General features: G+C 72.5%; 78 protein-coding genes and 2 pseudogenes (1 of these 80 running past the window's edge). 34 read left to right on the top strand and 46 right to left on the bottom strand.

The genetic code is table 11. From position 1 onward, the window contains the following. A partial coding sequence (locus ACH4VX_RS25815) for an IS256 family transposase (protein ID WP_398370457.1) occupies positions 1-620 on the top strand: 620 nt, incomplete at its 5' end. A gap of 132 nt (positions 621-752) precedes the next feature. On the opposite strand, the gene ACH4VX_RS25810 is transcribed toward ACH4VX_RS25815, so the two are convergent. The 9 genes from ACH4VX_RS25810 to zapE form a co-directional block, all read right to left on the bottom strand. Next, positions 753-1,469: a peptidyl-tRNA hydrolase gene (locus tag ACH4VX_RS25810; protein ID WP_398370456.1), complete on the bottom strand. Its 717-nt coding sequence runs from the start codon at positions 1,467-1,469 to the stop codon at positions 753-755. Between the two features lie 33 nt (positions 1,470-1,502). Then, positions 1,503-1,688: a hypothetical protein gene (locus ACH4VX_RS25805; protein WP_398370455.1), complete on the bottom strand. Its 186-nt coding sequence runs from the start codon at positions 1,686-1,688 to the stop codon at positions 1,503-1,505. Continuing rightward, entirely contained in the window at positions 1,685-2,539 is an 855-nt protein-coding gene (locus ACH4VX_RS25800) for a polysaccharide deacetylase family protein (RefSeq protein ID WP_398370453.1), read from the bottom strand. Before ACH4VX_RS25800 ends, ACH4VX_RS25805 begins: the two co-directional genes overlap by 4 nt. A 95-nt stretch (positions 2,540-2,634) precedes the next feature. Next, complete coding sequence (locus ACH4VX_RS25795) at positions 2,635-4,158, bottom strand: FAD-dependent oxidoreductase (RefSeq protein ID WP_398370451.1); 1,524 nt, start codon at positions 4,156-4,158, stop codon at positions 2,635-2,637. Between the two features lie 77 nt (positions 4,159-4,235). Then, positions 4,236-5,630 carry a PhoX family protein gene (locus ACH4VX_RS25790; RefSeq protein ID WP_398370450.1) on the bottom strand — a complete coding sequence of 465 codons (1,395 nt, stop codon included), beginning with the start codon at positions 5,628-5,630 and terminating at the stop codon, positions 4,236-4,238. A gap of 90 nt (positions 5,631-5,720) precedes the next feature. Continuing rightward, entirely contained in the window at positions 5,721-6,542 is an 822-nt protein-coding gene (locus ACH4VX_RS25785; protein ID WP_398370448.1) for a slipin family protein, read from the bottom strand. A gap of 320 nt (positions 6,543-6,862) precedes the next feature. After that, positions 6,863-8,329, bottom strand: coding sequence for a SulP family inorganic anion transporter (locus ACH4VX_RS25780; protein ID WP_398370446.1), 1,467 nt, complete (start codon positions 8,327-8,329; stop codon positions 6,863-6,865). Between the two features lie 8 nt (positions 8,330-8,337). Then, entirely contained in the window at positions 8,338-8,919 is a 582-nt protein-coding gene (locus ACH4VX_RS25775) for a carbonic anhydrase (RefSeq protein WP_398370445.1), read from the bottom strand. Positions 8,920-9,314: 395 nt separating this feature from the next. Continuing rightward, entirely contained in the window at positions 9,315-10,418 is a 1,104-nt protein-coding gene (gene zapE / locus ACH4VX_RS25770; protein ID WP_398370444.1) for a cell division protein ZapE, read from the bottom strand. Positions 10,419-10,455: 37 nt separating this feature from the next. Between zapE and ACH4VX_RS25765 the strand changes: the two genes are divergently transcribed. The 4 genes from ACH4VX_RS25765 to msrB all read left to right on the top strand — a co-directional run bounded on the left by ACH4VX_RS25765 (position 10,456) and on the right by msrB (position 13,801). After that, positions 10,456-11,241 carry a pyrimidine reductase family protein gene (locus tag ACH4VX_RS25765; RefSeq protein ID WP_398370442.1) on the top strand — a complete coding sequence of 262 codons (786 nt, stop codon included), beginning with the start codon at positions 10,456-10,458 and terminating at the stop codon, positions 11,239-11,241. Between the two features lie 195 nt (positions 11,242-11,436). Then, on the top strand, positions 11,437-11,910 hold the full coding sequence (locus tag ACH4VX_RS25760) for an indole-3-glycerol phosphate synthase (protein WP_398370440.1): 474 nt from the start codon (positions 11,437-11,439) through the stop codon (positions 11,908-11,910). 80 nt (positions 11,911-11,990) lie between these two features. Then, positions 11,991-13,379, top strand: coding sequence for a UDP-N-acetylmuramate--L-alanine ligase (murC, locus tag ACH4VX_RS25755; protein ID WP_398370438.1), 1,389 nt, complete (start codon positions 11,991-11,993; stop codon positions 13,377-13,379). A gap of 14 nt (positions 13,380-13,393) precedes the next feature. Beyond that, positions 13,394-13,801: a peptide-methionine (R)-S-oxide reductase MsrB gene (msrB, locus tag ACH4VX_RS25750; protein WP_398370437.1), complete on the top strand. Its 408-nt coding sequence runs from the start codon at positions 13,394-13,396 to the stop codon at positions 13,799-13,801. Positions 13,802-13,819: 18 nt separating this feature from the next. Here the strand turns inward: msrB and ACH4VX_RS25745 are convergent, their stop codons facing one another. Then, positions 13,820-15,145, bottom strand: coding sequence for a hypothetical protein (locus tag ACH4VX_RS25745; RefSeq protein WP_398370435.1), 1,326 nt, complete (start codon positions 15,143-15,145; stop codon positions 13,820-13,822). A 113-nt stretch (positions 15,146-15,258) separates the two neighbouring features. On the opposite strand from ACH4VX_RS25745, the gene ACH4VX_RS25740 reads away from it, so the two are divergent. Both ACH4VX_RS25740 and ACH4VX_RS25735 read left to right on the top strand, forming a co-directional pair. Then, positions 15,259-16,554, top strand: coding sequence for a molybdopterin-dependent oxidoreductase (locus ACH4VX_RS25740; protein WP_398370433.1), 1,296 nt, complete (start codon positions 15,259-15,261; stop codon positions 16,552-16,554). Next, positions 16,551-16,979 (top strand): hypothetical protein, encoded by a 429-nt coding sequence (locus ACH4VX_RS25735; protein ID WP_398370431.1) that lies wholly within the window; start codon positions 16,551-16,553, stop codon positions 16,977-16,979. The genes ACH4VX_RS25740 and ACH4VX_RS25735 overlap by 4 nt, the downstream gene beginning before the upstream one ends. Positions 16,980-17,203: 224 nt before the next feature. Here ACH4VX_RS25735 and ACH4VX_RS25730 read toward each other — a convergent pair whose 3' ends face one another. The 3 genes from ACH4VX_RS25730 to ACH4VX_RS25720 are packed head-to-tail and all read right to left on the bottom strand — an operon-like array spanning position 17,204 to position 19,238. Beyond that, positions 17,204-17,890: a class I SAM-dependent methyltransferase gene (locus tag ACH4VX_RS25730; RefSeq protein ID WP_398370473.1), complete on the bottom strand. Its 687-nt coding sequence runs from the start codon at positions 17,888-17,890 to the stop codon at positions 17,204-17,206. A 5-nt stretch (positions 17,891-17,895) separates the two neighbouring features. Continuing rightward, positions 17,896-18,519, bottom strand: coding sequence for a DUF2064 domain-containing protein (locus ACH4VX_RS25725; RefSeq protein WP_398370429.1), 624 nt, complete (start codon positions 18,517-18,519; stop codon positions 17,896-17,898). After that, positions 18,516-19,238, bottom strand: coding sequence for a glycosyltransferase family 2 protein (locus ACH4VX_RS25720; RefSeq protein ID WP_398370428.1), 723 nt, complete (start codon positions 19,236-19,238; stop codon positions 18,516-18,518). Before ACH4VX_RS25720 ends, ACH4VX_RS25725 begins: the two co-directional genes overlap by 4 nt. A 104-nt stretch (positions 19,239-19,342) precedes the next feature. On the opposite strand from ACH4VX_RS25720, the gene ACH4VX_RS25715 reads away from it, so the two are divergent. Together ACH4VX_RS25715 and ACH4VX_RS25710 are read left to right on the top strand one after the other, a co-directional pair. After that, positions 19,343-20,071: a response regulator transcription factor gene (locus tag ACH4VX_RS25715; protein ID WP_398370427.1), complete on the top strand. Its 729-nt coding sequence runs from the start codon at positions 19,343-19,345 to the stop codon at positions 20,069-20,071. A 3-nt stretch (positions 20,072-20,074) separates the two neighbouring features. Beyond that, the gene (locus tag ACH4VX_RS25710; protein WP_398370425.1) at positions 20,075-21,187 is read left to right on the top strand and encodes a sensor histidine kinase; all 1,113 of its coding nucleotides are present in this window, start codon (positions 20,075-20,077) and stop codon (positions 21,185-21,187) included. Here the strand turns inward: ACH4VX_RS25710 and ACH4VX_RS25705 are convergent. From ACH4VX_RS25705 to ACH4VX_RS25695, 3 genes are all read right to left on the bottom strand, one after another. Next, on the bottom strand, positions 21,138-22,190 hold the full coding sequence (locus ACH4VX_RS25705) for an NAD-dependent epimerase/dehydratase family protein (protein WP_398370423.1): 1,053 nt from the start codon (positions 22,188-22,190) through the stop codon (positions 21,138-21,140). The two genes, ACH4VX_RS25710 and ACH4VX_RS25705, sit on opposite strands and share 50 nt — an antisense overlap. Before the next feature lie 250 nt (positions 22,191-22,440). Next, entirely contained in the window at positions 22,441-23,859 is a 1,419-nt protein-coding gene (locus ACH4VX_RS25700) for a sensor histidine kinase (protein WP_398370471.1), read from the bottom strand. A gap of 38 nt (positions 23,860-23,897) precedes the next feature. Next, positions 23,898-24,587 (bottom strand): response regulator transcription factor, encoded by a 690-nt coding sequence (locus ACH4VX_RS25695; RefSeq protein WP_398370421.1) that lies wholly within the window; start codon positions 24,585-24,587, stop codon positions 23,898-23,900. A gap of 149 nt (positions 24,588-24,736) precedes the next feature. Between ACH4VX_RS25695 and ACH4VX_RS25690 the strand changes: the two genes are divergently transcribed. The 4 genes from ACH4VX_RS25690 to ACH4VX_RS25675 all read left to right on the top strand — a co-directional run bounded on the left by ACH4VX_RS25690 (position 24,737) and on the right by ACH4VX_RS25675 (position 27,771). After that, a complete protein-coding gene (locus ACH4VX_RS25690; RefSeq protein WP_398370419.1) occupies positions 24,737-26,077 on the top strand; it encodes a ferric reductase-like transmembrane domain-containing protein in 1,341 nt (446 codons plus the stop codon). A gap of 28 nt (positions 26,078-26,105) precedes the next feature. Then, positions 26,106-26,513, top strand: coding sequence for an FMN-binding protein (locus ACH4VX_RS25685; protein WP_398370417.1), 408 nt, complete (start codon positions 26,106-26,108; stop codon positions 26,511-26,513). 1 nt (position 26,514) lies between these two features. Further along, positions 26,515-27,255, top strand: a complete 741-nt coding sequence (locus ACH4VX_RS25680) for an FAD:protein FMN transferase (RefSeq protein ID WP_398370415.1) — start codon at positions 26,515-26,517, stop codon at positions 27,253-27,255. Positions 27,256-27,417: 162 nt separating this feature from the next. Next, positions 27,418-27,771: a hypothetical protein gene (locus ACH4VX_RS25675; protein WP_398370413.1), complete on the top strand. Its 354-nt coding sequence runs from the start codon at positions 27,418-27,420 to the stop codon at positions 27,769-27,771. Positions 27,772-27,975: 204 nt separating this feature from the next. On the opposite strand, the gene ACH4VX_RS25670 is transcribed toward ACH4VX_RS25675, so the two are convergent. Together ACH4VX_RS25670 and ACH4VX_RS25665 are read right to left on the bottom strand one after the other, a co-directional pair. Next, the gene (locus ACH4VX_RS25670) at positions 27,976-28,296 is read right to left on the bottom strand and encodes a hypothetical protein (RefSeq protein WP_398370411.1); all 321 of its coding nucleotides are present in this window, start codon (positions 28,294-28,296) and stop codon (positions 27,976-27,978) included. Between the two features lie 115 nt (positions 28,297-28,411). Further along, positions 28,412-28,798 carry an ATP-binding protein gene (locus ACH4VX_RS25665; protein WP_398370410.1) on the bottom strand — a complete coding sequence of 129 codons (387 nt, stop codon included), beginning with the start codon at positions 28,796-28,798 and terminating at the stop codon, positions 28,412-28,414. Positions 28,799-29,075: 277 nt separating this feature from the next. Here ACH4VX_RS25665 and ACH4VX_RS25660 point away from each other — a divergent pair. The 5 genes and pseudogenes from ACH4VX_RS25660 to ACH4VX_RS25640 form a co-directional block, all read left to right on the top strand. Then, a pseudogene (locus ACH4VX_RS25660) lies at positions 29,076-29,221 on the top strand (phosphogluconate dehydrogenase C-terminal domain-containing protein); the annotation flags it as partial. A 103-nt stretch (positions 29,222-29,324) separates the two neighbouring features. Then, on the top strand, positions 29,325-30,455 hold the full coding sequence (locus tag ACH4VX_RS25655; protein WP_398370409.1) for an ABC transporter ATP-binding protein: 1,131 nt from the start codon (positions 29,325-29,327) through the stop codon (positions 30,453-30,455). Next, positions 30,452-31,153 carry an ABC transporter permease gene (locus ACH4VX_RS25650; RefSeq protein WP_398370407.1) on the top strand — a complete coding sequence of 234 codons (702 nt, stop codon included), beginning with the start codon at positions 30,452-30,454 and terminating at the stop codon, positions 31,151-31,153. Before ACH4VX_RS25655 ends, ACH4VX_RS25650 begins: the two co-directional genes overlap by 4 nt. Then, complete coding sequence (locus ACH4VX_RS25645; protein WP_398370405.1) at positions 31,150-31,815, top strand: ABC transporter permease; 666 nt, start codon at positions 31,150-31,152, stop codon at positions 31,813-31,815. Before ACH4VX_RS25650 ends, ACH4VX_RS25645 begins: the two co-directional genes overlap by 4 nt. Before the next feature lie 74 nt (positions 31,816-31,889). After that, complete coding sequence (locus ACH4VX_RS25640) at positions 31,890-32,849, top strand: ABC transporter substrate-binding protein (RefSeq protein ID WP_398370404.1); 960 nt, start codon at positions 31,890-31,892, stop codon at positions 32,847-32,849. Positions 32,850-32,892: 43 nt separating this feature from the next. Here the strand turns inward: ACH4VX_RS25640 and ACH4VX_RS25635 are convergent, their stop codons facing one another. The 6 genes from ACH4VX_RS25635 to ACH4VX_RS25610 all read right to left on the bottom strand — a co-directional run bounded on the left by ACH4VX_RS25635 (position 32,893) and on the right by ACH4VX_RS25610 (position 38,908). Further along, positions 32,893-33,489: a GTP-binding protein gene (locus tag ACH4VX_RS25635; protein ID WP_398370402.1), complete on the bottom strand. Its 597-nt coding sequence runs from the start codon at positions 33,487-33,489 to the stop codon at positions 32,893-32,895. Continuing rightward, positions 33,476-33,835 carry a DUF742 domain-containing protein gene (locus tag ACH4VX_RS25630; RefSeq protein ID WP_398370400.1) on the bottom strand — a complete coding sequence of 120 codons (360 nt, stop codon included), beginning with the start codon at positions 33,833-33,835 and terminating at the stop codon, positions 33,476-33,478. The genes ACH4VX_RS25635 and ACH4VX_RS25630 overlap by 14 nt, the downstream gene beginning before the upstream one ends. Before the next feature lies 1 nt (position 33,836). After that, entirely contained in the window at positions 33,837-34,268 is a 432-nt protein-coding gene (locus ACH4VX_RS25625) for a roadblock/LC7 domain-containing protein (RefSeq protein ID WP_085575286.1), read from the bottom strand. A 29-nt stretch (positions 34,269-34,297) separates the two neighbouring features. Then, on the bottom strand, positions 34,298-36,694 hold the full coding sequence (locus ACH4VX_RS25620) for a nitrate- and nitrite sensing domain-containing protein (RefSeq protein WP_398370398.1): 2,397 nt from the start codon (positions 36,692-36,694) through the stop codon (positions 34,298-34,300). Positions 36,695-36,745: 51 nt separating this feature from the next. Next, entirely contained in the window at positions 36,746-37,756 is a 1,011-nt protein-coding gene (locus ACH4VX_RS25615) for a substrate-binding domain-containing protein (RefSeq protein ID WP_398370396.1), read from the bottom strand. A gap of 261 nt (positions 37,757-38,017) precedes the next feature. After that, positions 38,018-38,908 (bottom strand): lytic polysaccharide monooxygenase, encoded by an 891-nt coding sequence (locus ACH4VX_RS25610; RefSeq protein WP_398370394.1) that lies wholly within the window; start codon positions 38,906-38,908, stop codon positions 38,018-38,020. Between the two features lie 383 nt (positions 38,909-39,291). On the opposite strand from ACH4VX_RS25610, the gene ACH4VX_RS25605 reads away from it, so the two are divergent. The 5 genes from ACH4VX_RS25605 (at position 39,292) to ACH4VX_RS25585 (ending at position 46,069) form a co-directional block, all read left to right on the top strand. After that, positions 39,292-41,091: a S8 family peptidase gene (locus ACH4VX_RS25605; RefSeq protein WP_398370392.1), complete on the top strand. Its 1,800-nt coding sequence runs from the start codon at positions 39,292-39,294 to the stop codon at positions 41,089-41,091. 254 nt (positions 41,092-41,345) lie between these two features. Next, the gene (locus ACH4VX_RS25600) at positions 41,346-41,993 is read left to right on the top strand and encodes a ScbR family autoregulator-binding transcription factor (RefSeq protein ID WP_398370390.1); all 648 of its coding nucleotides are present in this window, start codon (positions 41,346-41,348) and stop codon (positions 41,991-41,993) included. Positions 41,994-42,034: 41 nt separating this feature from the next. Continuing rightward, a complete protein-coding gene (locus ACH4VX_RS25595) occupies positions 42,035-43,213 on the top strand; it encodes a damage-control phosphatase ARMT1 family protein (protein ID WP_398370388.1) in 1,179 nt (392 codons plus the stop codon). A gap of 95 nt (positions 43,214-43,308) precedes the next feature. Beyond that, entirely contained in the window at positions 43,309-45,465 is a 2,157-nt protein-coding gene (cyc2, locus tag ACH4VX_RS25590) for a germacradienol/geosmin synthase Cyc2 (protein WP_398370386.1), read from the top strand. A gap of 37 nt (positions 45,466-45,502) precedes the next feature. Further along, positions 45,503-46,069 carry a PDZ domain-containing protein gene (locus ACH4VX_RS25585; RefSeq protein WP_398370384.1) on the top strand — a complete coding sequence of 189 codons (567 nt, stop codon included), beginning with the start codon at positions 45,503-45,505 and terminating at the stop codon, positions 46,067-46,069. Here ACH4VX_RS25585 and ACH4VX_RS25580 read toward each other — a convergent pair. After that, the gene (locus ACH4VX_RS25580) at positions 46,062-46,817 is read right to left on the bottom strand and encodes a metallophosphoesterase (RefSeq protein WP_398370382.1); all 756 of its coding nucleotides are present in this window, start codon (positions 46,815-46,817) and stop codon (positions 46,062-46,064) included. The two genes, ACH4VX_RS25585 and ACH4VX_RS25580, sit on opposite strands and share 8 nt — an antisense overlap. Positions 46,818-47,006: 189 nt before the next feature. On the opposite strand from ACH4VX_RS25580, the gene ACH4VX_RS25575 reads away from it, so the two are divergent. After that, the gene (locus tag ACH4VX_RS25575; protein ID WP_398370381.1) at positions 47,007-48,134 is read left to right on the top strand and encodes an aminopeptidase P family protein; all 1,128 of its coding nucleotides are present in this window, start codon (positions 47,007-47,009) and stop codon (positions 48,132-48,134) included. Positions 48,135-48,184: 50 nt separating this feature from the next. After that, a complete protein-coding gene (locus ACH4VX_RS25570) occupies positions 48,185-49,150 on the top strand; it encodes an aminoglycoside phosphotransferase family protein (protein ID WP_398370380.1) in 966 nt (321 codons plus the stop codon). Between the two features lie 9 nt (positions 49,151-49,159). Here the strand turns inward: ACH4VX_RS25570 and treZ are convergent, their stop codons facing one another. After that, positions 49,160-50,905: a malto-oligosyltrehalose trehalohydrolase gene (treZ, locus tag ACH4VX_RS25565; protein WP_398370379.1), complete on the bottom strand. Its 1,746-nt coding sequence runs from the start codon at positions 50,903-50,905 to the stop codon at positions 49,160-49,162. Positions 50,906-51,078: 173 nt separating this feature from the next. Between treZ and ACH4VX_RS25560 the strand changes: the two genes are divergently transcribed. The 3 genes from ACH4VX_RS25560 to ACH4VX_RS25550 all read left to right on the top strand — a co-directional run bounded on the left by ACH4VX_RS25560 (position 51,079) and on the right by ACH4VX_RS25550 (position 53,503). Continuing rightward, entirely contained in the window at positions 51,079-51,630 is a 552-nt protein-coding gene (locus tag ACH4VX_RS25560; RefSeq protein ID WP_398370377.1) for an FHA domain-containing protein, read from the top strand. Between the two features lie 116 nt (positions 51,631-51,746). Continuing rightward, the gene (locus ACH4VX_RS25555) at positions 51,747-53,090 is read left to right on the top strand and encodes a M14 family zinc carboxypeptidase (protein WP_398370470.1); all 1,344 of its coding nucleotides are present in this window, start codon (positions 51,747-51,749) and stop codon (positions 53,088-53,090) included. Further along, positions 53,087-53,503, top strand: coding sequence for an SSI family serine proteinase inhibitor (locus ACH4VX_RS25550; protein WP_398370376.1), 417 nt, complete (start codon positions 53,087-53,089; stop codon positions 53,501-53,503). Before ACH4VX_RS25555 ends, ACH4VX_RS25550 begins: the two co-directional genes overlap by 4 nt. Positions 53,504-53,597: 94 nt before the next feature. Here the strand turns inward: ACH4VX_RS25550 and ACH4VX_RS25545 are convergent, their stop codons facing one another. The 3 genes from ACH4VX_RS25545 to glgX form a co-directional block, all read right to left on the bottom strand. Next, the gene (locus tag ACH4VX_RS25545; RefSeq protein WP_398370375.1) at positions 53,598-54,854 is read right to left on the bottom strand and encodes a M14 family zinc carboxypeptidase; all 1,257 of its coding nucleotides are present in this window, start codon (positions 54,852-54,854) and stop codon (positions 53,598-53,600) included. 170 nt (positions 54,855-55,024) lie between these two features. Further along, positions 55,025-57,382 (bottom strand): malto-oligosyltrehalose synthase, encoded by a 2,358-nt coding sequence (treY, locus tag ACH4VX_RS25540; protein ID WP_398370373.1) that lies wholly within the window; start codon positions 57,380-57,382, stop codon positions 55,025-55,027. Between the two features lie 92 nt (positions 57,383-57,474). Further along, entirely contained in the window at positions 57,475-59,613 is a 2,139-nt protein-coding gene (glgX, locus tag ACH4VX_RS25535; RefSeq protein WP_398370371.1) for a glycogen debranching protein GlgX, read from the bottom strand. 270 nt (positions 59,614-59,883) lie between these two features. On the opposite strand from glgX, the gene ACH4VX_RS25530 reads away from it, so the two are divergent. Continuing rightward, complete coding sequence (locus ACH4VX_RS25530; RefSeq protein ID WP_398370468.1) at positions 59,884-61,155, top strand: SAV2148 family HEPN domain-containing protein; 1,272 nt, start codon at positions 59,884-59,886, stop codon at positions 61,153-61,155. A gap of 108 nt (positions 61,156-61,263) precedes the next feature. Then, on the top strand, positions 61,264-61,986 hold the full coding sequence (locus tag ACH4VX_RS25525; RefSeq protein WP_398370369.1) for a 3'-5' exonuclease: 723 nt from the start codon (positions 61,264-61,266) through the stop codon (positions 61,984-61,986). A 10-nt stretch (positions 61,987-61,996) separates the two neighbouring features. On the opposite strand, the gene ACH4VX_RS25520 is transcribed toward ACH4VX_RS25525, so the two are convergent. After that, entirely contained in the window at positions 61,997-62,860 is an 864-nt protein-coding gene (locus ACH4VX_RS25520) for an aminoglycoside phosphotransferase family protein (protein WP_398370367.1), read from the bottom strand. A gap of 182 nt (positions 62,861-63,042) precedes the next feature. On the opposite strand from ACH4VX_RS25520, the pseudogene ACH4VX_RS25515 reads away from it, so the two are divergent. Next, positions 63,043-63,465, top strand: a pseudogene (locus ACH4VX_RS25515) (sugar ABC transporter permease); the annotation flags it as partial. On the opposite strand, the gene ACH4VX_RS25510 reads toward ACH4VX_RS25515, so the two are convergent. Further along, positions 63,461-64,771, bottom strand: coding sequence for an RNA-guided endonuclease InsQ/TnpB family protein (locus ACH4VX_RS25510; protein WP_398370365.1), 1,311 nt, complete (start codon positions 64,769-64,771; stop codon positions 63,461-63,463). The pseudogene ACH4VX_RS25515 and the gene ACH4VX_RS25510 sit on opposite strands and share 5 nt — an antisense overlap. 248 nt (positions 64,772-65,019) lie before the next feature. On the opposite strand from ACH4VX_RS25510, the gene ACH4VX_RS25505 reads away from it, so the two are divergent. Continuing rightward, positions 65,020-65,142: a hypothetical protein gene (locus tag ACH4VX_RS25505; RefSeq protein WP_398370475.1), complete on the top strand. Its 123-nt coding sequence runs from the start codon at positions 65,020-65,022 to the stop codon at positions 65,140-65,142. A gap of 12 nt (positions 65,143-65,154) precedes the next feature. Then, positions 65,155-66,390 (top strand): macrolide-inactivating glycosyltransferase, encoded by a 1,236-nt coding sequence (gene mgt / locus ACH4VX_RS25500; RefSeq protein WP_398370364.1) that lies wholly within the window; start codon positions 65,155-65,157, stop codon positions 66,388-66,390. 183 nt (positions 66,391-66,573) lie between these two features. On the opposite strand, the gene ACH4VX_RS25495 is transcribed toward mgt, so the two are convergent. After that, the gene (locus ACH4VX_RS25495; RefSeq protein ID WP_398370362.1) at positions 66,574-68,835 is read right to left on the bottom strand and encodes an MMPL family transporter; all 2,262 of its coding nucleotides are present in this window, start codon (positions 68,833-68,835) and stop codon (positions 66,574-66,576) included. Between the two features lie 269 nt (positions 68,836-69,104). On the opposite strand from ACH4VX_RS25495, the gene ACH4VX_RS25490 reads away from it, so the two are divergent. Further along, entirely contained in the window at positions 69,105-69,653 is a 549-nt protein-coding gene (locus ACH4VX_RS25490; RefSeq protein WP_398370361.1) for a DUF1697 domain-containing protein, read from the top strand. A gap of 2 nt (positions 69,654-69,655) precedes the next feature. Here ACH4VX_RS25490 and ACH4VX_RS25485 read toward each other — a convergent pair whose 3' ends face one another. The 14 genes from ACH4VX_RS25485 to ACH4VX_RS25420 all read right to left on the bottom strand — a co-directional run. Next, complete coding sequence (locus ACH4VX_RS25485) at positions 69,656-70,393, bottom strand: sirohydrochlorin chelatase (RefSeq protein WP_398370359.1); 738 nt, start codon at positions 70,391-70,393, stop codon at positions 69,656-69,658. Positions 70,394-70,401: 8 nt separating this feature from the next. Next, on the bottom strand, positions 70,402-71,298 hold the full coding sequence (locus ACH4VX_RS25480; protein ID WP_398370358.1) for an ABC transporter permease: 897 nt from the start codon (positions 71,296-71,298) through the stop codon (positions 70,402-70,404). Continuing rightward, the gene (locus tag ACH4VX_RS25475; protein ID WP_398370356.1) at positions 71,285-72,073 is read right to left on the bottom strand and encodes an ABC transporter ATP-binding protein; all 789 of its coding nucleotides are present in this window, start codon (positions 72,071-72,073) and stop codon (positions 71,285-71,287) included. The genes ACH4VX_RS25480 and ACH4VX_RS25475 overlap by 14 nt, the downstream gene beginning before the upstream one ends. A 36-nt stretch (positions 72,074-72,109) precedes the next feature. Then, on the bottom strand, positions 72,110-73,213 hold the full coding sequence (locus ACH4VX_RS25470) for an aliphatic sulfonate ABC transporter substrate-binding protein (protein ID WP_398370354.1): 1,104 nt from the start codon (positions 73,211-73,213) through the stop codon (positions 72,110-72,112). Between the two features lie 230 nt (positions 73,214-73,443). Then, complete coding sequence (locus tag ACH4VX_RS25465; RefSeq protein ID WP_398370352.1) at positions 73,444-74,772, bottom strand: sulfate adenylyltransferase subunit 1; 1,329 nt, start codon at positions 74,770-74,772, stop codon at positions 73,444-73,446. A 172-nt stretch (positions 74,773-74,944) separates the two neighbouring features. After that, complete coding sequence (gene cysD, locus ACH4VX_RS25460; RefSeq protein WP_398370351.1) at positions 74,945-75,880, bottom strand: sulfate adenylyltransferase subunit CysD; 936 nt, start codon at positions 75,878-75,880, stop codon at positions 74,945-74,947. Beyond that, the gene (gene cysC / locus ACH4VX_RS25455; RefSeq protein WP_398370349.1) at positions 75,877-76,413 is read right to left on the bottom strand and encodes an adenylyl-sulfate kinase; all 537 of its coding nucleotides are present in this window, start codon (positions 76,411-76,413) and stop codon (positions 75,877-75,879) included. The genes cysD and cysC overlap by 4 nt, the downstream gene beginning before the upstream one ends. A gap of 43 nt (positions 76,414-76,456) precedes the next feature. After that, positions 76,457-77,167 carry a phosphoadenylyl-sulfate reductase gene (locus ACH4VX_RS25450; protein WP_398370347.1) on the bottom strand — a complete coding sequence of 237 codons (711 nt, stop codon included), beginning with the start codon at positions 77,165-77,167 and terminating at the stop codon, positions 76,457-76,459. After that, complete coding sequence (locus tag ACH4VX_RS25445; protein ID WP_398370345.1) at positions 77,164-77,343, bottom strand: hypothetical protein; 180 nt, start codon at positions 77,341-77,343, stop codon at positions 77,164-77,166. Before ACH4VX_RS25445 ends, ACH4VX_RS25450 begins: the two co-directional genes overlap by 4 nt. After that, the gene (locus ACH4VX_RS25440; protein WP_398370343.1) at positions 77,340-79,055 is read right to left on the bottom strand and encodes a nitrite/sulfite reductase; all 1,716 of its coding nucleotides are present in this window, start codon (positions 79,053-79,055) and stop codon (positions 77,340-77,342) included. The genes ACH4VX_RS25445 and ACH4VX_RS25440 overlap by 4 nt, the downstream gene beginning before the upstream one ends. A gap of 129 nt (positions 79,056-79,184) precedes the next feature. Then, positions 79,185-79,268 (bottom strand): putative leader peptide, encoded by an 84-nt coding sequence (locus ACH4VX_RS25435; RefSeq protein ID WP_312846743.1) that lies wholly within the window; start codon positions 79,266-79,268, stop codon positions 79,185-79,187. 127 nt (positions 79,269-79,395) lie between these two features. After that, on the bottom strand, positions 79,396-79,968 hold the full coding sequence (locus ACH4VX_RS25430; RefSeq protein ID WP_398370341.1) for a GNAT family N-acetyltransferase: 573 nt from the start codon (positions 79,966-79,968) through the stop codon (positions 79,396-79,398). Between the two features lie 63 nt (positions 79,969-80,031). Then, entirely contained in the window at positions 80,032-81,303 is a 1,272-nt protein-coding gene (locus ACH4VX_RS25425; RefSeq protein WP_398370339.1) for a hypothetical protein, read from the bottom strand. Positions 81,304-81,500: 197 nt separating this feature from the next. Continuing rightward, positions 81,501-82,652, bottom strand: the 3' portion of a protein-coding gene (locus ACH4VX_RS25420) for a GAF domain-containing protein (RefSeq protein ID WP_398370337.1). It continues 132 nt past the right edge of the window; only the last 1,152 of its 1,284 coding nucleotides appear in the window; its start codon lies beyond the right edge, outside the window — the gene reads right to left on this strand; the stop codon is at positions 81,501-81,503.

The raw sequence follows: 82,652 nt of genomic DNA, 5'->3' as shown, positions 1-82,652 counted from the left end.
CCGGTGACGGCGGCGAGGGCGCGAAGTACTGGCTGAGCGTCTTCACGGATCTGAAGAACAGGGGCGTCGATGATGTCCTGATGCTGGTCTGCGACGGGCTGAAGGGCCTGCCCGAGGCCGTGGAGACGGTCTGGCCTCGAACGATTGTCCAGACCTGTGTCGTTCACCTGCTCAGGAACAGCTTCCGGCACGCGGCCCGTCAAGACTGGGACAAGATCGCCAAGGCGCTAAAGCCTGTCTACACGGCCCCGAACGAGGCCGCCGCGGCCGAGCGGTTCGGCGAGTTCCAGGAAGCCTGGGGCAAGAAGTACCCGGCGGTCACCCGGTTGTGGGAGAACGCCTGGGCCGAGTTCGTGCCCTTCCTCTCCTTCGACGTCGAGATCCGCAAGGTCATCTGCTCGACGAACGCGATCGAGTCCGTCAACGCCCGCATCCGCAAGGCCGTCCGTGCCCGCGGACACTTCCCCAACGAAGCCGCGGCCCTCAAGTGCGTCTACATGGCCCTGATGAGCCTGGACCCGACCGGCAAGGGCCGCAAGCGGTGGACCATGCGCTGGAAGGCACCCCTGAACGCCTTCCAGATCGCCTTCGAAGGCCGACTCACCCCGGCCGCCAACTGACCCCTACGCAAACTGGATCCGCCGTCTACTGGACACACCCGGCCCCGTCTGTCCGTTGCCCCGTGGCGGATGGGCGGGGTCTTCTCCAACGGTGACCGCTTCAGGCGTCACGCCCCGCTCACCCCCACCGCGTCACCGCAGTGCCGGATGATCCGCCACCACCGTGCACGAGCCCGGGGCGATCTCCGTGAAGCCCGCGTCGCGGACCGTGGGGAGGCCGCTGGTGGTCAGGGCGGGCCAGCGGGCGGGGTCGGCGGTGCGGACGGTGAGGGGGAAGCCGGTGGTGTGCCAGGCCGTGCGGGCCTCGTCGGGGAGTTGCCACCAGGCCAGTTGGGCGGCGTGGCCCGCCTGGGCCATGGCCTTGCCGGCCGACATGTCGAGGGCGGGGTTCAGCCAGAGGACGGGGGCCGCCGGGTCCGCCGGGGGCGCGGGGTCGGGGTCGTCGAGGTCGGTGCCGGAGACCTGGAGGCGGGCCAGGTCCTTGGGCCAGCCGTCCAGGGGGACGGGCGGGAAGACGCGGACCTCCGCCGACTCGCCGGTGACCGTGATCCCCGGGAGGGCCTCCGCGCGGCGCCACTCCGCGCCCCGTGCCCGGCGCACCACCTTGCGGATGCGGGCGTCCTGCCAGTCGCGCATCGCCCGCGCCCACTCGCCCTCGCCGGCCGAGCGCTCGTCGGTCAGCATCACCAGCACCGCGCGGGCCGCCGTCTCCAGGGCGTCCGTACGGGCCGGGGGCGCCGCCCGCTCGATGCGGACCACCAGGGGCAGGACGAACTGGGGTGCCGCGTCGCGGGCGCCCGGGTCGGGGCGGAAGGGGCTGTCGGCGGCAGGTGTCTGATCATTGCTCACGGGGTCAGTGTGCCAAGCCGCGCGGCGGTCCCGTCAGCCGGAGCAGGACGTGCGTTCGGCCTCCCGCCACTCGCAGACCGGGCACAGCGTGATGCCCTTGTACGACTCCGGGTGCTCCGTCGGCTCCTGGCACAGCACGCACGCCGCGTACGGTGGACCGTCGGCCTCGGGCGGCCGGGTGACGTCGATCAGGCAGTAGTCGTTGTCGGTGTCGGTCATGGCTCAAGGGTAGGACGCCCGCCCCGGCCGTTCGCCGCCGCGATCAGTTCGGAGACCTGCACGAAGCGGTAGCCCCGGCGGCGCAGCTCCGGGACGATTCTCCGTACGGCCCGTTCCGTCGTCGGGGCCGCGCTGCGGGTGCAGTGCAGGACGACCACCGAGCCGGGGCGTACGCCCTCCAGCACCTGCCGCGCCACCGCCTCCGCGTCCGTGGCGAACGCGTCGCCGCCGACCACGTCCCACTGCACGGCCGTCACGCCGGCCGGGGTCAGCGCCTTGAGCGCCGTACGGTCGTAACAGCCGCCGGGGAAGCGGAAGTACGGCTTCGGATCGGGTACGCCCACCTTCCGGAACGCCGCGTACGCCCGTTCCACGTCCGTCCGCATCCGGTCGGCGGAGACGGCCGGCAGGCCGTAGCAGTCACCGGTGAACGCGTAGTGGCTGTAGGAGTGGTTGGCGACCTCGAAGAGCGGGTCCCGGCCGATGGAGCGGGCCTGGTCCGGGTACTCCTCGGCCCAGCGGCCCGTCATGAACACCGTGGCCGGCACCTTCAGCGCGCGCAGGGTGGCGAGGAGCCGAGGGTGGTCGAAGTGCTCGCCCGCCGCCGCCCTCGGACCCTGGTCGGCGGTCATGTCGGCGTCGAAGGTGAGGGCGACCGTGCGGTCGCCGGTGCGCGGGCCGTTGCGGAAGACCGGGGTCAGGCCGGACGGGCCCGGGGCGAGCGTGGGAGGGGCCGAGGGCGCGGAGGGCGCGGGGCGGGGCACCTGCGGGGCGGGGCGGGTGGTGGCGCAGGCGGCGAGCGCGGTGGCCAGCACGCATACGGCGGCTGCTCGGCGTACGAGAGTGATCACCGTATGACAATATGAGCGGCGTGGTGGCATTCCTGCCGTTGTGCGGAGAAGCCCGCCCCCGCGTCACCCGGGTGGGCGCCCGCACCCCCGCCGCCTCAGATGTCGCGCTGCTCCAGCGGTCGCGTCGCCGGGCCCTGGACGACCTTGCCGTCGATGTCGAAGCGGGAGCCGTGGCAGGGGCACTCCCAGGCGCGTTCGGCGGCGTTGAAGTCCACCAGGCAGCCCAGGTGGGTGCAGCGGGCGGAGACGGCGTGCAGGGTGCCGTCGTCGTCGCGGTAGACCGCGAGCCGGCCGCCCTCGGCGCGGACCACGGCGCCCTCGCCCGGCGGCAGCGCCTCCGCCGGCGGTGCCGGACGCAGCCGGTCGCCGACGAAGTGCTTGGCCACCTGCGCCTGATGCTTGAGGAAGGACGGCGCCTCACGCACGGCGGAGGCCAGCCGGCGCGGGTCGTACAGCTCGCTCCACGCGCACTCCTCGCCGGTGATCTGTGCGGTGAGCAGCAGGCCCGCCATCATGCCGCCGCTCATGCCCCAGCCGCCGAAGCCGGTGGCGACGTAGGTGTGACGGGCGCCCGGATGCAGCGGGCCGACGAGCGGCACGGTGTCGGTGGGGTCGTTGTCCTGCGTGGCCCAGGAGTGGGTGAGCTCCACGTCGGGGAAGTGCGTGCGGGCCCACGCGGAGAGGCGGTCGAAGAGGGCGCGCGTGTCGCCCGTGCCCGGCGTGAAGTGCTCACCGGTGACCACCAGGAAGCGGCGGGTGCCGTCCTCGCCGTAGGGAGCCGTGCGCACCGAGCGGGTGTTCTCCTCCGGGGTGATGTACATCCCGCCCGGGTCCTGACCGGCCGGGAGCGGCCCGGCGACGACCAGTTCGCGGCGCGGGGAGAGGCGGGTGAACAGCAGTGCCCGGTCGAAGACCGGGTAGTGGGTGGCGACCACGACGTCCCGGGCCGTCACCGTCGCCCCGGCCGCCGTCGACAGACGGCACGGCGTGCCCTCCTCCAGCCCGAGGACGGTGGTGTCCTCGTGGACGCGCCCGCCGTGCGCGACGATGTCGTCCACGAGGGCCAGCAGGTACTTGCGGGGGTGGAACTGCACCTGGTCAGTCACCTCGACGGCGCCCGCCACCGGGAACGGCAGGCCGGTCTCCGTCACGAAGGAGGCCGGCAGCCCCGCCTCCCGCGCCGCCTCGGCCTCCGCGCGCAGCTCCTCCACCCGGTCCCCGTCACGGACGTAGGTGTACGAGCTGCGGCGCTCCCACTCGCAGTCGACGCCGAGCTCCTCCACGACCCGGGCGGTGTGCTCGATCGCCTCGGACTGGGAACGGGCGTACAGGCGCGCGCCCTCGGTGCCCCGGGTGCGGCGCAGCTTGTCGTAGACCAGCGTGTGCAGGGCGGTGACCTTGGCCGTGGTGTGCCCGGTCACGCCGGCCGCGACCCGCCCGGCCTCCAGCACCGCCACGCTCTTCCCGGCCCGTGCCAGCTCCCGGGCCGTGCACAGGCCGGCGATGCCCGCGCCGATCACGGCCACGTCGACATCGAGGTCCCCGGTCAGCGCGGGGTGCCGGCCGCCCGGTGCGGTCTGGAGCCAGTACGAGCCGCTGACCTGCTGGTTCTCCGTCATGCGAGGTCGAGTACCCCGGCGCGCCGAGTTCAGCCGGGGCGGAGGGCGAACCACCTTCCGCCCCGGCCGTGGCGTGGCTACCCGCGCCAGGGGCCCGTCACGGCGAAGGTCGTGCCGGGGTCGTAGCAGTTGACGTACATCGTGCGGCCGTCCGGGGAGAAGGTGACCCCGGCGAACTCGCCCCATTCCGGGTCCTCGGGCGTGTTCGTGTTCTGGCGGTTGCGCGCCATCGCGTAGACCTCGCCGCGCCGGGTGACGCCGTAGACGTGCTGGGCGCCGCCGCCGTCCTCGCACACCATCAGACCGCCGCTGGGTGCGAGGCAGATGTTGTCCGGTGACTCGCCCGGCAGCTGGATGTCCGTGTCCGGGCCGAAGACGATCACCAGGGTGAGGCGGCGCCGGTCCGGGTCGTAGCGCCAGATCTGACCGTAGTGGTCGGCCGCCGAACCCTCGGCGCTGCGGGCGAAGGACGAGACGAAGTAGACCGAGCGTCCGCCCCAGTAGCAGCCCTCCAGCTTCTGCGCGTGGGTGATGCCCCGCGGGCCGAAGTCCTGGTGGCGGATGGGTGTCCGGGCGGCCTGTGGGTCCGGTACGTCCACCCACTCGATGCCGTCGAAGCGGGCACCGATGTCCTGGATCGAGGACAGGTCGGGCACCCCGGGCACCCGCATGGCCTGGAGCCGGCCGCCCGCGCGCAGCGAACCGGTGCCGCCGAGCGGCTTTTGGGGCAGGAAGCGGTAGAAGAGACCGAAGGGCCGTTCGAAGGCGTCCTCGGTCTCGTAGACCACGCCACGCTTCGGGTCCACGGCGATCGCCTCGTGCTGGAAGCGGCCCATCGCGGTCAGCGGTACGGCGCCCGTGCGGCGCGGGTCGGCGCCGTCGACCTCGAAGATGTAGCCGTGGTCCTTGGTGTAGCCGTTGGTGCCGGCCCTGTCCTCGGTCTCCTCGCAGGTCAGCCAGGTGTCCCAGGGGGTCGGTCCGCCCGCGCAGTTCACGGCCGTACCGGCGATCGCCACCCGCTCGGACAGCACCCGGCCGTGGTGGTCCAGGGTCAGCGCCGTACAGCCGCCCTTGCCCTCCGGGTCGTAGGTCAGGCCGTCGACCACCGGGACCGGGACTCTTCCGGTGGCGCGGTTCTCGTGGTTGCGGACCAGGTGGACGCGGCCGTGGCGGCCGGCGAAGGCGGCCATGCCGTCGTGGTTGGAGGGGACCGGGCCCTCGCCGGAGCGCAACTGATCGCCCTCGCGGGAGAGCACCTTGTAGTGGAAGCCCTTCGGTAGGTCGAGCAGTCCGTCGGGGTCGGGGACCAGGGGGCCGTAGCCGCTGTGGCCGAGGTTCTGGGCGGCGGCGGTGCCGGTGAAGAGCTCGGAGAGGGCGCCGGTGAAGGCGATGCCGATGCCGAGGGCGCCGGAACGGGCGAGCATCTGACGTCGTGTCGCGGGGGAGCCGGTGGTGGACCCGGTTTCTGACATGGGGAAACCTTCCTGCTGGCGGACAGGAACTGTGACCCGGTCGTGTCTATCACCTGGCGCGGGTCACGGGAACCACGCGCGTAGCTCGTGTCACGGGCCGGGGGCGCGGCCGTCGGACTCCGGGCGGGGTTCCGTCGGGAGGTCCGGTGCGGGCTGCTGGGCCCGTTCCAGGAAGCGGAGGAGTTCGACGGGGAAGGGCAGGACGAGGGTGGAGTTCTTCTCGGCGGAGACGGCGACGATGGTCTGCAGCAGGCGGAGCTGGAGGGCGGAGGGGGTCTCCGACATCTGCTGGGCCGCCTCGGCGAGTTTCCTGGACGCCTGGAGTTCGGCGTCGGCGTTGATGACGCGGGCCCGGCGTTCGCGGTCGGCCTCGGCCTGGCGGGCCATGGACCGCTTCATGGTGTCGGGCAGGGAGACGTCCTTGATCTCGACGCGGTCGATCTGCACGCCCCAGCCGACGGCGGGGCTGTCGATCATCAGCTCCAGGCCCTGGTTCAGCTTCTCCCGGTTGGACAGCAGGTCGTCGAGGTCGCTCTTGCCGATGATCGACCGCAGCGAGGTCTGGGCCATCTGGGAGACGGCGAAGCGGTAGTCCTCGACGTTGATGACGGCCGCCGACGCGTCGACGACCTTGAAGTAGACGACCGCGTCGACCCGGACGGTGACGTTGTCCCGGGTGATGCCCTCCTGGGCGGGGATCGGCATCGTGACGATCTGGAGGTTGACCTTGTGGAGGCGGTCCACGCCGGGGACGACGAGGGTGAAGCCGGGTGGGCGCGCGGTGCCGTGCAGGCGGCCGAGGCGGAAGACGACGCCGCGTTCGTACTGTTTGACGACTCGGGCTGCCGCGATGACGTAGGCGGCGCCGGCGGCGCCCACGGTGACGGCTGCGGTGAGTAGCTCCTCGACCATGTCGACCTCCCGGTCAGAGGTCCGCTGTGCTTGCTTTCGTCCGCTGCTGCAACGATATGCCCGGTGTTAGGTGCGGGGCCATGCCGGGGTGGGTGACGGGGTGTGTTGCGCCCCCGCCGCCCTTTCCCGGCCCGTCCCCGGGGGCTCCGCCCCCGGACCCCCGTTCGCGCAGTTCCCCGCGCCCCTGGATGGAGCGGCGCTCACGCGGCGGAGCCGCATGTCGGCACAGTCCCGCGCCCCTGGATGGAGCGGCGCTCACGCGGCGGAGCCGCATGTCGGCACAGTCCCGCGCCTCTGAAGAGGCTCGGTTCCCTGCGCCCTCAGGGGGCAGTGACCGGCGTCTCCGTGAGTTTCACCGGGTTCGTGCCCGGTGTGCTGTGGCGTTCGGACCAGTTCTTCAGGGCCGTGTGGCAGGCGTGGTCGACGTGGTGGAGGCCGGTGAGGTCCAGTTCGACGGGGCGGTCCTGGGGGAGGGACTCCAGGGTGTCCAGGATCTTCGGGAGGCGCAGGAAGGTCGCGGTGCCCGACAGGCAGACCTGGAGGGGGCCCGCGCCCTTGTCCGTGACCTCCAGCTTCGTCTGCGAGGCCTCCCAGGCCGTCTTGGCGACCGACAGGGCCAGACCGATCAGCACGCCCTCGAACATGTTCACCACGACGATCGACACGGCGGTGACCACCAGGATCAGCGCCTCGCCCCGGTGGCCCCGCCACAGCGCGGCCACCCCGCGGAACGGGATCAGCCTCCATCCCGCGTGGACGAGGATGCCGGCCAGCGCGGGCAGCGGGATCAGCGCCAGCGCGGACGGCAGCAGCGCGGCGAACAGCAGCAGCCACACGCCGTGCAGCACCCGGGACGCCTTGGTCCTCGCGCCCGCCTGGACGTTGGCCGAGCTGCGCACGATGACCGCGGTCATCGGCAGCGCGCCCAGAGCCCCGCAGACCGCGTTGCCCGCGCCCTGCGCCATCAGCTCCTTGTTGTACCGGGTGCGTGGACCGTTGTGCAGCCGGTCCACCGCCGCCGCGCTGAACAGGCTCTCGGCGGAGGCGATCAGGGTGAAGGCGACGATCGTGCCGAGGACGCCGACACCCATCGAGCCCCATGCGTCCGCGCCGGGTGGCTGGACGGCGTCGAGCAGGCCCTGCACCTCGACCGTCGCGACGGGCACGCCGAACGCGAGGGTGACCGCCGTCGCCAGCAGGACCGCCGCGAGCGCGCCCGGTACGGCGCCGGCCGGGCCCGGCATCCGGCGCCACAGCACCATCACGGCGACGGTGCCCGCGCCGACCGCCAGCGAGGCGAGCGCCTCGGTGCTGCCGAGCGCGTCCACGGCGGCCCCGGGCAGCCCGAGGAGCTTGTCGACGCCGGATGCGGGCGCTGTCAGCCCGGCCGCCGCGTACAACTGGCCGGCGATGAGCACGAGACCGATGCCGGCCAGCATGCCCTCGACCACCGAGATCGATATCGCGCGGAACCAGCGCCCGAGCCGCAGTGCGCCCATGATCAGCTGGAGCAGCCCGGCGGCCAGCACGATCACGCCGAGCGCGGGCAGTCCGTAGGTGTCGACGGCCTCGAAGACCAGCACGGTCAGCCCGGCGGCCGGGCCGGACACCTGCAGGCTGCTGCCCGGCAGCAGACCGGTGACCAGCCCGCCCACGATGCCGGTGACCAGGCCGAGTTCGGCCGGGACACCGGAGGCGACGGCGACGCCCACGCACAGCGGGAGCGCGACGAGGAACACGACGAGCGAGGCGGCGAAGTCCTGCCGCAGGTGAGGGAACCTGGACACGGCCGTGCTCACAGCGTCTCGAAGGCGTCGGTGCCCGCGCGGTGTTCGCGCACGGCTCCGGTGTGCACCTCGTAGTACCAGCCGCGCAGCCGGAGCCGGCCCGAGGCCAGCCGTTGCTGGACGCATGGGTACGAGCGCAGCCGCAGCAACTGTGCCAGGACGTGGTGCTGGACGGCCTCCGCGCAGGCGGGGTCCGCCGCGTCGGCCGACGCCGGCTCGTCGGCGGCGTGCGCCAGCCAGTCGCGCACGGCGGGCACGGCATCCAGGTCGTCGCCGCGTACCAGCGCGCCGATGGCTCCGCAGTGGGAGTGGCCGCAGACCACGATGTCCGTGACTCCGAGGACCCCCACCGCGTACTCGACGGTGGCCGCCTCGGCGGTGGGGCGCCCGGGGGCGTACGGCGGGACGATGTTGCCCGCGGTGCGCAGCTCGAAGAGCTCGCCGGGCCGGGCGCCCGTGATCAGGGCCGGTACGACCCTGGAGTCGGAGCAGGTGATGAACAGGACGTCGGGGGATTGTCCCTCGGCGAGGCGGGCGAACTCCTCAGGGCGCTGTCCGAACGTGCGGGCGTTGTCGATGAGGGGCTGCATCTGGTGATACCTCCTGGCGCGCGTGGGGGCGCGTCGGACGGGCATGACGAAGGTCGGACTTCGCTGACCCATGGCCCTTGCCTCACGGAACGTATGCGCGGATGCGAAGGGCGAGGGAAACGCGAAGAAGTGAAGCGCAGGTAAAGCGACGGCAGGGGGCCGGGGTGTGGCCGCGGTCGCCGGACCTTGGGGCATGCGTGCTTCGCAAGGCGGTTCGCACCTCTTCCGCACACCAACGCTTGGTCAATGGTTGGTCAAGAAGCACGTTAACCCTGCAAAGTCGTTTGCAGGGTTAACTCGATGTTTCGTGGCGAAGAGAGCCTGAAAAGAAAGGGTGTGTTGGCGCGAACCCGCCCTTGATCAGCGACAATCCGATCGGGTATCGGACACGCGGTTCACCGGGACCCGGTGAGCCGTCCCGCGTCGCGGGCCAGCGCGGTGAGCCGCGAGATCGCCCGGAAGTACTTCTTGCGGTAGCCGCCCTTCAGCATCTCCTCGCTGAACAGCTGGTCGAACGGCAGCCCCGAGGCGAGTACGGGTACCTCACGGTCGTAGAGCCGGTCCGCGAGGACGACGAGCCTGAGCGCGGTCGACTGGTCCGGCACCGGACGCACACCGGTGAGGCACACCGCGCGGAGTCCGTCGGTCAGGGCGCCGTAGCGGCTGGGATGGACCCGCGCGAGATGCTCCAGCAGGTCGGGGAAGGCGTCGAGCGAGGCGCCCTCGGTGGCGTGCGCCGTCCGCGTCACCAGCTCGTCGGAGTACGGCGCCGGCGCCTCGGGCAGACCCCGGTGGCGGTAGTCCTCGCCGTCGATGCGCAGGGCGCGGAAGTGGGCCGACAGACCCTGGATCTCACGCAGGAAGTCCACCGACGCGAACCGGCCCTCGCCGAGCTTGTCCGGCAGCGTGTTCGAGGTGGCGGCGAGCGCCACGCCGGCCTCGACCAGCTTCCCGAGCAGGGTGGAGACGAGCACGGTGTCGCCCGGATCGTCCAGCTCGAACTCGTCGATGCACAGCAGGCGGTGCCCGGAGAGGGTTCTCACGGTCTGCTGGAAGCCGAGGGCGCCGACCAGGTTGGTCAGCTCCACGAAGGTGCCGAACGCCTTGAGGGAGGGATCGGCCGGGGTGGCGTGCCACAGGGAGGCCAGCAGGTGGGTCTTGCCGACGCCGTAGCCGCCGTCGAGGTAGACGCCGCGCGGCCCGGCCTGGGCCTTCTTCGGCGCCCTGCCGAAGCCGAACAGCCTGCGCCGGCCCGGGTCGCCGGCCGCCGTCCCGTCGAGGCCGGCCGCGAAACCCTCCAGGACGCGCACGGCCTCGGTCTGGCTCGGCCGGTCCGGGTCCGGGAGGTAGGTGTCGAAGCGGACCGAGTCGAACCGCGGCGGCGGCACCATCTCGGCGACGAGCCGGTCCGCGGGCACGTGCGGCTCACGGGCGCACAGGGACAGCGGGGCCACGTCGGCTATCGGACCGGGACGGGGGGCGGGGGAGGAGGACGACACGGTTCACCATGCTACGGGCCGTGGAAGACTGCCCGGCATGCGACGCCTGTTCCCCGTGACCGACGTGACCGACGTGACCGACGAAACAGCGGCTCGCGAGTGGAGCCTCGCCGAACTTGCCGCCGCGTACGCCTACCCCGAGCCGGGGCCGGAGGGGCGGGAGCCGTGGCTGCGGGCCAACATGGTGTCCACCCTCGACGGGGCTGCCCAGCACGAGGGCCGCTCGGGGCCCATCTCCTGCGCGACCGACATGCGGATCTTCGGCACGCTGCGGGCGCTCGCCGACGTCGTGGTCGTCGGCGCGCAGACGGTACGGCAGGAGGGCTACCGTCCGTCGCGCGCGCGTGCGGAGTTCGCGGCCGCGCGGGAGGCGTCCGGACAGGGGCCCGCGCCCGTGATCGCGGTGGTGACGGCCGGTCTGGACCTGGACTTCTCGCTGCCGCTGTTCACCTCCCCCCTGGTGCCCACGCTGCTGCTGACCGGTGCCGGGGCCGCCCCGGACCGCGTGGCCGCCGCCGAGAAGGCGGGCGCCCGGGTGGTCACCGCAGGGGAGGGGGGAGCGGTGGACCCCGCGCGGGCGGTGCGGGCCCTCGCGGACCTCGGGCACACCCGGCTGCTGACCGAGGGCGGGCCGCGGCTGCTGGGCCAACTGGTGGCGGCCGGGGTGCTGGACGAGCTCTGTCTGACCGTCTCGCCGATGCTCACCGCCGGTGACGCGCAGCGCATCGCCGGTGGACCGTCCGTAACACTTCCGCGGCGTTTCACGCTGAAGTCGATGTTGGAGGAGGACGGTTTCCTGTTCACGCGGTACCAGCGGTCCTGACGTCCGTGGGAGCGCCCGATGGTGGCCGCTTGTCAGGTGATCGGCGGAACGCATCCGTCCGGCCGGTGCGGGAAGGGGCAACACTGAATCCGGCAGTACCCGTGCGAACACGGGGCAGGATGGTTTCCGCAGGGCCTGGCTCGGCCTACGGAGCAGAGAGGGGCCCTAGGGTCCTCGAACGAGAAGGGGCGCCTGGTGTTCACAAGCGTACTGATGATCGAGAAGGCCCTGACGTCCGCCGACGTGGAGTTCGTCACCACTTTGCACGGCGACGAGCAGGTCTCCTTCCACGTGTTGCTCCAGCCGCGCGGCGAACAGGCCGACCGGCTGCTGAGAGCCATCGACGACGTCGCGCTCGGCGAGCTCGACGAGGCCGTCCGCGAGGGCGAGACCCCCGAGGGCGACGAGGCCAAGGGCATGGGCGAGCGGGCCCTGGCGGTCTCCCTGCAGGCCCTGCGCGCCACCGGCGACACGGCGGACGGCCGCCTCATCGGGAACCACCCGCTGGACGCGCTGAAGGCCATGGTGGAGGAGGTCGGGGCGGACGAGGTGATCGTGCTGACCGACCCGCACTACGTGGAGGAGTTCTTCCACCGCGACTGGGCCTCCCGGGCCCGGCACAAGGTCGGGGTGCCGGTGCTGAAACTCTTCTCGCACAGCAAGGCATAGGCTGGGGCGGCGCTCTCCCGGCTCTCCCGCGAGGGCGCGAAGACCGCCGTCCCGCTCGTCGCACCACTGGGAGAACACGCATGGCACCCGGCCTTCCTACCGCCATGGACCGACCGCACTTCATCGGCATCGGCGGCGCCGGAATGTCGGGCATCGCCAAGATCCTCGCCCAGCGTGGCGCGAAGGTGGCCGGCAGCGACGCCAAGGACTCCCCGACCGCCGACGCCCTGCGTGCCCTCGGCGTCACCGTGCACATCGGCCACGCCGCCGGCCACCTCGCCGACGACGCCAGCTGCGTGGTCGTCTCCTCCGCGATCCGCGAGGACAACCCCGAGCTGGTCCGGGCGGCCGAGCTGGGCGTCCCGGTGGTGCACCGCTCCGACGCCCTCGCCGCCCTGATGGACGGACTGCGGCCGATCGCGGTGGCCGGCACCCATGGCAAGACCACCACCACCTCCATGCTGGCCGTCTCCCTCACCGAACTGGGCCGCGAGCCGTCGTACGCGATCGGCGGCGACCTGGACGCCCCCGGCTCCAACGCGCTGCACGGCGAGGGCGAGATCTTCGTCGCCGAGGCCGACGAGTCCGACCGCAGCTTCCACACGTACGCCCCCGAGGTCGCGATCATCCTCAACGTGGAGCTGGACCACCACGCCAACTACGCGTCCATGGAGGAGATCCACGAGTCCTTCGGGACGTTCGTCGGCCGGATCGTGCCCGGCGGCACCCTGGTGATCTCCGCCGACCACGAGGGCGCCCGCGAGCTGACCCGGCGGCTGGACGGCTCGGTGCGGACCGTGACGTACGGGGAGTCGGCGGACGCCGATGTGCGGGTGCTGTCGGTCGTCCCGCAGGGGCTGAAGAGCGAGGTGACCGTCGAGCTCGACGGCGCCCCGCTCACCTTCACCGTGTCGGTCCCCGGCCGGCACTACGCGCACAACGCGGTGGCCGCGCTCGCCGCCGGCGCCGCGCTCGGCATCCCGGCCGCCGAGCTGGCACCCGCGCTGGCCGCGTACACCGGGGTGAAGCGGCGCCTCCAGCTCAAGGGCGAGGCCGCCGGCGTGCAGGTCGTCGACTCCTACGCGCACCACCCCACCGAGATGACCGCCGACCTGGAGGCGATGCGCGCCGCCGTCGGGGACGCCCGCATCCTCGTGGTCTTCCAGCCGCACCTGTTCTCCCGCACCCGCGAGCTGGGCAAGGAGATGGGCCGGTCCCTGTCCCTGGCCGACGCCTCGGTGGTGCTGGACGTCTACCCGGCCCGCGAGGACCCGATCCCCGGTGTCACCAGCGAGCTGATCATCGAGGCCGCCCGGGTGGCCGGCGCGGACGTCACCGCCGTCCACGACAAGGCGGAGATCCCCGAGGTGGTCGCGGGAATGGCGAGGCCCGGTGATCTCGTTCTCACCATGGGAGCGGGCGACGTCACCGACCTCGGCCCGCGGATCCTGGACCGTCTGTCGAAGTAAGGGGCTGGAAGCTCATGCCGTACGACGTGGAGAAGCCGGACGAGGAGTGGCGCGCGGAACTGTCCCCGTCCGAGTACGCCGTTCTGCGCCAGGCGGCGACGGAACCCGCCTTCACCGGCGAGTACACCGACACCAGCACCACCGGCGTCTACTCGTGTCGCGCCTGTGGCGCCGAGCTGTTCACCTCGACCACCAAGTTCGAGTCGCACTGCGGCTGGCCGTCCTTCTACGACCCGAAGGACACCGACGCCGTGGAGCTGATCGAGGACCGGTCGCACGGAATGGTGCGCACCGAGGTCCGCTGCGCCCGCTGCGGCTCCCACCTCGGGCACGTGTTCGAGGGTGAGGGGTATGCGACGCCCACGGACCAGCGGTACTGCATCAACAGCATCTCGCTGACGCTGCAGCCCACGGAGGGCTGATCCGTACCCGCCCGCCGCTCACCAGCCGGTGAGCAGCAGGTGGTTGAGGAGCAGCGCGAGGACGGCCTGTGCGGCGAGCCAGGCGCGCGGGCCGGGCAGCAGGGCGGCGGCGGGGAGCAGCCAGAACGCGAAGGGCAGCCAGATGCGTTCCGTCTCCGCCTTGCTCATCCCCGACAGGTCGGCGATCAGCAGCGCGAGGAGGGCGGACGCCACGAGCACCGCCAGGCGGGCGGCGGTGCCCCGGTCCTTGACGAGTACGCCCCCGCCCCTGCGCAGCCCGGCCACCGTCGCCGGGCCGGTGATCAGCACCGTGCACGCGAGGTTGGCCCACACCCAGTACCCGTACGGGCGCACCCCGCCCGCCCCCTGGCGGTAGCGGGTGACCAGCAGCCGGTACGCCTCCCACCAGTCGAAGCCCAGCGCGGTGAACACCACCGGTACGACCAGGAACCCGGCGGTCACGTACGGCAGCGTCCGCAGCCGCCGCGTCCCCAGCAGCAGGACGGCCGCGCCGGTCACCGCGAACAGCGTCAGCCCGTACGACAGATACACGGTGAGCCCGAACAGCAGTCCGGAGCCGAAGCCGGTCCACGCCGGGCGGTGTCCGGTCACGGCGAGGGCGAGCAGGGCGACGGCCCAGGCGGCGACCGCCGTGAAGTATCCGTCGGCCGAGGTGCCCACCCACACCGCCGCCGGGGCCAGGACCAGGAAGGGCGCCGCGCGGCGGGCGAGCGGCTCGTCGGCGAGCCGGCGTACGGCGATCAGGATCGCGACCGCCGCCGTGGTGCCGACGGTGATGACGAAGGCGCCCGCCCACCCCCCGCCGCCCAGCCCGATCCGGTCGAGGAGGACGAAGGTGAGCGTGGCGCCCGGCGGGTGACCGGCGACATGGGCGGGCCAGTTGTCGGGGCTGTCGAGCAGGATGTGCGCGTCGAAGTCCCGCAGGGCGGCGGGGACGTCCCGGAAGCGGCCGACGGCCCGCAGATACTCGTGGGTGGTGGTCAACTGCCCGGCCACACCCCGGTACCAGCCGTCGACGAGGGCGAGCGACCAGGTCCAGGCCAGGGACACCGCCCACGTCGTGAGCAGCAGACGCCGCCAGGACAGCCGGGCGGCCAGGGAGGGCCCGTACGCCACCACGGCGGCGGCGACGACCAGCGCGGCCGGAGTGCCCGGACCGGCGTGCGGCGCCCAGTCGGCCAGCAGCGGCGGCCGGCCGACCCGGAGCGTGCCGTGGCGGTCCTGGATCCGGGCACCGATCAGCACGGCGGCCAGGACGAGCAGTGCGGCGGCCGTGACCGCCGAGAGGTCACGGGCGACAGCACGGGGAAGATCGCGGTTCACGCCGCCACGCTAGGCCGGGGGAGCGGCGGCGGACGGCTGACAAGGGCGGACGTCAGCGTTTCGTCATCGCTTCCGCACCCTTTCACGGGGTGGTGCGGACCTACGGTCGGCACATGCCTCGGTCCTTCCTCCCCACCCGCCTCGCGCGAGGCCCGTTCGCACCGGACTTCTGGCGCAGCCCGCTGCGCGGCCCCTGGTTCACCTCGGTGCTCGGGGTGGTCCTCCTCGCCGGCGTCACGATCCTGTTCGTGACGGGACTGCTGTCGTACGCCGCGTACAACCCGGACCTCGCGCCGGTGAACGACAAGACTCCCGACAAGGGCGTCCTCGGCTTCTACCTCTTCTCCTGGCCCACCGACCCGCCGTGGCTGTACCGGCTCACCCAGGGCGTCCACGTCACGCTCGGTCTCGTGCTCGTCCCGGTGCTGCTGGCCAAGTTGTGGTCGGTGGTGCCCAGGCTGTTCACCCTGCCGCCCGCCCGCTCGCTCACCCACGCCCTGGAGCGGATCTCGCTGCTGCTCCTGGTCGGCGGCGCGCTGTTCGAGTTCACCACCGGCATCCTCAACATCCAGCTCGACTACGTCTTCCCCGGCTCCTTCTACCCCCTGCACTTCTACGGCGCCTGGGTGTTCTTCGGCGCGTTCCTCGCCCACGCGGTGCTGAAAACACCGGTGGCGCTCCGCAATCTGCGGAGGATGCGGGAGGGGGACGAGGAGCGGGCGGACGAGGGAGCCGGGGAGCGGGGCGAGGAAGAGGCCGACGAGCTGGCCGCCACCCATCCCGACCCGCCGACCGTCTCACGGCGTGGAGCGCTCGGGCTGGTCGGCGGCGGCTCGCTGCTGCTCCTCGTCACCTCCGGCGGGCGCAGCTTCGACGGACCGCTGCGCGAGATCGCCGTCCTCACCCCGCACGGCGGCCCCGAACCCGGCACCGGACCGGCGGGCTTCCAGATCAACAAGACGGCCGCGTACGCGGGGATCCGCGCCGCCGAGACGAGCGAGGAGGCGTGGCGGCTGGTCGTCACCGGGCCCACCGGCACCGTACGGCTCAGCAGGGCCGACCTGCTCGGCATGCCGCTGCACAGCGCCGACCTGCCCATCGCCTGCGTGGAGGGCTGGTCCACCTCCGACCAGTGGTGGCGGGGCGTACGGCTGCGGGACCTCGCGGCACTCGTCGGCCACGACGACCCGGTCGACGTGTTCGTGGAGTCACTGCAACGCCGGGGCGCCTTCCGGCGCGGTGCGCTGCGCGCCAACCAGGTCGCAGACCCGCGCTCCCTGCTCGCGCTGTCCGTCAACGGCGAGGAACTGACCCCCGACCACGGCCACCCGGCCCGGATCATCGTCCCCGCCGCGCCCGGCGTGCTCCACACCAAGTGGGTCGCCCGGCTGACCTTCGGTGAACTGTGAGGCGACCTGTGAAGCTGTTCGTGTTGCTCGGTTCGTTCGTCCTCTGCGCGTACGCGGGGGTGCGGTTGCTCGACGGTGACTGGGTCGTGGTCGCGCTGTGGTTCGTGGGGGCGGCGGTGATCCATGATCTGGTGCTGTTGCCGCTGTACGCGGCGGCCGACCGGGTGCTGGTGAAGGGTGCGGGGCGGCGGAGGGGGTGGGTCAACTGCGTGCGGGTGCCGGCCGCGCTGTCCGGGCTGCTGCTGTTGGTGTGGTTCCCGCTGATCAGCGGGCGGGTGTCGGAGCGCTACGCCAGCGTCGCGGGACTGTCCGCGGACGGGTACGTGGTGCGGTGGCTGATCGTCACGGCTGTGCTGTTCGGGGGGTCGGCGGTGGTGTTCGCGGTGCGGGGCGGGAGGAGGCGTCCGTCGGCTGACGACGCCTGACCTGTGTGTTGTCGCCCCCGCCGCCCCTTCCCTTCCCGTCCCTGGGGGCTGCGCCCCCAGATCCCCCTTTCGGCCCTGAACGGGCCTCGTCCTCGAACTTCCCCAGAGGGGGTACCTCCGGACGGGCCGACCTCCAGCCCCTCCGGCGTTTGAGGAGCGGGGGGTCCGGGGGCGGCGCCCCGGGTCGGGTCGGGAAGGGGCGGCGGGGGCGAAAAAACCCGTCCCTACTTCGCCCGGAGCGCCACGAAGCAGCGCCCGCCCGCCGACCACTCGTCCTCCGCCCGCCAGCCCGCCCCCTCCGCGTACCGCACCAGCGCCGGAGTCCCGAGGCGGGCCCAGGGGAAGGGAGCGCCGGGTGCGCGGCGGGCGTCGGTGACCTGGACCAGGGCGCGTTCGTCGACGTCCGGGTACGGCACCGTCTCGACGAGCAGCAGCCCGCCCCCCACGAGGACCCGGGCCAGCCGGTCGAGCAGGGCGCCCGGATCACCGCCGATGCCGAGGTTGCCGTCCATGAGCAGGGCGGTGCCCCAGCGGCCGGTGCCGGGCAGCGGGTCGAAGACGGAACGGAGCAGCGCCTGCCCGCCGCGCCCGACGGTGTGCGCGACCGCGGCCTCGCTGACGTCGATGCCGAGCGCACGGTGCCCCCGGGCGCCCAGGGCCGCGACCAGTCGTCCCGGCCCGCAGCCCACGTCCAGCACCGCGCCCTCGCGGCGCCGCAGCACCTCCAGGTCCGCCGCGTCGGCCGCCGCGCACCAGCGCTCCACGTCCAGGGGCAGCAGCCATCCGTCGGCGCGGCGCAGGAACAGCGGCCCCCGGCCGGCGCGCAGGGCGTCGGCGTAGGGATCGGCGGACCAGGCGTGCTCGGCGGCGGGGGCCGTCCGCTGGTGTCCCACGCGCGCCGCCGCCCGCACCCCGCTCACCGGTGGGCCGCCGTCAGCCGGGCCAGCCGTGCGGCGAACCTGCCGCCGGGCGCCTCACCGGCGACCAGCGTGGCGTCGTACGCCGTGTCCACGTCCCGCAGCTGCGGCAGTTCCCGCACCCGCAGATGCGCGAGCCGCCGCCGTTGCGCGGCTCCCGTCCCCGGGGTCGACATGGGGACCCCGCGCAGCAGCCGGGGATCGGGCTCGGCCAGGCCCAGTGCCCAGAAGCCGCCGTCCTCGGCGGGGCCGAAGTACGCGTCGCAGTCGGCGAAGTCCACGGTGAGCAGCTCCGGGGTCACCTGGGGTGTGTCCATGCCGATGAGGAGGGCGGGTCCGTCGCACCCGGCGAACGCGGCGGCCAGCCGCTCGTCGAGCCCGCCCGCGCCCTGCGGTACGACCTCGACACCGGCCGGCAGCCAGCGCCCCGGCGCCCCGTCCAGCACCAGCACCCGGCGCCGCGCGGGCGTACGCGCCACGACGTCCAGGGTGTCCGCGAGCGCGGCCTCGGCGAGCCCCGCCGCCTCCTCGGGGGTGAACGGCGGGGTCAGCCGGGTCTTCACCCGGCCCGGCCGGGGCTCCTTGGCGATGACGAGCAGCGTCACGGAGGGCGTGGAGGTCACGAGGCCACCCCTTCCCGCACCGGCGCCTCCTGGAGTACGCGGCTCATGTCCCGTACCGCCTGGAAGGTGCCGCGCCAGGTGCCGGTCACCTTGGAGGCGCCGGTGCGCGGCGCGTACGGGACGTCGTGCTCGGTGACGCGCCAGCCGGCGTCGGCGGCGCGCACCACCATCTGCAGCGGATAGCCGCTGCGCCGGTCGGTCAGGTCCAGGGCGAGCAGCTCCTCGCGCCGGGCGGCCCGCAGCGGGCCGAGGTCGCGCAGCCGCAGTCCGGTACGGCGGCGCAGCAGCCGGGACAGTGCGAGGTTGCCCGCGCGGGCGTGCACCGGCCAGGCGCCGCGCGCCCGCGGGCGGCGCCGGCCCAGCACCAGGTCGGCCCCGCCGCTTCGGATCTCGCGGACGAACGGCACCAGGTCCGCCGGGTCCAGCGAGGCGTCGCAGTCGCAGAAGCAGACGATGTCGGCCGTGGCGGCGGTCAGTCCGGCGTGGCAGGCGGCGCCGAAGCCGCGCCGCTCCTCGCGCACGACGGTCGCGCCGAGCTCGCGGGCGATGCGGTCGGAGCCGTCCGTGGAGCCGTTGTCCACGACGAGGGCGCGCCAGCCGGGCGGGACGCGTTCCAGTACCCACGGCAGCGCCGCGGCCTCGTCGAGACAGGGGAGGACGACGTCCACGGACGGCGGGCCCGGCTGTGGGGCGGGGGAGGAGGTGGTCACGGCTCTCACCCTACGAACACGAAAAGGGCATACCGGGCATCGTCTCCTTACGGAACACGGACGTCGCCGACCTGGCCGCACCGCTCGCGCGCGCGTGGTGCGAGGCTGGCCGCATGGAGCAGCGACCACCGAACGCCGAGGCCGGAGCCCGGGTCCTCGTCGTCGACGACGACCCCACCGTCGCCGAGATCGTCACGGGCTACCTCGACCGCGCCGGATACGTCGTCGACCGGGCCGGCGACGGCCCCGACGCGCTCGCCCGCGCGGCGGCCCACTGGCCGGACCTCGTCGTCCTCGACCTGATGCTGCCCGGCATGGACGGCCTGGAGGTGTGCCGCAGGATGCGCGGGCAGGGGCCCGTGCCGGTCATCATGCTCACCGCGCGGGGCGACGAGGACGACCGCATCCTCGGCCTGGAGGTCGGCGCCGACGACTACGTCACCAAGCCGTTCAGCCCGCGCGAACTCGTCCTGCGCGTGGAGTCCGTACTGCGCCGCACCCGCCCCGCACCGGCCGCCGCGTCCGGCCTGCTGCGGGCCGCCGGTCTCGCCGTCGACCCCGCCGCCCGCCGGGCCACCAAACACGGGAACGAACTCGCCCTCACCATCCGCGAGTTCGACCTCCTCACCTTCTTCCTGCGGCACCCCGGCCGGGCCTTCGCGCGCGAGGAGCTGATGCGGGAGGTGTGGGGCTGGGACTTCGGTGACCTGTCCACCGTGACCGTCCACGTGCGGCGGCTGCGCGGCAAGGTCGAGGACGATCCCGCGCGGCCCCGGATCGTCCAGACCGTGTGGGGCGTCGGTTACCGCTTCGATCCCGCCGCCGGTGCCGGGGAGGAGTGAGCGATGCGGGACATGCTGCTCATCGCCCTGTTCGCCTTCCTCGGCGCCGCCGCGGCCGGTGTGCTCGGCGCGTGCGTGCTGCTGCTGATCCGGCGGTGGTCGCTCACCGCGCATCTCGCGGTGGTCGCCGGGGTCGCGGTCGCGGCGATGCTCGCGGGCACCCTGGCCGTCGCCCGGGCGATGTTCCTGTCGGCGCACGACCTGAGCGTGGTGACGACGGTCGTCGCCATGGCCGCCGTGGTCTCCACGGTCACCGCGCTGCTGCTGGGCCGCTGGGTCGTCGCCCGCAGCCGCGAACTGGCGCTCGCCGCCCGCTCCTTCGGCGACGGCGGCGACTTCGCCGCACCCGAGCGCCCGTCCACCGCCGAACTCGCCGCGCTCAGCCGCGAGCTGGCGGCCACCAGCGTCAGACTGGCCGAGTCGCGGGACCGCGAACGCGCCCTGGAGTCCTCCCGCCGGGAACTCGTCGCCTGGATCTCCCACGACCTGCGCACCCCGCTCGCCGGACTGCGCGCGATGGCCGAGGCGCTGGAGGACGGCGTCGCCGCCGAACCCGACCGCTACCTCAGGCAGATCCGCACCGAGGTGGAGCGGCTCAACGACATGGTCGGCGACCTCTTCGAGCTCTCCCGCATCCACGCCGGCGCGCTGACCCTCTCGCTCTCCCGGATCTCCCTGTACGACCTGATCGGCGACGCCCTCGCCGGCGCGGACCCGCTCGCCCACGAGCACGGCGTACGGCTCGTCGGGGAGCGGGTGGAGCCGGTGCCGGTGGAGGTGGACGGGCGGGAGATGAGCCGCGTGCTGGGCAATCTGCTGGTCAACGCGATCCGCCGGACCCCGGCCGACGGCACGGTCGCCGTCGCCGCGCGGCGCTCGGACGAGGGCGTGGTGCTGTCCGTGACGGACGGCTGCGGCGGCATCCCCGAGGAGGACCTGCCCCGCGTCTTCGACACCGGCTGGCGCGGCACCCATGCCCGCACCCCACCGGCCGGCGCGGGCCTCGGCCTCGCCATCGTCCGCGGCATCGTCGAGGCCCACCGGGGCAGCACCACCGTCCGCAACGTCACCGGCGGCTGCCGCTTCGAGGTGACGCTCCCGGCGACGGAGAGCTGACCCGGCCGTCCCGCAGTCCCGCCGACGCGAACTCCCGCATGCCCTCCTCGAAGCCGACCTCCGGCTTCCAGCCCAGTTCGGCGCGGAGCCGGGACGAGTCCGCCGTGATGTGGCGGACGTCGCCCAGGCGGTACTCGCCGGTGACGACCGGATCCGGACCGCCGTACGCGGCAGCCAGGGCACCGGCCATCTCGCCGACCGTGTGGGGGGTGCCGCTGCCGGTGTTGTACGCGGTGAGCGCCCCGGCGGCCGGGTCCGCGGTCAGCGCGGCGACGTTCGCCGCCGCCACGTCCCGTACGTGCACGAAGTCCCGGCGCTGACGGCCGTCCTCGAAGACCCGCGGGGCCTCGCCGCGCGCCAGCGCCGAGCGGAAGAAGGAGGCGACGCCCGCGTACGGGGTGTCGCGGGGCATACCGGGGCCGTAGACGTTGTGGTAGCGCAGCGACACCGCCGAACCGCCCGTCGACCGGGCCCAGGCGGCGGCCAGGTGTTCCTGGGCCAGCTTGGTCGTGGCGTACACGTTGCGCGGGTCGACCGGGGCGTCCTCGCCGACCGGGCCCGGTGCGAGGTCCGCCCCGCACACCGGGCAGGCGGGTTCGAAGCGCCCGGCCGCCAGGTCGGTGACGGTCCGTGGTCCCGGACGCGCCACCCCGTGCCGGGCGCAGGCGTAGCGGCCCTCGCCGTACACCACCATCGACCCGGCCAGCACCAGCCGGCCCACGCCCGCCTCCGCCATCGCGGCCAGCAGCACCGCCGTACCCAGGTCGTTGCGGGAGACGTACTCGGGCGCGTCGGCGAACGAGGTGCCGAGGCCGACCATCGCCGCCTGGTGGCAGACGGCGTCCGCACCGGACAGGGCCGCGCGCACCGCGCCGGGGGAGCGCACGTCCGCCGTCGGATCGGTGCGCACGTCGAACACGACGGGCTCGTGCCCGCGCGCCTCCAGCGCCTCGACGACCTGGGACCCGATGAACCCGGCACCGCCGGTGACCAGTACACGCATGCGTCCACGCTAGGCGCGGATCCTGCCGGACAGCGGGGCCGCGCCCGGCATGTCACCGCTCCGTAAGACCGTCGCCCCGCCGGGCACCGGCCCGGTGAGACCGGTGAGCGCGGCCCGCCCGGACGCCTGCCGATGGGTGGTTTCGGCCGCGAACGCCGGGATGCTTCCCGCCGGAAGCCGGAAGCCGGAAGCCGGAAGCCGGAAGCCGCGTTCGCCGCGGGGCTCTCGTCAGGAGCCGTGAGCCCGCCCCTCACTGACCGGGCCGTCGGATACCGCCGTCCAGCGGCAGCCGTACGGTGAAGACCGTCGCCCCCGGCGCGCTGCTCAGCTCGATGTCGCCGCCGTGCGCCCGCACCAGCGACCGGGCGACCGCGAGGCCCAGCCCGCTGCCGCCCCGGTCCCGGCTGCGGGCCTTGTCGACCCGGTAGAAGCGGTCGAAGACCCGCTCCCGGTCCTCCGCAGGGACACCGGGGCCCGCGTCGGCGATCCGCACCAGCGCCGATTCACCGGCGCCGGAGACCGCCACGGACACCCGGGTACCGGCCGGGGTGTGCACGGCGGCGTTGGTGAGCAGGTTGTCCAGAACCTGCCGTACGCGCTGCGGATCGAGCCGCAGGACCAGCGGGCCGGCACCGGCCGTCACCGCCAGCGGATGCCCCGGACGGCCCGCCCGGAACGCGTCGGCGGCCTGCTGGACCAGCTCCACCAGGTCCGTGTCCGCCGTCCGCAGCGGCGCCTCCACCTCCGCCGCGTCCAGCCGGGCGAGCAGCAGCAGATCGTCGAGGAGCACGCCCATCCGGGCGGCCTCCGCCCGTAGCCGGGCCAGATGCCGCTCGCGTTCGGCGGGCTCGTTGGCGGCGGCGTACTGGAACAGGTCCGCGTAGCCGCGCACCGACATCAGCGGGGTGCGCAGCTCGTGCGAGGCGTCCGCGACGAACCGGCGCAGCCTCAGCTCGGCCTCCGCGCGCACCGCGAGGGAGTCGTCGATGTGCTCCAGCATCGTGTTGAACGCGGTGCGCAGCTCCGCCACCTCCAGGCCCCCGTCCCGCCCGTCCGCGCGCAGCGGCAGCCGCGCCGCGGACTCGGTCAGATCGTGCGAGGCGATGCCGTGCGCGGTGTGCGCCATGTCGCTCAGCGGTTTCAGCCCGCGCCGCAGCATCCGCCGCCCGAACACCACCAGGGCCAGCAGCGCCAGCGCGAACACCACGACCTGCACGGTGACCAGCTGCCCGACGGTCTCCTCGATGTCCTCCACGGGCGCGGCGCTCACCAGCACCACCCCCGGCTCGACCTCGCAGCCGCGCAGCCGGTACGTGCCCTCCCCGTGGATGCGCGCGGTGCGCGTCAGCTCGGTGTCGGAGTGCGCCATCGCCCGCGCGAGGTCGGCCAGCGCGCGGGTGTCCTCGGGCACGTCGGAGGGCCTGCGCAGGGTGACCGCGTCGTCGGAGACGTCGTACACCGCCGTGTACCAGCCGTAGTACGGCTTCCGCCTCACCGTGCCGTGCGCCGCCGCGTCCTTGGCCTGCACGGCCTGGATCAGCTTCAGCTGGTCACCCAGCTGCCGCTCCAGATAGTCGTGCATGTACGTGGTGAGGGCGGTGCCGACGACCGCGAACACCGCCAGTGACAGCACCCCGAGGCCCAGCGCCAGCCGGGTGCCCAGGCGCATCCGCCGGTAGGTGTCCCGCAGCCGCCGGACGGACGCCGTCACCCGGCGGCCTGCCGGATCACGTACCCGAAGCCCCGCACCGTCCGGATCAGCGGCTCACCGGTGTCGTCCAGCTTGCGCCGCAGCCGGCTCACCACCAGCTCCACCACATTGGAGCGGCCCCCGAAGCCGTACTCCCACACGTGGTCCAGGATCTGCGCCTTGGTCAGCACGGTCGGCGACCGGCGCATCAGATAGCGCAGCACCTCGTACTCGGTCGGCGTCAGCGACAGCAGCCGCTCACCGCGCCGCACCTCGCGGGTGTCCTCGTCCATCGTCAGGTCCGCCACCCGCAGCACCGACCGCTGGAAGCCGGGCCCCGTGCTGCGCCGCAGCACCGTCCGCAGCCGGGCCATCAGCTCCTCCACGGCGAACGGCTTGACCAGGTAGTCGTCCCCGCCCCGGGTCAGCCCCGCCACCCGGTCGGCGACCCCGTCCCGCGCGGTGAGGAACACCACCGGCACCATCGTCCCGGAGCGCCGCAACCGGTCCAGGACGCCGAAACCGTCGACGTCCGGCAGCATCAGGTCCAGCACCACGATGTCCGGGCGGAACTCGGCGGCACGGCGCAGCGCCTCCTCACCCGAGTTGGCGGTGACCGCCTCCCAGCCCTCGTAGCGGGCGACCGTCGCCACCAGGTCGGCTATCGGCGGATCGTCGTCCACGACGAGGAGTCGTACTTTTTCCACCCGCCCATACTGCGGCACACCGCCTCCGGCGCCAGAGGCGGTGCACATCCGCGCCCTGATCGATAAAAACTTGAAAGTCGACCGACAGGGAATCGACAGCACCTGTGACCAAGCTCGGTGTTCCAGGACCCGATCAAGGAGTTTCCGGCGTGACAGCTGTCCAATCGCCTCCCGCGCCCCCCACCGCGAGGCGACGCCCCGAGGCGGTGGCGCGCATCGGCCTGTACGGCCTGCTCGCCGCGAACGCGCTGGTGGTGGCCGTCTTCTTCGTCCAGGCGGGCTTCGGCGCCAACGCCCTCGTCGTGCTCGGCCGCCTCACCGGCCTGTACGCCGCCCTGCTGATGGCGTTCCAGCTGCTGCTGGTGGCCCGGCTGCCCTGGCTGGACCGCCGGATCGGCATGGACCGGCTGACCCTGTGGCACCGCCGGGTCGGCTTCGGCCTGCTGTGGACGCTCCTCGGCCACGCCGTCTTCATCACCTTCGGCTACGCCGAGATGTCCTCCCTGGACCCGGTGAACCAGCTCGTCGACCTGGCGGAGACCGTCGAGGGCGTGCTGCGCGCGGTCGTCGCGCTGGCGCTGATCCTCGTCGTCGGCGCGGTCTCGGCCCGCCGCGCGCGGCGCCGCCTCGCCTACGAGACCTGGCACTTCATCCACCTGTACAGCTACGTCGCCGTGGTGCTGGCCTTCACCCACCAGGTCGCCGTCGGCTCCACCTTCACCGCCTCGACGGCCGCCACCGCCTACTGGTACGGGCTGTGGGGCGCCGCCCTCGCCGCGGTGTTCGCCGGCCGGCTGGTGCTTCCGCTGTGGCGGAACCGGCGTCACCGGCTGCGGGTCACGGCCGTCGTCCCGGAGAACGACCAGGTGGTGTCCGTCCACATCACCGGCCGCGACCTGGACCGGCTGCCCGCCCGCGCCGGCCAGTTCTTCCTGTGGCGGTTCCTGACGAAGGACCGCTGGTGGCAGGCGAACCCGTTCTCCCTGTCCGCCGCGCCCGACGGCCGTACCCTGCGGCTCACCGTCAAGGCGGCCGGCGACGGCAGCGCGGCCCTGCGCCATCTGAAGCCCGGCACCCGTGTCTTCGCGGAGGGCCCCTACGGCGCCTTCACCACCCTGCACCGCACCCGCCCGGACGCCCTGCTCATCGCCGGCGGCGTCGGCGTCACCCCGATCAGGGCCCTGCTGGAGGAACTGCACGGCCACGCCGTCGTCCTCTACCGCGTGAACACGGAGGCCGACGCCGTCCTCCACGGCGAACTGCGCGAACTCGCCCTCGCCAAGGGCGCCGAACTGCACCTCGTCACCGGCCCGCCCGTACCCGACCGGCTCGCCCCCGGCGAGCTGTCCCGCCTCGTGCCCGACCTGACCGACCGGGACGTCTACGTCTGTGGCCCGCCCGGCATGACCACCGCCGTCCTGCGCGGCCTGCGCGAACTGGGCGTACCGAAGCGGCAGATCCACCACGAGCGCTTCAGCCTGGCCGGATGACGGACGCACGGCGCATGAGGAGAACACCGTGAAACGAGCACTGCCCGTCCTGGTCCTGACCGTCGCCGGACTGATCCCGGTCTGGCGCTACACCCCGTCGGCCCCTGCGCCGGCGGTCGCCGAACCCGCGCCCGCCCCCTCGGTGTCCACCTCCCCGGGCTCCCCGGGCAGCACCACCCGGGTCGTCGCGGGCCCCACCGTCGACACCGAGAAGGGCCCCGTACAGGTCGAGGTCACCCTCGACGGCGACCGCATCAGCGCCGTACGGATGCTCCGGCAGCCGGACCACCCGCAGACCACGGCCGCCGTGCCGGTCCTGATCGAGGAGACGCTCCAGGCACAGAGCGCCGACGTCGACACGGTCTCCGGCGCCACCGTCACCAGCGACGGCTACCGCGAGTCCCTGCAGGCCGCCCTCGACGCGCAGGGCTCCTGACATGCGGCGCGTCGAACACGTCATGGGCTTCCCGGTGTCGCTGCGCGTCGACGACGAGGGATTCCGGGAATCCGCGGCGGACGACCTCTTCGCCTGGCTGCGGGAGGCCGACGCCCGCTTCAGCCCGTTCCGCGAGGACAGCGAGGTCTCCAGGCTGGACCGGGGCGAGCTGGGCCCGGACGAGCTCAGCCCCGGGCTGACCGAGGTCCTCGACCTGTGCGAGCGGTACCGGATCGCGACCGGGGGCGCGTTCGACGTACGGCTGCCGGGCCGGCGCCTCGATCCGTGCGCGGTGGTGAAGGGCTGGTCGGTGCAGGAGGGCGCCGATCTGCTGCGGGCGGCCGGAGCGCGGCGGTTCTGCCTCAACGCCGGCGGGGACGTGGTCGCCGCCGGCGGGCCGTGGCGCGTGGGCGTACGGCACCCGGAACACGCCGACCGGCTGTGCACCGTCCTCGACCTCACCGACGGCGCGGTCGCGACCTCCGCGCGCTACGGACGCGGCGACCACATCATCGACGGCCGCACCGGCCACCCGGCGACCGGCCTGCTCGCCCTCACCGTGACCGCCCCGACCCTGACGGAGGCGGACACGGTCGCCACGGCGGCCTTCGCGCTGGGGACGGAAGGAATCGGGTGGGCCGCCGCACGCCCCGGCTGCGAGGTGTTCGCGGTGAGGGCGGACCGGCGGGTCGTGCGATCACCGGGGTTCCCGGCGACGGGGGCGGCGGGGGAGGCGGCGTAGCGCTTGCCGGGGCTCCGCGCGAGACTCCCGGCGTACACGGCACCGCTGGTCGCGACTGTGGAGTGAAGCCCGAAACCCGGTGGCCGCCGTGGACGAGCTGTCGATACCATCGGGTTCCCGGCCGACCGCATCGGCGGTCGCCCCGCCCGGAGAGCGGTTCACGTGACCAGCCAGCAAGCAACGACGACCCTGTGGCGTCCCACCGGCCCCGAGGAACTGGAGCTGGTGCGTGAGCTGGACTGGCGTGCCTGGCCGCCCCGGCTTCCCGAGCAGCCGATCTTCTACCCGGTCCTCAACGAGGACTACGCCGTCAGGATCGCGCGGGACTGGAACGTCAAGCACGACGGCGCCGGCTTCGTCACCCGGTTCGAAGTCGAGTCCGGCTTCCTGCGCAGATACCCGGTCCAGCAGGCAGGCGGACGGACGATCCTCGAACTGTGGGTACCGGCCGAGGAACTGGAGGAGTTCAACGCCCACATCGTCGGCAGGATCCAGTTGGTTCACGAGTTTCACTGAGCTGAGGACACCGCCGACGGCCGAATTTCGCCCTACGGCGGCTGACCGTCTCCTGCTGTTCCTGCCTGCCGATTCGCCTCGATTACGTAAGGGCCCCGCCTCCGTTGTCGGCAATGTAAGCCGCTTGCGTTACAGAGGTAGGGAAGGGCCCCGACCGCACGGACGGCCGGGCTCTTCTCAGCCCTCACAGGGGACGGGGAGCCGTTACGGTCTGACCTCGTAACGGAGAGTGGGGGCGGGAGAGCACTGCTCCACGAGGTCGTCCAGCGCGTGGAGGAAGGCGGTGCGGGTTTCGGCCTCCTGAGCCGCCCGGATCACCTCGTCCAGGAACTCGTACGCCTGCTCGTCCGTGAGGTCGCTCAGCCAGGGAAACGCGCTGCTGTCCAGACGCCCAGGCTCTGCAAATAGGTTGCCCCATGCGAAAACTGAACATTTCCACAACAGGGTCACGCCGTGCTCCGGGCAGTAGGCCCCCTGTCCGTCCTCGATGGGGAAGTCATGCTCGCCGCTGATGCATCGCGTCATCGCGCCTCTCTCACGGAGCGCCGCAGAGCGGCCCCCTCGGTGCAGTTCCCCGGACAGACCGGACACTTCAGTGCGTGGTCATAGAGGGCCTTGTACGCCTTCTCGTACTCCTCAGTCATCGGGCCGGCTCGCACTTCAGCTCTCCCCAGACCTGCTTGCCCCACTGGTAGAGGTCCGTGCCCCAGCGCTCGGTCAGGGAATCGACCAGGACGAGACCACGGCCACGGAGCTGATCACCGTTGGAATCGGTCCGCATCATCGGGATGACCTTCGAGCGGTCGACCATCCCGAGGCGCACCCTGTTCTCCGCGGGCCGCGAGACGATCACGCGGATCGAGGCGAGACGGCCGTGGCTCACGGCATTCGAGACCAGCTCCGTGATGACCACCATGGCGTCGTCGATGTGCTCCTCCAGGCCCCAGGTGGCCAGAGCGGTCCGGACGAGCCTGCGGGCGACGGCCGCGCTCCTCGGTCCGTCCTGCGGGCAACCCGGCAGCCGCAATGGCCGCGTCCAAGTCTGTCTGCACCTCTCTCCGACCGAAGGATGCCGCCGAGGAAGTGACAGTGGGCGGGGCAGAAGACCCGACAGCGTCACCACAGCCAGCGGCAAGAACCGCCACCACAGCGGCAGTCACCGCTCGGCTGACCTTGATCACGGTGGTACGCATGCGCTCTTCTCTCGGTGCGTGGGTCGCATCAGACTGCTCGTCCGGTCTCGGTCGATGAACACTCGATTCTGGGTCTTCGCACGACGGTCACCTTGCCTGCTCAGCGAGGACTCGAACCCGTTCTCCGACGCCTGCCTGCTCGCCTTGGACGACGGCCGGAGCCCATCGTCCGCGACGGCTGGGAGAAGGCCTTCGAGGACGAGGAGCACGACAGGGTCATCACGCGCATGCTGAAGATCAAAAAGATCCGGCGCTGACCCGCCGGGGCGCCAAAAGGTGCTTGTCAGGGACGGCGTCTAGACTCGACCGGCGTCAGGCTCTGGCCAGAAGTGTCCGCCCACCGGAAGGGTATTCCGCGTCTTGATACGGATCGATTCAGTCACGAAGCGGTACCCGGACGGCACGGTGGCGGTCGACCGGCTGTCGCTGGAGATCCCCGACCGCTCGATCACCGTCCTCGTCGGACCCTCGGGGTGCGGCAAGACGACCACCCTCCGCATGATCAACCGGATGGTCGAACCCACCGAGGGAACGATCCTGCTCGACGGCGAGGACACCCGGCGGCAGCCGGTCACCACCCTGCGCCGGTCCATGGGGTACGTCATCCAGAACGCCGGGCTCTTCCAGCACCGCACGATCGTCGACAACATCGCCACCGTGCCCCGCATGCTCGGCTGGGGCAGGCAGCGGGCCCGGGAGCGGGCGGCGGAGCTGATGGAGCGGGTGGGTCTTGACCCCTCGCTGGCCAGGCGGTACCCGTACCAGCTCTCCGGCGGGCAGCAGCAGCGCGTCGGCGTGGCGCGGGCGCTCGCCGCGGACCCGCCGGTGCTGCTGATGGACGAGCCGTTCTCCGCCGTCGACCCCGTGGTGCGCAAGGGACTGCAGGACGAACTCCTGCGCATCCAGGACGAGCTGGGCAAGACCATCGTCTTCGTCACCCACGACATCGACGAGGCGATCAAACTCGGCACCATGGTCGCCGTACTGCGCGAGGGCGGCCGGCTCGCCCAGTACGCGCCGCCCGCCGAGCTGCTGTCGAAGCCCGCGGACGGGTTCGTCGAGGACTTCCTCGGCGCCGACCGCGGCATCCGGCGGCTGTCCTTCTTCCCCTCCGCCGCACTGGAGCCGACCACCGACGCGGTGATCCCGGCCGACGCCGGCGCCGGACGGATCGCCGCCACCAAGGCCGCCCACCTCCTCGTCACCGACCCCGACGGCCGCCCGCTCGGCTGGGCCGCCCGCGAGGAGCTGACCGCCGGGGAGATCAGGACCGACCGACTGCTGCCCTACGGACGGCCGTTCGTGCCCGGTGCCGACTCCCTGCGGGTCGCCCTCGACTGCGCCGTGCTCTCACCCGTCGGCTGGGCGGTCGCCGTGGACGGCGGCGGCCGGGTGACCGGCGTCGTCTCCCAGCAGACCATCGGCGAGGCGATCCGCGCCGCCCACACCGAGAGCCGGCCGGACCCGGACAAGGCAGGGGTTGCCAGGTGACCGGCTTCTTCGACATCCCCAGCGACCTCCAGCACAGCTGGGCCGGCCTGATCGGCCTGCACATGCGGGAGGCGCTGCTGCCGGTGGCCGCCGGGCTGCTCCTCGCGCTGCCGATCGCGCAGCTGTGCGGGCGCTTCCGCTGGCTGTACCCGCCCGTGCTCGGCCTGACGACCGTGCTGTACGCCGTTCCCTCCCTGGCGTTCTTCGTCGTCCTCATCGACTACACCGGCCAGACCGAACTCACGGTGATGATCCCGCTGGCCCTGTACAGCCTGGTGGTGCTGGTTCCGGCCATCGTCGACGGCGTGCGCTCGGTGCCGGACGAGACCCTCGCCGCGGCCACCGCCATGGGCTTCGGCCCCGTACGCCGTTACCTCCAGGTGCAGTTGCCCATCGCCGCGCCCGCCATCATCGCCGGGCTCCGGATCGCCACCGCGTCCAGCATCTCCCTGGTCAGCGTCGGCGCGCTGATCGGCAACCAGGGCGCCCTCGGCAACCTGCTCGCGGCCGCGCAGAAGTACGACCGGCCCGAACTCGCGGTGAACGCAGTGGTGACGATGGCCGCCCTGGCGATCCTGTGCGACGCCCTGCTGGTCCTGCTGCGGGTGCTGCTGACCCCGTGGATGCCGCGCGGCGGCACCCGTCCGAAACCCGCCGCACGGCGGGAAGAGACCACCCCGGAGGGCGCGGTCCGGTGAACGTCCTCGACTTCGTCAACGCCTTCTTCAGCGACAGTGCCCACTGGCACGGTTACGACGGCATCCCGCAGCGTTTCTGGGAGCATCTCCAGTACTCCTTGCTGGCCCTCGCCGTCGCGGCCGCCATCGGGCTCCCCGTCGGCCTGTTGACCGGCCACACCGGACGCGGCGGCAACGCGCTCGCCTTCATCGCCAACGCAGCCCGCGCCCTGCCCAGTTTCGGCCTGCTGGTCCTCGCCGTCCTGCTGATCGGCTTCGGCCTGCTGCCCGTGATGATCCCGCTGGTCGTGCTGGCCGTACCGCCGATCCTGGTGACCACCTACGAGGCGGTCCGCTCCGTCGACCCCGCCCCGGTGGACGCCGCCAGAGGCATGGGCATGCGCGAGTCGCGGGTCCTCTTCCAGGTCGAGGTGCCGGTGGCGCTTCCATTGATCCTGAGCGGTCTGCGCTCCGCCGCCATCCAGATCGTGTCGACGGCCACCATCGCCGCGTACGTCAGTCTCGGCGGGCTCGGCCGGTACATCATCGACGGGCTCTACCAGCGCGACTACGAGAAGGTGGTCGGCGGAGCCACGCTGGTGGCCGTCCTGGCGCTGCTCACCCTCGCGGTGTTCTGGGCGGCGGGACGACTGGCGGTCTCCCCCGGAGTACGCAGGCGCTGACGTTCGATCAGATGTGCGACAAACGTGACCCGGACGTTCTTGACTCACCGTAAACGGCTGGATTGGATCGGCGAATGACTTCTACCGCGAAAAGCAGCAGGTCCAGGACGAGGCACACCGGCGCGGCGGCCGTCGCGCTCACCGCCGCGGCGGCGCTGCTCGCGGGCTGTTCCTCCTCCGACGGCACCTCCGACAACCCCCTCGACGGGGAGAAGGCGGAGGCCGGCACCGTCGTCGTCGGCTCCAACAACTTCGCCGAGAGCACCCTGCTCGCCGACATCTACGGCGAGGCGCTCCGGGCCAAGGGCCTCAAGGTCGACTACAAGCACAACATCGGCAGCCGTGAGACGACGTACGGCCTGATGAAGAACGGCTCCATCACTGTCCTGCCGGAGTACAACGGTTCTCTCCTCGCCTATCTCGACCCCAAGGCCGGGCAGCAGTCGGCGGACGCCGTGAACGAGGCCGCCAAGGCCGAGCTGGACAAGTCGCTGACGCTGCTGGAGTCGTCGCCGGCCGAGGACAAGGACTCCGTCGCCGTCAACGCCGAGACGGCGAAGAAGTACGGCCTCACCGACGGGTCGACCCTCGCCGACCTCAAGGACGTCGCGCCGGAGATGGTCATCGGAGGATCGCCCGAGTTCCAGACCAGGAAGCAGGGGCTGAAGGGCCTGGAGACCGTCTACGGCCTGAAGTTCAAGTCGTTCAAGGCGCTCGACGCGGGCGGCCCGCTCACCCAGGCGGCACTCACCGGGAACGAGGTCCAGGCCGCGGACGTCTTCACCACCGACCCGACCATCGTCAAGGAGAAGTTCGTCGTCCTCAAGGACCCGGAGAACCTCTTCGGCTTCGCCAACGTCACCCCGCTGGTCCGCAAGGAGGGACTGCCCCAGGAGGGCGTGGAGGCGTTGAACGCGGTCTCCGCGAAGCTGGACACCGAGACCCTCCTCGACCTGGACGCCCAGGTGCAGCTGGAGAAGAAGGACCCGCTGGACGTGGCGAAGGCCTGGCTCAAGTCGGCCGGCCTGGACTGATCCCGCGGGGGGTGCGGCGAACGGGCCGCACCCCCCGGGCCGTTCACCGCGCCGGAGCCGCCTGCGCGATCAGCCGGTCGATCAGCGCGACCAGCACGTCCCGGCACGACTCCCGCTCCCGCGCGTCGCACAGCAGCACCGGCACGCCGTCCGGCAGCGTCAGTGCCTCCCGGATGTCCTCGACCGGGTACGGATGTTCCCCGTGGAAGCCGTTGACGGCGATCACGAACGGGATGCCCCGGCGCTCGAAGAAGTCGATCGCGGCGAAGCTGGTCTTGGGCCTGCGCACATCCACCAGGACCACCGCGCCCAGCGCGCCGACGGCCAGGTCGTTCCACATGAACCAGAACCGCTGCTGCCCCGGCGTGCCGAAGAGATACAGCACGAGGTCGTCCGAGACGGTGATCCGGCCGAAGTCCAGGGCGACCGTGGTGGCACGTTTCTCCTCGACGCCGTTCAGGTCGTCGACGTCCAGACCCGCCATGGTCAGCGGCTCCTCGGTACGCAGCGGGACGATCTCGCTGACCGAGCCGACCATGGTCGTCTTGCCCACGCCGAAGCCGCCGGCGATCAGGATCTTGACCGTGTCGGGTGCCGAACGCCCGGCGGACGTCCGAGCGGTGGTGTCAGAGCCGGCCAAGGCCCTCCCTCACTTTCTGCAGCAGATCCAGGTCCACAGTGGTGCGGTCGACGGGGTGCGGCGGGCGGACGACGATCCGGCCCGCCTCCAGCAGGTCGCACAGCATGATGACGACCACGCTCATGGGGAGGTCGAGACGCGCGGCGAGCTCGGCGACCGCCATCGGCTCGGCGCACAGCCGCAGGATCCGGGAGTGCTCGGGCTGCGGCCGGGCCGCCCCCTCGGGCTGCGGATCCGCCGTCGTCACCGTCGTGATGAGCGTGAAGTCGGCGCGGCTGGGCCGGGTCCGGCCACCGGTCAGGGTGAACGGCCGTACGAGCCGGCCCGCCGAGTCGCTTCCGCCCACCTCACACGCCGGGGTCGACGGCCGGCCCCGCGATGTCCCGCGGGGCCGCGCTGAGGTGCTCGCCGATCTTCTTCACCAGCATGTTCATCTGGTACGCCACCACGCCGACGTCCGCGCCCGGACCGGTCAGCACCACCAGGTGGGCGCCGGGACCGGCCGAGGTGAGGATCAGGTAGCTGTGCGCCATCTCGATGAGCGCCTGGCGCACCGGGCCGCCGCGGAAGTCCATGCTGACGCCCTTGCTGAGGCTCATCAGACCGGACGCGGTCGCCGCCAGGCGTTCCGCGTCGTCCCGCAGGAAGCCGGTGGACTTGCTCACCACCAGCCCGTCCTCGGAGAGCACCACGGCCTGGTTCACGTCGGCGACCCGTTCGACGAGTCCGGTCAGCAGCTGGTCCAGCTGGGTGTGGGTGGCGGGGATGGGGCGTGTCATGACGGTGTTCCTTCGTGAACGGTCGGCGGTCAGCGGTCGGCGGGCGGAGTCGGGAGCTCTGCGGGAGCGGCGGGCACGTGCGCCGGTACGGCCGCCTTGTCCGCGGCCTCCGGTGGCCCGGCCTCGTCGGTGTCGTCATCGTCCCGCGCCTGGGACGTGCCGCGCTGGAAGCCGGCGAGGGAGGAGGCGGCGTGTTCCGCGGTGAAGTCGCCGGAGTCGTCCTCGGCGTCCGGGACGGACTCCTCGCGGAGTTCGGCGGCCAGGCTGGTCTGCGGCACCCGGCGGGGGAGCGGGGTGAGCCCGTCCGGGCGGGGTGCGGGCACCGGTGCGGGGGCGGTCCGGACGGCGGTCGCCGGCCGGGGCGCCGCGGCCTGCTTCGCGCCGGCGGCCACGGTCTCCCTGTGCCCGTCGTCCGCCCGGCCGTCGACAACCCGGCCGTCGGCAGTGGGACGGTCCTCCGCGACCTCGGTGTGCGTCTCCCGCCGTCCACCGCCGGACGGCACGTCGAGCACCACGATCTCGTGCGGGATCAGCACGATCGCCGTCGTCCCGCCGTACGGCGAGGGGCGCAGGGTCACGGAGATGCCGTGCCGGTGCGCGAGCTGGGAGATCACGAACAAGCCGAGCCGGAGGTCGTCGGCGAGCGCCACCACGTCGAACTGCGGCGCCTTGGCCAACTGGGCGTTCAGGGAGGCGTAGTCGTCGTCCGACATGCCGAGGCCCCGGTCCTCGATCTCGACGGCCAGGCCCTTGGCCACCATCGACGCCCGTACCGTGACGGGGCTCGGCGCCGGCGAGTACACCGTCGCGTTGTCGATCAACTCGGCCAGCAGATGGATGACGTCGGCCACCGCGGGCGGGGCGAGCGACACCTCCTCCTCGGTGAGCACCTCCACCCGCTGGTACTCGGCGACCTCGCCGACGGCACTGCGCACGATGTCGATCAGCGCGACCGGCTCGCTCCAGGTACGGCCGGGACGCTCACCGCTGACGATGACCAGGTTCTCCTCGTACCGGCGCAACTGGCTGGCCGTGGAGTCCAGTTCGTACAGACCCTTGAGGACCTCGGGGTCGGTGTGCCGGCGCTCCAGCGCGTCGAGCTTGCTGAGCTGGAGGTTGACCAGGTTCTGGCTCTGCCGCGCGATGCCGAGGATGACCTTCTGGAAACCGCGCCGGGTGTCGGCGAGTTCGACCGCGGTGTGCACGGCCGTGCGCTGCGCGGTGTTGAACGCCTGGGCGACCTGGCCCAGTTCGTCGTGGCCGTAGTCCAGCGGGGTCGTCGCCGACTCCGCGTCGACCTTCTCGCCCCGCTCCAGCCGGGCCACCACGTCGGGCAGCCGCTCCTCGGCCAGGCCGAGGGTGGCCACCCGCAGACCGCGCAGCCGGCGGGACAGCGAGCGGGTGATGCGCCAGGACAGGCCGACGCACAGCAGCAGCGCGAGCAGTCCGGCGGCGCTCAGGGCGGCGGCCGTCAGCAGCAGGCCCCGGGCCTCGTCGGCGCTGCGGGTGAGCAGGGAGTCGGTCTGCTCCCGGATCATGGTGGCGTACTGCGGGGAGACCCGGTCCATGGCCTCGTCCCACCGCTCCCGCAGGTCCGGCATGTCGACGCTGCGCTTCTTGCCGGTGGGCGCGGTCGCGAGGATCTGGTCCTCGACCGCCTCCAGGGCACGCCACTCGGAACTCTGCAGGATCCGCTCGGTCTGGGCCTTGGTCTCGCCGCGCAGGGACGGCACGATCTGGTCGTCGACCAGCCAGCGGCGGGTGTGCACCAGCTCCGCGAAATCGCTCCAGCTCTCCGTGTCCAGGCGCCCGGAGGGCCAGGCGAGGGTGAGCCGCGCGTCCTCCTCGGAGACCAGCTCCGCCGCGTGCTCCAGCGAGACCAGCGGTCCGGCCTGCGAGGTCAGGTCACCGTCGTCGACCTGGGAGAGTTCCTGGAAGGCGTGGATCTGGTCGTCGATGATCGAGGTGTACTGGTCGAGCGCCTGCTCGGCGGTGATGTCGCTGGGCGTGTCCACCTGGTCCCGGTAGTACTCCAGACTGCCCACCGAGCCGAGCACCCCGTACATGCGGTCCGAGATGCGCGCCGGTGCCTCGGCGATCGCGTCCGCCTGACCGACCAGCTTCGCCACCGCCTCGTCGGTCCGCTTGCGCTGTGCCTCGAGGGCGGTCCGGGGGCTCTTCGGCTCGGCCAGCCAGGCGGCGGTCAGCCTGCGCTCCTGCTGCAGGGCGAGCGTGGCGTGCGTGCCCATCGCGCCGGTCGACCGGCTCAGTTCCGTCTGGGAACGCAGTTGCAGGCCCTCGGAGAACATCTGGATCGTCGTCAGGCCCCACATGCCGGCGAGGGTGACGCTGGGCACCAGGGCGAGGAGGAACAGCGAGAGACGTATGGAGCCGAGGCGGCGCCGGGCACCTGTCCGTGGAGACATCGTGGTCCTAGAGCGGTCGGATGGTGGTGGAAGTACGCACGGGAGGGCCCGTCAGCGGGTTCCGTCGGCGGCGAACCCGGCGACCGAGGCGGCGTTGGACTTCGTGACGAACGCCGGTCCGGTGAGCACGGGCGCGACCCCGCCGCCGCTGATGTTGCCGTTGGTCCGGTACAGCCACAGCGCGTCGACGGCGAGGTAGCCCTGCAGATAGGGCTGCTGGTCGACGGCGAACTGGACGTTGCCGCCGCGCACGGCGTCCACCAGGTCGTTGTTGAGGTCGAAGGTGGCGACGTCGGCCTCGCTGTCCGCCTCCGCGACGGCCTCGACCGCGGTGAGCGCGAAGTCCGCCCCGTTGGTGACCACCTCGTCGATGGTCGGGTCCTGCCGCAGCCGGGCGGTGATGATGCCGGAGACGGCGCGCATGTCGGTGCCGTCCACGTAGAGGTTCTCGGTCGTCCCGCCGAACGTCTTCTTCACGCCGGCGCAGCGGGCCTCCAGGGCAACGTTGCCACGCTCGTGGACGACGCACAGGGTGTGCTCGGCCTTCAGCTCGTCCAGCTTGTCGCCGACGGCCCGGCCCGCCACGCTCTCGTCCTGGCCGAAGAACTCCAGCAGTCCCGCCGACTTCCAGGCGTCGATACCGGAGTTGAGCCCGACCACGGGGATGTCCGCGGCCCGCGCCTCGTTGACCGGGCCCTTCATGGCGGCCGGTTTGGCCAGTGTCAGCGCGATGCCGTCGACACCGTCGCGGACCGCCTCGCGGACCAGCTCGGCCTGCCCCGCCGGGTCCGGGTCGCTCACATACGTCAGTTCGATGCCGTCCTTGGCGGCCGCCGCCTCGGCACCCCTCTTCACCCGGTCCCAGAACGCGTCGCCCTCGCTGCCGTGGGTGACCATCGCGATCCTGATCCGTCCGGCGCCGGAGGCACCCGCGCCGTCGGAGTCCGAGGAGTCGTCGGCCGAGCCGAAGGCGGAACAGCCGGTCGCCAGCAGACCGACGGCGGCGGCCAGCGCCGCCAGACGGCGTCTCGGGAGGCGTCGGGACGGGGGACGAGTGTTCATGGAGAGTGCGGACCTCGCTGTGCGGCCGAGCAAGAGCAGGGGGAGAGCACCGACGGAACCGCGGGGGCGTGCGCCGAACGGGTGACTCTCATTGGGCCGGAGCCAACCCTGTGGGACCACCGGTCGTCAAGTGAACAGCCACGTGAAGTGAGGCGATGCTGCCGCATTGTGATGAACCGTGAGTACGGCACGGTCGTTTCGCGCCACCGAACCGAACGGACGGTACGGAGTGGCTGCGGCCCTCTTCCGGGCGCCCGCCGTTCAGCGCCGGCGCAACCGCAGGGCCAGCGCGGCACCGCCGGTGAGCACCAGGACGGCGGCGGCGCCGCCCGCGAGCAGCGGGGCGGACGGCCCGGACGGGCCGGCGGCGGTGGTGTTCGCGGTGGGGATGCTCGCGGTCCCGGCGGCACGGGGCGCCGTCCTGCCTGCGGCCGGGGTGCTCGCCGTCCGGGGGCGCGGAGTCGACGAGGGGGGCGCCGAACTCTCCTCCGTCGGTTCCGCCGTTTCCTCCTTCTCCGGGAACACCACGTCCGAGCACGAGTAGTACGTGTCCGGAGTGCTGCTGTTCTGCCAGACCGTGTACAGCACCTGACGTCCCGTCCGGTCCGACGGCAGGGTCACCCGGAACCGGTAGGCGCCGTCCGTCAGCGCCGGGTCCGTCACCTCGGCGAACGGCTCCTCGGGCAGATCGGCCCAGGTGAGCGGCTTCGCCGGGTCGTAGCCGGGCTCCGTCAGATACATACGGAACGTGCCGGTGTGCGGGATCGTCGAGACGTACGTCATCGGCAGCGCCCCGCCGGGTCCCACCCGGGTGGCCGGCCAGTCCGCGCGGGCCAGGTCGAGGCCCCGGTAGGCGGGCAGTCCTCCGCTGCACAGGTGTCCGTCGGGGATCCGCCGGCGGTCCCGGCCGGCGACGTCCGCCACCCGCAGGTCGTCCCACGCGGTGAACGGCGCACCGTTCGCGGCGACGGCGGCACGACAGGCCGCCGCCCCCGCGCTGGCGCCGCCCTCGGGCGAGCAGGCCACGACCCGGCTCACCGGATCCGTCGGCGCCCCGTGGGCCCCGGCCGGCGCCGCCGCCCACAGCGGCAGCAGCAGCGGGGCGGCGAGGGCCGCCGCGAGCGCGGTGCGGTGTGCGGTCGTCCGGGGCATCCGGACCGCCTCCTTCGGCGGGCAGGGAACACGGGGAACTCTTCCGTGCAGTACGGAGCGAACGCCTGGCGCGTTCACCTCCGCGACGATGCGGGCATAGCGGCCCGTTCCTGGTCAACCGCCTTTCGGCGAGGGTGGGTTCCCGGCCGGATCGAGGGTTTCCCCCGTATCCCGGTGGCCCGCGCGATGCCTATCGTTCGACCGCGGTCGGCCCACCGGTGATCCCGGACGGACCACTGCCCGCGCCCGGCCGGCCGATTTGCCGCACGTCGATTCACCCCACGCCGCTTCGACGACAAGACGACGAAGCGAATCGATTCTCCTCCCCACACTCCGCGCTGCCCGGAGTCCCGGCACGAAAGGCACCCCCCTTGCGTACCTTCTTGAGCTCTCCCCAAGGCTCCTCTCCGAGACGGAAGCTGATATCCGTCGCCGCCCTCTCCGTCGCCCTGCTGACGGCCGCGTCCGCCCGGGCCGCCGTCGCCCAGGACGCCTCCTCCGAGGCGCCGGCCGCCCCCGCGGCCCACACCGAGGCCGCCCCGGGCACCCCGGCCGAACGGCTCATCGTCGGCTACAAGTCCGGCGCCGCCGAGGCCACGTCCGACAAGGCCGCCGCCGCGGACGCCGCCACCAAGGCCGAGCAGGCCGGAGAGGACGTCGACTTCCGGCGTCGCCTCGGCACCGGCGCCGCCCTCGTCGACCTGGGCACCGGGCCCACCGCGGCGGAGGTCGCCGACGTCGTCGCCGAGTACCGGGCCGACCCGCGGGTCGCCTACGTCGTACCGGACCGCCTCAACAAGCCGCTGGCCACCCCGAACGACACCGAGTACGGCAAGCAGTGGGACCTGTTCGAGTCCACCGCCGGCATGCGCGTGCCGGGCGCCTGGGACCTCACCACCGGCAGTGGTGTCACCGTCGCCGTCATCGACACCGGATACGTCACCCACTCCGACCTCGCCGCGAACATCGTCGGCGGCTACGACTTCATCTCCGACACCGCCGTCTCCGTCGACGGCAACGGCCGCGACAGCAACCCGGCCGACCCGGGCGACTGGTACGCGGCCGGCGAGTGCGGCCAGGCCACCGGTGGCAGCTCCTCCTGGCACGGCACCCATGTGGCGGGCACCATCGCCGCGGCCACGAACAACGGCAAGGGCGTCGCCGGCATCGCGTACGGCGCGAAGATCTCCCCGGTGCGGGTGCTCGGCAAGTGCGGCGGCTACGACTCCGACATCATCGACGCCATCACCTGGGCGTCCGGCGGCACCGTCTCCGGCGTGCCCGCCAACACCGACGTCGCCGAGGTCATCAACATGAGCCTCGGCGGGGGCGGCGCCTGCTCCACCGCCACCCAGAGCGCCATCGACGGCGCCGTGGGCCGGGGCACCACGGTGGTCGTCGCGGCCGGCAACGAGAACCGGAACGCCGCCGACTCCTCCCCGGCCAACTGCGGCAACGTCATCACCGTCGCCGCCACCGACCGCTCCGGCAACCGCGCCTCCTACTCCAACTACGGCACGATCGTGGACATCGCCGCGCCCGGCGGTGAGACCGCGACCGCGGCCAACGGCATCCTGTCCACGCTGAACTCCGGCGCCCGCACCCCGTCCACCGAGACGTACGCCTACTACCAGGGCACCAGCATGGCCACTCCGCACGTCGCGGGCCTCGCCGCGCTGATGAAGTCGGCCGACCCCGCCCTCACCCCGGCCCGGATCGAGTCGGTGATCAAGTCCAACGCCCGTGCGCTGCCCGGCACCTGCTCCGGCGGCTGCGGCGCGGGCCTGGCGGACGCCGCCAAGGCCGTCCAGGCCGTCAAGGGCGGTACGTCCACCGGCTCCACGTACTCCAGTACCACCGCCGTCGCCGTCCCGGACAACGGCTCGGCGATCGAGTCCCCGATCACGGTGAGCGGCCGCAGCGGCAACGCGCCGTCCGCCCTCCAGGTGGGTGTGGACATCACCCACACCTACCGGGGTGACCTGGTCGTCGACCTGGTGGCGCCGGACGGTTCGGTGTACCGCCTGAAGTCCGCCAGTTCCTCGGACTCCGCGGACGACGTCGACACCACCTACACGGTGAACGCGTCCGCCGAGACCGCGAACGGCACCTGGAAGCTGCGGGTGCGGGACACGGCGTCCTACGACACCGGCCGGCTCAACGGCTGGCAGTTGACCTTCTGATCCACCCCGAAAAGGGCGGGCCGGCCGGTGCGGACAGAGCACCGGTCGGCCCGCCGTTCTCTTTTGCCCCCGCACCTGACACACTTAGATACCGGACGTGCTGTTTTCTTTCGGAGAGCTCGTTCGTTTTGCCCGATGTGCACAACTCCGGTGGGATGCCCACGTGGTGAATACTGTCGTAGCGTGAGATATCGTGTACCGGGCGTGAAAACAAACAGCATGACCCGTTCCTTTCCGGCTCAGGAGTTCAGGCGATGGCGAGGCAGGTACGCGCCGAGCAGACCCGCGCGACGATCATCACGGCCGCCGCCGAGCTGTTCGACCGGCAGGGCTATGAATCGACCAGTCTCAGTGACATCGTCGAGCACGCCCAGGTCACCAAGGGGGCCCTCTACTTCCACTTCGCCGCGAAGGAGGACCTCGCCCACGCCATCCTGGAACTGCAGTCCGTGACCAGCCGCCGGCTGGCCAGGGACACCGAGATCCGGGGACACACCTCCCTGGAGGCGCTGATGCGCCTCACCTTCTGCATAGCCAGGATGTCGGCCGAGGACCCCGTCCTGCGCGCCGGACTGCGGCTCGCCACCGGCGGCACCCGGCCGCGCCCCCCGCTGAGCCATCCCTTCACCGAGTGGCTGGACATCGTCACGGCCCGGCTCCTCGGCGCCGTCAAGGAGTCCGACGTCCACCCGGACGTCGACATCGACGTCGTGGCGCACTCCCTGGTCTGCTTCTTCGTCGGCACCCGTGTCGTCGGCCGCTCCCGTGAACCCGTCGCCAGGCAGCCCCGCCGTACGGCCGAGATGTGGCAGCTCCTCATCCGGGGCCTGGTCCCCGTCACCCGGCGCGCCCGCTACCTCAGCCTGGCCGCACGGCTGGAACGGGAGATCGCGCCGGTGTGACCCGCGGTGCGCGGCGCCCGGCGCGCGTTACGGTGAGCCGCATGTCCGACCACCCCACCGCGCCCGTGATCCTCGGCGACGAGCCCGGCACCTTCCCCTACGGCGTGCTGGTCGAGCGGCACCCCGCGATCATCCGGCAGGTGCGCGAGGCCCTCCCGTACGGGCCCGAGCAGCACCGCGCGCTCGACGCCCTGCTCGCCAACTGCACCGAAGGCACGATCGAACCCCTCCCCGCCGACGCGCACGACCGGCGGCACTGGGAGACCTGGGGGATGGACACCTACGCCGGCCGCTCCTGGTACGACGTGCCGTGGCTGTGGTCGGAGAGCTGGTTCTACCGCCGACTGCTGCACGCGCTGGACCACTTCGCCCCCGGCCCCTGGCAGGGCATCGACCCGTTCCGCCCCTCCAAGCTCGCCGAACTCGACTCGCCCGCCACGGACGAGGAACTGGCCGCGCTCGACGACCTCGCCGCACGCCCGGCGGACGAACGGGCCCGCGCCCTGCTGCACGGCTCCCTGTGGGGCAACCGCGCCGACCTCGGCTTCCGGCTGTCCGCCGAGGGCGCCGAGGAGACGGCCGCCGTACCCGCCCTGGTGACCGACGACAGCGAACGGCTGTGGCCGCTGCTCGGCACCTCCGGCACGGGCACGCTGTGCCTGGTCGCCGACAACGCGGGCCGCGAACTCGTCCCGGACCTGCTGCTCGTCGCGCACCTGCTGGCGCACGGCCGTATCGCCCGGGCGGTGCTGCACGTCAAGCCGTACCCGTACTACGTCTCCGACGCCACCACCGCCGACGTCGTCGACGCGGTGCGCCGGCTCACCGGCGCCAAGGGCGCGGCGGCCGAGTACGGCCGTGGCCTGTGGGCCGCGCTCACCGACGGCCGGCTCGCCCTCCGCGCCCACCCGTTCTCCTGCTCGCCGCTGCCGTACGCGGACATGCCGGACGACCTCCGCGCGGACTTCGCCGCCGCAGCGCTCACCGTCGTCAAGGGCGACCTCAACTACCGTCGTCTGGTGGGCGACCGGTACTGGCCCCCGACCACACCGTTCGCGGAGGTCACGGCCTATTTCCCGGGACCGGTCGCCGCCCTGCGCACCCTGAAGTCCGATGTGATCACCGGACTGACCGCCGACACCGAGGCGGCGCTGATCGCGGCGGAGGAGCAGCGCTGGCGCACCAGTGGCGCCCACGCGCTGATCCAGGTCCGGACATAGGGTCCGCAATTCCCGTACGGGGCACGGTTCACGCGATGGTGTGATCATGTCCGGCCCGGTGGATGCCGCCACCGGGCCGCGGGTAGCCCCCGGCCATGACGCAGCCGTTCGAACTCCCGCACTTCTACCTGCCGCACCCCGCGCGACTCAACCCGCATGTCGACGAGGCCCGCGCCCATTCGGCCGGGTGGGCGCGCGAGATGGGCATGCTGGAGGGCAGCGGGGTCTGGGAGCAGGCCGACCTCGACGCGCACGACTACGGCCTGCTCTGCGCCTACACCCATCCCGACTGCGACGGGCCCGCCCTCTCGCTCATCACCGACTGGTACGTGTGGGTCTTCTTCTTCGACGACCACTTCCTGGAGAAGTTCAAACGCACCCAGGACCGCACCGCAGGCAAGGCCCATCTGGACCGGCTGCCGCTGTTCATGCCGCTCGACCCGGCGACCGGCGTCCCCGAACCGGAGAACCCGGTCGAGGCGGGTCTCGCCGACCTGTGGGCGCGCACCGTGCCGGCGATGTCCGCCGGCTGGCGGCGCCGGTTCGCGGTCGCCACCGAACACCTCCTCAACGAGTCCCTGTGGGAGCTGTCCAACATCAACGAGGGGCGGATCGCCAACCCCGTCGAATACATCGAGATGCGCCGCAAGGTGGGCGGCGCGCCCTGGTCCGCCGGGCTCGTGGAGTACGCGACCGCCGAAGTGCCCACCGCCGTCGCCGGAACCAGGCCGCTGAGGGTCCTGATGGAGACCTTCTCCGATGCCGTGCACCTGCGCAACGACCTCTTCTCCTACCAGCGGGAGGTCGAGGACGAGGGCGAACTCAGCAACGGCGTACTCGTCCTGGAGACCTTCTTCGGCTGCACCACCCAGGAGGCCGCCGACATCGTCAACGACGTCCTCACCTCGCGGCTGCACCAGTTCGAGCACACCGCGTTCACCGAAGTCCCCGCCGTGGCGCTGGAGAACGGGCTCACCCCGGCCGAGACCGCGGCCGTCGGGGCGTACACGAAGGGCCTGCAGGACTGGCAGTCCGGCGGCCACGAATGGCATCTGCGCTCCAGCCGCTACATGAACGAGGGCGCGCGGTCCGGCGCCCCCTGGCAGTCCCCGTCCGGCCCCGGGACGTCCGCCGCCGACGTCGGCGCACTGCTCGCCGGCGCGGGGGCCGAGAGGCTGCGCGCCCACACGCACGTGCCGTTCCAGAAGGTCGGCCCGTCGATCATCCCCGACATCCGCATGCCGTTCCCGCTGGAGCTCAGCCCCGCCCTCGACGGCGCGCGGCGGCACCTGCTGGAGTGGTCGCGGCGGACGGGCATCCTCGGCGAGGGCGTCTGGGACGAGGACAGACTCGAGAGCTGCGACCTCCCGCTGTGCGCGGCGGGACTCGATCCGGACGCCACCCAGGAGCAGCTCGACCTCGCCTCCGGCTGGCTGGCCTTCGGCACCTACGGCGACGACTACTACCCGCTCGTCTACGGCCACCGCCGCGATCTGGCCGCCGCCCGGCTGACCACGGCCCGCCTGTCGGCCTGTATGCCCCTCGACTCCGAGGAGGTCCCGCCGCCCGTCAACGCCATGGAGCGGGCGCTGATCGACCTGTGGAGGCGTACGACGGCCGGTATGACGCCCGATGAGCGCCGCCCCCTGAAGTCGGCCGTCGACACGATGACCGAGGCCTGGGTGTGGGAGCTGTCCAACCAGATCCAGAACCGTGTCCCGGACCCCGTGGACTATCTGGAGATGCGGCGCGCCACCTTCGGATCCGACCTCACCCTGGGGCTCTGCCGCGCCGGGCACGGACCGGCGGTGCCGCCGGAGGTCTACCGCAGCGGTCCCGTCCGCTCCCTGGAGAACGCGGCGATCGACTACGCCTGCCTCCTCAACGACATCTTCTCCTACCAGAAGGAGATCGAGTTCGAGGGCGAGATCCACAACGCGGTCCTCGTGGTGCAGAACTTCTTCGGCATCGACTATCCGACCGCGCTGCCCGTGGTGCAGGACCTGATGAACCAGCGCATGCGCCAGTTCGAGCACGTGGTGCAACACGAACTGCCCGTCGCCTACGACGACTTCCAGCTGTCGGACGAGGCACGGGCGATCATGCGGGGCTATGTGGCGGACCTGCGGAACTGGATGGCGGGCATCCTCAACTGGCACCGCAACGTCGCTCGCTACAAGGACGAGTACCTGTCCGGCCGGGTCCACGGCTTCCTCCCGGACCGCTCACCGGCACCGCCGGTCCTCGTCTGAAGCCCCGCACCGCCCGCACAGCCGCCGGAGGCGAACCATGGAACAGACCGCGTTGCGGCCCAGGCCGATGCCCGGCGACGGGGGCGGGGGTGACGGATCCGGGGGCGGGCCGGGCTCCGGTCCGCCCGGCCGGCCTTCCGGGCGCCGGCGCGGGCAGCGGCTGGTGACCGCGCTGCTCGGGGTGCTGGCGGGGGTGGTCCTGGTGCTCTCCGGAGCCGGGCTGGGGGCGGTGGGGGCCACGGTCGTCGGCGCGGACGGGCTCGCCGAGCTGAAGCGGCAGGCGGGAGTGCCGCCCACCGCCCCGGCCGCGGCACCGCGGTCCGTCCCGTCCACACCCGTCGCCACCAGGCTCGGCGTGGAGGTGGCCGACGACAGGAGACCCGGGGCGCTGGTCGTCGCCGTGCACGTGCCCGGCCCGGGGTCCTCGGCCGGTCTCGTACGCGGCGACGTCCTCCTCGCCTTCGGTACCACCCGTGTCGACTCGGCCGCCGACCTGGCACGCGCCGTCGCCCGGGCCCGCCCGGGCGACGAGGTGGGACTGACGGTGCGCCGTGGCAGCGGGGGCTACCAGCGGCTGACGGCCGTCCCCGGCATCGTCACGTGACCACGCGGAAGTGGCTGGTGAGCCGGCCCTCGTCGTCCAGTACATGGAAGGCGAACCCGACCGGGGCGTCCCGGTCCGCGATCTGCTCGCCCTCCCAGGGCAGTCGCAGCGTCCAGGTCACGCCCGGCCCCACCAGCACCGGGCGGCCCGCGAACGTGGTGGCGGCCGGGGTGTGGGCGTGACCGGTGATCAGCCCGGCGATCCCGGGCCGCCGCGCCAGCAGGCCGGCCAGCCGCTCGGGGTCGCGCAGCGGGTAGGAGTCGGGCAGGGGGTGGTGGAGCGGGACCGGCGGGTGGTGGAAGGCGAGCAGGGCAGGAAGGCCGTCGTCGAGCCCGTCGAGCGTCGACTCGATCCAGGCGTAGGTCTCCGTGTCCAGCTCCCCGTCGTCGCGGTCCGGGATGCTCGAGTCGCACATCAGCACCGCGCCGCCGTCCAGCACGTGCGCGCTGTTGACCGGCCCGTCGGCGGCCGGCAGGCCCAGCAGCGCCTTGCGGTACGGGGCCCGGCTGTCGTGGTTGCCCGGGCAGGTCAGCACCGGGAACGGGGCGGTCCCGTCGCGCAGTCCCAGCAGGCGGGCGGCCTCCTCGTACTCGGCCTCGGTGCCGTGGTCCGCGATGTCCCCGGTCACCAGCAGCGCGTCCGGCCGGACCGGCAGCTCCCACAGCCGGTCCCGCACCCGCCGGGCGCGCTCCGTCGCCCGCGCGGTTCCGTCCAGATGCAGATCGCTGATGTGCGCGAGTACGAGCACGGCCGTACGCCTCCCCGAGATATCTGCTAATGGTTCAATATGATCAAACCATTAGCCGTGATGGAAAGGCAATGCTCCACCCTTGGTTGTGGTGGGTCGCGGGGCGAACACCGCGAACCGGCTCGCGCCGCCCCCGCCCGCCGGGCAGGATGCTGCCCGTAACCTGCTGTCGCCCTGGGAGGCCCCCGAATGACCGGCGCCGTGCCCGCGTCCTTCACCGCCGACGACTACGAGGCCCGCATGGAGCGTGCGGCGCGGCAGGCCGCCGACGCCGGGCTCGCCGGACTGCTCGTGGCACCCGGCCCCGACCTGGTGTGGCTCACCGGCTACACCCCCACCGCCGTCACCGAGCGGCTCACCCTGCTGGTCCTGGCGGCCGGCCGGGACCCCGTGCTCGTCGTCCCCACCCTGGAGGCCCCGGACGCCGAACGCGCCCTCGGCGCCCGTTCCCTCACCCTGCGCGACTGGACCGACGGCAAGGACCCCTACGCCGCCACCGCCGCCCTGCTGGACGCGGACGGGCGGTTCGGCATCAGCGACAACGCCTGGGCCATGCACCTGCTGGGCCTGCAGAAGGCGCTGCCCGGCACCTCGTACGCCTCCCTCACCGAGGCCCTGCCGATGCTCCGCGCCGTCAAGGACGCGGCGGAGCTGGAGCTCCTGGCCGCCGCCGGGGCCGCCGCGGACGCGGCGTTCGAGGAGATCAGGCAGGTCGCCTTCGCCGGTCGCCGCGAGACCGACGTCGCCGCCGATCTCGCCGCCCTGCTGCGCCGGTTCGGACACTCCCAGGTCGACTTCACGATCGTCGCCTCCGGCCCCAACGGCGCCAACCCGCACCACGAGATCGGCGACCGCGTCATCGAACGCGGCGACATGGTCGTCCTGGACTTCGGCGGCCTCAAGGACGGTTACGGATCCGACACCTCCCGCACCGTCCACGTCGGCGAACCCACCGACGAGGAGCGCCGGGTGCACGACCTCGTGCGCGAGGCCCAGGAGGCGGGCTTTCGCGCGGTACGGCCCGGAGCCGCCTGCCAGGAGGTCGACCGCGCCGCCCGTACGGTCATCGCCGACGCCGGGTACGGGGAGCACTTCATCCACCGCACCGGGCACGGCATCGGCGTCACCACGCACGAGCCGCCCTACATGATCGAGGGCGAGGAGCGGCCCCTCGTCCCCGGCATGTGCTTCTCCGTCGAACCCGGCGTCTACCTGCCCGGCCGGTTCGGCGTGCGCATCGAGGACATCGTGACCGTGACCGAGGACGGCGGACGGCGGCTGAACAACACCGCACGGGAGATGGTCATAGTGGACTGAACGGCTCCCCTCGTCCCCTCCCTGCCTCCCCGAACGGCAACGGCGCGATCATGACCCAGGCACCGACACCCACCGCGGACACCGTCCGCCGACTCGCCCGCTCCCTGCTGAAGGACGGCGACAAGGGCGCCGGCAGGGGCGGCGGCGCGGATTCCCCCGCAGGACCCGACGTCCGGCCCGCCGCCGCGGGCGCCGATCCCGCCACCTGGTGGGTCGGCACCCGCCATGTGCTGCGCCTCGCCCCGGACCGGGAGGCGAGCGTGCGCCGCCGCCGTGAACTGCGGCTGCGCGACCTCGTCCGCCCGCACGTCCCGGTCGCGCTGCCGTCCGCCGTGGCGCACGGCGAGTGGGCCCCCGGTCTGCTCTGCACCCTGGACACCCGGCTGGCCGGCGGCACGGGGGAGGAGCACGCCGTCTCCGCCGTCGGCGAGACCGACCTGGCCGGGCTGCTCACCGGGCTGCGCGAGGTGCCGGCGCGGCAGGCGGAGACGCTCGGCGTGCCGCGCGTCCCCCCGCGCTCCCTGGAAGCCCTGCGCCGGGCCGCCGGGGAGGCCGCCGGACGCCTCGCCGAGGCCGACGAGTTCGACCCGGGCCGGCTGAACCGGCTCACCCCGCCCGCCGCGGTCCAGCTCGCCGCCCAGCCGGGTACGGCCGTCCTCGTCCACCACGCCCTCACCGGCGGGCACCTCGTGGTGAGCGCGGACGGCCGCGTACGGGGCGTCCTCGGCTGGGACGCGGCGGTGGTCGGTGACCCCGCCGAGGACATCGCGGGCCTCGCGCTCGCCGTCGGCGCCCCGGCCGCCGTACGCGCCGCCACCCTCGCCGGCTACGGCGCACGACCCTGCCTGCGCGGCCTGTGGCTGGCCCGCTGCGACTCCGTTTGCCACCTCGCCGAGGCCCTCACCGGCCGTACCACCACCCCGCCGCCGGTCCTGCGCGCCCGGCTGCGCCGCGCCTGGGAGCCGATCATGCTGGAACGCGTGACGGACCTCGGCGACGGCGACGAGGCCCCGTAGCCACGGCTGTCATTCCCGCAGCAGCACCACCGCCGACTCCGCGGGTACGTGCAGCACCCCGTCCGGGCCCGGGGTCTCCACCGGCTCCCATGCCGCGAGGACGCGCGCGTCGGGGACGCCCAGGGGGATCGCCGCCTGCCCGCCGCCGAGGTTCACCGCGACCCGGACGTCCCCCCGCCGGAAGGCCAGCCAGCGGTGCTCCTCGTCGTAGGCCACCTTGGTGTCGCCGAGGTCGGGGTCGGTGAGGTCCGGCTGCTCCTGGCGCAGGGCGAGGAGGAGCCGGTACCAGGACAGCACGCGCGCGTGGGGCTCGCGTTGCGGCTCCGACCAGTCGAGGCAGGAGCGGTCGCGGGTGGCGGGGTCCTGCGGGTCCGGCACCTCCTCCTCGGCCCAGCCGTGCGCCGCGAACTCCCGGCGCCTGCCGTCACGCACCGCCTTGGCGAGCTCCGGGTCGGTGTGGTCGGTGAAGAACTGCCAGGGCGTGCCCGCCGCCCACTCCTCGCCCATGAACAGCATGGGCGTGAAGGGAGCGGTCAGCGTGAGTGCCGCCGCGCAGGCCAGCAGCCCGGGGGAGACCAGGGCGGCCAGACGGTCCCCCTGGGCGCGGTTGCCGACCTGGTCGTGGGTCTGGCCGTAGCCGAGGAGCCGGTGCCCGGCCACCCGGTTGCGGTCCAGGGGGCGGCCGTGGCGCCGGCCCCGGAAGCCGGAGTACGTGCCGTCGTGGAAGAAGCCGCCGGTGAGCGTCTTGGCGAGGGCCGCGAACGGGGCACGCGCGAAGTCGGCGTAGTAGCCCTGCGCCTCACCGGTCAGCGCGGTGTGCAGGGCGTGGTGGAAGTCGTCGTTCCACTGTGCGTGCAGCCCGAAGCCGCCCTCCGCGCGGGGCCGGACGAGCCTGGGGTCGTTCAGGTCCGACTCGGCGATCAGGAACAGGGGACGGCCGGTATCGGCGGCGAGGGCGTCCACGGCCCCGGACAGCTCCTCCAGGAAGTGGCACGCGCGCGTGTCCGCCAGCGCGTGCACCGCGTCCAGCCGCAGTCCGTCGAACCGGTAGTCCCGCAGCCATGCCAGCGCGCTGTCCACGAGGAACGCGCGCACCTCGTCGGAGCCGGGGGCGTCCAGATTGACCGCCGCCCCCCACGGGGTGTGATGGGTGTCCGTGAAGTACGGCCCGAACAGCGGCAGGTAGTTCCCGGACGGCCCCAGATGGTTGTGCACGACGTCCAGCACGACGCCGAGCCCGAGGGCGTGGGCCCGGTCGACGAACCGTTTCAGCCCCTCGGGACCGCCGTACGGCTCATGCACCGCCCACAGCGAGACCCCCTCGTACCCCCATCCGTGCCGGCCCGGGAACGGGCACACCGGCATCAGCTCCACATGCGTCACGCCCAGCTCCGCGAGATGGCCGAGCCGCCCGGCGGCGGCGTCGAAGGTGCCCTCGCGCGTGAACGTGCCCACGTGCAGCTCGTACAGCACCGCGCCGGGCAGCGGGCGCCCCGTCCACTCCGTACGCCAGGCGAACCGGTCGTGGTCGACGACGGCGCTCAGGCCGTCCGGCCCGTCCGGCTGCCGGCGCGAACGCGGATCGGGCAGGACGGGACCGTCGTCCGGCGCGAAGCCGTACCGGGAGCCGTCGTGCGCCTCGGCCTCTCCCCGCCACCATCCCTCCCGCTCCGGGTCACGCTCCAACGCCCGTGTGACGCCGTCGCACTCGAGCGTCACTCGGCCGGCCTGTGGTGCCCACACCTCGAACTGCACGGACGGTTCCCCTTCGTCTGCTCACCGTGATGTAGCCCCTCCATCGTGCTTCATGGGAGATCAATTCGCCGGAGGATCCGCCCTTTTGCGGCAGGTGTCGCCGGGCACGCGCGCGTGCGGCCGTTTCCCCGCTTTCTGGACAGCCCGGCCGTCGCTGACCGACAATCAGCGTCGTGACGTCGTCCTTCGAGTTCCCCACGTACCCCGCGCGGCTCTCCGACGCGGAGCGCGACAAGGCGCTGAGCGTGCTGCGGGACGGCGTCGCCATGGGCCGCCTGTCCCACGACACGTTCGTCCGGCGCATGGAACTCGCGCTCGTGGCGCGCCGTTCCGACGAACTCGCCGCACTCACCGCCGACCTGCCGCAGGAAAGCCGCTTCTCGCGCCTGGTGTTCGGCACCGTGGAGGCCGTCTCCGGATTCACCGTGCGGCTGCGCCGGGCCTGGCAGGCCGAGAAGCTTCCCAAGCTGCTGCTGCCGCAGCCGGCGACCGGCCACCCCCTGCGCATAGGCCGCGATCCCGGCAGCGGGCTGCGGCTCAGCCATGAGACGGTCTCCCGCGTGCACGCCGAACTCCGCCACCAGGGCGGCCTCTGGGTGCTGCGGGACCTCGGCTCCACCAACGGCACCACGGTGAACGGGCGTCGGGTGGTCGGCGCGGCCGTCGTCCGCGAGGGCGACCAGATCGGCTTCGGGCAGATCACCTACCGGCTCGCGGCGCACTGACCCCGGCGAAATCCCCGCGATCGTCGAGGTGTTGACGTACCCCCGAAGTCGTGACTGACTGTGCGTACGCCATGCACTCCCGGTGAAACGACGGCGCCGCTTCGTGGAGGTGTGCCCTGCCGCCCCTCCCGCACTACCCGACCGTCGACGAACTGGGCGCGCGGGCCGCCGCCCTCGCCGCCCGGCATCCCCGTGACGCCCGGCTGCGCCGCGTCGGCGCCTCCCGCGCGGGCGCCCCCCTGTGGCTGCTCAGTGTCGGCCACGGCAACCGCCAGGCCCTCGTCGTCGCCGGGCCGCACGCCAACGAGCCCGCGGGCGGTGCCACCGTGCTGCGTCTGGCCGAGCGGGCCCTGGCCGACCCCCGGCTCACCGAGGGCGCCGACGTCACCTGGAACCTGCTGCTGTGCCTCGACCCCGACGGACTGCGCCGCAACGAGCGCTGGCTGACCGGCCCGTACACCCTCGGCCACCACTTCCGGAACTTCTTCCGGCCCGGCTTCCTGGAACAACCCGAATGGCTGCCCGACGGCGCCGCCGCTGCCGCACTGCCCGAGACCCGCGCCCTGCTCGCCCTCCAGGACGAACTGCGGCCCTTCCTCCAGTGCTCCCTGCACGGCGTCGACGTCGGCGGCGGCTTCGTCGAGCTCACCCGTGACCTGCCCGGCCTCGACCGGCGGGTCGCGGGCATCGCCGCCCGCCTCGGCGTCCCGCGCGAGCTCGGCGCCTACGACGCCCTGTACTGGCCCGGCCTCGGCCCCGCCGTCTACCGCATCCCGCCCCCGCGCCGCCGTGACCTCGCCGCCGCCATCACCGAGGCCGCCGTGGAGTCGACGTGGTTCCACCCGCACCGGCACGGCACCCTCACCGCGGTCGTCGAGGCACCCATGTGGGGAGTGGCGGCCGTGGCGGACGGCTCCCCGCGCACCGGCGTGGAGGCGGAGCTGCGGTCCGTCAGCCGCACCCTGCGCCAGGACACCCTGCTGCTGAGCGGCCTGACGGCCCGGATCCGGCCGTACCTCGCCGGCGTACCCGACGCGGCGCGGCTGCTCGCCCCGGTCGACGACTATCTCCTGGTCTGCCCAGGGCTCGCCGACGCGTGGGATCCCGACTGCGGGAACGATTCTGCTCATCCGCTGCCGCCCATGACCACCGCCCGCCTCGCCGCCCTGCGCCTCGCCGGACGGCGGCTGGCCCTGCGCACCGCCGGGCTGCTGCACCAGCTGGTGACGCGCGCCGGACGCGATCCGGCCGGGGCGCTGCCCGAACTGGACCGGCTGATCGACGCGCGGTGCGCCGACTTCCGGGAGGTGTTCGGGGCCCGCTGGATCGCGGTCGCGCGCCAGGCCGAGTACCAGGCGCGGGTCGTCCTCGCCGCGTTCGAGCTGGCAGGCCGCGGAGCCTTCCGTTCGGGTGAGCCGGGGTGGGGTCCGGACACCGTCGTGCCGATGCATCGGGAATGACGCACATCTCAGTGAAAGCGGTACGGGCGGGACTGCTCACCGCCCTCGTCCTGCTCGCGTGCACGGCACCCGCACGGGCCGGCGCCGGGCACTCCGCCGAGGACAGCTGGCTGATGCTCACGGTCAGTCACGGGGAGACGCCGTCCAGCGCGGAGGACGGCACCATGCTGCGGTGCGACCCGCCCCGGGGCCACCGGCACGCCGCCGACGCCTGCGCGGAGCTGACCGCGGCGGACGGGCGCATCGCCGACATCCCGGCGAGGGACGCCGTCTGCCCGATGATCTTCGCGCCGGTGACCGCCCACGCCCACGGGACGTGGCGCGGGCAGCCCGTCGAGTACACCGAAACCTTCTCGAACACCTGCCTGCTGACCGCCCGGACGGGTTCGGTCTTCGCCCTGGACACCCCGTGACGACCCAACTGCGGGCAGTCGCGCCGCCGGGGCGGCACGGGTGGGCGCAGCGGCACCCGCCCCCGCCCGGCACCGACGCACACGAGCGCCCCCGTCACCACGCCTGTTCGCGCGCCTGGCGGGCAGCCACCAGCACCGTACGGCACTGGTGCTCGACCTGATGGTCCACCGGAACCCACCGCGCGTGAAAGCGCCCCGCGAACGCGGCGCTCCAGCGCGCGACCAGCCCCTCCAGCCGAGCCGCCGCCCCCGCGTCGCTCTCCCGCAGCACCCGCCGCAGCATCGCCGCCGCCCTGAGCGGCACCCGGCGCGCGAACGCGTCCACGCTGCCCACATACGCCCGCGTGCCGTCCACGGGCGGCGTGCGGACCAGGTCGGCGGCCAGCCCCGGCACCAGCTCCAGCCCCCAGACCACCGCCCGCAGCAGCGGCCCGTCCGCGTCCTCGCCCAGCGGACGCGGACGCGCCTCCTCCAGCACCCGCCGCACCTCGCCCGCGTCCCGCAGCAACCGGTCCGCGAGACGGCGCATCGCCGCGTCCGGCGCCGGATGCGGCGCCGGGTCGTCCACCAGGCCGCCGGCCCACATCGGCACCTCGATCACCGCCGTCAGGCCGCCGTACCGGTGGGCGTGGTACCAGGTGCTGTGCCGTGCGTCGTCGGTCAGGCTCGGATAGGCGGGCGTGGTCTCCGGCACCGGCATCACATGCACCCCGGGACCGGACGCCGGCCAGCCCGCCGCGTCCGAGGCGCCCGTCTCCACCGGTATGTGCAGCTGCGCCGCCGACCTGGCGAACGGCTCCGCGAGCCCGGGCACGTCCCTCGTCAGCTGCACCCAGCTGCCGCCCAGATCGGTGCCGTGCAGGGACACCTGCAGATAGGGCCGCACCTCGTCGATGACCCCGGTCAGCGCCCGGGTCTCGGGCGGCAGCAGGCCGGGCGGCAGCACCGACGGCGCCCACTCCGGCTGCTCCGGCCCCGCGGGACGGAAGAACCCCAGGTGGTAGTCGTACAGACTGCGCGGCGACGGGGTCACATGGAGACTCGCCCCGTCGGGATCCGCGCACAGCAGGAAGTGCCACGACGTGCCGTCGCGCAGCTCCCGCTCCTGAACCGTCCGCCGGGCCAGCGCGAGCAGCGTGCCCCCGCCGGCCGGTTCGTTGGCGTGGGCGCCGGCGACCACCAGCACGGCCCGCCGCGCGTGGCCGACGGACAGCAGATGCAACGGCCGGCCCGCGCGGGACGCCCCCACCCGCCTCAGCACGCACAGACCGGGCGACCCGGCCGCCAGCGCGCGGGCGGCGGAGACCAGTTCGGCCACCGTCGGATAGCGCAGCTCCAGCAGCGGACCCACCCCCCGTCACAACCACCTGAATCCGCTCCGCGCAGTACCCCACGGCCGGAAGGCGGTGTCAAGGGCGCGGCGGGGGAGGCTCCAGGGGGCGCCCCGGGGCGTGCCGGCACCCGGTCACCACGCGGGGGCACAGCCGGTGCGGCGCGCGCCCCGCCGGGCCACGGCCGGCGTCAGTCCCCGATCCGCTCCAGCAGCGCCACGGGTGAGCGCTCGAGCAGTTCCGCCACGCGCGCGTGCCCGCTGAACTCCCGTCCCGTCTCCAGCACGTCGGCCCACCGTCCCGGCGGCAGGGGCAGGCGGGTGTCGTGCCAGCCGCCCGCCTCCGCCAGCCGGAGCGACAGACGGGTCACGGCGGTGAGCACCTCGCCGGAGCGCACGAAGGCCAGGCAGTGCGCCGCCGCGGGTCCCTCGGCGGACAGCGGTTCGTAGGCGGCCGTGTCACCGAAGACGTCCGGCCGCCGCGCCCGCAGCCGCAGCGCCGCCCGCGTGACCGCCTCCTTGCCGCTCCCGTCGCTCCCGTCGTCCGCGAACCGCACGGTCCGCCGGTTGTCCGGGTCGACCAGCGCCCGGTACTCGTGCTCCGTGCCCTGGTAGAGGTCGGGCACCCCCGGCATCGTCAGCTGGACCAGCGCCGTACCCAGTACGTTCGCCCGGACGTGCGCCTCCAGTGAGGCGCGGAACGCCGCCACCCGCTCGCCCGGCACCCCGCACGGCCCCGCCGCCACGAACCGCGCCACCGCCTCCTCGTACGGCTGCTCCTGCTCCGTCCAGCTCGTGTACAGGCCCGCCTCGCGCACATGCTTCAGCAGTGCCCCCCGCACCCGTTCCTCCTCCGCCGGGCCGAGTCCGAACACCGTCTGCCAGGCCGCCCACGCCAGCTGCGCGTCCGGCACGCCCTCGCCCGCGCGGGTGACCTCCGCCAGGACGTCCGCCCAGCGCTCCGGGCACTCCGTGAGCACGTGCAGCGCCGCCCGCACATCGGCACTGCGCTTGGTGTCGTGCGTCGAGACGACCGTCCCGGTCGACGGCCAGTCGCGCTGCACGCGCGCGCAGTACGCGTGGAACCGCTCCGGGGACACCGCCGGGTCACCGGGGTTCCCGCCCACCTCCGCCGCCGACAGCAGCGGCACATAGCGGTAGAACGCCGTGTCCTCCACGGACTTGGCCCGCAGCGCCGACGCGGTCTGCGCGAACCGCGTACGGAACTCCACGTACTCCGCCCCGTCCCCGTACCGCCCGAGCACCAGGTCCCGTACGACATCCACCGCCCCGGCCTCCTCGGGGACGGCGAAGGCGAGCCGGGCCTCGGCGGCGGCCTCCTCGGTGACGACAGCGGCCGCGTCCACGGAGGCGTAGGGGCGGTACACCTCCAGCCGTACCAGCAGCTCCTGCAGGGCGGTGCGCAGCGCCCAGGGCGCGCGGTCGCGCAGTCCGGTCTCCGGAGCGGTCGCGCACAGCCGGCCCGCCACCCGGGTCAGCCGGTCCACCTCGGTGGCGAGCTCGTGCGTGAGCACCTTGTACGCGGCCCGCCGCACGGTGGCGTCCCAGTCACCGCCCCGGTCCGTCTGCGGGGCCGCGAACCGCCGGTACTGGCCGAGCAGCTCCCCGAACCCCGCCGGGTCCGTGAACAGCCCGTCCACGTGCCGCAGGGCGTCGTAGCCGGTGGTGCCGGCGACCGGCCAGGAGGCGGGCAGCGGCTCCCCGTCGGCGAGGATCTTCTCCACCACCGTCCACCGGCCGCCCGTGGCCTCGTGCAGCCGCCGCAGATAGCCGTCGGGGTCGGCCAGCCCGTCCGGGTGGTCGACGCGCAGCCCGTCGATCACGCCCTCCCGGAGCAGCTGAAGGATCTTGGCGTGCGTGGCCTCGAACACCTCCGGATCCTCCACCCGCACCCCGATCAGCTCGGAGATGCTGAAGAACCGCCGGTAGTTCAGCTCGGTCCGCGCGAGACGCCACCACACAGGGCGGTACCACTGCGCGTCCAGCAGTTCCGGCAGCGGCAGTCCGGCCGTCCCCTCGCGCAGCGGGAACGCGTGGTCGTGGTAGCGCAGCACGTCGCCGTCCGTCCTCAGGTGGCCGGCCTCCCGGCCGAGCGGCCCACCGAGCACCGGCAGCAGCACCTGGCCGCCCTGCGCCTCCCAGTCGATGTCGAACCACCGCGCGCAGCGCGAGTCGGGGCCTTCGCGCAGCACCTCCCACAGGGCCCGGTTGTGGCGCGGGGACATCGCCATGTGGTTCGGGACGATGTCCACGATCAGCCCGAGCCCGTGCTCCCGCGCGGTGCGCGCCAGCTCCCGCAGGCCCTCCTCGCCGCCGAGCTCCTCGCGCACGCGCGTGTGGTCCACCACGTCGTAGCCGTGCGGTGAGCCGGGTACGGCCTCCAGGACGGGCGACAGATGCAGATGGGACACGCCGAGCGAGGCCACGTACGGCACGGCGCCGGCCGCCGCCCCGAACGGGAAGCCGGGCTGCAACTGCAGCCGGTAGGTGGCCGTGGGCACCGCCGGGTCAGGTCGCTCAGAGGTCATGGGAACCTACGTACCCGCGTAGCCGCCTTTCGTGTCATCGCTCCTCCCGCCGAACCACCCGTCGCCCGGACGGGCGGCCCCGGGGTACACGTTCACACCGGCCGCTGCAGCACCGTCATGCTGCGGTCGGTCAGTGTCAGCCGGGTGCCGGCCGCCACCTTCGGACCGGTCCCCGGCGGTACGCCGTCCGCGCGGGCGGTGTCCACGACCACCTGCCACTGCCGGCCGTGGTCGACCGGCACCACGAAGTCCAGCGGCTTGGGGGAGGCGTTGAACATCAGCAGGAAGGAGTCGTCGGTGATGCGCTCCCCGCGCTGACCGGGCTCGGAGATCGCGTTGCCGTTGAGGAACACCGTCAGCGCCGACGCCCGCGCGGAGTCCCAGTCCCGCTGGGTCATCTCCGCGCCCTCGGGAGTGAACCAGGCGATGTCGGAGAGGTCGTCGTGGGTGCCCTCCACCGGCCGGCCGTGGAAGAAGCGGCGCCGCCGGAAGACCGGATGGTCCTTGCGCAGCCACACCATCGCGCGGGTGAACTCCAGCAGCTGCCGACGCGGGTCCTCCTCGCCGTCCTCCCCTCCGCCGGGCGCGGGCCAGTCCAGCCAGGCCAGCTCGTTGTCCTGGCAGTAGGCGTTGTTGTTGCCGCGCTGGGTGCGGGCCACCTCGTCGCCGTGGCTGAGCATCGGCACGCCCTGGGAGAGCATCAGCGTGGCGATGAAGTTGCGCATCTGCCGGGCCCGCAGCCGCAGCACGTCCGGATCGTCGGTCTCGCCCTCGGCCCCGCAGTTCCACGACCGGTTGTGGCTCTCGCCGTCCCGGTTGTCCTCGCCGTTGGCCTGGTTGCGCTTGTCGTTGTACGCCACCAGGTCGTGCAGCGTGAAGCCGTCGTGGCAGGTGACGAAGTTGATCGAGGCCAGCGGGCGCCGCCCGTCGTCCTGGTACAGGTCGGAGGAGCCGGTCAGCCGGGAGGCGAACTCCGCGAGCGTGCGTGGCTCGCCCCGCCACAGGTCCCGCACGGTGTCGCGGTACTTGCCGTTCCACTCGGTCCACAGCGGCGGGAAGTTGCCCACCTGGTAGCCGCCCTCGCCCACGTCCCACGGCTCGGCGATCAGTTTCACCTGGGAGACCACCGGGTCCTGCTGCACCAGGTCGAAGAACGACGACAGCCGGTCCACCTCGTGGAACTGCCGCGCGAGGGTCGCCGCCAGGTCGAAGCGGAACCCGTCGACGTGCATCTCGGTGACCCAGTACCGCAGCGAGTCCATGATCATCTGCAGTACGTGCGGGGACCGCATGAGCAGGGAGTTCCCCGTGCCCGTCGTGTCCATGTAGTAGCGGGGGTCGTCGGTCAGCCGGTAGTACGACGGGTTGTCGATGCCCTTGAGGGACAGCGTGGGACCCAGGTGGTTGCCCTCGGCGGTGTGGTTGTAGACCACGTCGAGGATCACCTCGATCCCGGCCTCGTGCAGCGCCTTCACCGCCGACTTGAACTCCAGCACCTGCTGGCCCCGGTCGCCCCAGGACGCGTAGGCGTTGTGCGGGGCGAAGAAGCCGATCGTGTTGTAGCCCCAGTAGTTGTTCAGGCCCATGTCCACCAGACGGTGGTCGTTGACGAACTGGTGCACCGGCATCAGCTCCAGCGCCGTCACTCCCAGCCCGGTCAGATGCTCGATCACCGCCGGGTGCGCGAGGCCCGCGTAGGTGCCGCGCAGCTCCTCCGGCAGCCCCGGGTGGCGCATGGTGAGGCCCTTGACGTGGGCCTCGTAGATCACCGTGTGGTGGTACTCCGTACGGGGCAGCCGGTCGTCGCCCCAGTCGAAGTACGGATTGACCACGACCGACGTCATCGTGTGCGGCGCCGAGTCGAGGTCGTTGCGCCGGTCGCGGTCGTCGAAGTGGTAGCCGTACACCTCCTCGCCCCACCGGACCGCCCCGCCGATCGCACGCGCGTACGGGTCGAGCAGCAGCTTCGCCGAATTGCAGCGCAGCCCCCGCTCGGGGGCGTACGGCCCGTGCACACGGAAGCCGTACCGCTGCCCGGGCATGACCCCGGGCACGTACGCGTGCCGCACGAACGCGTCACTCTCGCGCAGTTCGACCGCGGTCTCGGAGCCGTCGTCGTGCAGCAGACACAGCTCCACTCGGTCCGCGGCCTCCGTGAAGACCGCGAAATTCGTTCCGGCGCCGTCGTACGTGGCACCGAGCGGATACGCCTCGCCAGGCCAGACCTGCATGGATACGACTCTTTCAGGTGTACGGCGCCGGTGGGGCGCCTTGGCTCCGAGTGTTTCCGTGTCTTCCCGAAAGGGTGGGAACCACCTTCTACCCAGGTCCCCGGGTCCGATGACCCGTGCCCGCCGCCGATCCCGCTATGAATCCGATCACTCCCGGGGGCCCTCCGGGCGGAACGGTCCCGTGAATGCGGGAAGTTGAGCAACGACCCTGTCCATCGGGCTGCACCGTGCGCCGCTGGCGGAGTACTCTCCTTGATCGTCGGGACGGGAGTGCTCGGGGGAGCGGAAGGCGGTAAGCGGGTGGGCGCGGGAGGGCTGGAACTGCCCCCTGGTGACGACGGTCACGAGGGGAGCAGTTCCACGGACGTCCCGCCCGGTGCGGTGTCCCTGGCACGGCCGATGGACGCGGGCTCGATCGGGCCGGAGCTGGACTGGGGCGCCGACGCCTGGCGCGAGGTGCGCACCCGTGCCCAGCGGGCCGGCCGCGCCTACATCTGGCTGAACCTCGTCGAGCAGCGGCTGCGCGCGGTCGTGGCCGCCGTCCTGCGCCCCATCTACGAGCCCGTGCACGGCGACGACTGGGTGGTCGCCGCCGCCGGGCCCGCCGGGCAGGAGTGGGTGCAGCGCGCGGTCGCGGTGCGCGAGGTCAGCCGCCGCAAGGGCTATCTGCTCGACCCGGCCGACGACAACGTCCTGTCCTTCCTCACGCTGCCGCAGCTGCGCGAGCTGATGGTGGCGCACTGGCCCTGCTTCGAGCCGTACTTCGACGACCGCCGGGACGTCGAACTCGCCCTGGACGAGCTGGAGGTCACCAGGAACGTCGTCTCCCGCAACCGCGCGCTGTCCGAGGCCGTCCTCGGCCAGGCCGAGCGGGCCTCCGCGCGGCTGCTGGAGATGCTCGGCGCCGGCGGCGACGTGCCCTCCTCGCGCCGGCTGCCCATCGACGCGGTCGAGGACCTGGTCGGCGACCGGTACGCCGACGTGGTCGCCGTCCACCCGGACCGGGTGCGGCTGCTGCGCCAGTTCCCGGCCGAGGACATCTTCGGCGGGGCCCGCCGGCTCGACGCCCTCGGCATCGGCCTCAACCTGCTGGTGCAGAACTTCTCCGGGCGCCGTCTGGTGCGGCTGGCGGAGTCCGGCTGCCGGGTGCGGCTGCTGTTCCTGAACCCGGCCTCCAGCGCGGTCAAGCGCCGCGAGCGCGAACTCGGCCTCAAGCGCGGCGAGCTCGGCCGCAGCGTCGAGATGAACATCCTGCACATGCGCCGCGTCCGGTCCCGGCTGCACGACCCCGGCGCCTTCGAGATCCAGGTCTACGACGAGACGCCCCGCTGCACCGCCTACCTCGTGGACGGGGACGGGTCGGACGGCGTCGCGGTCGTGCAGAACCACCTGCGCCGGGCCCGGGGCATGGAGGCGCCGGTGCTGGTCCTGCGTAACGGGAACAAAGTGGTCAAGCCGGGCGAAATCGAGGAAGGCGGGCTGTTTCCCACCTACCGCGAGGAGTTCGAGCTGATGTGGACGGATTCGCGACCGGTGTCGTGAACGCCCCGGGCCGGGCCCGGTAAGCGGAACGCGATCCTCTGATTGTCAGTGGTGCGTGCGAAGGTGGGAACCACTGGGGGAACGCACCACACAGAAGGGGGACGGCCCATGGGCTGGCACCGGGAGCTGCTGATCGGCTTCGACCTGGAGACGACGGGTACCGATCCGTGCGAGGCACGGATCGTCACGGGGGCCGTGATCGAGGTCAGGGCGGGGGAGCCGCTGGACCGCCGGGAGTGGCTGGCCGACCCGGGCGTGCCGATCCCCAAGGACGCGGTGGCGGTGCACGGCATCAGCACCGAGCGGGCGACCGCCGAGGGCAGCCCCGCCGACCGGGTCGCCGACGCCATCGCCGGCACCCTCACCACCTACTGGAAGACGGGCGTCCCGGTCGTCGCCTACAACGCGGCCTTCGATCTGACGCTGCTCTCCGCCGAGCTGCGGCGGTACGGACTGCCGTCGCTGCGTGACCGTCTGGGCGGCGTGGACCCCGCCCCGGTCATCGACCCGTACACCATCGACCGTTCCGTCGACCGCTACCGGCGCGGCAAGCGCAACCTCGAAGCGGTCTGCGCGGAGTACGGCGTCGTCCTCGACTCGGCGCACGACGCGACCGCCGACGCCCTCGCCGCGGCCCGGCTGGCCTGTGCGATAGCCGGCCGCCACCCCGAGGTCGCGGCCCTCGGCCCGGCGGAGCTGCACCGCCGCCAGATCGAGTGGTACGCCGCCTGGGCGGCGGACTTCCAGGACTTCCTGCGCCGCAAGGGCGACGCCACCGCGGTGATCGACGGCACCTGGCCGCTGCGGGAGCCGGCGGGCGAGCGGGTCTGACCCTCCCGGCTCAGAAGGGATACCAGCGCACCGTCTCGTCCCCGTCCCGCAGCGACGCCACCCGGCGTCGGAACTCGGCCAGCGCCTCGGGATTGCCCGGCGCGTGCTGGGCGACCCAGGCGCAGCTGGCGGTCTCCCGCGCGCCGCGCAGCACCGAGCAGCCCTCCCAGGCGCGCACGTCCCAGCCGTAGGCGGCGGTGAAGGACGTGTACGCCTCGTCCGGCAGCCCGTAACGGTCGTGCGAGAGGGCCATGACCACCAGGTCGTGCTCGCGCAGATCGGCCGAGAAGGTCTCCAGGTCGACCAGGACCGGTCCGTCCGGCCCGATGTGCACATTGCGGGGCAGCGCGTCCCCGTGGACGGGGCCCGGCGGAAGCCGGGGCGTCAGTGCCGCCGCGGCCGACGCGAAGCCGTCACGCCGCTCGCGCAGATACGCCGCGTCCACGGGGTCGATCGCGTCGCCCGCCAGCCGCAGCCAGCGTTCCACACCGCCCAGCAGCTCGCGGGGCGGAAGTCCGAAGGGGGGAGTGGGCAGTGCGTGGACCAGCCGCAGCAGTTCGGCCAGATCCCGTGGTCCGGCGGGCCGTACCGCCTCCGGCAGCCGGTGCCACACGGTCACCGGGTGGCCGTCGACCAGCAGCGCCTCCGGCTCGGCCGCCCGCACCGCCGGCACACCCTCCTCCGCCAGCCACCCCGCGACGGCCAGCTCCCGGCGGGCCCGCTCCAGCAGCTCGGCGTCGCGGCCCACCTTGACGGCCAGGTCACCGGCGGCGAACACCGCGTTCTCGCCGAGGGCGAGCAGCCGCGCGTCCGCCGCCGCACCGGGCAGCACCCCCGCCGCCGCGAGTACGCCCCGCGCCCGTGCCTCGTCCATCCGTCCGCCTCCGTGTCCGTCCACGCCCGATCACCGGTCCCGTCCGACCGCCGGTATCCGGCCATCCGTCGGCCAGTGTCGCATTCGCACAGGTGGCGGCGGTGTGCGCGGTGCCTTGACGAGGCAGACCACCTTCACGACCATGACCTGGCCCACCCGCGCCGCGCAAAGGGGCTGATTCCGTGACATCGGTGACCGAGGTGAGGAGACCGGCGCCCCGCGCGCCCGGCCCGGGCCGCGAAACCGGGCGGGCCGTCGACCACGGCCCCTGGTTCCTGGTGCTGCCCGCACTGATCCCGATCCTCCTCCTCAGCGTCGGCCCGCTGCTCTACGGCGTCCTGCTGGCCTTCACCGACGCCCAGGCCGGCCGCACCGAGCCCACGCAGTGGGTCGGCACCCTCAACTTCCAGGACCTGTTGCACGACACGCTGTTCTGGGAGTCGTTCCGGATCGGCCTGGTATGGGCGGTCGGCGTGACGGTGCCGCAGTTCCTGCTGGCGCTCGGCCTCGCCCTGCTGCTCCACCAGGACCTGAAGCTGCGCTGGCTGGCCCGCGCCCTGGCGATCGTCCCCTGGGCGATGCCCGAGGTCGTCGTCGGCATCATTTGACATCCTCCACCTCTTGAAAGAGATGGATTCCAACCTGGGTGGGTCGAGGTTCACGGGTGCTCGCGCGGTTGGTGGCCGCTGTCACCCCTCCGGCACCGGCTGCACGCCGGGGGCGGGGGATCCCGCCCTGTCCTGCCGCGACGTTCACTGCCGCGTTCTCGTCGGCGTTGCAGGTGAACCCGCAGGATACGCAGACGAACTCGGCTTGGCTCTTGCGCGAGTCCTTCTCGATCCATCCGCAGGCACTGCACCGCAACGATGTGTAGGGCGCGGGTACGTCCTCGACCCGGCCCGGGGCTTTCTCTTCGGTACGCCGGCGCAGCAGGCCCCAACCTTGAGAAAGGATCGTCCGGTTGAGCCCGGCCTTCTGCCGTACCTGTGTTCCGGGTCGCTCGATGGTTCCCTTCGCCGAGCGGGTCATGGCCGTGATGTTCAGTTTCTCGAACCGGATCAGGCTGTACGTGCGGGCGAGCATGGTGCTGGTCTTCTCACACCAGTCCTTGCGCCGGTTGGTCTCACGGGCCTTGAGTCCGGCGACCTTTGCATACTCGGCGGCCTTGGCTTCGCTGCCCTTCGCGGCGCGGGCGGCCCGGCGCTGGTGCTTGCGGATCCGCGCGCGTTCCTTGGCTGTGAGCTGGGGGCAGTTCAGCCTCCGGCCGTCGGAGAGGGCGGCGGTGATTTTCACGCCCCGGTCGATGCCGATGACCCCACCTGTGGCCGGTGCCTGGACCGGCTCAGGAAGCATGGCGAAGGCGATGTGCCACTGGTTGTTGCGGAAGGTGACGCGGAACGTCTTTGCCTTCGGCAGGCCGGGGCGGGTGAGGCGGAAGCGGACCCATCCGCAACCGGGCACCTTCACCTGCGCCCAGCGACGATTGAGCTTCTGCACCGCTACCGAGCGGCCCATGACCTGCTTGCCGGTCTTGGCATTCAACTCCGGGGTGCCGTCTGGCTTGAACTCCGGGACCCTGTCGGTGCCGATGACGCGGAAGCCCTCGTACTGGAACTTCCTGCGCCAGGTCGGTGTCCCGAATCCTGAGGTGAAGCGGGCGGTTTTGGCCTTGGCGAAGTCCTTCAGGGCCTGCTGCTGCACGGCCGTGTTCCCCGCGGCGAGCCATGCGTTCTCCCGGCGGGCCTCGGTGAGCTGACGGCACTGCTCGGCGAACCCGGGCGCGGACTTCCGGCCCGGTCGCCAGTGCGCGTGCTGCTCGACGGCCAGATTCCAGACATACCGTGCGTGCGCGCAGTGCAACAGCATCTGCTCCGCCTGCGCGACCGTCGGGTACATCCGGAAACGTGCCATGCCGCCAAACGTAGATCCGCCACTCGCTTTTCTCTTCGCATCCCACCCGGTTCACCCGAACGAGCGATCCACCCCCGCCACTGCTCTCCACCGCGCACCGCCACACCCATCCCATGACCAAGCTCGCCGTTGCCCCTTCCGGAAGGCCGCATCGCCCTGAAGACGATGAGGCTCCCCATGCCCAGCTCCGTGGGAACGGACATTCGCCCCGGCCCCGAAGGGGCCGAGCGCCCTGCCCGGCGAGAGAGGTGGAAGGACAAGGTGGCCCCCCCGCGCTCCAGGAGGACTACAGCGGGGCGATCGGTCTCGACGAGCTGCGCGAGCGGCTGGAGGAGGGCGGGAACCTGGTCCTGGTCCGCTACCAGCGCTGAGCGGCACGCGGAATGCGGTTGCACGAGACGTCTCGTCTCGCCTATGGTCGGCCCATGACCAGTCCCGCTCACATCGCCATGTTCTCCATCGCCGCCCACGGGCACGTGAACCCGAGCCTCGAGGTGATCCGCGAGCTCGTGGCGCGCGGCCACCGGGTCACGTACGCGATCCCGCCGCTCCTCGCCGCGAAGGTCGCCGAGACCGGCGCCGAGCCCAAGCCGTGGAACAGCACGCTGCCCGGCCCCGACGACGACCCGGAGGCATGGGGCACCACACTGCTCGACAACGTGGAGCCGTTCCTCGACGACGCCGTGCAGGCGCTCCCGCAGCTCATCGAGGCCTACGAGGGCGACACCCCCGACCTCGTCCTGCACGACATCACCTCCTACCCGGCCCGTGTGCTCGCCCACCGCTGGGGCGTGCCCGCCGTCTCCCTCTCACCGAACCTCGTCGCCTGGGACGGGTACGAGAAGGAGATCGCCGAGCCGATGTGGGAGGGGCCGAAGAAGACCGAGCGGGGGCAGGCGTACTACGCCCGCTTCCACGCCTGGCTGGAGGAGAACGGGATCACCGAGCACCCCGATCCGTTCGTGGGCCGCCCCTCCCGCTCGATCGTCCTGATCCCCAGGGCGCTCCAGCCCCACGCCGACCGGGTCGACGAGCGGGTGCACTCCTTCGTCGGGGCCTGCCAGGGCGACCGCGGCGCCGAGGGCGACTGGCAGCGGCCCGCAGGGGCCGAGAAGGTCGTGCTCGTGTCGCTCGGGTCGTCCTTCACCAAGCAGCCTGCCTTCTACCGGGAGTGCGTCAAGGCGTTCGCGGATCTGCCGGGCTGGCACCTGGTGCTCCAGGTCGGCAAGCACGTCGGCCCCGCCGAGCTGGGGGACGTACCGGAGAACGTCGAGGTGCGGTCCTGGGTGCCGCAGCTCGCGATCCTGAGGCAGGCCGACCTGTTCGTCACCCACGCGGGGGCCGGCGGCAGCCAGGAGGGGCTGGCCACGGCCACCCCGATGATCGCCGTACCGCAGGCCGTGGACCAGTTCGGCAACGCGGACATGCTTCAGGGGCTGGGGGTGGCCCGGCATGTCCCGGCCGGCGAGGCGAACGCCGAGGTGCTGAGGGCGGCGGCCCTCGCCCTCGTCGACGACCCGGAGGTCGCACGGCGGCTGAAGGGCATCCGGGCCGACATGGCCGAGGAAGGCGGCACCCGCAGGGCGGCCGACCTCATCGAGGCGGAGCTGCCCGCGTGACTGCGGACAGTCGTGCCTCCCCCAGTGCCTGAAGGGCCTGGGAGGTACCCCCAGGGCGGCACGGGCGGGCTGGGGGTACCCCTCCGGGGGAGGTACCCCGAAGGCGCCGGGCAGCGTGACCTTCGCACCCGCGCACGAAGAAGGGCCCGGCGGGAAACCGCCGGGCCCTTGGCGCCTACCGGATCACACCGGCACCCGCTCCCCCTCGTCGTCCCGCGACACCGGCGGCGTCACCGCCACCGCCACCGCCTCCGGCGACTCGTCGTGGGTCAGATCGGGCATCCGGTGCAGCCACTTCGGCAGGTACCAGTTGCGCTCGCCGAGCAGCGCCATCACCGCGGGCAGCAGCACGCCCCGGATGATCGTCGCGTCGATGAGCACCGCCGCCGCGAGGCCGACGCCCATCTGCTTCATGGACTGCATGGACAGCGTTCCGAAGATCCCGAACACGGCGACCATGATGACCGCGGCGCTGGTGACCACGCCGGCCGTGGTGACCACCCCGTGCTGGATCGCGTCCTGTGTCGTACGGCCCCGCATCCGGGCCTCGCGGATCCGGGAGACCACGAACACGTGGTAGTCCATCGACAGGCCGAACAGGATCACGAACAGGAACAGCGGCAGCCAGGTGATGATCGCGCCGACTCCCTCCGCGCCCACCAGGGAAGCGCCCCAGCCGTGCTGGAAGACCGCCACGAGGATGCCGTACGCGGCGCCCACCGACAGCAGGTTCAGCACGATCGAGGTGATCGCGACCGTCAGCGAGCGGAACGACAGCAGCATCAGCAGGAAGGCGAAGACCACCACGAAGGCGAAGACCGGGACGACGGCTCCGACCAGCTGGTCGTTGAAGTCCTTCGAGCCGGCGATCTGCCCGGTGATCGGTGCCTCGACCCCGTCGACCTCACCGAGCGTGGCGGGCCGTACCTCGTCGCGCAGCGTGTCCAGGCTCTCGCCCGCCTTGTCCTGGTCGGAGCCGCCCACCAGCGGGACGTAGACGAACGCGACGTTCTGCTGGTCGTGCAGCTTGATCTCGACCGGGCCGCGCGAGGCCCCCGAACTGATCGCCCGCTCACGGAACTCGGCGAGCGCGGCCTTCACCTCGGGCGCGTTGATGTCGTCCGCCTTGACGACCACCTCGGCCGGCTCGGAGCCACCCGGGAAGGCGTCGTTGACCCGGTTGTACGTCTGCACGATCGGCAGCGAGTCGCCGAACTCCTGGTCCAGCGTGAGGTTCTGCGTCTTCATACCGACGGCCGGAGCGGCCACGGCCAGCAGCGCACCGGTCGCCACCACGACCGACAGCACCGGCTTGGCGAGCACCCGCTTCAGTACGGCCGTCCAGAACCGGCTGTCCGTGCTGCCGCCGGTGCGCCGCCGGCGCAGGAACGGCAGGCGGCCCTTCTCGACCCGCTCGCCCAGCAGCGAGAGGAGCGCGGGCAGGACGGTGACGGAGCCGACCATGGCGACCGCCACGACCATCAGCGAGGCCAGGCCCATCGCCTCGAACTCGGCGAGCCCGGTGAACAGCATGCCCGCCATGGCGACACACACCGTGACACCGGAGACGACGATCGCGCGGCCACTGGTGGCGGCGGCGATCCGCAGCGCGGTCTGGGCGTCCCGTCCGGCCGCCCGCTCCTCACGCTCGCGGCGCAGGTAGAACAGGCAGTAGTCGACCCCGACGGCCAGACCGACCAGCAGCATCACCGAGTTCGCGGTCTCGCTCATCGGCTGCAGATGGCTGACCAGGCCCATCAGACCCATCGTCGCCATGATCGCGGTGATCGCCAGCGCCACCGGCAGCAGCGCCGCCACCAGCGCGCCGAACGCGATCAGCAGGATGCCCAGGGCCACCGGCACCGCCGAGTACTCGGCCTTCTTGAAGTCGTCGCCGAAGGCGTCGTCGAACGTCTTCATCATGCTGGCGCCGCCGATCTCCTCGATCCGCAGCGACTCGTGGTCCTTCTGGACGTCCTTGACGGCGTTCAGCACCGGCTCGACCCGCTCACCGGCGGTGTCCGAGTCGCCGCGCATGTCGAACTGGACCAGCGCGCTGCGCCCGTCCTTCGAGATGGTGTCGCTCTCGTACGGCGAGGTGACGTCCGTGGCCTCGCCGGTCTTCTCCACCGCCGTGACGACCGCGGTGACCGCCGACCGGAACTCCTCGTCCGTGGCCGTGAGGCCCTCGCCCTTCGCCTGGACGAGCACGGTCTCACTGGCCGGCTCATCGATGCCGGCGTCCTCGATGATGCGGGCGGCGGTGCTGGTCTCTCCCTTGAGCTGATCGCTGTCGCCGACGTCGACCCGGCCCGCGGCCGAACCGAGTCCCATCGCCAGCACGACGAACAGCACCCAGATGCCGACGGCCGCCCAGCGGTGCCGGGCGCTCCAGCCGCCGGCCCGGGCGGCGAGGCCCCGCACCCGTGTTTCTCGGTTCCCCATGACGGGCTCGCTCCCTCGTGTTCGGCAGCGACCCCCTGCCGCCACCTGACCCTTTCGAAGGTATGGGCCGGATAAGCCCGTCTCGTCGTGCTCTCCGGTGAAGCTCGGAAACCCCGGCTCATCCCATCGGCGTCCATCTCCTCCCCACTGGGGAGGACAGCGGCCCCCTACACGTACCCGGGAACGTCGGGGCCGATGATCAGGGTTCCGGTGCGCCGTCGTCGTCCCGGCCCCTCCGGGGAGCACGACGGCCTCCCTAAAATGTGCTCATGGCGACGAGATACGCGGCGCTGCTGCGCGGGATCAACGTGGGCGGCAGCAGGAAACTCCCGATGGCCGACCTGCGCACTCTCATGGACGGGCTCGGTCACGAGGGGGTGCGCACCCATCTGCAGAGCGGCCAGGCCGCGTTCACCGCCACGCACGGCGACGAGGAGTCACTGGCCGCCGAGCTGTCGGCGGCGATCGAGCGGCACTTCGGCTTCGCCGTGGACGTGATCGTGCGCGATCACGCCTATCTGAAGGGGATCGTCGAGGCCTGCCCGTACCCGGCCGACGAGCTGGAGCCCAAGCAGCTCCACGTCACGTACTTCTCCGCGCCCGTCACCCCCGAGCGCTTCGCCGGGATCGACCAGGAGGCGTATCTGCCCGAGGGATTCCGCCTCGGCGACCGCGCGCTCTACCTGTACGCCGCGAACGGCCTGGGCCGCTCCAAACTCGCCGAGCACCTGGCCAGGCCCCGCCTCAACAAGGGCGTTGTCGCCACCAGCCGCAACTGGAACACGGTGCTCAAACTGGTGGAGCTCACCGGGGGCTGAGATCAGGCGCCGACCGCCGCGAGCAGCGGCACCCGGGCCTCGTCGTACCGCTCCAGCAGCACCCGCGCCACCTCCGGTGCCGGGCCCAGCACGTCCGCGAGGACGTCCGCCCCGGCCGCGCCCCGGGCGATCCGGTCCGGGAGGAAGCCGGGGGCCAGGACGTAGGGGGCGACGGCGACACGTGCGCAGCCGAGGGCACGCAGTTCGCGTACCGCCTGCTCGGTGCGGGGGAGGGACGCGGAGGCGAACGCAGGCCGCACGGCGCACCAACCGGTGTGCCGCCACTCCCGCGCGATTGCTGCGATCACTGCGATCGCCTCCGGGTCGGAGGACCCCGCCGAGGCCAGTACGACCCCGGTCGAGGACTTGTCGGCGGGCGTCAGGCCCGCCTCGTACAGCCGGCGCTCCAGCGCCGACACCAGCAGCGGGGAGGGGCCCAGCACCTCGGCCTGGCGGATCCGCAGCCGCGGCGGGGCCTGAGCCAGCACCGCGGGGATGTCCGCCTTGGCGTGGAAGGCGCGGGTCAGCAGCAGCGGGAGGGCGACCACATCGCGGACGCCCTCCGTGTCCAGGGACTCCAGCACCCCTTTGACGGACGGGACGTTGAAGTCCAGGAACCCGGTCTCCACGCGCAGCCCCGGCCGCAGCGACCGCACCCGCCGCACCAGGGCGTGCACGGTCGCGGCGTGCCGCGGATCGCGGCTGCCGTGGGCGACGACGAGAAGTACCGGACGGCGCATGGTGTCCCTCAGCTCTTCACCAGCAGACCGCGGCTGCGCAGCACCCACCGCTCCAGCGGGCTGAAGATCAGCAGGTCGATGGCGATACCGACGGTCAGGATCAGCAGGATGGCCTCGAACACCATGGCCATGTCGCTGGCGTTGCGGCCGTTCTCCAGGAGCTGGCCGAGGCCCACACCGAGGTCCGGGAAGGACGCGATGATCTCCGCGGCCATCAGCGAACGCCAGGAGAACGCCCAGCCCTGCTTCAGACCCGCCACATAGCCCGGCAGCGCGGCCGGCAGCACGATGTGCCAGGTTCCCTTCAGCCCCGTCGCGCCCAGCGTGCGCCCGGCCCGCAGGAACAGCGGGGGCACCTGGTCGACGCCGGAGACCAGGCCGTTGGCGATCGAGGGGACCGCGCCCAGCAGGATGACGGCGTACATCATCTGGTTGTTCAGACCCAGCCAGATCACCGCCGGCGGCACCCACGCCACCGACGGCAGCGACTGCAGACCGGACAGGATCGGCCCGATCGCCGCGCGCACGAACTTCACCCGCGCCACCAGCAGCCCCAGCGGGGTGCCGATCAGCAGCGCGAAGAAGAAGCCGAGCAGACCGCGCGAGACACTGGTCCAGATGTAGCCGAGCAGCTCGCCCTGGAGCCACGCCTCACGGAGGACGTCCCACACCGCGCCGGGCGAGGGCAGCTTGGTCGGATCGTCGACGATCTCGAACGACACCAGGGCCTGCCACACCGCCAGCACCAGGGCGACGGCGGTGACCGGCGGCAGGATCTTCTCCACGAAGGTCTGCCGCAGCGGCTTGCGTCCGGTCTGCACCGTCTCCAGTGCGTCGAGGCCCGCCTCCAGACCGGCGAGGTCGCCCCCGTCCTTGTCCTTCGCGGTCGTCTCAGTGCTGGCCATGACGGCGGATCTCCCCACGGAGTTCTTCGGTGATCTCGACGGACAGTTCCGCCACGGCGGTGTCCTCGATACGGCGCGGATGCGCAATGCCCACCGTCCACTCGCGGGCGATCCGGCCCGGACGGGAGGAGAGCAGCACCACCCGCTGCGCGAGCCGGACCGCCTCGCGCACGTTGTGCGTGACGAACAGGACGGACAGCTGAGTCTCGCGCCAGATCCGGGTCAGCTCGTCGTGCAGCACGTCCCGCGTGATGGCGTCCAGCGCCGCGAACGGCTCGTCCATCAGCAGCAGCCGGCTGTCCTGGGCGATCGCCCGCGCCAGCGCCACGCGCTGCCGCATACCGCCGGACAGCTCGTGCACCCGCTTGCCGTGCGCGCCCTTCAGCCGGACGAGCTCCAGCAGCTCCTCGGCCCGTTCGCGGCGCTCGTTCTTCTGAACGCCCCGCAGCTTCAGGGCGAGTTCGATGTTCTTGCCCGCGGTCAGCCACGGGAAGAGGGCGTGCTCCTGGAACATCAGGGCCGGCCGGCCGTCCGTGCTGATCGTGCCGGCCGTGGGGCGGTCGAGCCCCGCGACCAGGTTGAGCAGCGTGGACTTGCCGCAGCCCGAGGCACCCAGGAGGGTGACGAACTCACCGGGCGCGACATCGAGGGTGATGTCGTCCAGCACGAGCTGCTGTCCGGCGGGGCCCGCGAACGACTTCGAGACATGCTCGATCCGGGCGGCGTGCGTGGCCGCCTCGGTGCCGTCGGCGGCCTTGGCGAGGGTCGTGGCCATGGTCGTCACCTCCTGGGAACTCTTCGGGATCCGGGCTTACTTGATGCCGAGTCCGGCGTCGTCGACGGCGGGCTCACCGGCGGCCTTCAGGACCTTGTCGAGCAGCGTGAGGTCGTAGATGCCGTCCAGGTCGGGCTGCTCCAGCAGACCCGCCTTCACGGCGTGCTCCGCCTGGGCGTCGAGGGTGGCGGCCAGCGGGTCGTCGGTGAACCTGATCGACTCCCACGCCGGGTCGAGCACCTCGGCGGGCAGCGCCTTGCCGGAGTCGGCCTCCAGCTGCTCGTTGGCAGCGGTCTTCGCCTCGTCCGGGTGGGCGTTGATCCACCGGTTGGCCCCGACGGACGCCCTCAGCACCGCCTCGACGGCCTTCGGGTGCTCCGCCAGGAACTCCTGGCGCACGATGATGTTCGTGATCACGAACTTCTCGTCCGGCCACAGGGACGCCTCGTCCAGCAGCACCTTGCCGCCCTCCGCGACCAGCTTCGACGCGGTCGGCTCCGGCACCCAGGCACCGTCGACCGACCCGGCCTTGAACGCGTCCGGGGTGACCTTGTTGTCGCTGCGGACGACCGTGACGTCGCCCTTGCCGCTCTGGGCGTCGACCTTCCAGCCCTGCTCGGCCACCCAGTTGAGGAACGCCACGTCCTGGGTGTTGCCCAGCTGCGGGGTCGCGATCCGCTTGCCCCTGACGTCCTTCAGGGACTTCACCTTGCCCGGGTTCACCACGAGCTTCACCCCGCCGGACGCCGAACCGCCGATGATCCGCAGGTTCTTGCCGCCCGACTTGGTGTAGCCGTTGATGGCGGGGGAGGGGCCGATGAAGCCGATGTCGATGGAACCGGAGTTGAGCGCCTCGATCTCCGACGGTCCCGCGTTGAAGATCGCGTACTTCGCCTCAGTGGCGCCGAGTTCCTTCTGGAACAGGCCCTTCTTGTTGCCCACCAGCGCGGTGCCGTGAGTGAGGTTGCCGAAGTAGCCGATCCTGACGGAGTCGAGACCGTCGATCTTCTTCGCCCCGGCGGCGACCTTCACGGTGTCGTCGTCCTCGGCCTGGGAGCCGTAGCCGCAGGCGGCCAGGGTGAGCAGTGGAAGCACGGCTATGACCGTGAGGGTACGGCGCAGGGTGGTCGTGGCAGGCACGGGAGGTGTTCCTCTCGCAAGGCCCGGCGGTCGCGGTCCTGGTCTCTCAGGCCGTGGCCGGGAAGTCGGCGGGTTTTCGTCTACGGCGGTGGGGGGTGAGGGCGCGCGAGCGGTGCGCGTACGTCATCGCACACATCGGGCCACCCCGCCCTGCCCGCTGCCGAGGGCACCGCTGCCAACGCGGCCGCCCTCCTTCGCGAACTCGGAGTAGAAGTCGGTGGGGTTCATGCTCAGAAGTCCCACCCGTCGTCGTCGGCCTCGTCCTTGACGGGCTCCGGTGCGGCGAAGGACTCGCCGACCATGCCCGCGGTGAGCGTGGTGCCGTCGCTGGGGTCGATGAGGATGAACGAACCGGTGCGCCGCGAGTCCGCGTAGGAGTCGGCGGGCAGCGGCTCGGCGGTACGGATCTTCACCCGGCCGATGTCGTTGGCGCCGAGGGTGCCGGGGTGCGGGTGCAGCGACAGGTCGTCCAGCGTCAGCCGGGACGGGATGTCCTTCACGATCGCCTTGACGGTGCGGGTGCCGTGCTTGAGCAGCACCCGGTGGCCGACGGTCAGCGGCTGGTCGGCGACATGGCACACGGTGGCCTCGACGTCCTGCGAGGTGGCCGGCGCGTCCTTGCTGGGGACGAGCAGGTCACCGCGGGAGATGTCGATGTCGTCGGCCAGCAGCAGCGTCACCGACTGCGGAGTCCAGGCGATGTCGACCGGCTTGCCCAGCAGGTCGATCCCCGTGACCGTCGTCGTCCGCCCGGACGGCAGCACGGTCACCGCGTCGCCCACCCGGAACGTGCCCGCGGCGATCTGCCCCGCGTAGCCCCGGTAGTCGGGGTGCTCGGCGCTCTGCGGCCGGATCACGTACTGCACGGGCAGCCGCGCGTGGCAGTGCGCCAGGTCGTGACTGACCGGGACGGTCTCCAGGTGCTCCAGCACCGTCGGGCCGCCGTACCAGTCCATGTGCGCGGACGGCTCCACCACGTTGTCGCCGATCAGCGCCGAGATCGGGATCGCGGTGACCTCGGGGACGCCCAGCTCGGTCGCGTACGCCGTGAACTCCTCGGCGATCGCGGCGAACACCGCCTCCCGGTAGTCGACCAGGTCCATCTTGTTCACGGCGAGGACCACGTGCGGCACCCGCAGCAGGGCGGCGATGGCGGCGTGCCGGCGGGTCTGCTCGACGACACCGTTGCGGGCGTCGACCAGGACCACGGTCAGCTCGGCCGTGGAGGCGCCGGTGACCATGTTCCGCGTGTACTGCACATGGCCCGGGGTGTCGGCGAGGATGAACCGGCGCCGGGGCGTGGCGAAGTAGCGGTAGGCCACGTCGATGGTGATGCCCTGCTCCCGCTCGGCCCGCAGGCCGTCGGTGAGCAGCGCGAGGTCGGGCGCCTCCTGCCCGCGGCTGGCCGACGCCCGCTCCACGGCCTCCAGTTGGTCGGTGAGGACCGACTTGGAGTCGTGCAGCAGCCGGCCCACCAGCGTGGACTTGCCGTCGTCGACGGAACCGGCGGTGGCGAACCGCAGCAGAGTGGTTGCCGCCAACTGCTCGACTGGCGTCATGCGTAATCCCTTTGCTACATTCCGTGGCGACCGCCGGGTCGGCGGTTTCGGCCTGTGGAGCTGATGTAAGACCTCGGCTCGGGTTCGTCCCGGGGGCTGTCGGCGGTGAAGCGGGAAGCCCGGTGAGCGATCGCCGGATTCTGTGGTCTGCGGGCGGCAGAAGAGGCCGGGTCTAGAAGTACCCCTCTCGCTTGCGGTCTTCCATAGCCGCCTCGGAGAGCTTGTCGTCGGCTCGCGTCGCACCGCGCTCGGTGAGGCGCGAGGCGGCGATCTCGGTGATCACCTTCTCGATGGTGTCGGCGTCGGAGTCCACCGCGCCGGTGCAGGACATGTCGCCCACGGTGCGGTAGCGCACGAGCCGCTTCTCGACGGTCTCGCCGTCCTTCGGGCCGCCCCACTCACCGGCGGTCAGCCACATGCCGCCGCGGGCGAACACCTCGCGCTCGTGCGCGTAGTAGATCTGCGGCAGCTCGATGCCCTCGCGGGCGATGTACTGCCACACGTCCAGCTCGGTCCAGTTGGACAGCGGGAACACGCGGACGTGCTCACCGGGGGCGTGCCGGCCGTTGTACAGGTTCCACAGCTCGGGGCGCTGGCGACGCGGGTCCCACTGGGAGAACTCGTCGCGCAGCGAGAACACCCGCTCCTTCGCGCGGGCCTTCTCCTCGTCGCGGCGCCCGCCGCCGAAGACGGCGTCGAACTTCTCGCTCTGGATCTTCTCGGTGAGCGGCACGGTCTGCAGCGGGTTGCGGGTGCCGTCCGGACGCTCCTTGAGCACCCCGCGGTCGATGTAGTCCTGCACGGAGGCGACGTGCAGCCGCAGCCCGTGCTCGGCGACCGTGCGGTCGCGGTAGTCGAGCACCTCGGGGAAGTTGTGCCCGGTGTCGACGTGCAGCAGCGAGAACGGGACCGGTGCCGGGGTGAACGCCTTCAGCGCCAGGTGCAGCATGAGGATGGAGTCCTTGCCGCCGGAGAACAGGATCACCGGCTTCTCGAACTCGCCCGCCACCTCGCGGAAGATGTGCACCGCCTCGGACTCGAGGGCGTCCAGGTGGGAGAGGGCGTACGGGCTGTCCGTGCCCTCCTTCACGGTGGCGACGGTCGTCATGCCAGTCCCCTTTCGCTGAGCACGGCGTACACCGACGCCGCGGACTCCTGCACGGTCTGGTTCTGGGACTCGATCCGCAGATCGGGTGTCTCGGGCTCCTCGTACGGGTCGTCCACGCCGGTCAGCCCGGTGAGTTCACCCGCGGCCTGCTTGGCGTACAGGCCCTTCACGTCACGTACGGAGCAGACCTCGACCGGGGTCGCCACATGCACCTCGACGTACGGCGTGCCGTTCGCCTCGTGCCGCTTGCGGACCGCGTCCCGGCTGTCCGCGTACGGCGCGATGACCGGGACGAGCGCGGTGACGCCGTTACGGGCGAGCAGTTCGGCGACGAAGCCGATGCGCTGCACGTTGGTGTGCCGGTCCTCGCGGGTGAAGCCGAGGCCCGCGGAGAGGAACTCGCGGATCTCGTCGCCGTCGAGCACCTCGACCCGGCGGCCCCGCTCGCGCAGCCGGCCGGCCAGTTCGTGGGCGATGGTGGTCTTGCCCGCGCTCGGCAGACCCGTGAGCCAGACGGTGGCTCCGGTCGTCACGTGGTTCTCCCTGGATATCGATGATCCGGTGGTCGTCGTCATGTCAGCCGTGCAGTCCGCACTCGGTCTTGGAGCGGCCCGCCCAGCGGCCGGCGCGGGCGTCCTCGCCCTCCAGCACCCGGCGGGTGCAGGGCGCGCAACCCACGGAGGCGTAGCCGTCCATCAGCAGCGGATTCGTGAGGACGCCGTGCTCGTCGACGTACGCTTGCACATCTTCCTGTGACCACTTCGCGATGGGGGAGATCTTCACCTTCCGCCGCTTCTCGTCCCAGCCGACGACCGGGGTGTTCGCCCGGGTCGGGGACTCGTCGCGGCGCAGGCCGGTCGCCCAGGCCACGTAGCCCTTCAGGCCCTCCTCCAGCGGCCGCACCTTGCGCAGCTTGCAGCACAGGTCGGGGTCGCGGTCGTGCAGCTTCGGGCCGTACTCCGCGTCCTGCTCGGCGACCGTCTGCCGCGGGGTCAGCGTGATGACGTTCACGTCCATCACGGCCTCCACCGCGTCCCGGGTGCCGATGGTCTCCGGGAAGTGGTAGCCGGTGTCGAGGAACACCACGTCGACGCCGGGCAGGGCGCGGGAGGCGAGGTGGGCGACCACCGCGTCCTCCATCGAGGAGGTCACGCAGAACCGCTTGCCGAAGGTCTCGGCGGCCCACCGGAGGATCTCCGGCGCGGAGGCGTCCTCCAGGTCCCGGCCCGCCTGCTCGGCCAGCGCCTTCAGGTCCTCGGTGGTGCGCTCTTCCTGAACAACCGTCATGTCCGGTCCCCTCCCGTGTCGGATCGCTCAAGTCCCCGGGCGAGCAGCCCGAGGAACTTCAGCTGAAAGGCTCGGTTGCACGCACCGCATTCCCAGGCCCCGTGGCTCTGTTCGGCCGGGCGCAGGTCCTCGTCACCGCAGTAGGGGCAGTAGAACGGCGCCGCACGCTCGCTCACGAAAGGGCCTCCTCCGACGCGCGGCCGACCCAGGCCGCGAACCGCTCGCCGTCCTCGCGCTCCTCCTGGAAGCGGTTGAGGACCCGCTCGACGTAGTCGGGCAGTTCGTCGGACGTGACCTTCAGGCCGCGGACCTTGCGCCCGAAGGACGGCTCAAGACCGAGCGCGCCGCCCAGGTGCACCTGGTAGCCGCCGACCTGGTTGCCCTCGGCGTCGGTGACCAGCTGGCCCTTGAGACCGATGTCCGCGGTCTGGATGCGGGCGCAGGCGTTCGGGCAGCCGTTGATGTTGATGGTGAGCGGCTCGTCGAAGCCGGGGAGCCGGCGCTCGAGTTCGTCGATGAGGTCGCTGCCGCGCTCCTTGGTCTCGACGATGGCGAGCTTGCAGAACTCGATGCCCGTGCAGGCCATCGTGCCGCGCCGGAAAGGCGACGGGTTGACCCGCAGGTCCAGCGCCTCCAGGCCGTCGACCAGGGAGTCGACCCGGTCCTCCGGCACGTCGAGGACGATCATCTTCTGCTCGACGGTGGTGGAGACCCGGCCGGAGCCGTGGTTCTCGGCCAGTTCGGCGACCTTGGTGAGCAGTGAGCCGTCCATGCGGCCGACGCGCGGGGCGAAACCGACGTAGAAGCGGCCGTCCTTCTGGCGGTGCACGCCGATGTGGTCGCGCCACCGCTGTGCCGGCATCTCGACGGCGGGGCCGTCGATCAGCTTGCGGCCCAGGTACTCGTCCTCCACGACCTGGCGGAACTTCTCCGGGCCCCAGTCGGCGATCAGGAACTTCAGCCGGGCGCGGTTGCGCAGCCGCCGGTAGCCGTAGTCGCGGAAGACGGAGGTCACCGCCTCCCACACGTCCGGCACGTCCGCCTCGGGCACCCAGGCGCCCAGCCGCACACCGAACTTGGGGTTGGTGGACAGACCGCCGCCGACCCACAGGTCGAAGCCGGGACCGTGCTCGGGGTGGACCACGCCGACGAAGGAGATGTCGTTGATCTCGTGCGCCACGTCGAGCAGCGGGGAGCCGCTGACCGCCGTCTTGTACTTGCGCGGCAGGTTGGAGAAGCGCGGGTCGCCGATGTAGCGGCGGGCGATCTCGTCCAGCGCCGCCGTGCCGTCGATGATCTCGTCCTCGGCGACCCCGGCGACGGGGGAGCCGAGCATGCCGCGCGGGCAGTCGCCGCACGCCTCGGTGGTGGACAGGCCGACGGACTCCAGGCGCTCCCAGATGGCGGGCACGTCCTCGATGCGCACCCAGTGGAACTGGATGTTCTGCCGGTCGGTGATGTCGGCGGTGCCGCGGGCGTAGGTCTCGGCGACCTCACCGATCGCCCGCAGCTGCTCGGTGGTGAGCCGGCCGCCCGTGATGCGCACGCGCATCATGAAGTACGTGTCCTCGAGCTCCTCCGGCTCCAGCAGACCGGTGCGCCCGCCGTCGATCCCGGGACGGCGCTGGGTGTACAGGCCCCACCAACGGAAGCGTCCACGCAGGTCGTTGGGGTCGATGGAGTCGAAGCCGCGCTTGGAGTAGATCGTCTCAATGCGTGTCCGCACATTGAGACCGTCGTCGTCCTTCTTGAACTGCTCGGCGCCGTTGAGTGGGGTCAGGTGCCCCACGGCCCACTGTCCCTCTCCGCGGTGACGGCTCACCTTGCGGCGGGGGGTCGCGGCGGCAGGCTTCTGCGCGGCGGCAGGATTCTGCGGGGTGGCGGCCATGGTTGATACGTCCTTCAAGACAGGCGGGAATGCGGCTCTGACCTGCGCGTACGCGCGCACGGGTCCAAGGTGCGCGTCATTGCGCGGGGAGTGAGACCAAGAAGGGATGTCGGGTGGTGCCGGGTGCTCTCAGCGCGCCGGACAGATGGCGCTGGACATGCGGCCGAGGTCGACGTGCCGCCGACTCACCAAGGCGGTTCCAGTTCCAGACATGACGGAAGCGTGTCACGGCGATCTGGACACAGTCCAGCTTCGTCCAAAATGCGGACACCCTTGTCTCGAAGGGAGAGACGGGGGTGTCCTTGGTCACAAGCGCCGCGGGCGATCTTGTCCGTGCTGGTCAGGCGGGGTGGGCCCCGGCCCACGGACCCGGAGTCGGAGCCTCCGGTTCGTCCTCGACCTTGGTGTCGAACAGGGTGAAGCCGCGGCGCCGGTAGTTGTCCATGGCGTGCTCGCCGTCCTTGCTGCAGGTGTGCAGCCACACCCGCGTGGTCGGCTTCAGCTCCGGCCGGCGGTCCGCCAGGTCCCAGGCGCGGGCCGTGCCGTACGACAGCAGGTGCCCGCCGAGGCGCCGCCCCCGGAAGGCGGGCAGCAGCCCGAAGTAGACGATCTCGACGGCCCCGTCCCCCTGGGCCTCCAGCTCCACGTACCCGGCCGGCGTCCCGCGGTCGTAGGCGACCCACGTCTCCACCTCGGGCCGGTCCAGGTGCTCCAGCCACCGCGCGTACGTCCAGCCCAGCCGGTCGGTCCAGCGGATGTCCCCGCCGACCGAGGCGTACAGGAAACGGCTGAACTCGGGGGAGGGCACCTCGGAGCGGACGACCCGCACGTCCCCCTCGGGCACGGCGGCCGGAAGGAGATCGGTGGGCGCGGTCTGCTCCAGGGACCAGGTGGTCACGGAGATGGTCGTCATGCCCGAAAGGGAACCATCCGACACGAGCTTCTGTCGAACGCCTGATCAAGGCGCGGACAGGCCCTAGTCCAGGGAGCGGTCCACGGACGCCAGCGGCAGGGCGAACAGCATCCGGCCGGACTGGGACCACACGTCGCCGCTCTCCTCCCAGTAGGACAGGGACGCCGCCCGGCCGCTCCAGCAGCGGTGCGTCTCGTCGGCGCCGCACCGGGTGGGACGCGCCCCGTCCGTGTCCTGCCGCCACAGCGTGCCGCGCTCGTCCGGCGTCCCGGTCATCCGGCCCAGGTACCAGCCCGACCGGTACGACAGCACGCTGCGCACATCGGTCAGCTCCGTCTCGTACACCCCCACCGGGTCCGTGTCGAGCAGACCCGCACGCTCCGGCTCGGTACTGAACGCGTACCGCCACAGCCGGGTCGGCCCGTCCTCGTCCACGGGCGCCGCCTCGTGCGTGACCAGGCTGTCGGGCGCGGTGCTGCGGTCCAGGGAGATGCCGCCCGGCCGGGGGGCGCCGGCCCCGTCCGTCCGGTAGGAGGCGACGGCCGGCAGCACGTACCGCGCTCCCGCCGCCGACCAGCCGCCGGGCACCCGCCCGACCGACGTGCCGTCCACGGTGGCCCGCTGGACCCGCTTCACGTCGTACACGTACAGCGCGCTGTCGTCCGCCGGGCCCGCGGTGACCAGCAGTTTGTCCTGGTACCAGACCATGCCGGACACGGTGGAGCCGAGCCCGCGGTAGTCGCGACCGCCGTCCACCGGAACGGTGAGCAGGGCCCAGGTGTAGCGCAGGTCGTCCGGGTCGCCGGCGTCCACGAAGGCGACGCGGGCGAGACCGTCCTCGGCCGGCGTGCCGGTGCTGCGGCTCCACCCGGAGAGGATCACCCGGTCCTCGCCCCAGCGGCCGTCGTCGTCCGCGTCCCCGGAGGTGGTGACCGCGCCGGACTGCCAGCCGTCGGTGTCGGTGCCCGGCCAGCAGTACGCGTGGGTCGCGGCGGGCTCGACCGGCAGGGTCCGCCGGTCGTCGGCCGTACAGTCCTCCGCGTCGCCCAGCGAGCCGTCGGGATCGGCGAGCACGGAACCGACACCGACCGGCCGGCCCATCCCGTCGGAGAGCCGGTCCAGCGCGTCGCGCGGCACGGGGTGCTCGGTCAGCCGCAGCGGCGCGGTCTCGGCGGACGCGGTCAGCGGCTTCAGCGCCCCGGGGTCGTCGGCGTCGGTGGCCTGGGAGGCGCTGATCATGGTGGCGGCCGCGGTCAGCGCGAGGGCGGTCCCGGCCAGCGCCGCCCGCAGCACCCTGCCCTGCCTGCGCCGGCGGTGTCTGCCGCGATGCTTCATGACGTCCTCCCGAGACGAGCCAACTGCGTCCGGTGGTCCAAGGGTTGACCGTGGAGCAGATGGGGTGGCCCGTACCGGGATGCTACGGCAGCCGGCCGGCCCGGGAGCCGAAGTCCCTGCAAATATGCGAAACAGCGACCTTCCGAGGCGCTCCCGGGCACGCCTGTGCGACCCCGCGCGGTCTTGACGGACGGGGGTCAGACATCCGGCACCGGCCGACGGCCCGGCACCGGGGCCGCCGGGAGGGGGAACAGGTCGTGGGGGTCGTCCGGGAGGACGACCTCCACCTCGGCGGTCTCCGTGAAGCGGTAGGGGCGGTGGTCCAGGAGAGGGCCCAGGTAACGGCGTACGCGGGACATCTCCGCGCGTACCGTCACCGTGCGGCCCGGGTCGCCGAAGACGTCCCGGGCGAGGTCCGCGGCACTGCGCCCCGCGCGGTGCACGGCCAGCAGGTACAGCAACCCGGCGTGCCGGGGGCTCAGTTCCCGGGTCCAGGAGCCCGCCCCGCCGGACACCTCCACCGACCGGCGGCGCGGCCCCCGAAGGTCCAGCACGATCCGGGTCGCGGCACGTGCCACCGGTTCGTCCGCCGCCCGCACCAGCCAGCCCCCGGCCAGCGGCTCCAGCGAGCAGCGGCCCAGCGCCGGCAGCCACCGCATGCCCGCCGACACCGGCTCGGGCAGCGTCAGCCGCTCCGTGTACGGCATCCCCGTCACCGCCGCCGTCCACCCCTGCCGGTCCACGACCAGCGCACGCCCGTCGATCCGGGCCAGCACCGGCGCCGCCACCGCCCGCAGCCGCTCCAGCGACCGCAGATGCGTCTCCCGCAGCCGCGCCTCGGCGAGCTTGGCCACCGAGTCGACCCACGCCAGCGTGGCCGGGTGCATCGTCTCCAGCGGCCCGCTCACATCCACCACGCCGATCAGCCGCCCGTCGCGGGGATCCGTGATCGGCGCCCCGGCACACGTCCAGGTGGCGTGCGACCGTACGAAGTGCTCGGCGGCGAACACCTGCACCGGACGCCCGGTCACCGCAGGCGTCCCCACCCCGTTGGTGCCGACGACCTCCTCGCGCCAGTCCGCGCCGATCTCGAAACCCAGCCCGTCCGCCTTGCGCAGCACCGGCGCGCTGCCCTCCCGCCACAGCACCCGGCCGTCCTCGTCGGCCACCACCATGATGTGGTGCGCGACGTCCGCGACCGACAGCAGCCCCTCCCGCAGCACCGGCAGCACCTGCCGCAGCGTCGACGACTCCCGCCGCCGCTGCACCTCCTCACGGGACAGCAGCCCACTGGGGGAGCCGTGGTCCGGGTCCACACCACTGCGCAGCATCCGCTCCCAGGACTGCCC

Origin of the sequence: Streptomyces sp. NPDC020731 (genome assembly GCF_044334705.1) — a bacterium.
Classification (GTDB): Bacteria; Actinomycetota; Actinomycetes; order Streptomycetales; family Streptomycetaceae; genus Streptomyces.
Note: the sequence above shows the minus strand (reverse complement) of the source record. Positions and strands in the feature narration are given on the sequence as shown.

Bases quoted from the DNA above. Each gene is read 5' to 3' on its own strand.
- murC (WP_398370438.1), top strand. From the start codon at position 11,991: ATGGCACCCGGCCTTCCTACCGCCATGGACCGACCGCACTTCATCGGC.
- ACH4VX_RS25440 (WP_398370343.1), bottom strand. From the start codon at position 79,055: ATGGCCGCCACCCCGCAGAATCCTGCCGCCGCGCAGAAGCCTGCCGCC.
- ACH4VX_RS25510 (WP_398370365.1), bottom strand. From the start codon at position 64,771: ATGGCACGTTTCCGGATGTACCCGACGGTCGCGCAGGCGGAGCAGATG.
- ACH4VX_RS25495 (WP_398370362.1), bottom strand. From the start codon at position 68,835: ATGGGGAACCGAGAAACACGGGTGCGGGGCCTCGCCGCCCGGGCCGGC.
- ACH4VX_RS25740 (WP_398370433.1), top strand. From the start codon at position 15,259: ATGCCTCGGTCCTTCCTCCCCACCCGCCTCGCGCGAGGCCCGTTCGCA.
- ACH4VX_RS25715 (WP_398370427.1), top strand. From the start codon at position 19,343: ATGGAGCAGCGACCACCGAACGCCGAGGCCGGAGCCCGGGTCCTCGTC.
- ACH4VX_RS25575 (WP_398370381.1), top strand. From the start codon at position 47,007: ATGACCGGCGCCGTGCCCGCGTCCTTCACCGCCGACGACTACGAGGCC.
- ACH4VX_RS25485 (WP_398370359.1), bottom strand. From the start codon at position 70,393: ATGCGCCGTCCGGTACTTCTCGTCGTCGCCCACGGCAGCCGCGATCCG.
- mgt (WP_398370364.1), top strand. From the start codon at position 65,155: ATGCGGTTGCACGAGACGTCTCGTCTCGCCTATGGTCGGCCCATGACC.
- ACH4VX_RS25790 (WP_398370450.1), bottom strand. From the start codon at position 5,630: ATGTCAGAAACCGGGTCCACCACCGGCTCCCCCGCGACACGACGTCAG.
- ACH4VX_RS25525 (WP_398370369.1), top strand. From the start codon at position 61,264: ATGGGCTGGCACCGGGAGCTGCTGATCGGCTTCGACCTGGAGACGACG.
- ACH4VX_RS25700 (WP_398370471.1), bottom strand. From the start codon at position 23,859: ATGCGCCTGGGCACCCGGCTGGCGCTGGGCCTCGGGGTGCTGTCACTG.
- ACH4VX_RS25615 (WP_398370396.1), bottom strand. From the start codon at position 37,756: ATGAACACTCGTCCCCCGTCCCGACGCCTCCCGAGACGCCGTCTGGCG.
- ACH4VX_RS25465 (WP_398370352.1), bottom strand. From the start codon at position 74,772: ATGACGCCAGTCGAGCAGTTGGCGGCAACCACTCTGCTGCGGTTCGCC.
- ACH4VX_RS25435 (WP_312846743.1), bottom strand. From the start codon at position 79,268: ATGTCTGGAACTGGAACCGCCTTGGTGAGTCGGCGGCACGTCGACCTC.
- ACH4VX_RS25640 (WP_398370404.1), top strand. From the start codon at position 31,890: ATGACTTCTACCGCGAAAAGCAGCAGGTCCAGGACGAGGCACACCGGC.
- ACH4VX_RS25595 (WP_398370388.1), top strand. From the start codon at position 42,035: ATGTCCGACCACCCCACCGCGCCCGTGATCCTCGGCGACGAGCCCGGC.
- ACH4VX_RS25570 (WP_398370380.1), top strand. From the start codon at position 48,185: ATGACCCAGGCACCGACACCCACCGCGGACACCGTCCGCCGACTCGCC.
- ACH4VX_RS25765 (WP_398370442.1), top strand. From the start codon at position 10,456: ATGCGACGCCTGTTCCCCGTGACCGACGTGACCGACGTGACCGACGAA.
- ACH4VX_RS25795 (WP_398370451.1), bottom strand. From the start codon at position 4,158: ATGACGGAGAACCAGCAGGTCAGCGGCTCGTACTGGCTCCAGACCGCA.
- ACH4VX_RS25490 (WP_398370361.1), top strand. From the start codon at position 69,105: ATGGCGACGAGATACGCGGCGCTGCTGCGCGGGATCAACGTGGGCGGC.
- ACH4VX_RS25600 (WP_398370390.1), top strand. From the start codon at position 41,346: ATGGCGAGGCAGGTACGCGCCGAGCAGACCCGCGCGACGATCATCACG.
- ACH4VX_RS25805 (WP_398370455.1), bottom strand. From the start codon at position 1,688: ATGACCGACACCGACAACGACTACTGCCTGATCGACGTCACCCGGCCG.
- cyc2 (WP_398370386.1), top strand. From the start codon at position 43,309: ATGACGCAGCCGTTCGAACTCCCGCACTTCTACCTGCCGCACCCCGCG.
- ACH4VX_RS25430 (WP_398370341.1), bottom strand. From the start codon at position 79,968: ATGACGACCATCTCCGTGACCACCTGGTCCCTGGAGCAGACCGCGCCC.
- ACH4VX_RS25775 (WP_398370445.1), bottom strand. From the start codon at position 8,919: ATGCAGCCCCTCATCGACAACGCCCGCACGTTCGGACAGCGCCCTGAG.
- ACH4VX_RS25710 (WP_398370425.1), top strand. From the start codon at position 20,075: ATGCGGGACATGCTGCTCATCGCCCTGTTCGCCTTCCTCGGCGCCGCC.
- msrB (WP_398370437.1), top strand. From the start codon at position 13,394: ATGCCGTACGACGTGGAGAAGCCGGACGAGGAGTGGCGCGCGGAACTG.
- ACH4VX_RS25550 (WP_398370376.1), top strand. From the start codon at position 53,087: ATGACGCACATCTCAGTGAAAGCGGTACGGGCGGGACTGCTCACCGCC.
- ACH4VX_RS25670 (WP_398370411.1), bottom strand. From the start codon at position 28,296: ATGACGCGATGCATCAGCGGCGAGCATGACTTCCCCATCGAGGACGGA.
- ACH4VX_RS25450 (WP_398370347.1), bottom strand. From the start codon at position 77,167: ATGACGGTTGTTCAGGAAGAGCGCACCACCGAGGACCTGAAGGCGCTG.
- treY (WP_398370373.1), bottom strand. From the start codon at position 57,382: ATGACCTCTGAGCGACCTGACCCGGCGGTGCCCACGGCCACCTACCGG.
- ACH4VX_RS25785 (WP_398370448.1), bottom strand. From the start codon at position 6,542: ATGGTCGAGGAGCTACTCACCGCAGCCGTCACCGTGGGCGCCGCCGGC.
- glgX (WP_398370371.1), bottom strand. From the start codon at position 59,613: ATGCAGGTCTGGCCTGGCGAGGCGTATCCGCTCGGTGCCACGTACGAC.
- ACH4VX_RS25680 (WP_398370415.1), top strand. From the start codon at position 26,515: ATGCGGCGCGTCGAACACGTCATGGGCTTCCCGGTGTCGCTGCGCGTC.
- ACH4VX_RS25610 (WP_398370394.1), bottom strand. From the start codon at position 38,908: ATGCCCCGGACGACCGCACACCGCACCGCGCTCGCGGCGGCCCTCGCC.
- ACH4VX_RS25475 (WP_398370356.1), bottom strand. From the start codon at position 72,073: ATGGCCACGACCCTCGCCAAGGCCGCCGACGGCACCGAGGCGGCCACG.
- cysD (WP_398370351.1), bottom strand. From the start codon at position 75,880: ATGACGACCGTCGCCACCGTGAAGGAGGGCACGGACAGCCCGTACGCC.
- ACH4VX_RS25705 (WP_398370423.1), bottom strand. From the start codon at position 22,190: ATGCGTGTACTGGTCACCGGCGGTGCCGGGTTCATCGGGTCCCAGGTC.
- ACH4VX_RS25620 (WP_398370398.1), bottom strand. From the start codon at position 36,694: ATGTCTCCACGGACAGGTGCCCGGCGCCGCCTCGGCTCCATACGTCTC.
- ACH4VX_RS25585 (WP_398370384.1), top strand. From the start codon at position 45,503: ATGGAACAGACCGCGTTGCGGCCCAGGCCGATGCCCGGCGACGGGGGC.
- ACH4VX_RS25625 (WP_085575286.1), bottom strand. From the start codon at position 34,268: ATGACACGCCCCATCCCCGCCACCCACACCCAGCTGGACCAGCTGCTG.
- ACH4VX_RS25520 (WP_398370367.1), bottom strand. From the start codon at position 62,860: ATGGACGAGGCACGGGCGCGGGGCGTACTCGCGGCGGCGGGGGTGCTG.
- ACH4VX_RS25425 (WP_398370339.1), bottom strand. From the start codon at position 81,303: ATGAAGCATCGCGGCAGACACCGCCGGCGCAGGCAGGGCAGGGTGCTG.
- ACH4VX_RS25480 (WP_398370358.1), bottom strand. From the start codon at position 71,298: ATGGCCAGCACTGAGACGACCGCGAAGGACAAGGACGGGGGCGACCTC.